General features: G+C 71.4%; 114 protein-coding genes, 3 tRNA genes and 1 riboswitch (1 of these 118 running past the window's edge). Of the genes, 82 read left to right on the top strand and 35 right to left on the bottom strand.

Going from position 1 to position 111,212, the window contains the following annotated elements; genetic code table 11:
• The 4 genes in view from cysS to V6S66_RS13805 are tightly spaced (at most 56 nt apart) and all read left to right on the top strand, a layout consistent with a single transcriptional unit that may run on beyond the window.
• Positions 1-417, top strand: the end of a protein-coding gene (gene cysS, locus V6S66_RS13820) for a cysteine--tRNA ligase (RefSeq protein ID WP_334207376.1). The gene continues 990 nt to the left of window position 1, outside the view; only the last 417 of its 1,407 coding nucleotides appear in the window; the start codon falls outside the window, past its left edge; the stop codon is at positions 415-417.
• Positions 417-1,361: a 23S rRNA (guanosine(2251)-2'-O)-methyltransferase RlmB gene (gene rlmB / locus V6S66_RS13815; RefSeq protein WP_334207375.1), complete on the top strand. Its 945-nt coding sequence runs from the start codon at positions 417-419 to the stop codon at positions 1,359-1,361. Before cysS ends, rlmB begins: the two co-directional genes overlap by 1 nt.
• 47 nt (positions 1,362-1,408) lie before the next feature.
• Entirely contained in the window at positions 1,409-1,888 is a 480-nt protein-coding gene (locus V6S66_RS13810; protein WP_334207374.1) for an SRPBCC domain-containing protein, read from the top strand.
• 56 nt (positions 1,889-1,944) lie between these two features.
• A complete protein-coding gene (locus V6S66_RS13805; RefSeq protein WP_334207373.1) occupies positions 1,945-3,189 on the top strand; it encodes a hypothetical protein in 1,245 nt (414 codons plus the stop codon).
• A gap of 26 nt (positions 3,190-3,215) precedes the next feature.
• On the opposite strand, the gene V6S66_RS13800 is transcribed toward V6S66_RS13805, so the two are convergent.
• Positions 3,216-4,523, bottom strand: a complete 1,308-nt coding sequence (locus V6S66_RS13800; protein ID WP_334207372.1) for a D-arabinono-1,4-lactone oxidase — start codon at positions 4,521-4,523, stop codon at positions 3,216-3,218.
• On the bottom strand, positions 4,520-5,680 hold the full coding sequence (locus tag V6S66_RS13795) for an amino acid deaminase/aldolase (RefSeq protein ID WP_334207371.1): 1,161 nt from the start codon (positions 5,678-5,680) through the stop codon (positions 4,520-4,522). The genes V6S66_RS13800 and V6S66_RS13795 overlap by 4 nt, the downstream gene beginning before the upstream one ends.
• 75 nt (positions 5,681-5,755) lie before the next feature.
• Between V6S66_RS13795 and V6S66_RS13790 the strand changes: the two genes are divergently transcribed.
• The 3 genes from V6S66_RS13790 to egtD all read left to right on the top strand — a co-directional run bounded on the left by V6S66_RS13790 (position 5,756) and on the right by egtD (position 8,378).
• Positions 5,756-5,831 (top strand) — tRNA-Thr (locus V6S66_RS13790).
• Between the two features lie 295 nt (positions 5,832-6,126).
• Complete coding sequence (gene egtB / locus V6S66_RS13785) at positions 6,127-7,404, top strand: ergothioneine biosynthesis protein EgtB (RefSeq protein WP_334207370.1); 1,278 nt, start codon at positions 6,127-6,129, stop codon at positions 7,402-7,404.
• The gene (gene egtD, locus V6S66_RS13780; protein WP_334207369.1) at positions 7,401-8,378 is read left to right on the top strand and encodes an L-histidine N(alpha)-methyltransferase; all 978 of its coding nucleotides are present in this window, start codon (positions 7,401-7,403) and stop codon (positions 8,376-8,378) included. The genes egtB and egtD overlap by 4 nt, the downstream gene beginning before the upstream one ends.
• 30 nt (positions 8,379-8,408) lie before the next feature.
• On the opposite strand, the gene V6S66_RS13775 is transcribed toward egtD, so the two are convergent.
• Positions 8,409-8,816, bottom strand: a complete 408-nt coding sequence (locus tag V6S66_RS13775) for a hypothetical protein (protein ID WP_334207368.1) — start codon at positions 8,814-8,816, stop codon at positions 8,409-8,411.
• 4 nt (positions 8,817-8,820) lie between these two features.
• Positions 8,821-9,249, bottom strand: a complete 429-nt coding sequence (locus tag V6S66_RS13770) for a DUF6314 family protein (RefSeq protein WP_334207367.1) — start codon at positions 9,247-9,249, stop codon at positions 8,821-8,823.
• Between the two features lie 56 nt (positions 9,250-9,305).
• On the opposite strand from V6S66_RS13770, the gene V6S66_RS13765 reads away from it, so the two are divergent.
• A complete protein-coding gene (locus tag V6S66_RS13765) occupies positions 9,306-10,460 on the top strand; it encodes a serine hydrolase domain-containing protein (protein WP_334207366.1) in 1,155 nt (384 codons plus the stop codon).
• An 88-nt stretch (positions 10,461-10,548) separates the two neighbouring features.
• On the opposite strand, the gene V6S66_RS13760 is transcribed toward V6S66_RS13765, so the two are convergent.
• Both V6S66_RS13760 and V6S66_RS13755 read right to left on the bottom strand, forming a co-directional pair.
• A complete protein-coding gene (locus tag V6S66_RS13760) occupies positions 10,549-12,375 on the bottom strand; it encodes a phosphoenolpyruvate carboxykinase (GTP) (protein WP_334207365.1) in 1,827 nt (608 codons plus the stop codon).
• A gap of 106 nt (positions 12,376-12,481) precedes the next feature.
• Positions 12,482-13,285, bottom strand: a complete 804-nt coding sequence (locus V6S66_RS13755; RefSeq protein WP_334207364.1) for an enoyl-CoA hydratase-related protein — start codon at positions 13,283-13,285, stop codon at positions 12,482-12,484.
• Between the two features lie 137 nt (positions 13,286-13,422).
• On the opposite strand from V6S66_RS13755, the gene V6S66_RS13750 reads away from it, so the two are divergent.
• Positions 13,423-14,190 (top strand): dihydrofolate reductase family protein, encoded by a 768-nt coding sequence (locus V6S66_RS13750; protein ID WP_334207363.1) that lies wholly within the window; start codon positions 13,423-13,425, stop codon positions 14,188-14,190.
• A complete protein-coding gene (locus V6S66_RS13745; RefSeq protein WP_334207362.1) occupies positions 14,187-15,083 on the top strand; it encodes a dihydropteroate synthase in 897 nt (298 codons plus the stop codon). The genes V6S66_RS13750 and V6S66_RS13745 overlap by 4 nt, the downstream gene beginning before the upstream one ends.
• A gap of 4 nt (positions 15,084-15,087) precedes the next feature.
• On the opposite strand, the gene V6S66_RS13740 is transcribed toward V6S66_RS13745, so the two are convergent.
• Both V6S66_RS13740 and V6S66_RS13735 read right to left on the bottom strand, forming a co-directional pair.
• A complete protein-coding gene (locus V6S66_RS13740; RefSeq protein WP_334207361.1) occupies positions 15,088-16,278 on the bottom strand; it encodes an AI-2E family transporter in 1,191 nt (396 codons plus the stop codon).
• Positions 16,279-16,287: 9 nt separating this feature from the next.
• Entirely contained in the window at positions 16,288-16,986 is a 699-nt protein-coding gene (locus V6S66_RS13735; protein WP_334207360.1) for a uracil-DNA glycosylase, read from the bottom strand.
• A 22-nt stretch (positions 16,987-17,008) separates the two neighbouring features.
• Between V6S66_RS13735 and V6S66_RS13730 the strand changes: the two genes are divergently transcribed.
• Entirely contained in the window at positions 17,009-18,226 is a 1,218-nt protein-coding gene (locus V6S66_RS13730) for an MFS transporter (RefSeq protein ID WP_334207359.1), read from the top strand.
• 101 nt (positions 18,227-18,327) lie between these two features.
• Here V6S66_RS13730 and V6S66_RS13725 read toward each other — a convergent pair whose 3' ends face one another.
• Positions 18,328-18,912, bottom strand: coding sequence for a GNAT family N-acetyltransferase (locus V6S66_RS13725; RefSeq protein ID WP_334207358.1), 585 nt, complete (start codon positions 18,910-18,912; stop codon positions 18,328-18,330).
• A complete protein-coding gene (locus V6S66_RS13720) occupies positions 18,902-20,347 on the bottom strand; it encodes an alpha,alpha-trehalose-phosphate synthase (UDP-forming) (protein WP_334207357.1) in 1,446 nt (481 codons plus the stop codon). The genes V6S66_RS13725 and V6S66_RS13720 overlap by 11 nt, the downstream gene beginning before the upstream one ends.
• A gap of 79 nt (positions 20,348-20,426) precedes the next feature.
• Here V6S66_RS13720 and V6S66_RS13715 point away from each other — a divergent pair, with 79 nt between their 5' ends.
• The 13 genes from V6S66_RS13715 (at position 20,427) to V6S66_RS13655 (ending at position 31,847) form a co-directional block, all read left to right on the top strand.
• Entirely contained in the window at positions 20,427-20,723 is a 297-nt protein-coding gene (locus V6S66_RS13715; protein WP_334207356.1) for a DUF3263 domain-containing protein, read from the top strand.
• A gap of 5 nt (positions 20,724-20,728) precedes the next feature.
• Positions 20,729-21,265: a LytR C-terminal domain-containing protein gene (locus tag V6S66_RS13710; RefSeq protein WP_334207355.1), complete on the top strand. Its 537-nt coding sequence runs from the start codon at positions 20,729-20,731 to the stop codon at positions 21,263-21,265.
• On the top strand, positions 21,262-22,071 hold the full coding sequence (gene otsB, locus V6S66_RS13705; protein WP_334207354.1) for a trehalose-phosphatase: 810 nt from the start codon (positions 21,262-21,264) through the stop codon (positions 22,069-22,071). The genes V6S66_RS13710 and otsB overlap by 4 nt, the downstream gene beginning before the upstream one ends.
• Positions 22,072-22,081: 10 nt before the next feature.
• The gene (locus V6S66_RS13700) at positions 22,082-22,552 is read left to right on the top strand and encodes a hypothetical protein (RefSeq protein ID WP_334207353.1); all 471 of its coding nucleotides are present in this window, start codon (positions 22,082-22,084) and stop codon (positions 22,550-22,552) included.
• Positions 22,553-22,609: 57 nt separating this feature from the next.
• Positions 22,610-22,717: riboswitch (SAM riboswitch) on the top strand.
• Between the two features lie 10 nt (positions 22,718-22,727).
• Entirely contained in the window at positions 22,728-24,023 is a 1,296-nt protein-coding gene (thrC, locus tag V6S66_RS13695; RefSeq protein ID WP_334207352.1) for a threonine synthase, read from the top strand.
• Between the two features lie 30 nt (positions 24,024-24,053).
• On the top strand, positions 24,054-24,335 hold the full coding sequence (locus tag V6S66_RS13690; protein WP_334207351.1) for a ubiquitin-like small modifier protein 1: 282 nt from the start codon (positions 24,054-24,056) through the stop codon (positions 24,333-24,335).
• 410 nt (positions 24,336-24,745) lie between these two features.
• Positions 24,746-26,557: a hypothetical protein gene (locus V6S66_RS13685; RefSeq protein ID WP_334207350.1), complete on the top strand. Its 1,812-nt coding sequence runs from the start codon at positions 24,746-24,748 to the stop codon at positions 26,555-26,557.
• Positions 26,554-26,781: a hypothetical protein gene (locus V6S66_RS13680; RefSeq protein ID WP_334207349.1), complete on the top strand. Its 228-nt coding sequence runs from the start codon at positions 26,554-26,556 to the stop codon at positions 26,779-26,781. Before V6S66_RS13685 ends, V6S66_RS13680 begins: the two co-directional genes overlap by 4 nt.
• On the top strand, positions 26,778-27,191 hold the full coding sequence (locus tag V6S66_RS13675) for a hypothetical protein (RefSeq protein ID WP_334207348.1): 414 nt from the start codon (positions 26,778-26,780) through the stop codon (positions 27,189-27,191). The genes V6S66_RS13680 and V6S66_RS13675 overlap by 4 nt, the downstream gene beginning before the upstream one ends.
• The gene (locus V6S66_RS13670) at positions 27,188-28,459 is read left to right on the top strand and encodes a hypothetical protein (protein ID WP_334207347.1); all 1,272 of its coding nucleotides are present in this window, start codon (positions 27,188-27,190) and stop codon (positions 28,457-28,459) included. Before V6S66_RS13675 ends, V6S66_RS13670 begins: the two co-directional genes overlap by 4 nt.
• 243 nt (positions 28,460-28,702) lie before the next feature.
• Complete coding sequence (gene groL, locus V6S66_RS13665) at positions 28,703-30,334, top strand: chaperonin GroEL (RefSeq protein ID WP_334207346.1); 1,632 nt, start codon at positions 28,703-28,705, stop codon at positions 30,332-30,334.
• A gap of 228 nt (positions 30,335-30,562) precedes the next feature.
• On the top strand, positions 30,563-30,943 hold the full coding sequence (locus V6S66_RS13660) for an MmcQ/YjbR family DNA-binding protein (protein ID WP_334207345.1): 381 nt from the start codon (positions 30,563-30,565) through the stop codon (positions 30,941-30,943).
• A 10-nt stretch (positions 30,944-30,953) separates the two neighbouring features.
• On the top strand, positions 30,954-31,847 hold the full coding sequence (locus V6S66_RS13655) for an aldose epimerase family protein (RefSeq protein ID WP_334207344.1): 894 nt from the start codon (positions 30,954-30,956) through the stop codon (positions 31,845-31,847).
• Here the strand turns inward: V6S66_RS13655 and V6S66_RS13650 are convergent.
• Together V6S66_RS13650 and xylA are read right to left on the bottom strand one after the other, a co-directional pair.
• On the bottom strand, positions 31,799-33,205 hold the full coding sequence (locus tag V6S66_RS13650; RefSeq protein WP_334207343.1) for a xylulokinase: 1,407 nt from the start codon (positions 33,203-33,205) through the stop codon (positions 31,799-31,801). The two genes, V6S66_RS13655 and V6S66_RS13650, sit on opposite strands and share 49 nt — an antisense overlap.
• 2 nt (positions 33,206-33,207) lie before the next feature.
• Positions 33,208-34,389, bottom strand: coding sequence for a xylose isomerase (xylA, locus tag V6S66_RS13645; RefSeq protein WP_334207342.1), 1,182 nt, complete (start codon positions 34,387-34,389; stop codon positions 33,208-33,210).
• A 64-nt stretch (positions 34,390-34,453) separates the two neighbouring features.
• Here xylA and V6S66_RS13640 point away from each other — a divergent pair, with 64 nt between their 5' ends.
• The 10 genes from V6S66_RS13640 (at position 34,454) to V6S66_RS13595 (ending at position 45,277) form a co-directional block, all read left to right on the top strand.
• On the top strand, positions 34,454-35,653 hold the full coding sequence (locus V6S66_RS13640) for an ROK family protein (RefSeq protein WP_334207341.1): 1,200 nt from the start codon (positions 34,454-34,456) through the stop codon (positions 35,651-35,653).
• Positions 35,654-35,822: 169 nt separating this feature from the next.
• On the top strand, positions 35,823-36,896 hold the full coding sequence (locus V6S66_RS13635) for a sugar ABC transporter substrate-binding protein (RefSeq protein WP_334207340.1): 1,074 nt from the start codon (positions 35,823-35,825) through the stop codon (positions 36,894-36,896).
• A gap of 96 nt (positions 36,897-36,992) precedes the next feature.
• Complete coding sequence (locus V6S66_RS13630) at positions 36,993-37,766, top strand: ATP-binding cassette domain-containing protein (protein ID WP_334207339.1); 774 nt, start codon at positions 36,993-36,995, stop codon at positions 37,764-37,766.
• A gap of 37 nt (positions 37,767-37,803) precedes the next feature.
• Positions 37,804-39,078, top strand: a complete 1,275-nt coding sequence (locus V6S66_RS13625) for a sugar ABC transporter permease (protein WP_334207338.1) — start codon at positions 37,804-37,806, stop codon at positions 39,076-39,078.
• A 10-nt stretch (positions 39,079-39,088) separates the two neighbouring features.
• The gene (locus tag V6S66_RS13620; protein WP_334207337.1) at positions 39,089-40,288 is read left to right on the top strand and encodes an ROK family protein; all 1,200 of its coding nucleotides are present in this window, start codon (positions 39,089-39,091) and stop codon (positions 40,286-40,288) included.
• A gap of 26 nt (positions 40,289-40,314) precedes the next feature.
• Positions 40,315-41,016 carry an acyltransferase gene (locus V6S66_RS13615; RefSeq protein WP_334207336.1) on the top strand — a complete coding sequence of 234 codons (702 nt, stop codon included), beginning with the start codon at positions 40,315-40,317 and terminating at the stop codon, positions 41,014-41,016.
• 149 nt (positions 41,017-41,165) lie between these two features.
• A complete protein-coding gene (locus V6S66_RS13610; protein ID WP_334207335.1) occupies positions 41,166-42,080 on the top strand; it encodes a MetQ/NlpA family ABC transporter substrate-binding protein in 915 nt (304 codons plus the stop codon).
• A gap of 34 nt (positions 42,081-42,114) precedes the next feature.
• On the top strand, positions 42,115-43,161 hold the full coding sequence (locus V6S66_RS13605; RefSeq protein WP_334207334.1) for a methionine ABC transporter ATP-binding protein: 1,047 nt from the start codon (positions 42,115-42,117) through the stop codon (positions 43,159-43,161).
• Positions 43,162-43,181: 20 nt separating this feature from the next.
• Positions 43,182-43,853, top strand: coding sequence for a methionine ABC transporter permease (locus tag V6S66_RS13600; RefSeq protein WP_442885950.1), 672 nt, complete (start codon positions 43,182-43,184; stop codon positions 43,851-43,853).
• 134 nt (positions 43,854-43,987) lie between these two features.
• A complete protein-coding gene (locus tag V6S66_RS13595; protein WP_334207332.1) occupies positions 43,988-45,277 on the top strand; it encodes a GAF domain-containing protein in 1,290 nt (429 codons plus the stop codon).
• A 162-nt stretch (positions 45,278-45,439) separates the two neighbouring features.
• On the opposite strand, the gene V6S66_RS13590 is transcribed toward V6S66_RS13595, so the two are convergent.
• Positions 45,440-45,916 (bottom strand): winged helix-turn-helix transcriptional regulator, encoded by a 477-nt coding sequence (locus tag V6S66_RS13590; RefSeq protein ID WP_334207331.1) that lies wholly within the window; start codon positions 45,914-45,916, stop codon positions 45,440-45,442.
• Between the two features lie 54 nt (positions 45,917-45,970).
• On the opposite strand from V6S66_RS13590, the gene V6S66_RS13585 reads away from it, so the two are divergent.
• The 7 genes from V6S66_RS13585 to V6S66_RS13555 all read left to right on the top strand — a co-directional run bounded on the left by V6S66_RS13585 (position 45,971) and on the right by V6S66_RS13555 (position 52,293).
• Complete coding sequence (locus V6S66_RS13585) at positions 45,971-46,429, top strand: PaaI family thioesterase (protein WP_334207330.1); 459 nt, start codon at positions 45,971-45,973, stop codon at positions 46,427-46,429.
• A gap of 210 nt (positions 46,430-46,639) precedes the next feature.
• Positions 46,640-48,163, top strand: a complete 1,524-nt coding sequence (gene adh, locus V6S66_RS13580) for an aldehyde dehydrogenase (protein ID WP_334207329.1) — start codon at positions 46,640-46,642, stop codon at positions 48,161-48,163.
• A gap of 83 nt (positions 48,164-48,246) precedes the next feature.
• Positions 48,247-48,654 carry a DUF779 domain-containing protein gene (locus V6S66_RS13575; protein ID WP_334207328.1) on the top strand — a complete coding sequence of 136 codons (408 nt, stop codon included), beginning with the start codon at positions 48,247-48,249 and terminating at the stop codon, positions 48,652-48,654.
• Between the two features lie 50 nt (positions 48,655-48,704).
• Positions 48,705-50,324 carry an AMP-binding protein gene (locus V6S66_RS13570; protein ID WP_334207327.1) on the top strand — a complete coding sequence of 540 codons (1,620 nt, stop codon included), beginning with the start codon at positions 48,705-48,707 and terminating at the stop codon, positions 50,322-50,324.
• 46 nt (positions 50,325-50,370) lie between these two features.
• The gene (locus V6S66_RS13565) at positions 50,371-50,754 is read left to right on the top strand and encodes a type II toxin-antitoxin system PemK/MazF family toxin (RefSeq protein ID WP_334207326.1); all 384 of its coding nucleotides are present in this window, start codon (positions 50,371-50,373) and stop codon (positions 50,752-50,754) included.
• 10 nt (positions 50,755-50,764) lie between these two features.
• Positions 50,765-51,817 carry a YihY/virulence factor BrkB family protein gene (locus V6S66_RS13560; protein WP_334207325.1) on the top strand — a complete coding sequence of 351 codons (1,053 nt, stop codon included), beginning with the start codon at positions 50,765-50,767 and terminating at the stop codon, positions 51,815-51,817.
• Positions 51,818-51,897: 80 nt separating this feature from the next.
• A complete protein-coding gene (locus V6S66_RS13555) occupies positions 51,898-52,293 on the top strand; it encodes a cold-shock protein (protein WP_334207324.1) in 396 nt (131 codons plus the stop codon).
• 92 nt (positions 52,294-52,385) lie between these two features.
• Here the strand turns inward: V6S66_RS13555 and V6S66_RS13550 are convergent, their stop codons facing one another.
• Positions 52,386-53,882 carry an MFS transporter gene (locus V6S66_RS13550; protein ID WP_334207323.1) on the bottom strand — a complete coding sequence of 499 codons (1,497 nt, stop codon included), beginning with the start codon at positions 53,880-53,882 and terminating at the stop codon, positions 52,386-52,388.
• A 61-nt stretch (positions 53,883-53,943) separates the two neighbouring features.
• On the opposite strand from V6S66_RS13550, the gene V6S66_RS13545 reads away from it, so the two are divergent.
• Positions 53,944-54,939: a DUF3027 domain-containing protein gene (locus V6S66_RS13545; RefSeq protein WP_334207322.1), complete on the top strand. Its 996-nt coding sequence runs from the start codon at positions 53,944-53,946 to the stop codon at positions 54,937-54,939.
• A gap of 59 nt (positions 54,940-54,998) precedes the next feature.
• The gene (locus V6S66_RS13540) at positions 54,999-56,573 is read left to right on the top strand and encodes an MDR family MFS transporter (RefSeq protein WP_334207321.1); all 1,575 of its coding nucleotides are present in this window, start codon (positions 54,999-55,001) and stop codon (positions 56,571-56,573) included.
• A 315-nt stretch (positions 56,574-56,888) separates the two neighbouring features.
• Here V6S66_RS13540 and V6S66_RS13535 read toward each other — a convergent pair whose 3' ends face one another.
• Positions 56,889-57,284, bottom strand: coding sequence for a DUF2530 domain-containing protein (locus V6S66_RS13535; protein ID WP_334207320.1), 396 nt, complete (start codon positions 57,282-57,284; stop codon positions 56,889-56,891).
• 68 nt (positions 57,285-57,352) lie between these two features.
• Here V6S66_RS13535 and V6S66_RS13530 point away from each other — a divergent pair, with 68 nt between their 5' ends.
• Genes V6S66_RS13530 through V6S66_RS13520 form a run of 3 tightly spaced genes read left to right on the top strand, consistent with a single transcriptional unit; the run spans position 57,353 to position 60,403 of the window.
• Positions 57,353-58,375, top strand: coding sequence for an esterase-like activity of phytase family protein (locus V6S66_RS13530; protein WP_334207319.1), 1,023 nt, complete (start codon positions 57,353-57,355; stop codon positions 58,373-58,375).
• 50 nt (positions 58,376-58,425) lie between these two features.
• Positions 58,426-59,865 (top strand): NCS2 family permease, encoded by a 1,440-nt coding sequence (locus tag V6S66_RS13525; RefSeq protein ID WP_334207318.1) that lies wholly within the window; start codon positions 58,426-58,428, stop codon positions 59,863-59,865.
• Positions 59,866-59,881: 16 nt separating this feature from the next.
• Positions 59,882-60,403 carry a gamma carbonic anhydrase family protein gene (locus tag V6S66_RS13520; RefSeq protein WP_334207317.1) on the top strand — a complete coding sequence of 174 codons (522 nt, stop codon included), beginning with the start codon at positions 59,882-59,884 and terminating at the stop codon, positions 60,401-60,403.
• A 1-nt stretch (position 60,404) separates the two neighbouring features.
• On the opposite strand, the gene serC is transcribed toward V6S66_RS13520, so the two are convergent.
• Positions 60,405-61,514: a phosphoserine transaminase gene (serC, locus tag V6S66_RS13515; protein WP_334207316.1), complete on the bottom strand. Its 1,110-nt coding sequence runs from the start codon at positions 61,512-61,514 to the stop codon at positions 60,405-60,407.
• 240 nt (positions 61,515-61,754) lie between these two features.
• Between serC and V6S66_RS13510 the strand changes: the two genes are divergently transcribed.
• The 9 genes from V6S66_RS13510 to meaB all read left to right on the top strand — a co-directional run bounded on the left by V6S66_RS13510 (position 61,755) and on the right by meaB (position 74,446).
• Positions 61,755-63,671 (top strand): Hsp70 family protein, encoded by a 1,917-nt coding sequence (locus V6S66_RS13510; RefSeq protein ID WP_334207315.1) that lies wholly within the window; start codon positions 61,755-61,757, stop codon positions 63,669-63,671.
• Positions 63,672-63,687: 16 nt separating this feature from the next.
• Entirely contained in the window at positions 63,688-65,598 is a 1,911-nt protein-coding gene (locus V6S66_RS13505; protein ID WP_334207314.1) for a dynamin family protein, read from the top strand.
• Positions 65,599-65,627: 29 nt separating this feature from the next.
• A complete protein-coding gene (locus V6S66_RS13500; protein ID WP_334207313.1) occupies positions 65,628-66,872 on the top strand; it encodes a C39 family peptidase in 1,245 nt (414 codons plus the stop codon).
• A 5-nt stretch (positions 66,873-66,877) separates the two neighbouring features.
• A complete protein-coding gene (locus tag V6S66_RS13495; protein ID WP_334207312.1) occupies positions 66,878-67,189 on the top strand; it encodes a hypothetical protein in 312 nt (103 codons plus the stop codon).
• Positions 67,190-67,192: 3 nt separating this feature from the next.
• Positions 67,193-68,722: a dynamin family protein gene (locus tag V6S66_RS13490; RefSeq protein ID WP_334207311.1), complete on the top strand. Its 1,530-nt coding sequence runs from the start codon at positions 67,193-67,195 to the stop codon at positions 68,720-68,722.
• Positions 68,723-68,825: 103 nt separating this feature from the next.
• The gene (locus tag V6S66_RS13485) at positions 68,826-69,365 is read left to right on the top strand and encodes an RNA polymerase sigma factor (protein ID WP_334207310.1); all 540 of its coding nucleotides are present in this window, start codon (positions 68,826-68,828) and stop codon (positions 69,363-69,365) included.
• A gap of 65 nt (positions 69,366-69,430) precedes the next feature.
• The gene (locus V6S66_RS13480) at positions 69,431-71,272 is read left to right on the top strand and encodes a methylmalonyl-CoA mutase family protein (protein WP_334207309.1); all 1,842 of its coding nucleotides are present in this window, start codon (positions 69,431-69,433) and stop codon (positions 71,270-71,272) included.
• On the top strand, positions 71,269-73,455 hold the full coding sequence (gene scpA, locus V6S66_RS13475; protein ID WP_442885926.1) for a methylmalonyl-CoA mutase: 2,187 nt from the start codon (positions 71,269-71,271) through the stop codon (positions 73,453-73,455). Before V6S66_RS13480 ends, scpA begins: the two co-directional genes overlap by 4 nt.
• Before the next feature lie 13 nt (positions 73,456-73,468).
• A complete protein-coding gene (gene meaB / locus V6S66_RS13470) occupies positions 73,469-74,446 on the top strand; it encodes a methylmalonyl Co-A mutase-associated GTPase MeaB (RefSeq protein ID WP_334207308.1) in 978 nt (325 codons plus the stop codon).
• Between the two features lie 458 nt (positions 74,447-74,904).
• Here the strand turns inward: meaB and V6S66_RS13465 are convergent, their stop codons facing one another.
• The 3 genes from V6S66_RS13465 to V6S66_RS13455 all read right to left on the bottom strand — a co-directional run bounded on the left by V6S66_RS13465 (position 74,905) and on the right by V6S66_RS13455 (position 77,825).
• On the bottom strand, positions 74,905-75,783 hold the full coding sequence (locus V6S66_RS13465; protein WP_334207307.1) for a hypothetical protein: 879 nt from the start codon (positions 75,781-75,783) through the stop codon (positions 74,905-74,907).
• Between the two features lie 69 nt (positions 75,784-75,852).
• A complete protein-coding gene (locus tag V6S66_RS13460; protein WP_334207306.1) occupies positions 75,853-76,680 on the bottom strand; it encodes an aldo/keto reductase in 828 nt (275 codons plus the stop codon).
• 38 nt (positions 76,681-76,718) lie between these two features.
• Complete coding sequence (locus V6S66_RS13455; protein ID WP_334207305.1) at positions 76,719-77,825, bottom strand: citrate synthase 2; 1,107 nt, start codon at positions 77,823-77,825, stop codon at positions 76,719-76,721.
• Positions 77,826-77,860: 35 nt separating this feature from the next.
• On the opposite strand from V6S66_RS13455, the gene pdxH reads away from it, so the two are divergent.
• The 3 genes from pdxH (at position 77,861) to V6S66_RS13440 (ending at position 80,875) form a co-directional block, all read left to right on the top strand.
• Complete coding sequence (gene pdxH / locus V6S66_RS13450) at positions 77,861-78,499, top strand: pyridoxamine 5'-phosphate oxidase (RefSeq protein WP_334207304.1); 639 nt, start codon at positions 77,861-77,863, stop codon at positions 78,497-78,499.
• A gap of 86 nt (positions 78,500-78,585) precedes the next feature.
• Positions 78,586-79,263 (top strand): DedA family protein, encoded by a 678-nt coding sequence (locus V6S66_RS13445; RefSeq protein WP_334207303.1) that lies wholly within the window; start codon positions 78,586-78,588, stop codon positions 79,261-79,263.
• A gap of 328 nt (positions 79,264-79,591) precedes the next feature.
• Positions 79,592-80,875 carry a DUF222 domain-containing protein gene (locus V6S66_RS13440; RefSeq protein ID WP_334207302.1) on the top strand — a complete coding sequence of 428 codons (1,284 nt, stop codon included), beginning with the start codon at positions 79,592-79,594 and terminating at the stop codon, positions 80,873-80,875.
• 36 nt (positions 80,876-80,911) lie between these two features.
• Here V6S66_RS13440 and V6S66_RS13435 read toward each other — a convergent pair whose 3' ends face one another.
• Entirely contained in the window at positions 80,912-81,616 is a 705-nt protein-coding gene (locus V6S66_RS13435) for a hypothetical protein (protein ID WP_334207301.1), read from the bottom strand.
• A gap of 34 nt (positions 81,617-81,650) precedes the next feature.
• Entirely contained in the window at positions 81,651-82,994 is a 1,344-nt protein-coding gene (locus tag V6S66_RS13430) for a cryptochrome/photolyase family protein (RefSeq protein WP_334207300.1), read from the bottom strand.
• A 55-nt stretch (positions 82,995-83,049) separates the two neighbouring features.
• Here V6S66_RS13430 and V6S66_RS13425 point away from each other — a divergent pair, with 55 nt between their 5' ends.
• Positions 83,050-83,739, top strand: coding sequence for a metal-dependent transcriptional regulator (locus V6S66_RS13425; protein ID WP_334207299.1), 690 nt, complete (start codon positions 83,050-83,052; stop codon positions 83,737-83,739).
• A gap of 62 nt (positions 83,740-83,801) precedes the next feature.
• Here the strand turns inward: V6S66_RS13425 and V6S66_RS13420 are convergent, their stop codons facing one another.
• The gene (locus V6S66_RS13420) at positions 83,802-84,605 is read right to left on the bottom strand and encodes a DUF1295 domain-containing protein (RefSeq protein WP_334207298.1); all 804 of its coding nucleotides are present in this window, start codon (positions 84,603-84,605) and stop codon (positions 83,802-83,804) included.
• Complete coding sequence (locus tag V6S66_RS13415; protein WP_334207297.1) at positions 84,602-85,909, bottom strand: cyclopropane-fatty-acyl-phospholipid synthase family protein; 1,308 nt, start codon at positions 85,907-85,909, stop codon at positions 84,602-84,604. The genes V6S66_RS13420 and V6S66_RS13415 overlap by 4 nt, the downstream gene beginning before the upstream one ends.
• A gap of 91 nt (positions 85,910-86,000) precedes the next feature.
• Here V6S66_RS13415 and V6S66_RS13410 point away from each other — a divergent pair, with 91 nt between their 5' ends.
• Together V6S66_RS13410 and V6S66_RS13405 are read left to right on the top strand one after the other, a co-directional pair.
• On the top strand, positions 86,001-86,552 hold the full coding sequence (locus V6S66_RS13410; protein WP_334207296.1) for a PGPGW domain-containing protein: 552 nt from the start codon (positions 86,001-86,003) through the stop codon (positions 86,550-86,552).
• Positions 86,549-87,526 carry a 1-aminocyclopropane-1-carboxylate deaminase/D-cysteine desulfhydrase gene (locus V6S66_RS13405; protein ID WP_334207295.1) on the top strand — a complete coding sequence of 326 codons (978 nt, stop codon included), beginning with the start codon at positions 86,549-86,551 and terminating at the stop codon, positions 87,524-87,526. The genes V6S66_RS13410 and V6S66_RS13405 overlap by 4 nt, the downstream gene beginning before the upstream one ends.
• Before the next feature lie 25 nt (positions 87,527-87,551).
• Here V6S66_RS13405 and V6S66_RS13400 read toward each other — a convergent pair whose 3' ends face one another.
• Complete coding sequence (locus V6S66_RS13400) at positions 87,552-87,812, bottom strand: WhiB family transcriptional regulator (protein WP_442885925.1); 261 nt, start codon at positions 87,810-87,812, stop codon at positions 87,552-87,554.
• A 172-nt stretch (positions 87,813-87,984) separates the two neighbouring features.
• On the opposite strand from V6S66_RS13400, the gene V6S66_RS13395 reads away from it, so the two are divergent.
• The 5 genes from V6S66_RS13395 to V6S66_RS13375 all read left to right on the top strand — a co-directional run bounded on the left by V6S66_RS13395 (position 87,985) and on the right by V6S66_RS13375 (position 90,644).
• Positions 87,985-88,254: a MerR family transcriptional regulator gene (locus V6S66_RS13395; RefSeq protein WP_334207293.1), complete on the top strand. Its 270-nt coding sequence runs from the start codon at positions 87,985-87,987 to the stop codon at positions 88,252-88,254.
• 40 nt (positions 88,255-88,294) lie between these two features.
• A tRNA-Arg gene (locus V6S66_RS13390) sits at positions 88,295-88,367 on the top strand.
• A 184-nt stretch (positions 88,368-88,551) separates the two neighbouring features.
• Positions 88,552-89,484 carry an alpha/beta hydrolase family esterase gene (locus V6S66_RS13385; protein ID WP_334207292.1) on the top strand — a complete coding sequence of 311 codons (933 nt, stop codon included), beginning with the start codon at positions 88,552-88,554 and terminating at the stop codon, positions 89,482-89,484.
• Positions 89,485-89,509: 25 nt separating this feature from the next.
• Complete coding sequence (locus tag V6S66_RS13380) at positions 89,510-90,460, top strand: NAD-dependent epimerase/dehydratase family protein (protein WP_334207291.1); 951 nt, start codon at positions 89,510-89,512, stop codon at positions 90,458-90,460.
• Positions 90,453-90,644, top strand: a complete 192-nt coding sequence (locus V6S66_RS13375) for a hypothetical protein (protein WP_334207290.1) — start codon at positions 90,453-90,455, stop codon at positions 90,642-90,644. Before V6S66_RS13380 ends, V6S66_RS13375 begins: the two co-directional genes overlap by 8 nt.
• A 20-nt stretch (positions 90,645-90,664) precedes the next feature.
• Here V6S66_RS13375 and mscL read toward each other — a convergent pair whose 3' ends face one another.
• The 3 genes from mscL to V6S66_RS13360 form a co-directional block, all read right to left on the bottom strand.
• Entirely contained in the window at positions 90,665-91,051 is a 387-nt protein-coding gene (gene mscL / locus V6S66_RS13370) for a large conductance mechanosensitive channel protein MscL (RefSeq protein WP_334207289.1), read from the bottom strand.
• 105 nt (positions 91,052-91,156) lie between these two features.
• A complete protein-coding gene (locus V6S66_RS13365; protein ID WP_334207288.1) occupies positions 91,157-91,750 on the bottom strand; it encodes an SAF domain-containing protein in 594 nt (197 codons plus the stop codon).
• 61 nt (positions 91,751-91,811) lie between these two features.
• The gene (locus V6S66_RS13360; RefSeq protein WP_334207287.1) at positions 91,812-92,150 is read right to left on the bottom strand and encodes an FmdB family zinc ribbon protein; all 339 of its coding nucleotides are present in this window, start codon (positions 92,148-92,150) and stop codon (positions 91,812-91,814) included.
• 134 nt (positions 92,151-92,284) lie between these two features.
• Here V6S66_RS13360 and V6S66_RS13355 point away from each other — a divergent pair, with 134 nt between their 5' ends.
• On the top strand, positions 92,285-93,682 hold the full coding sequence (locus tag V6S66_RS13355) for a hemolysin family protein (RefSeq protein WP_334207286.1): 1,398 nt from the start codon (positions 92,285-92,287) through the stop codon (positions 93,680-93,682).
• Complete coding sequence (locus V6S66_RS13350) at positions 93,679-94,719, top strand: hemolysin family protein (RefSeq protein WP_334207285.1); 1,041 nt, start codon at positions 93,679-93,681, stop codon at positions 94,717-94,719. The genes V6S66_RS13355 and V6S66_RS13350 overlap by 4 nt, the downstream gene beginning before the upstream one ends.
• A 6-nt stretch (positions 94,720-94,725) precedes the next feature.
• Here V6S66_RS13350 and V6S66_RS13345 read toward each other — a convergent pair whose 3' ends face one another.
• On the bottom strand, positions 94,726-95,319 hold the full coding sequence (locus tag V6S66_RS13345) for a 5-formyltetrahydrofolate cyclo-ligase (RefSeq protein ID WP_334207284.1): 594 nt from the start codon (positions 95,317-95,319) through the stop codon (positions 94,726-94,728).
• A gap of 16 nt (positions 95,320-95,335) precedes the next feature.
• Here V6S66_RS13345 and V6S66_RS13340 point away from each other — a divergent pair, with 16 nt between their 5' ends.
• From V6S66_RS13340 to V6S66_RS13315, 6 genes are all read left to right on the top strand, one after another.
• Positions 95,336-96,748: a UTP--glucose-1-phosphate uridylyltransferase gene (locus V6S66_RS13340; RefSeq protein WP_334207283.1), complete on the top strand. Its 1,413-nt coding sequence runs from the start codon at positions 95,336-95,338 to the stop codon at positions 96,746-96,748.
• 5 nt (positions 96,749-96,753) lie between these two features.
• Positions 96,754-98,247 (top strand): molybdopterin molybdotransferase MoeA, encoded by a 1,494-nt coding sequence (locus V6S66_RS13335; protein WP_334207282.1) that lies wholly within the window; start codon positions 96,754-96,756, stop codon positions 98,245-98,247.
• Between the two features lie 84 nt (positions 98,248-98,331).
• The gene (locus V6S66_RS13330) at positions 98,332-98,928 is read left to right on the top strand and encodes a GNAT family N-acetyltransferase (RefSeq protein ID WP_334207281.1); all 597 of its coding nucleotides are present in this window, start codon (positions 98,332-98,334) and stop codon (positions 98,926-98,928) included.
• Between the two features lie 64 nt (positions 98,929-98,992).
• Positions 98,993-99,964 (top strand): divisome protein SepX/GlpR, encoded by a 972-nt coding sequence (sepX, locus tag V6S66_RS13325; RefSeq protein WP_334207280.1) that lies wholly within the window; start codon positions 98,993-98,995, stop codon positions 99,962-99,964.
• Positions 99,965-100,022: 58 nt separating this feature from the next.
• Positions 100,023-100,098: transfer RNA gene (locus V6S66_RS13320), tRNA-Ala, on the top strand.
• 174 nt (positions 100,099-100,272) lie between these two features.
• Positions 100,273-100,470 (top strand): hypothetical protein, encoded by a 198-nt coding sequence (locus tag V6S66_RS13315; RefSeq protein ID WP_334207279.1) that lies wholly within the window; start codon positions 100,273-100,275, stop codon positions 100,468-100,470.
• A 6-nt stretch (positions 100,471-100,476) separates the two neighbouring features.
• Here V6S66_RS13315 and ykgO read toward each other — a convergent pair whose 3' ends face one another.
• The 4 genes from ykgO to V6S66_RS13295 are packed head-to-tail and all read right to left on the bottom strand — an operon-like array spanning position 100,477 to position 102,232.
• Positions 100,477-100,599: a type B 50S ribosomal protein L36 gene (gene ykgO / locus V6S66_RS13310; RefSeq protein WP_023645249.1), complete on the bottom strand. Its 123-nt coding sequence runs from the start codon at positions 100,597-100,599 to the stop codon at positions 100,477-100,479.
• Positions 100,596-100,820 (bottom strand): 50S ribosomal protein L32, encoded by a 225-nt coding sequence (rpmF, locus tag V6S66_RS13305; RefSeq protein ID WP_334207278.1) that lies wholly within the window; start codon positions 100,818-100,820, stop codon positions 100,596-100,598. The genes ykgO and rpmF overlap by 4 nt, the downstream gene beginning before the upstream one ends.
• Before the next feature lie 48 nt (positions 100,821-100,868).
• Complete coding sequence (locus tag V6S66_RS13300) at positions 100,869-101,948, bottom strand: CobW family GTP-binding protein (protein ID WP_334207277.1); 1,080 nt, start codon at positions 101,946-101,948, stop codon at positions 100,869-100,871.
• Positions 101,945-102,232: a type B 50S ribosomal protein L31 gene (locus tag V6S66_RS13295; protein WP_334207276.1), complete on the bottom strand. Its 288-nt coding sequence runs from the start codon at positions 102,230-102,232 to the stop codon at positions 101,945-101,947. Before V6S66_RS13295 ends, V6S66_RS13300 begins: the two co-directional genes overlap by 4 nt.
• Positions 102,233-102,286: 54 nt before the next feature.
• On the opposite strand from V6S66_RS13295, the gene rpmB reads away from it, so the two are divergent.
• Genes rpmB through rpsN form a run of 3 tightly spaced genes read left to right on the top strand, consistent with a single transcriptional unit; the run spans position 102,287 to position 102,998 of the window.
• Entirely contained in the window at positions 102,287-102,523 is a 237-nt protein-coding gene (gene rpmB, locus V6S66_RS13290) for a 50S ribosomal protein L28 (protein ID WP_334207275.1), read from the top strand.
• Entirely contained in the window at positions 102,523-102,693 is a 171-nt protein-coding gene (gene rpmG / locus V6S66_RS13285; RefSeq protein WP_334207274.1) for a 50S ribosomal protein L33, read from the top strand. The genes rpmB and rpmG overlap by 1 nt, the downstream gene beginning before the upstream one ends.
• On the top strand, positions 102,693-102,998 hold the full coding sequence (rpsN, locus tag V6S66_RS13280; protein WP_334207273.1) for a 30S ribosomal protein S14: 306 nt from the start codon (positions 102,693-102,695) through the stop codon (positions 102,996-102,998). Before rpmG ends, rpsN begins: the two co-directional genes overlap by 1 nt.
• Before the next feature lie 123 nt (positions 102,999-103,121).
• Here rpsN and V6S66_RS13275 read toward each other — a convergent pair whose 3' ends face one another.
• Positions 103,122-103,901, bottom strand: coding sequence for a L,D-transpeptidase (locus V6S66_RS13275; protein ID WP_334207272.1), 780 nt, complete (start codon positions 103,899-103,901; stop codon positions 103,122-103,124).
• 143 nt (positions 103,902-104,044) lie between these two features.
• On the opposite strand from V6S66_RS13275, the gene V6S66_RS13270 reads away from it, so the two are divergent.
• From V6S66_RS13270 to V6S66_RS13260, 3 genes are all read left to right on the top strand, one after another.
• On the top strand, positions 104,045-106,657 hold the full coding sequence (locus V6S66_RS13270; RefSeq protein WP_334207271.1) for a right-handed parallel beta-helix repeat-containing protein: 2,613 nt from the start codon (positions 104,045-104,047) through the stop codon (positions 106,655-106,657).
• Positions 106,658-106,798: 141 nt separating this feature from the next.
• On the top strand, positions 106,799-107,365 hold the full coding sequence (locus tag V6S66_RS13265) for an RNA polymerase sigma factor (protein WP_334207270.1): 567 nt from the start codon (positions 106,799-106,801) through the stop codon (positions 107,363-107,365).
• Positions 107,362-108,018: an anti-sigma factor gene (locus tag V6S66_RS13260; RefSeq protein WP_334207269.1), complete on the top strand. Its 657-nt coding sequence runs from the start codon at positions 107,362-107,364 to the stop codon at positions 108,016-108,018. Before V6S66_RS13265 ends, V6S66_RS13260 begins: the two co-directional genes overlap by 4 nt.
• A 197-nt stretch (positions 108,019-108,215) precedes the next feature.
• Here the strand turns inward: V6S66_RS13260 and V6S66_RS13255 are convergent, their stop codons facing one another.
• Complete coding sequence (locus tag V6S66_RS13255) at positions 108,216-109,811, bottom strand: hypothetical protein (protein ID WP_334207268.1); 1,596 nt, start codon at positions 109,809-109,811, stop codon at positions 108,216-108,218.
• Positions 109,808-110,293, bottom strand: a complete 486-nt coding sequence (locus V6S66_RS13250; protein WP_334207267.1) for a TadE/TadG family type IV pilus assembly protein — start codon at positions 110,291-110,293, stop codon at positions 109,808-109,810. The genes V6S66_RS13255 and V6S66_RS13250 overlap by 4 nt, the downstream gene beginning before the upstream one ends.
• 379 nt (positions 110,294-110,672) lie before the next feature.
• On the opposite strand from V6S66_RS13250, the gene V6S66_RS13245 reads away from it, so the two are divergent.
• Together V6S66_RS13245 and V6S66_RS13240 are read left to right on the top strand one after the other, a co-directional pair.
• Positions 110,673-110,834: a hypothetical protein gene (locus V6S66_RS13245; RefSeq protein ID WP_334207266.1), complete on the top strand. Its 162-nt coding sequence runs from the start codon at positions 110,673-110,675 to the stop codon at positions 110,832-110,834.
• Positions 110,835-110,974: 140 nt separating this feature from the next.
• Positions 110,975-111,175, top strand: coding sequence for a Flp family type IVb pilin (locus V6S66_RS13240; RefSeq protein ID WP_334207265.1), 201 nt, complete (start codon positions 110,975-110,977; stop codon positions 111,173-111,175).
• The last annotated feature ends 37 nt before the right edge of the window (positions 111,176-111,212 follow it).

Raw genomic sequence — 111,212 nt, 5'->3', positions numbered from 1 at the left:
GCCGAGCTGGTGGGCCCGGGGGAGCCGGGCAGCGTGCCCGAGGACTTCGCGACGGCGATGGACGATGACCTGGCGGTCCCGGCGGCCCTGGCCGTCCTGAACGGTGTGGTCACCCGGGGCAATGGCCAGCTCTCCACCGGCGGATCGGAGCTCGCCGCCACGCTCGCGCAGGTGCGGGCGATGCTCGACGTGCTCGGGGTCGACCCTCTCTCGCCGGTCTGGGCCGCGCGCGACGACGCCTCGGGCGCCGACGCCGCGCTCGACAGCCTGATCGGCGACCTGTTGGACCAGCGCGCGACCGCGCGTGCTGACAAGGACTTCGCGGCAGCCGACCGGGTGCGCGATCAGCTCACGGCCGCCGGGATCGAGATCGAGGACACGCCACACGGCCCTCGGTGGACGGTGAAGGGACAGTAATGCCAGGGAACAGCCAGCGCCGAGGCGCCATCAAGAAGTCCGGCAAGGGCAACCCCACCGCCGGGTCGGGTGGGCGTCGTCGTCAGGGCCTCGAGGGCAAGGGGCCGACGCCCCGGGCCGAGGAGCGCCCCAACCACAAGGCCTACAAGATGGCGCGCGCCACCGACAAGCGCCAAGCGGCCAAGCCGAAGCGCAAGGGCAGCGACGGCGGCCCCGAGTGGGTCGCGGGCCGCAACTCGGTCGTCGAGCTGCTCCGCGCCAAGGTGCCGGTGGCCGGTCTCTACATCGCCGAGGGCATCGAGCGCGACGAGCGGCTGCGCGAGATCTTCCGGCTGTCGTCGGAGTACCACGTGCCGATGCTCGAGATCACGCGCAACGAGCTCGACCGGCTCACGACCGGTGCCGTGCACCAGGGCATCGCCGCCAAGCTCAACGCCTACGAGTACGCGCACCCCGACGACCTGCTCGACCTGGCCGCGGAGCGTGGTGAGGACCCGCTGGTGGTCGTGCTCGACGGCGTCACCGATCCGCGCAACCTCGGTGCCGTGGTCCGCTCGGCCTCCGGCTTCGGCGCCCACGGCGTCGTGATCCCCGAGCGTCGCTCGGCTCAGATGACCGCGTCCGCCTGGAAGACCTCGGCCGGTGCCGCCGCCCGTGTGCGGGTGGCGCGCGCGACCAACCTCACGCGCCAGATCAAGGCGTACCAGGAGGCTGGCGTCATGGTCATCGGGCTGGCGGCCGACGGCGACGTCTCGCTGCCCGACCTCGAGCTCGCCGACGGTCCTCTGGTGGTCGTGATCGGCAGCGAGGGCAAGGGCATCTCGCGTCTGGTGGCGGAGAACTGCGACCAGCTCGTCAGCATCCCGATGGCCTCGGACCTGGAGTCCCTCAACGCCGGCGTCGCCGCCGGCATCGCGCTCTACGCGATCTCGCAGCACCGCTGACGCGTCCTCGCCGCGCGGGCTGGGCCCGTCGCGGTGAGGATGGTGGCATGACCTGGTTCGAGTCACGCAGGACGTCCGAGGCGGTCGTCACGGCCGACCGTAGTGCGGTGTGGGAGGCGCTGGTCGACCCCGATGCCATCGCGGCGATGACCCCGCTCGTGGAGCGGATCGAGGCCGATGGCGACCATTGGTCGTGGCAGCTCCAGAACGTGCCCGGCCTGGGGGTGAGCCTGGCGCCGGCCTTCACGGTGCGGCTGGAGGTCGACGAGCCGCATCGGATCGAGTTCGTCCACGACCCGCCGGAGGGCCAGCGGGAGCGTGCCGGCGTCGACGGCGTGTACGTCCTCACGGAGGTCCCCGAGGGCACGCACCTGAAGATCGACCTCGGCGTGCGGGTCGACCTGCCGCTGCCGCGCCTGGCTCGACCGGCCGTCACGACGACGATGCAGGGCGTGCTCGCGTCGATGGGCAAGGGGTTCTCGGCGGCCCTGTTGAAACGCCTGGGGGCGGAGCAGCTCGACGCCTGAGTGATCGCCGAGAATGAGTTTGACAATCGTTCTCAAGAACTGGTGAAGTGTCGCCCATGATCACTTCCTCATCCCGTCACCCCCTTCGCCGCCGGCACGCCGCCGTGCTCGGCGCGATCGCCCTGTCCCTGGCCGCCTGCGGCAGCGACACCGACGCCTCGGACGAGTCCGCCTCGGTCCCCGAGCCCGTCGAGGTCGACCAGGCCACGCCGCGCCTCGTGGTGGCCTACGCCGACCACGTGGAGGTCTTCGACGCCGCCACCATCGAGTCCGAGGGAACCATCGCGACCGACTCGGCACCGTACGTGCAGACCGCGGCCGACGGCCGACACGTCTTCACGCTGGCCCACCAGGACGAGCAGATCGGCCTGGTCGACGCCGGCACCTGGGTCGAGGCCCACGGCGACCACGGCCACTTCTTCACGACCGACCCGACCGAGACCGACCTGACCCTCGACCACCTCTCGTACCACGCGGTCAGCGACGACGAGCGCAGCGTGATCTGGTACGACGACGAGGGATCCTTCGGTGTCCTCGACCACGACGAGCTCGAGGGCGGCACGGTCGAGCCCCAGCTGTTCGAGATCGGCGAGCCGCACCACGGCGTCGCGGTCCCGACCGCCGACGGCGGATTCCTGGCCTCGGTCGCGGTCGACGGCGAGGCCACCGGCGTGGCCGTGCTCGACGCCACGGGCACCGAGACGGACCGCTTCGAGACCTGCCCGGGCCTGCACGGTGAGACGCACGTCGGCGAGACCGGCTACGCCTTCGGCTGCGACACGGGTGTCCTGCTCGTCGACGGCGGTCAGGCGCGCAACATCGCCTCGCCGGTGGACGGCGCAGGCACGGGCACGTTGGCCTCCGACCACGACAGCCCGGTCGTGGCCGGCACGCTCTCGGCCGAGGACCAGCCCGAGCTCGACACCAAGCTCGCCCTGTACGACACCGCCGCGAGCAGCACCAGCGTCGTCGAGCTGGGTGCGCCGTTCAGCAACATCGTCGTGAGCGAGGGGCGCGCGATCGTGATCGGCACCGACGGTGCCCTGCGGGTCGTCGATCTCGCGAGCGGCACGGTCACGACCGTCCCGGCGATCGCCGCGTGGGACAAGACCGAGGACTGGAAGGAAGACCGGCCGTACCTGGCCGTCGCGGGTGACACGCTGTGGATCACCGACCCGTTCGCCGGTGCGATCCACACGCTCGACCTGACCACGAACGCGCTCGACACCGCCGAGGTCGACGGCAAGCCCGGTCGCCTGGTCGTGGTGGGCACCTCGTCGTCCGAGGGCCACTCGCACTGACCGGCACCCCTGGACCAGGTGCTCGGTCAGCCCCCGAGCACCTGGTCCAGGTACGAGTTCGTGAAGCGACGCCTCGGGTCGAGCTCGTCGCGAACGGCGAGAAAGTCCTCGAACCTCGAGTAACGACCCTGGAGGTAGCTGGTACCAAGGGTATGCATCTTGCCCCAGTGGGGACGGCCCTCGTGGGCCGTGAAGATCTCCTGGGCCGCGGCGAAGTACCGCGTCGGGTCGGTGCGGTGGTACTGGTGCACCGCGACGTAGGCGTTGTCGCGCCCGTGACCGGTCGACATCCAGACGTCGTCGGCGGCCGTGAAACGGACCTCGATCGGGAACGAGACAAGCTCGTGCCGGGCCGCGAACCAGGTCTGCAGCTCCTCGATGACCGACACCAGCGCGTCCCGGGGCACGGCGAACTCCGACTCGCGGAACCGCACTCGGCGCGGTGAGACGAACACGTCGTAGGAGTCCGACGTGTAGGTGCGGGCGCCCAGCATCGATCCCGACATCGCGTTGATGCGCGGGACGAGCCCGGGCCGGCGCGCGGCGACGCGCTGCACCCGCTCGTAGAGGGTGTTGGACAGCAGCTCGTCGTCCCACCAGTGACGCAGCCGCCCGAGCGGAGCGGGCGGCGTGCCCTCCGGCACCCGGGAGTTGCGCTTGAGCAGCGCCTTCTCGGTGTGCGGGAACCAGTAGAACTCGGCGTGGTCGTCGTCGGCCAGCTCGTCGAGACGCCCGACGAGGTCGGGCAGCGTCGCCGGCTCCTCCCGGGCCTGCAGCAGGAAGGCCGGCACGCACTGCAGCGTGACCTCGGTGACGATGCCGAGTGCGCCGAGGCTCACCGGCACGGCCTTCGCCCACGGGTGGTCCGCGCCGACCTCGAGGACCTCGCCGTCGCCGGTGACCAGCTGGAGGCCGGCCACCGCTGCGGCGATGCCGCGCAGCCGGCCGCCAGTGCCGTGGGTGCCGGTGGAGATCGCTCCGGCGACCGACTGCGGGTCGACGTCGCCGAGGTTGGGCAGCGCCAGCCCGAGCGCCTTCAGTCGAGGGTTCAGCTCGTGCAAGGAGATGCCGGCCTGGACCCGGACCAGGCCCGTCGTGGCGTCGTGGTCGAGCACGCGGTTCATGCGCTCGAGGCTCAGCGCGATGCCGTCGGTCGCCGCGATCGCGGTGAAGGAGTGGCCGGCCCCGTGGGCCTTGACCCGGAGGCCGTCGCGTGCCGCCCGGGCGACGACCGCCTGCACGTCCGCGGTGGAGGCGGGACGCTCGATCGAGACCGGGGACGTGCGGACGTTGCCCGCCCAGTTGGTCCAGGTGGTCGTGGATCCAGATCTCATCCGAAGTTCTTCCCCTCGCCGCGGTAGGTCGGGTGTGACTCGACTGCGCCCGCGGCGTCGACGAGGTGGGCGGCGTCGAACCGCTCGCACATCTCGCCGGCCTTGGCGTGCCGGAACAGCACACGGTCTCCGGGCCGGAGGGTGCGCGCGGCCTTGCCGGTGACGGGTGTCTGCACCTCGCCGGTGCCTTCGGTGCCGATCAGGGACAGGCCCGCGGGGAAGACCGGGGTGGGCACACGCGCGTCGCCGGCCGGCCCGGAGGCGATGTAGCCGCCGCTGAAGCACGTGGCGATCCCGCGTGCCGGGCGGCGGACGACGTCGAGGGCGAAGAAGGCGGCAGGGCGGGCCTCGAACGCGTCGTAGCCGTCGAACAGGGTCGGACAGAACAGCCCGGAGCCGGCCGTGAGCTCGGTGATCGCGGGATCTTGGCCGGTGACCTCGAGGCTGCCCGTGCCCCCGGCGTTGACCAGATCGAGGTCCGCCACGGCGCGCACGGTCTCGACGACGGCGGACCGACGCTCGGCGAGCTCGGCGGCCGAGCGCTTCTTGACGAGGCGGACCGCGGGCGAGGTGTCCTGGAGGCCGGCGATCTGGGCGTCGTAGAACATCACGCCGACGAGCTCGAAGCCGGGGCGACGGGCGATCGCCTCGGCGACCCGGCGCGCCTGCTTGGCGGTGTGCACGGGGGAGCGGCGCACGCCGAGGTGGATCGGACCGATCCGCAGCGAGGCGTCGACGTCGAGACACACGCGGATCGGCGGGTGCTGCACCCCGAGGACACCGTCGATCGCGTCGAGGGAGTCCAGGGAGTCGACCATGAGCGTGATCGCAGCTCGCCGGTGCTGCTCGGCGGCGAGGTCACGCAGCGCCGGCCCGTTCACGCTGGGATAGGCCAGCAGGATGTCGTCGTGGCCGAGGTCGGCGAGCCACACGCTCTCGGCGAGGGAGTAGGTCATGAGCCCACGAAACGCGTCGTGCGCCAGGGCCCGGTCGATGACCGAGCGCACACGCACTGACTTGGTGGCGACGCGGACCGGCACACCGGCGGCCCGCCGGGCGAGGTCGGCCAGGTTCGCCTCGAGCGCGACCCCGTCGAGGACCGCCAGCGGCGCCGGGAGGTCGCGCGTCGCGTGCAGGAGGTGGGCCAGGTCGGTCACGGCCTCAGTATGCCCACGGACGGGGCAGTCGCGGCAGCTTCATGGACTAGCCTTGCAGCGTGGCTCCGGCCGCGCGCCCCTGTAGCTCAGTTGGTAGAGCGCTTCTCTTGTAAAGAAGATGTCGCGGGTTCGACTCCTGTCGGGGGCTCCAGCAGCGAGCTTCTCTTGTCAAGAAGATGTCGCGGGTTCGACTCCTGTCGGGGGCTCCAGCAGGGAGCTTCTCTTGTCAAGAAGATGTCGCGGGTTCGACTCCTGTCGGGGGCTCCACACCCACCACCGGTGGCTGAGGTGCGAGGGCGCTCTGGCGCCCGAGCCTCGAAGCCCTGGACGGCCGCGTCGGGCCGAACGTGAGAACTCGGTGAACTTCTGTCGGGTGGGACCCAGGCGCCGTGCGGCTGTCGGTGGCCGCACCTATCGTGGAGGTCGACCGAGACGAGGAGTCGAGGATGACGGAACTGCGGTGGGACCCCGCCGAGCTCGAGGCGCGCTTCGCCCAGGTGCGAGCCCACACCGAGCTGTTGGCCGACCCCCTCTCCCCGGAGGACCAGACGGTCCAGACGATGCCCGACGTCTCGCCCACCAAGTGGCACCGTGCGCACGTCACCTGGTTCTTCGAGACCTTCCTGCTGGCCGAGGTCGAGCAGGATTTCGCCCCGTTCCAGGACCAGTACTGGTTCCTGTTCAACAGCTACTACGAGGCCGTCGGGCCGCGCTACACCCGCGCCGAGCGCGGCGCCATCACCCGGCCCGGTGCGCACGACGTCGGCCAGTACCGGCAGAACGTCGACGCCCGTGTCCGCGAGCTCATCAGCACCGTCGACGGCGGCACGCTCGACAAGCTCGGATCCACGATCGAGCTGGGCTTCCACCACGAGCAGCAGCACCAAGAGCTGCTGCTGATGGACATCAAGCACGTGCTCTCGGTCAACCCGCTCCGCCCGGTCTACGGGGGAACGCCTACGCCGCGGTCCGAGCCCGACGCGATGGGCTGGGTCGACGTCGAGGGTGGCCTGGTCGAGGTCGGCCACGAGGGTGGTGGATTCAGCTTCGACAACGAGCTTCCACGCCACCGGGCCTGGCTCGAGCCCTATCGCGTCGCCGACCGCCTCGTCACCAACGGCGAGTGGATGGAGTTCATGGCCGACGGCGGCTACCAGCGGCACGAGCTCTGGCTCTCCGACGGCTGGGCCAAGGTCAAGACCGAGCAGTGGCAGTCGCCCTTCTACTGGCGCCACGACGACGGCGTGTGGTCCGAGCACACCCTGCACGGCACCCACCCGGTCGATCCCGGTCTTCCCGTCACGCACGTCAGCCACTACGAGGCCGACGCCTACGCCACGTGGCGCGGCATGCGCCTGCCCACCGAGCCCGAGTGGGAGCACGCCGTCGTGTCCGACGGCGCGCAGCCTGCGCCGGCGCAGGGCACGGCCCCCACGCTGCACGCCACGTCGGCCGGTCCCGCCACGGGCCATCTGCGGCAGGCGCACGGCGACGCCTGGCAGTGGACGGCCTCGGCCTACCTGCCGTACCCCGGCTTCTCGGCCCCCGATGGTGCGATCGGCGAGTACAACGGCAAGTTCATGTCGGGCCAGATGGTCCTGCGCGGCGGGTCGGCCATCACGCCGCCCGGGCACGCCCGGCACACCTACCGCAACTTCTTCCCCGCGGGCGCCCGGTGGCCCATGACGGGTGTCCGGCTGGCCGATGGAGGAGTCCCCCGATGAGCGAACGACCCGATCCCGCAGTGCGAGTGGTGCTCGACCCGGACCGAGCGTCGAGCAGTCTCGTCGCCGACGTGCGCCGTGGCCTGGGCTCGGCGCCGCGCACCCTGCCGCCGAAGTGGCTGTACGACGACCACGGCTCCGTCCTCTTCGACCAGATCACGCGCCTGCCCGAGTACTACCCCACCGAGGCCGAGCGGAGCCTGCTCAGCGAGCATGCGGCCGACATCGCGAGCATCACGGGCGCCCCGACGGTCGTCGAGCTCGGCAGCGGCACCAGCGACAAGACCCGCACCCTCCTCGACGCGTTCGACGCTGGCGGATCGTTGCGCCGCTTTGTGCCGGTCGACGTCAGCGAGGCCACGCTGCGCGAGGCCGCGGTCATGCTGTCGCAGCGCTACCCCGAGCTGTCGGTCGAGCCTCTCGCCGGCGACTTCACCCTGCACCTGGGGCACCTGCCCACGGGCGATCGCAAGCTCGTGGCCTTCCTCGGCGGCACGATCGGCAACTTCTACGTCGAGGAGCGGGCCGCGTTCCTCGGAGCCCTCGCCGACTCGCTCGAACCGGGCGACTGGCTGCTGCTCGGCACCGACGTGGTCAAGGAGGCCGACCGCCTCGTCGCGGCGTACCACGACTCCGCCGGCGTCACGGAGCAGTTCATCCTGAACAGCCTCACGGTCCTCAACCGCGAGCTTGGCGCCGACTTCGACCTGGAGGCCTTCAGCTACGTGCCGTTCTGGGACCCGGCGATGGAGCGCATCGACATGCGGCTGCGAGCCGAGTCGCCGCAGCTGGTCACGCTCCCCGGCGCCGACCTGGTGGTCGAGCTCGCGGCCGGTGAGGAGATCCGCGTCGAGATCTCCACCAAGTTCCGACCCGAGAAGCTGCGTCGTGAGCTCGCCGAGGGTGGCTTCGCCGTCGAGCACCTCTGGACCGACGGCGACTTCGCCCTCACCCTGGCCCGCCGCGAGGGCTGAATCTCGCCCGGAGCAGGGCGTGGCGCTGCATCACGGCGATGTCAGCGAGTAGGTGCGCTCGGTCGTCCCGGACCTGAAGCGCGCGGAGACGCTCGGGTCGTCGGCGACTGAGTCCGTCACGTCGAACTCGTGGGACGTCGGACCCAGGTCTGCCGTGCACGCGTCGTTGTCGGAATCCTCGAAGACGACCGTGACGCTCTGGCGATCCGACTCGGTCTCGACGGCCACCGGAGGGCAGCTGGAGCTGCCCCACGTCGTGATCGCGAAGGCTGCGCCGTCCTCGAGCCAGGTCAGCATCGGCTCGGGGGACAGGACGGGACCCTCCACCTCGACACCGGGAGGCAGGCCCCGGTAGGTGTCGCGGGCGACGCTGCCCTCGCTGCACCCGCCCAGCAGGGCGACGAGCAGCACGGCGGTCCCGGCTCCGATCCTGCGCATGGCGTCAGGCTAGGCGAGTCTCGTCCACGTCGCGGGTCAGGCGGGTCGTCATCGTGTAGTCCTTCGCGGGGCCGGACACGACCCAGACGACGGTCCACGCGTCGGGTGCGGTGACGTCGATCCGCCCCTCGTAGGTGTCGGCGCCGCACGGGTGCACGACCGACTGGCCCACCGACCAGGGATGGAAGTCGCGGCCGTCGTCGAACGTGACCCACCAGCCGTCCGGGCGCTGCTCCACGAAGAGGTGCCGGAAGACCGGCGTCTCGCCGTCCTCCCACGTCATGGTGCCGGTCTCGCTCCACGAGACCCGACCGTCGTCCTCCACGGCGAGCTCGCTCGTGCCGGTGACGTGACGGGCCGGTCCGAGGCGGTCGGCGACGTCACGATCGAAGCGCCAGCGGCCCGCGAGGTCACGGGGGTCGGTGGCAGTCACCCGGCGAGCCTGCTCGTCGTGACGCGCTGAGGTCAAGTCGCTGCCAGCATGGAGTCATGACTGAACTCGAGGACCGCGTCCGCAGCAAGGTGGCCGGGCTCACCGCGAACGACGACATCCCGGGCGCGACGTGGGCGATCGTGACGGGCTCCGGTGACCATCGCGCCGTCCACGTCGAGTCGATGGGACGGTACTCGGACGACTCGATCTTCCGGGTGGCGTCGCTGACCAAGCCGATCATCGGGGTCCTGGCAGCAGCACTCGTCGACGACGGCGTGCTGGGCCTCGACGACCCCGTGGACCGGTGGGTGCCGGAGCTGGCCGACCGCCAGGTCCTGCGCGCGCCTGACACGGAGCTGGACGACGTCGTGCCCCCGTCGCGCGCGCTGACGGTGCGCGACGTCCTCGAGATGGGCGCCGGACTCGGGTGGGGGCCGGCCCTGGAGGGCACGCCGCTCCAGCGAGCGCAGGTCGACCAGGAGCTGGAGTCGACCTGGCAGCCGAGTCCGCTCGATCCCGACGAGTGGGTCAGGCGCCTCGGATCCGTGCCCATGGCGCACCAGCCGGGGGAGGGCTGGCTCTACCAGATGTCGTACGACCTCCTGACCGTCGTGCTGGAGCGCGCGAGCGGGACAACGCTGGACGAGCTGCTCGCCAAGCGCCTGCTCGATCCGCTCGGCATGGCCGAGACCGGGTGGCGCGTGAGCCCGTCCCAGCTCGACCGGGTGCCGGCGCAGTACTTCCCGAACCGGGCCGGTGAGCGGGTCGAGGTTGCTCCCGTCGCCGACCCCAGCCTCCTCGAGCTCCCCGCCTTCCGGTCGTCCGCCACCGGGCTGCTCTCGACGGCGGCGGACCTCGCGCGCTTCGTCGAGCTCCTGCTCGACGAGGGCGACGCTCCGGGTGGCCGGGTGCTGCCGGCCTCGGCGGTCCAGCACCTGAGCCAGGACCGGTTGAGCCCCGGGGCGCGGCCGATGGCCCAGGCGGATCTCGGGCCGGCGCTGGGATGGGGCCACGGTGTCGCGGTCGACCTCGAGCCACAGTTCCCTGGATCGCACGCGGGCCGCTTCGGCTGGCACGGCGGCACCGGCGCGTCGCTCTGGGTCGACCCGACCGTCGGCGTCGGCGCCGTGATCCTGACCCAGCACGGCATGGGCGGCACGACCGGCGCCGACTACGTCGCGTCGTTCTTCTCCGCCGTGCACGCGGAGTGACCGGCTGACGGAGCAGCCGACAGCAGAACGCCGTGGGGCGGGCCCGATGATCGGGCCCGCCCCACGGCGTCGGTGCTGAGTGCGCTGGCTACTCGGCGGCGTCCAGGTCGGCCACCACGCGACGGTGGGCCTCCCAGATCTCCTCGGGCAGGCCGTCGAACTGCGCGAGGTGCTTCTCGCGGTGGCCCATCTCCTGCTTCCAGCGATCGAGATCGATCGTGAGGACCGTGTCGAGGTCGGCGAGACCCTGCTCGTCGAGACCGTCGAGCAGGAGCTCCTCGCGCTTCGGGATCACGCCGACCGGGGTCTTCGTGCCCTCGACCTCACCGTTCATGTACTGCATGAGCCACACGAGCGGACGCAGGTTCTCGCGGTAGCCGGGCCACAGGAAGCGGCCGTCGTCGCCGCGCTGGAACCAGTTGACGTGCGCGAAGATCGGCTTCGTGGTGGCGCGGCCGATGACCTCGAGCCAGTGCGCCGCGTAGTCGGCCTCGGCGTAGGACATGAACGGACGCATCGACATCGGGTCGTACCGCAGCACGCCCTCCAGGCCGTCGGCCGCGGCCGTCGCCTCGGCGCCCAGCGTCAGGCCGTCGTACACGCCCTCGGCGACGTCGTGGATCGCGCGCACGAGCGGCTCGCGGTCACGGGTGCGGCCGCCGAAGATGATGCCGTGGATCTCGACACCCGCCGGGTCCTCGAAGTCCTTCGCGACGTTGGGGACGTTGGCGAGCGTCGTGGTGAACCGGCTGTTGGGGTGCGCCCACGGGGCGTCGACCTCGTCGTCGGCCCGGTCGGCGATCAGGTCGCCCTTCCAGTCCTCCCAGCCGTCGAGGTCGGTCGGCTTGGGGCCCTTGCCCTCCCACCAGACCTCCTGGGTCTTGGCGTTGTAGGCGACGTTGGTGAAGATCGCGCCCGTGCCCTCGACGATGGAGTCGACCGCGGTGGGGTTGGTCTTCTCGTTGGTGTCCTTGGCGACGCCGAAGACCCCGTTCTCGGGGTTCATGCCGTAGAGCTTGCCGTCGTCGCCGACCCAGAGCCAGGCGATGTCGTCGCCGTAGAACTCGACGTGGTAGCGATCGCCCAGGGCGTCGGGCGCGAGCGTCATGGCGAGGTTCGTCTTGCCCGAGGCCGACGGGAAGCCGCCACAGATGTGGTACTTCTTGCCGGTCTCCTTGTCGACGACGCCAAGCAGCATGAACTGCTCGACCAGGAAGCCGTTCTTCCAGCCGTCGTAGGAGCCCTGGCGCAGGCCGTGGGCGATCTTGCCCAGCAGCGCGTTTCCGCCGTAGGACGAGCCGTAGTGCAAGATCGTGCGCTCGTCGGCGACGGTCACGAAGTAGCGCTGGTCGTCGGGGGTGCCCTGGCCCAGGTTCGGGAGATCGCCCGTGACGTGCACGGCGCGCACGAACGAGTCGCCGAGATCGTTGATGTGGTCGACGCCGACGCGGGCCATGCGGATCATCTGCATGACGACGTTGCGGTTGTCGGTGAGCTCGACGCCGGCGGCGAAGTTCTCCAGCGGCGAGCCGGGGGGTGCCATCAGGTAGGGGATCACGTACATCGTCTTGCCGGCGGACGCACCGGTCATGAGGCCGACGAGCTTGTCCTTCATCTCGGCCGCGGGGCGCCAGTTGTTGTAGATGCCCTTGTCGTTCTCGTCGCTCGTGGCGACGATCGTGCGCTCCTCGGCGCGAGCGGTGTCCTTGAAGTAGGAGCGCGAGTAGTAGCGTCCCTCGCCGACCGGGAGCAGCTCTCCGGCCTCGACCGCCTCGGCCACGAGGCGGTCGTCGTCACTGGCGTTCACGACCTCGAGGCGCTCGGCGCCCGTGGTCTCGAACCAGTGCTTCACGTACTCGCGGACGTGCGTGTTGGTGAGTCCGGCAGCGTCCAGAGTTGCGTCGACGTCGGTCATCGCCCGTGGGTTCCTCTCGTTGGCAGGGCGCCATCCTCGGGCACCTTGCAGGGCATCGTGCCACATCCGGGCGACGGCGTGCCCAGCAGCGTCGGGGGCCTCCGGATCAGCGATCGGTGAAGACCGCGGTGCGCTTCTCGCGGAATGCCGCTGTGCCCTCGACGAAGTCGCCGGCGGCCAGGAGGCCGGCCTGACCCTCGAGCTCGGCGGTGAAGGCGTGGTCGAGGCTGCCGAGGGTGGCGTCGTTGATCGCGCGCTTGGTGAGGGCGTAGGCGACGGAGGGCCCGCTGGCCAGCCGGGCCAGGACGTCGTTGACGTGGGCGTCGAACACGTCGGCCCGGGAGACCGACGCGATCAGCCCGCGCGCCGCGGCCTCCTCGGCCGTGACGCGCTCGGCGAGCAGCGCCATGCGCATCGCGGTGGCGCGGCCGACGGAGGCGGCGACGAGCGCGCTGGCGCCACCGTCGGGCATGAGTCCGATCTTGGTGAAGGCCAGCATGAAAAAGGCCTGGTCGCTGGCCAGGGTGAGGTCGGCTGCCAGCGCGAGCGGCACGCCGATGCCGGCGCACGGACCCTGCACGGCCGAGACGACCGGGAGTGGCGAGGTCGTCAGGGCTCGCACCAGGCGTTCACCGGCCACGATCGTGTCGGTCTGGGGCGGGCCGGCCTCGGTGCTGGGCTCGCCGCCGATGTCGGCGCCCGAGCAGAAGCCACGACCCTCGGCGCGCAGGGCGATCACGGACGCACCGTGCTCGGTGGCCTGCAGGGCGACGTCGGCGAGATCCTCGAGCATCTCGGTGTTGATCGCGTTCAGCGTCGCCCCTCGACGGAGCCAGAGGGTCAGGACCCCGTGGTCGACGGTCCAGCCGACCGCGTCGCCGGAACGGGTGCCAGGAGTGATCTGAGCCATACGAGGCACCTTAGCGCAGTCAGTGGTGACCGTACGGTCCGCACGGCGGTCCGCGACGCACCGGCTCGGCCCTGCGAGCAGGCTCCAGGTGCCCGCGCTGCCCGCAGGTTCCTGGCGGCCGCGCCTAGGCTGGTGCGATGACGTCCCCCGGCGCCCAGCCCACACCCTTGCGAGCGATGTGGGGGGCGGGCCTCACGGGCCGGCCCGTCGACACCGCCGACCTCACGGATCTCTACCGCTGGCCCGACGGGCGTCGCTGGGTGCGGGCGATGATGGCCACGACCCTCGACGGCGCCGCCGCCGGCGGTGACGGAGTGAGCGGATCGGTGTCGTCGGACGCCGACCGACTGGTCTTCAGCGAGGTACGGTGTCGCGCCGACGCGGTGCTCGTCGGTGCCGGCACCGTGCGGGCCGAGCAGTACACGCCCATGACGGCCAAGGACGACGACCAGGAGGCGAGGCGGGCCGCCGGCCAGCTGCCGGCTCCCGTCCTGGCCGTGGTCAGCCGCTCGCTCGACCTGCCGTGGGACCTGCCGGTGTGGTCGGAGTCGACCCACCGACCCCTGGTGCTGACCGATGGCTCGGCCACGCCCGAGGCGACCGAGGTCGCCGATGGGCGGGTCGACGTCGTGACCCTGCCGGAGCTCGAGCCCGCGGCGATCCTCGCGGCACTCGCCGATCGGGGGCTGGGCCACGTCGTCTGCGAGGGTGGGCCCCACCTCCTGCGCGACATGCTGGCCGCCGGGGTCGTCGACGAGGCCGACATCACGGTGTCACCGATGTTCGTGGGCACGGACGGTTCGCCCTCCACGCCGCTGCTCCCCGAGGCGGTGCGCGCCGAGCTCGCGAGCGTGCTCGTGGGCGACCACTTCCTGATGACCCGCTACCTGCTCTCGGCGCCGTGACCTGGCTCGAGCGGCTGGCCGCGCTCGCCGCGCGGCACGCCGACGACCTGGGCCACCCCGTCGACCGGCTCCGGGTCGGCCCCCGGACGATCGACACCGATCGCGAGCCCGTGCTGATGGGGGTCGTCAACCTCTCGCGCGACTCCGCCTACCGCGAGAGCATCGCCGTGAGCGCCGCATCGGCGCTGCGTAAGGCGCAGGTCCAGGTCGCCCAGGGTGCGCACGTCGTCGACGTGGGGGCGGAGTCGAGTCGTCCGTCCGCCGCGGACGTCGACCCGGAGGCGCAGCTGGACTCCCTGCGTCCGGTCGTGGAGGCGATGGTCGAGCACGGCGTCACCGTGTCGGTCGAGAGCTACAGCACCGAGGTGGCGCGGGTCGGGCTCGCCGCCGGTGCCGCGGTGCTGAACCTGACCGGCTCCGGTGAGGACGATGCAATGTTCGCGCTCGCTGCCGAGCACGAGGCGACCGTGGTCCTCTGCCACATCCGTGGCGTCCATGCGCGCGCGCTCGACGGGAGCGACGTCCAGGACGACCCCTTCGAGGAGATGCTCGACACCTTCGGCCGACGGATGCAGCGCGCGAAGGAGCTCGGTGTCCCGAGCCTCGCCCTCGATCCCGGCATCGGCTTCGGCTTCCGGATGCACGATCCGGCCGCGCGGGCCCGCTACCAGGCGACGACCCTCGTGAACTCGTTCCGCCTCCGCCGACTCGGTGCGCCGGTGTGCCACTCCCTGCCGCACGCCTTCGACGTGTTCGAGGACCAGTTCCGCACCGCCGAGGGCTTCTTCGCGGTGCTGGCCCACCTGGGCGGCACCGGCGTCTACCGCACCCACGAGGTGCCCCACGTCCGTGCCGTGCTCGACGCGATGTCCCTCGTGGGCTTCGACGACTGAGCGGTCAGGCCTGCTCGCCGCGCACGGCGGGTCCAGCGTCCGCGGCCGGCTCGCCGGGCCGGTGTCGCTCGGACACCTCGGAGTCCTCCGGTGGAGCGGCGAAGTCGACGTTCTCGTCGATCTGCTCGTTCAGGTAGCGCAGCACGGTGGCGACCGTGGCGACGACCGGCACCGCCAGGAACGCGCCCGTGATGCCGAACAGCGACCCACCCGCGAGCACCGACAGCAGCACCACGGCGGCGTGGAGGTTCATCGACTTGCCCTGCAGCCACGGCGAGAGGATGTTGCCCTCGAGCTGCTGCACGGCGAACACGATGAGCAGGACGATCAGCGCGTCCTTCGGGGAGTTCGTCACGAGGGTCACCAGCACCGCCACCGCGCCGGAGACGAACGCCCCGATGATCGGGATGAACCCGCCGAAGAACGTCAGGACGGCCAGGGGCACCCAGAGCGGGACGCCGACGATGAGCAGTCCGATGCCGATGATGAGCGCGTCGATGAACGACACGAGCGTCTGCGTGCGGATGAAGCCGCCCAGCGTCTCCCACACCCGCGCGAGGACGTCGACGGTGTGGTGGCCGGCGCGGCGGCCGGCGAGCGCGCCGAGCCAGGGCAGGAACTTGTGGCCGTCCTTGATGAACAGGAAGGTCAGGATCAGGATCACCACGAGGTTGAGCACGACGTTGGTCGCCACCCCGATCGTCGAGAAGATACCGGCACTGATCGCGGAGGCGCTCGTCTGGATCTGCTCCTGGACCGCCGAGATGGCATTGGTGATCTGACCGTCGGTCACGCCGAACGGGCCGTCGCGCAGCCAGTCGCGGACCTCCGACAGTCCGCTCACCGCCTTGTCGGCGATGTCAGGAGCCTGCCCGGCCACCTGGGGCGCGAGCACCGCGACCGTCGTGCTGATGATGCCGATGAAGCCGACCATCACGGCGCCGGCGGCGAGTGGGGCGGGCACGCCGTGGCGACGCAGCCACGTGACCGGCGGCGCGAGGACCGTGGAGATGACCAGCGCGAGCGCGACGGGGAACCAGACCATCCACGTCCGTCCGACGGCCCACCCGATGATGAACGCCGCGGCCGAGATCAGTACCGCCCGCAGCGCCCATCGCTGCAGCACGGCGAAACCTTGGTCGATCACGACGGCCCGGTCCTTCACAGGACGAGGGGACGTGGTGCGATCGCTCATGTCCTCACCCTAGTTGGGGGGCGGGGAGGACTCCCGATCGAGGCGCCAGTCGATCGGGTCCGCGCCCTGGGCGAGGAGGAGGTCGTTGGCGCGACTGAAGGGTCGGGATCCGAAGAACCCGCGCGACGCCGACAGCGGACTGGGGTGCGGCGAGGCGATCTGCGGGACCTCACCCAGCAGCGGCGCGAGATTCTGGGCGTCGCGTCCCCACAGGATCGCGACGAGCGGTCCGCCACGGTCGACCACGGACCGGATGGCCTGCTCCGTGACGCGTTCCCAGCCCTTGCCCCGGTGGCTCCCCGGGTTGCCAGGACGCACCGTGAGCACGCGGTTCAGGAGCAGGACACCCTGATCGGCCCACGGCGTGAGGTCGCCGTGGACGGCGGGTGCGATGCCGAGGTCGGACTGCAGCTCGGTGTAGATGTTCTGCAGGCTCCGGGGGACCGGCCGGACGTCGGGCGCGACCGCGAAGCTGAGCCCGATCGGGTGCCCGGGCGTGGGATAGGGATCCTGGCCGGTGATCAGCACGCGGACGTCGGCGAGGGGCCGGGTGAAGGCGCGCAGGACGTGCTCGCCGTCCGGCAGGTAGCGGCGACCCTTGCTGATCTCCTCACGCAGGTAGGCGCCCATCGCGGCGATGTCGTCGTTCACGGGAGCGAGCGCCTCGGCCCAGTCGGGCGCGATGACGTCGGCGAGGGGGCGGGGCACGTCGGCAGCGTAGCCTCGGGCCGTGAGTGCTCTGCAGTCCTACCGGCTGCTCGTCCGGACCGTGGGACCGGTGTACGTCGTCATCGCGTTCCTCGGCCGTGTCCCGCTCGCGATGAGCCAGATGGGCACCCTGCTGCTGGTCAGCGACGCGACGGGCAGCTATGCCGTCGCCGGCGGTGCGGCGGGTGCGCTCGCCGTGGCGAACGCGATCGGTGCGCCGGTCTTCGGGTCGCTGGCGGACCGCACCGGGCAACGCCCCGTCGTGCTCGGCCAGTCGCTCGCGGGCGGCGCCGGCCTCGTGCTCCTGGTGCTCGTCACGCACAGCGGTGCCTCGTCGCCCGCCGTGATCGCGACCTCGGCCCTGGCGGGGCTGGCGATCCCGCAGATCGGACCGCTGGCCCGGGTGCGCTGGGGCCCGGTCCTCGTGGGCACGCGCGACCGGCGCCGGCTGCTGGACGCCGCCTTCTCGTACGAGGGTGCTGCTGATGAGCTCTCCTTCGTCCTGGGCCCGGCCACGGTCGGACTGCTCGCGGTGCTCGTCGATCCCTCCGAGGCGTTGCTCCTGGCGGCCGGCGTGCTGGCCCTCTTCGGGTCGGCGTTCGCGCTGCACCCGACGGCTGCGCTGACGCGCCCGGATCCGGGTGCCGTGGCCTCGACGGGTCGCCTCCTGACGGGTGTGCTGCTGACGCTCGCGGCCGCGCAGCTGCTCATCGGGATGCTGTTCGGCGCGACGCAGACCGGGTCCACGGTGCTGGCCACGGCGGAGGGCCAGCCGGGTCTCGCCGGCGTGATCCACGCGACTCTCGGGATCGGCAGCGCGATCGCGGGGCTCGCGGTGGCCGCGCTCCCGGAGCGGATCGGCTACCCGCAGCGCCTCGTCGTGGCCGCGAGCGGTCTGGTGGTGCTGTCGGCGCCCCTGCTGTTCGTCGAGACGGTCGGCCAGCTCGTGGCGGTCATCGCGCTGCTGGGCTTCGCGGTGGCTCCGTTCATGATCAGCACGTTCGCCACGGCGGGCCAGATCGTCGCGCCGGACCGGGTCGGGACGGCGATGACGCTCCTGGCCGGAGCGACCGGTGTGGGCTACGCGCTCGGTTCGTCGCTCGCCGGCCGTCTCGCCGACGGCGTGCCCGGTATCGCTCCCGACGGCGGCCACACCCCGGCCTTCGCCGTGACCTTCTCGGCCACCGTGCTGGCCCTCGCCGTCTCACTCACCCTGCTCGCCCGCACCCGCAAGACCTAGGTTCCGCTCGCGAGAGACTTTGTTGGTGCCGAGGAGAGACTTTGTGCGGATCTGGGACAACAAAGTCTCTCGTGACCACCAACAATCTCTCTCGCGAGCGGTCAGTGGTGGAGGAGTCGCTCGCGAGCGGCGGGCCACTCGGTGTCGAGCATCGAGAACACGACGGTGTCGCGCCAGGAGCCGTCGGGGCGCTGCTTGTGCTTGCGGAGCAGGCCCTCGCGCGTCGCGCCGAGCCGGGCGATCGCGGCCTGGGAGCGTTCGTTGCTGACGTCGGTGTGCCACACGACCCGCACGCATCCCAGGTCGTCGAACGCCCGCGCCATCAGCTGCAGCTTGGCGTCGGTGTTGACCCCGGTGCGCCAGAAGCGTGAACCGATCCAGGTCCAGCCGATCGCGACGGTGCGCTGCGCGGGGTCGATGTCGTAGAACGTCGTGAAGCCCGCGACCTCGCCGGTGGTGGTGAGGGTCTGGGTCCAGGTCAGCTGGACCGGCTCGCGGATGAGCATCTCGCCGACCAGGGCCCGCATCTGGCCGAGGTCGCCCGGGCGGGAGACCGGCAGCCAGCGGAAGACGTCGTCGGAGTCGACGGCGGCGAACAGGCCGTCGGCGTGCTCCGGCTCGAGCGGGACCAGGGTGACCTGCTCCCCGCGGAGGACCGGCCGCTCGCGCCAGGGGTCAGCGCTCATGCGACGGGCGCATGCGCTTCGTGTGGGTCTCGGGGGCCAGCTCGACCAAGAAGTCGTTGGCCCACTGGTCGATGTCGTTCTCCATGACCTGCTTGCGCAAGGCCTTCATCCGGCGGCCCTGCTCCTTGGGGCCGGCCTTGATGGCCTCGAGCATCGCGTGCTTCATGCCGTTGATGTCGTACGGGTTGACGAGGTAGGCCTGCTTCAGCTCACCCGCGGCACCCGCGAACTCGCTCAGCACGAGCGAGCCGCGCTCGTCGTAGCGGCACGCGATGTACTCCTTGGCGACCAGGTTCATGCCGTCGCGCAGCGGGGTGACGACCATGACGTCGGCCGCGCGGTACAGCGCCGCCATCTCCTCGCGGGGGTACGACGCGTGCAGGTACGTGATGGCCTGGCGGCCGATGCGGCCGACGTCGCCGTTGATGCGCCCGACGAGGCGCTCGACGTCGTCGCGCAGGAGCCGGTACTGGTCGACGCGCTCGCGCGACGGGGTGGCCACCTGCACGAAGACCGCGTCGTCGGGGTGCACCGATCCGGCCGTGATGAGCTCGCCGAACGCGCGGATGCGCTGGCGCAGGCCCTTGGTGTAGTCGAGCCGGTCGATGCCGAGCACGATCGTGGTGGGGTTGCCGAGGCTCTCGCGGATCTCGGCGGCCCGGGCCACGACGGCCGGGTCGCGCGACAGCTCCTCGAAGCCGCGCGCATCGATCGAGATCGGGTAGGCCTTGGCCCGCACCACGCGTCCGTCGGGCAGGTACACCGAGTCGCGGTGGGTCTTGTGCCCGACGCGCTGGCGGACGAGCCGGATGAAGTTACCGGCCGCGCCGTTGAGCTGGAAGCCCACGAGGTCGGCGCCGAGCAGGCCCTCGAGGATCTCGCGGCGCCACGGGAGCTGCTGGAACAGCTCGGTGGGCGGGAAGGGGATGTGCAGGAAGAAGCCGATCTTCACGTCCGGGCGCAGCTCACGCAGCATCGCGGGGACGAGCTGCAGCTGGTAGTCCTGCACCCAGACGATCGCGCCCTCGGCGGCGACCTTGGCGGCGCGCTCGGCGAAGCGGCGGTTGACCGTGACGTAGGCGTCCCACCACTCGCGGTGGAAGGCGGGGGGCGCGATGACGTCGTGGTAGAGCGGCCAGAGCGTGCCGTTGGAGAAGCCCTCGTAGTACTCGACGACCTCCGACTCCGACAGGTGGACCGGCACGAGCTTGAGGCCTTGGTGCGTGAACGGGCGGAGCTTCTCGTCGGGGGCGCCGTGCCAGCCGATCCAGGCTCCGCCCTTGCGGCGCATGACGGGCTCGAGCGCGGTGACGAGGCCGCCGGGGGAGGTGCGCCACGTCGTGGTGCCGTCCGGGGAGGTCACCCGGTCGACGGGCAGCCGGTTGGCGATCACGACGAACTCCGCGTTGCCGAACTTCTCGCTGCCCGAGGCCATGACCCCACCCTAGCCAGACCGTGTGGCAGACGCGTGCCGAACGAATGACACGGGTGTCATTCGCCGCTACCATGGCGGCATGAGCGCTGCGCCCCGATCCCAGGAGACCCACGGCACCCCCGCCGGGGCCCTCGATGATCGCGAACGCGAGATCCTCGATCTCGAGCGCACCTGGTGGAAGTACGCCGGTGCCAAGGAGCAGGCCATCCGCGAGAAGTTCGACATGTCCGCCACCCGCTACTACCAGGTCCTGAACGCCCTCCTCGACCGCGAGGACGCGCTGGCGTTCGACCCGCTCCTGGTCAAGCGCCTGCGCCGGCTGCGCGCCGACCGGGCGCGCTCGCGCACGGCACGACGGCTCGGCATCGACGTCTGAACGTCATGGACCACCGTCGCACGGTCAGCCGCCGGGCGTTCGTCCCGCCGGTCTGGCTGATCGTCGCCGCCCTCGTCGCGGTCGTGGTCGGTGCTGCCGGAATCGGCTGGCTCGCGTGGGACGCCACCCGGGGCTCCGACCCGGGCCCCGTCGCCTCGTCGGGCAGCACCACGGAGCCCACACCGGAGCCGACCACCGCCGCTCCCACCACGGCAGCTCCCACCACCGAGCCCCCGCCCCCGCCGCCGGAGCCGGTCGTCGACCGCAGCCCGGGCGTCTCGGTGCTGAACGGCACGTCGATCGACGGTCTGGCGTCGGAGGCGTCCAACCTCCTGGGCGATCTCGGCTGGCCCGACCTGCGCACGGGCGACACCGGGGGCCGCTATCCGGAGAACACCGTGTACTTCCCGCCGCAGCTCGAGGCGCAGGCTCAGACCCTCGCCCAGGACCTCGGCATCACGCGCATTCGACCGAGTGTCGACGGCATGAGGGACGACCGGCTGACGGCCGTGCTGATCACTCGTCCATCATCGTTGTCGTGACCTCTGCCGACGACCTGCTCGAGATCGTCGCGAACGACCCCGCCGGAGTCCTGATCGCCCTGGACTTCGACGGAACGCTCGCGCCGATCGTCGTGGACCCGACCGCCGCGGGGGTGCACCCCCGGTCGCTCGCCGCGCTCGACCGACTCGGACCGCGCCTGGGCGGTCTCGCGATCATCACCGGACGCCCGGTCGCCCAGGTCCGGCAGCTGGGCGACCTCGACGCCCACCCGGGCCTGCGTGACCTCGTGGTGCGGGGTCAGTACGGCGCCGAGCGGTGGTCGCCGGCCTCCGGCGTCGTGGAGGGCGCCGACCGTCACGAGGTCGTCGACCGTCTGGTCGCCGACCTCCCGGCGCTGCTCGAGGCCTGGGGGGCTCCCGGAGCCCTGGTGGAGGACAAGGGCCTCGCCGTCGCGGTCCACACCCGTGGCCTGAGCGCCGACGTCGCCACGGCCGTCCTCGACCCGCTGCGTGACCTGGCGCGCACGCTGGAGCTGACCTTCGAGCCGGGACGCCAGGTCTACGAGCTCCGGTCGGCCTCGATCACCAAGGGCGACGCGCTGCTCGACGTCGTGGCCGGGCTCGCCGTGCACACCGTCGTGTTCGCCGGCGACGACCTCGGCGACCTGCCGGCGTACGACGCGGTCGACGACCTCGCGAGCCGCGGTGTCACGACCCTCAAGGTCTGCTCGGCCTCCACCGAGCAGGACGCCCTCGTGGCGCGATCGGACCTGGTCCTCGAGGGTCCCGACGGGGTGGCCGAGTGGCTCACGACCCTGGCCGACGTCGTCGACCCGGTGGGCTGAGGCCTCCGCGGTGGCCGCGCGGGGAACCAGCGGCGTGCTGCCGCACACGCCCTGGACCCGGGTCAGGACCGTCGTGAACTGGGTCAACCTCTCGACCCCGCTGGGACTGCTGCTCGCGCATGCCGGGGGAGCCCGGATTCGACGGCGGGGTCGTGGCACGTGGATCGCCGGTGGCTACCGGTGGGACTTCCCGCGGGCGGGCGCCTTCACGATGGGCAGCGTCGTGCTCAGCACCCGGGACCTCGACGACCTCGCGTCGCGCACGACGCTCCTGCGTCACGAGGACCGGCACTGCACGCAGTACGCGTGGTGCCTCGGTCCGTTCCTGCTGCTCCCCTACGTCGCGGCGGCCGGCCTGTCCTGGGCCGTCGCGGGTGAGCCCGGCTCCTACAACCCGTTCGAGCGCCTGGCAGGACTCCCGGACGGCGGCTACCCGCCACCTCGCACCCGTCGATCCCGCCGGCGGGAACGCCGCGCGTGAAGCGTCCACCATCCGGACCGATTGGACACATCGCGAGACGCGTTCGTAGGCTTGTCCCACTCATCATGAGGGGTGGAGGGACACGGCCCGCTGAAGCCCCAGCAACCAGTCGGATCTCGACCAGGTGCTCCGTCCGGCCCGGCTCGCATCCGGGGAAGATGAACGAGGAGGCTCCATGAGCATCACGGTCCCGACCCCCCACGCCACCACCACCGGCTCCGCGTCCGGTCCGGTCCTTCGGGAGGGCGCCTTCGGTCCCGCCGTCGGCCTGGTCTGCCGCGAGTGTGGCGCGACGCGCGAGCTCGGTCCGCACTACGCCTGTCACGAGTGCTTCGGACCGCTCGAGATCGCCTACCGGTTCGGTGACGTGACCCGGGCCCAGATCGAGGCGGGCCCCGCCAACATCTGGCGCTACAAGGCGCTCCTGCCGGTGCCCGACGACATCGAGTCCAGCCCCAACCTGGAGCCCGGCTTCACGCGGCTGCTCGAGGCCCGCAACCTCGCCGCCGAGCTGGGCCTGTCCCGCCTCTGGGTCAAGGACGACAGCACCAACCCCACCAACTCCTTCAAGGACCGTGTCGTCGCGTGCGCCCTGAGCGCCGCCCGTGAGTTCGGCAGCAAGGTCTTCGCCTGCCCCTCGACGGGCAACCTCGCCAACGCGGTCGCTGCCGCGGGTGCCCGGGCGGGCATCCGCACGGTCGTGTTCATCCCCAGCAACCTCGAGACGCCCAAGCAGGTCAACTCGGCGATCTTCACCGAGAACCTCGTCGCGGTCGACGGCAACTACGACGACGTCAACAAGCTCGCCAGCGAGATCGCGGGCGAGGAGGACGGCTGGGCCTTCGTCAACGTCAACGTCCGCCCCTTCTACGCCGAGGGCTCCAAGACCCTCGGGTACGAGATCGCCGAGCAGCTCGGGTGGCGCCTGCCCGACCAGATCGTGATCCCGGTCGCGTCGGGCTCGCAGCTCACGAAGGTGCACAAGGCCTTCCAGGAGCTCATCACGCTCGGCCTGGTCGAGGACAAGCCCTACAAGGTCTTCGGTGCCCAGGCGGAGGGCTGCAACCCCGTCGCCACGGCCTTCGCCGAGGGGCACGACGCGATCCGCCCGGTCAAGCCCGACACCATCGCGAAGTCGTTGGCGATCGGCAACCCCGCTGACGGCATCTACGTGCTCGACATCGCCCGGGCCACCGGGGGCGCGATCGAGCAGGTCGACGACGAGGCGATCCGTGACGCGATCGTGCTGCTCGCCCGCACGGAGGGCATCTTCACCGAGACCGCGGGCGGCACGACGCTCGCGGTGCTCAAGAAGCTCGTCGAGACCGGACAGCTCGACCCCGACCTCGAGACGGTCTTCATCAACACCGGCCACGGCCTCAAGACCCTCGATGCCGTGTCGGGCGTGGTCGGGCCGGCCGCCACGATCGCCCCGACCTACGACGCCTTCGTCGCCGCCCGGCTCGCCTGAGCGCCCCCACCAGTTCCGAGGAGCACCCCCGTGTCCGTTTCCGTCCGCATCCCCACGATCCTCCGTTCGTACACCGAGGACTCGTCGCAGGTCACCGCCGAGGGCGCGACCCTCGCCGAGGTGCTCGACTCGCTCGAGTCGACCTACCCGGGCCTCAAGGCCCGCGTCGTCGACGAGGACGGCAAGCTGCGCCGGTTCGTGAACATCTACGTCGCGGAGGAGGACGTGCGCTTCACGCAGGGCCTCGACACCACGACCCCCGACGGCACCCAGATCTCCATCATCCCCGCCGTTGCGGGCGGGTCCTGCTGACGCACCACCTCGCTGGCTGAGGTACGAGTGCGCCCTGGCGCGCGAGCCTCGAAACCACCGGTCGCAGGACCTTTCGCCGTGGGGAGGGACAAGCGGCCACGGACCACACGCAAACCGGGTGGGCGGTGAGTGTGCCGTCACGCTGCGGGTGTAACGGTGAGTACGCCGTCATCTGGCTGGCGCGGGTGACGGCGTGCTCACCGCCCGCTGGTGGTCCGTGGCCGCTCGTCCCGCACTCTGCGCCGGGCAGATCCGCCGGGCAGATCCGCCGGTCCAGCCCGGCCCGACCCTTGCATGTGACGCGCGTCACCCCGATGATGTCGGCTATCGCGGTCGGTGTGACCGAGGACGCATGACAGGAGTGTTACATGACAGTTGCCATGGCACATGCCAGCCGCCATACTCCCGGTATGCTTCTTCAGGCTCCCGATTCCGCGCCCGTCGGTGGCGCAGCGCTCGACCAGGTCTTCGGGCTCTCGGTCGCCGCCGGCCTCGTCTCGCTCGTGCTGCTGTGGATCGCCTGGGCGCACCGCACGCATCGCATCGAGTGGTTCCAGACGCTCGGCGAGCAGCTCAACAAGCGGCTCGGCGAGCCCGGCTGGTCGGCCATCGCCAGCGCGTTCGTCGCCAGCTCGCTCATCGTCGCCCTCCTGGGCTTCCTGTGGGACGTCAGCCTGCACGCCGGTCGCGGCCGCGACGAGGGCCCGCTGGCCAACCCCGCCCACTACCTGATCCTCTACGGGCTCTTCGCGCTGTTCATCGCCGGCATGAGTGCCGTCGTCTGGCCGCGTGACGGCGTCAAGCCCGGAATCGCGTCGGTCAGGATCACCCGACAGTGGCACGCCCCCGTCGCGGGCATCTACATCGCCGCGTGCGGCCTCTACGCGCTGATCGGCTTCCCGCTCGACGACGTGTGGCACCGGCTCTTCGGCCAGGACGTCACGCTCTGGGGCCCCACCCACATCATGCTGATCGGCGGTGCAGGGCTCTCGACCGCCGGCATCATCCTGCTCCGCCGCGAGGGCGAGTTCTCGGCGGAGTTCTTCGACCGCGGCGGACTCGCACGCTTCCTCAGCTACGGCGCCGCCTTCGGTGGCCTGCTGATCGGCCTCTCGGTCTTCCAGGCGGAGTTCGACTTCGGCATCGCGCAGTTCCGCATGGTCTTCGCCCCGATGATGATCGCGGCGGCCGCCGGTCTGACGCTGGTCGCGGCACGGTTGTTCGTCGGTCCCGGCGCCGCCCTGTTCGCCGCGGCCTTCTTCCTGGGCATGCGCGGTCTCGTGTCGTTCATCGTGGGCCCGGTGTTCGGCCAGGCCGACCACGTCTTCCCGCTCTACCTCGGCAGCGCGCTGCTGGTCGAGCTGCTCGCGCTCACGGCGCTGCGGCGCAACTTCCTGGCCTTCGGTGCCGTCGCCGGACTGCTGATCGGCACGGTCGGCACGGTCGTCGAGAAGATCTGGAACGACCAGGTCTTCCAGTTCGCGTGGACGCAGGACATGTGGCTCGAGGGACTCGCGATGACCGTGCCGGTCGCGGTCGGAGCGGGTCTGTGCGGCGGGCTCTTCGCCCTCGGCCTGCACGGGCGCCTTCCGTCCCGGGCCGTGGGCCGCACGATCGTGACGGCCTCGATCCTCGTGACGTCGGCCGCGGTGGCCAACGGCCTGTGGGCCACGGTGCCCGACGACGCCACGGCGACGTTCGAGACGACGCGGATGTCGACGCCGACCGGCGACGTCATGACGGTCACCGCCACGCTGTCGGACGGCCTCGTCGACGGCGACCCGACCTGGGTCCAGGTCACCGCGTGGCAGGGCGGCGGCGAGGGCGTCGTGACCGACAACCTCGCGAAGGTCGGCGACAACACGTACGAGTCCACGATCCCGATCCCGGTCGGCGGCACCTGGAAGACCCTCCTGCGCGTGCAGGACGGTCGCACCCTCACCGCGGCGCCCATCTACCTGGCACCGGACGAGGCGATCGGCGCCGAGGAGTTCATCGCGACCGACGGCGAGCCGGTCGAGTTCGTGCCGGAGATCGAGATCCTGCAGCGCGAGCGCGACTTCAGCGCTCCCGCCTGGCTGTGGGGCGTCGCGAACCTCGTCGTGCTGATCACGAGCCTCGCGGTGCTGATCGGCATCTGCGTCTCGGTCTCCCGCTTCTCGTCCCGTCTGCGTGAGCAGGCGGAGTCGGAGGCGGCGACGCGCGACACCGTCGCGGGATGACGGGCTCGATCGAGCTCGCGTCCGAGGTGGTGTTCCAGGCCCATCACCCGCTGATCCTCGCGATCCCGGCCTTCGTGCCGGCGATCGTGGTGGTCGGGGTCGTGGTCTACGTGGCCCGCAAGGACCGGCGCGACGAGCGGCGGGAGCAGGAGCTGCTCGAGCGGGGGCTCGACGAGGTCCCGGACGACCTGAAGGGCATCGACGACGATCGGGGTGAACGATGAGGGGTGTCGCAGCGGCCGCCGCAGCGTTGCTCGTGCTGGCCCTGGCGGCCTGCGGGGCCGACGACGGTCCCGCTGCCTCGGGTGAGCCGACACCGAGCGCGAGCTCGGGCTCGACGGCGTCGCAGGAGCCCGCCGACGACGCGGTCGTCGTCGACGTCACGCTGGCCGACGACGGTCCGACCCCGCGGGGCGACCGCGTCGACGTCGAGGTGGGACAGACGGTCCGGCTCGTCGTGACGAACCGGTCCGGCGAGGCCGACGAGGTGCACGTGCACTCCGACCCCGAGCACGCGTTGGACGTGGCCGCGGGCGCGTCGGGCGAGCTGGAGTTCACGGTCGACCGGCCCGGTCAGGTCGCGGTGGAGTCGCACCACAGCGATGCGGTCATCGTGCAGCTCGTCGTCTCGTGACCCCGTTCACCCTGGTCCTGCCGGCCCACGGCATCGGTGGGGCGACCGACCTGCCGATCCCGTTCACGACGGCCATCATCGGCGCGTCCTGGGCCCTCACCATCTCGTTCGCCGTCCTGGCGCTCGCCTGGAAGGAGCCACGGCTCCAGGCCGACGGCCCCGCGGCGGGGCCTCCGCCACGTCGGCCCTGGCTGGCCGTCCTCGGTCTGCTGCTCACCGCCTGGGTGCTGACGGCCCTGTTCGCCGGCCCGGCCGACGCCTCCAACGGTGGCCTCGGGGCGGTGTACGTCTTGGTCTGGGTCGGGCTCGTGCCGTTGGCGCTGGCCTTCGGCCACGTCTGGCGCGACCTGTCGCCGTGGCGCACGATCCAGGCGGTCGTGGGTCGCCTCGCCGGCCGGCCGGGGGGGTTCGTGGCCTGGCCCGCCCGGCTGGGCTACTGGCCGGCGGCGTTCGGTCTGCTGGCCTTCGTGTGGCTCGAGCTCGCCTCGCCCGACCCCGGGAGCGTGGAGGCGGTGCGCTGGTGGGTCGGCGTCTACGTGGCGGCGATGGTCGTCGGAGGTGTCCTCGTGGGACCGACGTGGTTCGACCGCGCCGATCCGTTCGACGTCTACAGCGCGATCGTCGCCCGGCTGTCGCCGTTCGTCCTCGACGGTCGGTGGCGCCTGCACAACCCGATGCGGAGCCTGACGCAGGTGCCGGTGGCTCCCGGCCTCGTCGGCGTGCTGGGGGTCCTCCTCGGCTCCACCGCGTTCGACTCGTTCTCGGCCTCGCCGTTCTGGCAGCGCCGCGACGTCGGCGACCTCGAGCAGACGGCCGCGCTGGTGGGGTTCTGCCTCGTCGCGGGCGGGCTGTTCGCCGCCGCCGCAGCGGCCACCGGGGGCGTGTCCCGGATGCAGCGCCGCGCGCTGCCGGGCGACCTCGCCCACACGCTCGTGCCGATCGTGGTCGGCTACATCGTGGCCCACTACGCGACGTACCTGGTCGAGAAGGGCCAGGAGACCCTGATCCTGCTGCTCGACCCGTTCGGTCGCGGGTGGGAGCCGTTCGGTGAGCTGAGCGCCTCGTACGTGCTGTCGCGCGACCCCGAGCTGCTCGCGTCGCTCAAGGTCACGGCCGTGGTGGTCGGCCACATCGTCGCGGTGCTGGCCGCCCACGACCGTGCGCTCGTGGTGCTGCCGCGCAGTCACCGTCTGACGGGCCAGCTCGCGATGCTGTTCGTCATGATCGCGTTCACGTTCACGGGCCTCTGGCTGCTCTTCAGCGTCTGACGTCCGGCAGGGGTGCCGGGCCCTGGGCGGCGAGACGAGCACAGCCCCCACCTCTTTGCACTCGCCATGGGCGAGTGCTAACTTCGACACTGGCACTCGTACGCTGAGAGTGCCAGAACCCATCGGTCGGACCGGTGAGGTCGATCCGGCGGGGGAGCAGGGTTCCCCGGTCGGCGCCGACCGTCCGTCGCGGGCACCCCCGACCGATCCCATTCCACGCAACTGACGCGGAGAGACAGCACCATGGCCAAGTCCATTGCATTCAACGAGGAAGCCCGGCGCGGCCTCGAGCGCGGTATGAACCAGCTCGCCGACGCCGTCAAGGTCACGCTCGGCCCGAAGGGTCGCAACGTCGTCCTGGAGAAGAAGTGGGGCGCCCCCACGATCACCAACGACGGCGTCTCCATCGCCAAGGAGATCGAGCTCGAGGATCCCTACGAGAAGATCGGCGCCGAGCTCGTCAAGGAGGTCGCCAAGAAGACCGACGACGTCGCGGGCGACGGCACCACCACCGCCACCGTCCTGGCCCAGGCGCTCGTGCGCGAGGGCCTGCGCAACGTCGCCGCCGGCGCCAACCCGATGGGCCTGAAGAAGGGCATCGAGGCTGCCGTGGCCGCCGTCAGCGAGCAGCTGCTCGCGATGGCCGTCGACGTCGAGACCAAGGAGCAGATCGCCTCCACCGCGTCCATCTCGGCCGCCGACACCACGGTCGGCGACATCATCGCCGAGGCCATGGACAAGGTCGGCAAGGAGGGCGTCATCACGGTCGAGGAGTCGAACACGTTCGGCCTCGACCTGGAGCTCACCGAGGGCATGCGGTTCGACAAGGGTCACCTGTCGGGCTACTTCGTGACCGACCCCGAGCGCATGGAGACGGTCCTCGAGGATCCGTACATCCTGATCGTCAACAGCAAGATCACCTCGATCAAGGACCTCGTGCCGGTCCTCGAGAAGGTCATGCAGTCGAGCAAGCCGCTCGTCATCATCGCCGAGGACGTCGAGGGCGAGGCCCTCGCGACGCTGATCGTCAACAAGATGCGCGGCACCTTCAAGTCGGTCGCCGTCAAGGCCCCCGGCTTCGGTGACCGCCGCAAGGCGATGCTCACCGACATCGCGATCCTCACCGGTGGCGAGGTCATCAGCGAGGAGGTCGGCCTCAAGCTCGAGAACGCCGACATCTCGCTGCTCGGCACGGCGCGCAAGGTCGTCACCACCAAGGACGAGACCACCATCGTCGAGGGTGGCGGCGACGAGACGCAGATCGCCGGTCGGGTCAGCCAGATCCGCGCCGAGATCGAGAACTCGGACTCCGACTACGACCGCGAGAAGCTGCAGGAGCGCCTCGCGAAGCTGGCCGGCGGCGTGGCCGTCATCAAGGTCGGCGCGGCCACGGAGGTTGAGCTCAAGGAGCGCAAGCACCGCATCGAGGACGCCGTGCGCAACGCCAAGGCTGCCGTCGAGGAGGGCATCGTCGCCGGAGGCGGCGTGGCACTCGTCCAGGCCACCAAGCTCGCGTTCGAGAAGCTCGACCTCGAGGGTGACGAGGCCACGGGCGCCAACATCGTCCGCAAGGCGTCGTCGGCCCCGCTCAAGCAGATCGCGGTCAACGCCGGTCTCGAGGGCGGCGTCGTCGCCGAGAAGGTCGCCAACCTGGAGCCGGGCCACGGCCTCAACGCGGCCACGGGCGAGTACGTCGACCTCCTGGCCGCGGGCATCATCGACCCGGCCAAGGTGACGCGCTCGGCGCTGCAGAACGCGGCGTCCATCGCGGCGCTGTTCCTCACCACCGAGGCCGTCGTGGCCGACAAGCCCGAGCCGGCCGGCGCTGCCGGTGGCGCGCCCGACATGGGCGACATGGGCGGCATGGGCTTCTGAGCCCACGCAGCTGACGGAACGAAGCGAGGGGCCCCGGACCACACGGTCCGGGGCCCCTTCGCGTCCCCGCCCCGCCGCGGGCGGTGCGCAGGCAACCGCATCGGGGCGGCCGGCACCCGAAGGTTGCTGGCTCACCGCTCGGCCAGCGCGGGGAACGGGAGTGGGTGCTGGCTCACCGCTTCCGGGCTTTCAGTGCTCGCTGTCGGTGCTCGCTGGCAGGGTGGAGCCGTGGCACGGTCAGAGGTCCCGCCGGAGTGGGTCGCGCGGTTCGACGCCGTCCTGTCGCGGTTCCCGGAGTGCCGGGCGGAGAAGGCCTGGGCCGGCACGCGGTGGCGCGTCCGCAGTGCCACGGTCGCCCACGTGTTCGGCGGCGAGGACCAGCTCCTGCGGGTCACGTTCCGGGCCGATCCCGACGAGGTCGCGGCCTTCGTGCACCTGGGTGGCCCCCGGTTCCGCGTCGGCGGGTGGGGGTCCGACGCGGTGGGCCTGGTGCTCGACGACCCGCAGCACCCGGTCGACCTCGGGGAGGTCGCCGAGCTGCTGACCGACTCCTACTGCCGGCAGGCGCCTCCCGCGCTCGCCGCGCTCGTCGACCGTCCGGGGGAGTAGCGTCACGGGAGTGGAGCGTCTCGAGCTGACCAGTCCCGCAGGTGCCCGACTCTCGGTGCTCGACCGTGGGGCCGCGGTCGACGCGTGGGTGCCCGCCCCGGGCACCGGCGCGAACCTGCTGGTGTCACGGACGCCGGCCGAGCGGCTCGCCGCCGATGCGCCCTACTGCGGGGTCGTCGTCGGTCGGTACGCCAACCGCATCGCAGGAGCGACGGTCACGATCGACGGGGTCACGCACCGGCTCGACGCCAACGAGCCGCCGTCCACGCTGCACGGCGGCGGCGACGGCTTCCCCCGGCGGACCTGGCAGGTCGCCGAGCGCGACGACGACCGCGTGGTGCTGCGCCTGACGAGTCCCGACGGCGACCAGGGGTTCCCCGGGACCCTCGTGGCCACCGTGGAGTACCGCCTGCACGACACGGCGGTCGACGTCGAGCTCTCGGCCGTCTGCGACGCGCCGACGGTCGTCAACCTGGCCTCCCACCCCTACTTCGAGCTCGGCCCCTCGCCCGTCGTCACGGTGCCCGCGGAGCTCTACCTCCCGGTCGACGAGCTGGGCATCCCGCGGCCCGGGACGTCGCCGGTCGACGGCACGCCGTTCGACCTGCGCGCGGGGCTCACGGTCACGCCGAGCAGCGGCTTCGACCATGCCTGGCTCGTGCCGGGGCACGGCCGCCGGCACGTGGCCCGCATCGCGGCGGCCGACGGCTCGCGGCGGATCGACGTCGTGAGCGACCGGCCGAGCGTGCAGGTCTTCACCGGCGGGTCGGCCGGTGGGGTCGCGATCGAGGCCCAGCAGGTGCCCGACGGTCCGCACCGTCCGGGCGTCGACGTCGTGCTGAGGCCGGGACAGACCTATCGCTCGTCGACACGCTGGGCGTACTCGGCCGCCAGCGACCGGTAGCGGTCGGCGATCTCGGGTCGGTGCCGGCCCTCCACCACGGCGGCGGTGGCCAGGGCCCACGTCGGCGGCTCGGAGCCTCCGGCCAGCACCCAGGCCGCCTGACGCGCGGCGCCCAGCGCGACGTACTCGGCCGTCTCCGGCACGGTGACGGGCAGGCCGAGCACGGACGGTGCCACCGCCCGCACCGCCGCGGACTGCGCAGCGCCGCCCACGAGCGTGACGGTCTCGATCGCGATGCCTTGCGTCCGGACCGCGTCCAGCGCGCCGTGGAGCAGGCACCACAGGCCCTCCACGGCGGCACGGGCCAGGTTCTCGCGGGTCATCGACCGCAGGCTCATGCCCGCGAGGGAGCCCGTGGCGGTCGGCAGGTTCGGGGTGCGCTCGCCCTCGAGGTACGGCACGTGCACGAGGCCGCCGGCCCCGGGCTCGGCGGCGAGCGCCAGCGCGGTGAGCCCGTCGTGGTCGACCCCGAGCAGGCGCGCCGTCGCGTCGAGGACACGCGCACCGTTCAGGGTGGCCGCGAGCGGGAGGTGGCGGCCCGTGGCGTCGCAGAAGCCGGCCACCAGGCCCGAGGCGTCGTGCGTCGAGGTGGCGGAGACGGCGGCCACGACCCCCGACGTGCCGATCGAGATGCTGGTGTCGCCGGGCCGCAGGCCCAGTCCGAGTGCGGCCCCGGCGTTGTCGCCACAGCCGGGACCCAGGACGATCCCACGACCCTCCACCCCCTCGGACGGGCCCAGGATGTGGGGGAGCACGATCGCGTCGGCGTCGGGGCGCCGCAGGGCGTGGGCCAGCAGGTCCCGACGGTAGGTGCCGTTGGTGTCCACGTACCCCGTGCCTGACGCATCGGACCGGTCGGTCGTCAGGTCGTCGAGCCGTCCCGTGCCGCGCAGTCGCCAGGTGAGCCAGTCGTGCGGAAGTGCCACCGCGGCGATCCGGTGCGCGAGCTCCGGCTCGTGGTCGGCCATCCAGCGGAGCTTCGTCGCCGTGATCGAGGCGACCGGCACCGTTCCGGTATCGTCGGCCCAGGCTTGCGCACCACGTTCCCGGACGAGGTCGGCGGCCGCCTTCCCCGAGCGGGTGTCGTTCCACAGGAGCGCGGGCCGCAGCACCGCCCCGTCGGCGCCGAGCGCCACGAGACCGTGCTGCTGGCCGCCGATCGACACCGCGGCGACGTCGTCGAGCCCGCCGGCCGCCGCCACGGCCTCCTGCAGCGCCCGCCACCAGTGCTCGGGATCGACCTCCGTGCCCTCGGGATGGGGTGCGCGGCCGGACCGCACGACCCGGCCGTCGGCGGCGTCGACCACGACGACGGTGCAGGACTGGGTCGAGGAGTCGACCCCGGCGACGAGGGTCACGGTCAGCCGATGAGGTGCTCGACGGCGAGCTGCTGGAGCGCGACGAAGCCGAAGTCGCGCTCGGCCGCGACCTCGGGGTCGAAGCCGTCGTCGCCGGCGAGCAGGTCGGCCACGGTCTCGCCGGGTGCCATCGTCGGCTCGGCCAGCTCGAACAGCCCGGCGTAGGTCATGGCCTCCTGGACGCGGGCGTCGGCCCGGAAGGCCGTCGCCTTCTCGGCCAGCGCGATGTACGTGCTCATGCAGGCCTCGGCCGAGGCCCACACGCCATCCATGTACTCGGTGCGCGACGGCTTGTAGTCGAAGTGGCGCGGGCCGGTGTAGCGCGGGCCGTCCGGCGTCGCGGGGAAGCCGTTCTCGAGCAGGTCGACGGTGAAGAAGGCCGAGATCAGGTCGCCGTGGCCGAACACGAGGTCCTGGTCGTACTTCAGACCACGCTGGCCGTTCAGGTCGATGTGGAACAGCTTGTCGTGCCAGAGGGCCTGGCCGAGGGTGTGCGTGTAGTTGAGGTTCGCCATCTGCTCGTGACCCGTCTCGGGGTTCAGGCCGACGATGTCGCCGTGCTCGAGCTCGGAGATCAGGGCCAGCGCGTGACCGGCGGTCGGCAGGAAGATGTCACCGCGCGGCTCGTTGGGCTTGGGCTCCAGGCCGATCCGCAGGTCGTAGCCCTGCGACTTGATGTAGCCCGCGATCGTGTCGATGCCCTCCTTGTAGCGCTCGTGCGCCGCGTGGACGTCCTTCGACCCGTCGTACTCCGAGCCCTCGCGCCCGCCCCACATGACGAACGTCGAGGCGCCGACGGAGGCCGCGATGTCGACCGCGCGCAGGACCTTGCGCAGACCGAACCGGCGGACGCCGCGGTCGTTGGAGGTCAGTCCGCCGTCCTTGAAGACCGGGTGGCTGAACGTGTTGGTCGTGACCATCTCGATCACGAGCCCGGCCGCGTCGGCGGCGTCCTTGACCGCTCCCACGGCACGCTCGCGCTCGGCCTCGTCGGCGTCGAACGCGAAGACGTCGTTGTCGTGGAACGTGATGCCCCAGGCGCCGAGCTCGGCCAGCCGCGCGACGTACTCGGTCGGGTCGAGCGCAGGGCGCGACGCAGGGCCGAAGGGGTCGGCGCCGGTCCAGCCGACGGTCCACAGACCGAAGGAGAAGCGGTCGTCGGGGGTGGGGCGGCGGACGGTCATGACAGACTCCTCGTGATTAGTTCGATGGCTGAACTTAAGTCGCCGAGTCCGCTACTGTCAACGCATGGTCGAACCGGGCGCCACGTCGTGGAGCGTGCCGGCACCCGTCGCGGTGCGGCAGTCCAGCCTGCGCGAACGCAATCTCGCGGCGATCGTGGCCGCCGTCTGCCGCACCGACGTCCCACCGTCGCGGGCCGACCTGGCCGCGGAGCTCTCCATGACGCGGGCCACCGCCGGACGCCTGGTCGACGAGCTCGTCGCCGCCCGCGTGCTCGACGAGGTCGAGCGGACGCTCGGGGGGCGAGGCCGACCGGCCAAGGGACTGCTGCCCGGGACCGGGATCGTCGGGCTCGGCCTGGCCGTCGAGACCGACCGGCTGCTCGTGCGGGCCGTCGACCTGCGAGGTCAGGTCGTGGGGGAGCGCGACGTCCCCTCCTCGCCCCGCGACGCCGAGTCGGTGCTCGACGCCCTGGCCCACGAGGCGCGGGAGGTCCGGCGGCGGCTGCAGGGGCGACGGCTCGTCGGTGTCGGTGTCGCGGTGCCGGGCATCGTCGACGACGACGGTCACCTCCTGCGCGCCCCGAACCTGCGGTGGAACGACGTCGACGTCGCCGGGATGCTCGCGTCGGTCGGCGGCCGGCGCCCGGTGCAGGTCGCCAACGAGGCCGACATGGCGGCCCTTCTGGAGGCCGAGCCCCGTCCAGGCCGACCGGGGCCGTGGACGGACTTCGTCCACGTCTCGGCCGCGGTCGGCGTGGGGGGCGCGATCGTCTCGGGCGGGCGCGTCCTGGCGGGTGAGCACGGCGCCGCGGGCGAGCTCGGTCACGTGTGCGTCGACCCGTCGGGCCCGGCGTGCGGCTGTGGGTCGACGGGGTGCCTGGAGCAGTACGTGGGCATCCGGGCGCTCGCGGAGGTCTCGGGTCTTCCGCGCGAGCGCGTGGCCGCGGAGCTCGCCGCGGGGGCGGCCTCGGGGGACCCGCGGGTGCTCGCCGCGATCGAGCAGGTCACGCACGCGCTGAGCGTCGCCCTCGCCAGTGTCGTCAACGTCGTGGGCATCTCGTCGGTCGTGCTGGGCGGTCACCTCGCGGCGCTCGAGCCCGGGACGATCGAGGCGATCCGCGCGCGCCTGGACGCCCGCGTGCTCGGCTCGCGCTGGAAGCCGGTGCAGGTCAGCGTCGCCCGGGGCGACCACGCGGCCGCTGCCACGGGGGCGGCTCACCGGGCGCTCGCCGACGTGGTGGCCCGCCCGTCGGCCTGGGTCTAGGTGGGCGTGGCGACGAGGCGGGAGAACTTCGCCGAGGAAATGTGGGCGAAACACTGGACGTGACCCCCATCACCTGCATATGTTGTGCGACACAACAATTGACGTCGAGCCACTCAGTTCCGTGCGGCCCGGCATCCCATTTCGCACGACAGAGCTAGGAGGCGTCCGCATGAAGCGAACGCGCAACATCATGGTGGCCGTCGCGATGGCAGCGACGTTGTCACTCGCGGCCTGCGGCAGTGACGACGGTGCCGGCGACGGCGGCTCGTCCGAGGGCAAGATCGGGGTGATCCTGCCGGACACTAAGTCGTCGGTCCGCTGGGAGAGCGCCGACCGTCCGGCCCTCGAGGCGGCGTTCGAGGACGCCGACGTCGAGTACACGATCCAGAACGCCGAGGGCGACGCGGAGAAGATGGCCACGATCGCCGACGGCATGATCGCCGACGGCGTCACGGTCCTCGCGATCGTCAACCTCGACTCCGACTCCGGCGCCGCGATCCAGGAGAAGGCGGCCGCTCAGGGCGTCAAGACGATCGACTACGACCGCCTGACGCTCGGCGGCTCGGCCGACTACTACGTGTCGTTCGACAACACGGTCGTCGGTGAGCTGCAGGGTGAGGGCCTCGCCCAGTGCCTGGGCGACACCCCGGCCAACGTCATCTACCTGAACGGCAGCCCGACCGACAACAACGCCACGCTGTTCTCGGCCGGCGCACACAGCAAGCTCGACCCGATCGCCGCCTACACGCAGGTCGGCGAGCAGGCCGTCCCGGACTGGGACAACGAGCAGGCCGTCACGATCTTCGAGCAGCTGTACACGCAGGCCGGCGGCGACGTCCAGGGCGTCTACGCGGCCAACGACGGTCTCGCGGGCTCGGTCATCTCGATCCTGGAGAAGAACGGCCAGGCCGGTCAGGTCCCCGTCACCGGTCAGGACGCGACGGTCGAGGGTCTGCAGAACATCCTCGCCGGCACCCAGTGCATGACGGTCTACAAGTCCGCCAAGCTCGAGGCCGGTGCGCTGGCCGACACCGCGATCGCGCTGGTCAAGGGCGAGGACGCCGAGACGACCGGCACGACCGAGGACGCCACCGGCGACCGCGACGTCCCGTCGGTGCTGCTGACTCCGGAGTCCATCACCAAGGACAACGTCAAGTCCGTCGTCGACGACGGTGGCGTCAAGGCCGAGGACGTCTGCACGGGCGACTTCGCCGCCCTCTGCGAGGCGGCCGGCATCTCCTGATGCCCCCGCTCCGCTCCCCGAGGTGCTCGCACCTCGGGGAGCGGAGCACCGCACGTCGCTCGTCCCACCCCTGATCCCCTTGCCTCGGAGGACCGCATGACCGACACCCCGCTCCTGGAGCTGCGGAACGTCAACAAGATCTTCGGCGCCGTCCACGTGCTGCACGACGTGAACTTCGCCGTCCACCCCGGCCAGGTCACGGCACTCGTCGGCGACAACGGCGCCGGCAAGTCGACGCTCGTCAAGACCGTGGCGGGCATCTACGCCGCCGACTCCGGCGAGCAGTACTTCGAGGGGAACCGGGTCCACATCACGAGCCCCAAGGCGGCCTCGGCGCTGGGCATCGAGGTGGTCTACCAAGACCTCGCCCTGTGCGACAACCTCGACATCGTCGAGAACATGTTCCTCGGCCGTGAGCTGAAGAAGGGCCCCTTCCTCGACGAGGCCACGATGGAGGAGCGGGCCCGCGAGACGCTGGCCTCGCTGTCGGTGCGCACCGTGAAGTCGGTCCGTCAGGGCGTCGCCAGCCTGTCGGGCGGTCAGCGCCAGACCGTCGCGATCGCCAAGGCCGTGCTCTGGAACTCCAAGGTCGTGCTGCTCGACGAGCCCACCGCGGCTCTCGGCGTGGCCCAGACCCGTCAGGTCCTCGACCTCGTGCGTCGCCTCGCCGACCAGGGCCTGGGCGTCGTGCTGATCTCGCACAACATGAACGACGTGTTCGAGGTCGCCGACCGCATCACGGCCCTCTACCTCGGCCGGGTGGCCGCCGACGTCGCCACCCAGGACGTCAACCACGGGCAGGTCGTGGAGCTCATCACGGCCGGTCGCAGCGGCGACCTCGGTCTGGCCCCGTCCGCCCTGCACGCCTGATCCTCCCCCCACCCTCGACCCCGAGAGCAGGAACCAGATGTCCACCGACACGACCCCGACGTCCGGGCTCGCCGGGTCCGACTTCGCGTCGGACTCCCACAGTGCCGCCGGGCTGCGCGAGGCCGGCCGTGACTACCTGACCCGTCTCCGCGGCGGCGACATGGGAGCGCTCCCGGCGACCCTCGGCCTCCTGACCCTCGTGATCGGCTTCAGCATCGCGAGCGACACCTTCCTGACCGAGCTCAACATCGCCAACCTCATCACCCAGGCCGGCGCGATCTGCGTGCTCGCGATGGGCCTGGTCTTCGTGCTGCTCCTGGGCGACATCGACCTGTCCGCCGGCTTCACCGGCGCGACGGGTGCCGCCGTCATGGCGCTGATGATCCGGGACCAGGGGCTGGGATGGCCCGTGGCGGTACTCGCCGGCATCGCCGCCGGCGCGGTGATCGGCCTGGTGATCGGCGTGCTGGTCGCGAAGCTGGGCATCCCGTCGTTCGTCGTGACGCTGGCCTTCTTCCTCGGCCTCCAGGGCGCCCTGCTCCGCATGATCGGCGAGGGCGGGTCGGTCCGGGTCGACGACGACGTCATCCGCGGGATCTCGATCGACAACCTCCCGGTCGTGGCCGGGTGGGCGCTCGCCGGTGGTGTCGTCGCCGCGTTCGCGATCCTGTCGCTGCTGCGGCACCGACGTCAGGTCCGCCAGAACCTCCAGCACCTGCCGTTCAGCGTGGTGCTGGTCAAGATCGCCGGACTCGCGGTCGTCGTGCTCGTGCTCGCCGCCGTGCTCAACGCCAACCGCAGCCGCAACCCGAACTTCCCGATCGAGGGCATCCCCTGGGTCCTGCCACTCGTCGGCTTCCTCCTGATCTTCTGGACGTACGTGCTGACACGCACGACGTTCGGCCGGCACCTCTACGCCGTCGGTGGCAACCGCGAGGCGGCCCGTCGCGCCGGCATCAACGTCGACCGGATCCGGGTCCAGGCGTTCATGATCGGCTCGTCGATGGCGGCCGTCAGCGGCATCATCGCCGCCTCGAACGCGGGCAAGGTCTCGGCGTCCTCCGGTGGCAGCAACACGCTGCTGTACGCGGTGGGTGCCGCCGTGATCGGTGGCACGAGCCTGTTCGGCGGACGGGGCAAGGCGCGTGATGCGGTCATCGGTGGTCTGGTGATCGCCACGATCGCCAACGGCCTCGGACTCCTCGACCAGCCCAGCTACATCAACTTCGTCGTCACGGGTTCGGTCCTCCTGCTCGCGGCCGCGGTCGACGCGGTGTCACGGCGTCGGCGCTCGGCCGCCGGCGTCGGCTAGCGTGCCCGGAGTGACGCGCCCAGGACTCGACCGCCCCGGCACTGGGACCAACCAGGAGGCCGTGCGACGTCACAACCTCGGCACGGTGCTCCGCTCGGTGCACCGCACGGGCAGCACCTCGCGGGCCTCGCTGACGAACCAGATGGCGCTCAACCGCAGCACCATCGGCGGGCTGGCGTCGACGCTCGAGGACCTGGGCCTCGTGCGGAGCTCGGGACCCGTGGCGGCGCGCAACGGCGCCGGTCGACCGTCGGCCGGACTCGAGGTCGTGTCGCGCCGCGCGTACGTGCTCGCGATCGACGTGGGGGTCGACCGGGTCGTGGTCGGTCGCGTCGGACTCGGGTGCGACGTCGAGGTCCGGGCGCGGATGAACCTCCCGCCCGAGCCCGCGCCGGAGCACGTCGCCCAGACGATCGTGGGACTCGTGGCCGCGGTCCGTGCCGACGCACCGGCCCACTCCTCGCTGGTCGGCGTCGGCATCAGCGTCCCGGGTGTGGTCCGCCAGGCCGACGGGGTCGTCCTGTTCGCCCCCAACCTGGGCTGGCACGAGGTGCCGTTCGAGAAGCTCGTGCGCGAGCGCCTCGACCTGGACGTCTCCCACGTGCTCGCGAACGACGCCGACCTCGGCGCGCTCGCGGAGCACGTCCGCGGAGCCGGCGTCGACGTCGACCACCTGGTGTACGTCTCCGGTGACGTCGGCGTCGGTGCCGGCGTCATCACGGCGGGTCGGCCGCTGGGGGGCGCGGGCGGGTTCGCCGGCGAGATGGGGCACATGTCGTACGACCCGAACGGCCGGCGGTGCCACTGCGGCAACCGCGGGTGCTGGGAGACCGAGATCGGCGCCGTCGCCATCGCCCGGGCCATCGGTGCGCCCGCCGACGTCGTGCCGACCCTCGACGCGGTGCTCGACGACTTCGACGGCCCGGCCGAGTCGCTGCACGAGATCGCCCGCCACGTCGGCCACGGCCTCGCGAACGTCGTCAACCTGTTGAACCCCCAGGTCGTGGTGCTCGGCGGCTACCTGGCCTCGCTGCACCGTCTGGTCGAGCCGCAGATCCTCGCCGCGATGCAGCGCGGTGTCATGGCGGCGCCCGGGGCGCAGGTCCGCCTCACGCGTCCGGCGCTCGGAGGTGACTCCGTCCTCGTGGGAGCGGCCGAGGCGGCGTTCGAGGCCCTGCTCGCCGACCCCGCGGGTGTGCTCGCCGGCTGACGCCACCGGTGCGCGATGATGCGGTCATGAAGGACGCACACCGGCAGCGACTGCGCGAGGCGGGCGTCCGGGCGGAGGCGGTCGACGCCCAGGTCTGGGCGCTGGCCACCGACGGCGTCCCGCAGTGGTGGCACGACTGCGACAACGCCCTGTACCTCGCCGACGGTGCGTACCTGCCGGCCCGGGTGCTCGAGCAGCTCATGTTGTTCCCGATGCGCGACGTCGTCGTGGCCGTGGGCTCGCCCATGGAGCACCTGGCGTCGCTGCTGGTCGGTGGCGACCGCGCCACGGTGTTCGTCGGCGAACGGGTCGTGCTGACCGCGGGGGAGATCTACTGCGGTGCCGACTCGCAGGTCGTGCTCCACGGTCCCGTCGTGGCGACGCGTCAGCCGGTGGTCGACGCCCGCAACGGCGGGTCGATCGTCGTCGAGGGTGACCAGCTGTGGGCGGCCGACGTCTACGTCGCGACCGACGACATGCACCGGCTCACCGACGTCGCGACCGGCGACCGCATCAACCCGTTCGGCGCGCACGTGCGGATCGGCCGCCACGTCTGGCTGTGCCGCGAGGCCGTCGTGACGGGCCACGTGGAGATCGGCGAGGACGCCTGCGTCGGGATGCGCAGCCTCGTGCGCGGGCAGAAGGTGCCGGCCGGCACGGTCGTCGCCGGGGTGCCGGCGCGGGTCGTCCGCGAGGGCACGACGTGGAGCTTCGAGGACGCGCCGTAGGCACGTGGCCGGGCCCACACCGGAACGTCTCGCATCGTGAACGGCGGTCCGGGTCGTGGTCAGGGCGTTCCTAGGCTGGGCACACCGGGCGATCCCCGGACTACCTGGCGGAGTCGAGACCCGGCTCCCGTGAACGAAGGAACGCCCGCATGACCATGCACTCCGACCAGCTCGTCGACGCACCCGAGAGCCGCAAGGGCCTCCTCGCGGTGGTCGTCATCGTGGTGATCGCCCTCCTTGCCGGCGGGTACTTCTTCCTCTTCCGCGGCAACGGTGACGCCATCAGGATCGGCGTCGTCGGCGCGAGCGACCCCTACTGGTCCACCTTCGAGGAGACCGCGGCCGACGAGGGGATCGAGGTCGAGATCGTCGACTTCACCGACTACACGCAGCTCAACCCCGCCCTCAGCGCCGGCGAGCTGGACCTCAACCAGTTCCAGCACCTCGTCTACCTCGCCGACTACAACGTCGCGGGCGGCGACGACCTCACGCCGGTCGGCTCGACCGCGATCTACCCGCTGGCGCTGTACTCCAAGCAGTACGACTCGATCGACCAGATCCCGGACGGGGCGCAGGTCGTGGTTCCCGACGACGCGAGCAACCAGGCACGCGGGCTGAACATCCTCCAGCAGGCCGGCCTGATCGAGCTCAGCGACGGCGGCACGATCTTCTCCGACACCTCGGACATCGACACCGCGGCGTCGCGCGTCGAGGTCACGCAGGCCGGAGCCGACTTCACGGCCACGAGCCTCGACGACGTCGCCGCGGCGATCGTCAACAACGACTTCGTCGAGAAGGCCGGTCTGGACTTCGACGGCGCGCTCGCGACCGACGACCCGGCCGACCCGCTCGCGGCGCCCTACGTCAACGTGTTCGTCGCCCGCGGCGAGGACAAGGACAACGCGGACTACCGGAGGCTCGTCGAGCTCTTCCAGGACACCCAGGCCGTGACCGACGGCGTGCTCGAGGTCTCCGGCGGCACCGCGGTGCTGCTCAAGACGCCGCCCGCGGACCTGGCGAAGCTGCTCCAGGACACCGAGAAGGTCGTCCGGGACCACCAGTAGCCAGGTCTTCATCGTGCGGACCGGAAGGAAGACCATGGCCCTGATCGAGCTCGACGGCGTCTCCGTGACGTTCCCACCCCGCGGTCGTCGGGGTGAGCCCGTGCGCGCCGTGCAGGACGTGTCGCTGTCGGTCGAGGCTGGCGAGATCGTCGGCATCGTCGGGTACTCCGGCGCCGGCAAGTCGACCCTGCTGCGCGTCGTCAACGCCCTGGAGAAGGCCACGACCGGCCGGGTCGTGGTCGACGGCGTCGACCTGACGACCCTGCCCGAGCGTGAGCTCAACCGCGTGCGCCGGGGGATCGGGATGATCTTCCAGCAGTTCAACCTCTTCACGTCGCGCACGGTCTACGGCAACATCGCCTACCCGCTCGAGATCGCGGGGCGCTCCAAGCAGGAGCAGCGCGAACGCGTCTCGGAGCTGCTGCACTTCGTGGGCCTGCTCGACCAGGCCCTGGCCTACCCGGAGCAGCTGTCGGGCGGCCAGAAGCAGCGTGTCGGCATCGCCCGCGCGCTCGCCGCCGGGCCGGCGATCCTGCTGGCCGACGAGGCCACCAGCGCCCTCGACCCCGAGACGACCGTCGAGGTGCTCGACCTGCTGAAGCGGATCAACACCGAGCTCGGCGTCACGGTGCTCGTCATCACGCACGAGATGGAGGTCGTCAAGACCATCGCCGACCGCATCGTCGTGATGGAGGAGGGGCGCATCGTGGAGTCCGACTCTGCGTTCCGGATCTTCTCCGCCCCCCAGCACCCCGCGACCCGGCGCTTCGTGCGCACGATCGTCGACGACGTCCCGGAGGACCACGACCTCGAGCAGCTGCGGCGCCGCCATCCGGGCCGCCTCGTCACGCTGTCGTTCCGCGAGGACGCCACGACGCAGTCGCAGGTGTTCGGCGAGATCATCCGTGCCGGGGTCGAGCTCGAGCTCGTCCACGGCGGCGTCGAGGACGTCCGCGGCCGCAGCTTCGGACATCTGACGCTGGAGCTGCGCGGTGACCGTGCGGCGGTCGACGCGGTCGTGGCCCGGGTCGGGGAGCTGGTCCCGCTGACGGACCTCGGCACGGGCGAGGCGGTGGCCTGATGGGCGGCGTGCTCGACGGACTGCGCGACTACTTCGCGCCGGTCATCGACCTCCAGAGCCAGTTCGTCTCGGCCTTCGGCGAGACCCTGTTCCTCGCGGGCACGGGCCTGGTCCTCGGCGGGTTCCTCGGCCTCGTGATCGGCACGACCCTCTACGTGACCCGCGCCGGTGGCATCGCCCCCAGCGGGGTCGTCAGCGTCGTGCTCAACGTGCTGGTCAACTTCTTCCGGCCGATCCCGTTCATCCTGCTCGCGGTCGCGCTGCAGCCGTTCTCGCGGGCGATCGGCGTCGACGGGATCGGGACCGGCCACGCGGTCGTCGCGATCGTGTTCGGTTCGGCGTTCGGCGTCGGTCGCATCGTGGAGCAGAACCTCGTCGGCGTCGACCCGGGGGTGCTCGAGGCGGCTCGGTCGATGGGGGCCTCGCGGTGGCAGGTCGTTCGCACGGTGCTCCTGCCGGAGGCATTCGGTCCACTGATCCTCGGCTTCACGTTCGCCCTCGTGGCGATCGTCGACATGACGGCGATCGTCGGCACGATCGGGGCCGGCGGACTCGGCCAGCTCGCGCTCACCGAGGGGTACCGCCAGTTCGAGCCGGTCGTCACCTGGACCGCCCTGGTCATCGTGATCCTGATCGTCCAGGTGGGCCAGTTCGCCGGCAACGCCCTGGCGCGCCGGGTCCTGCGTCGCTGACGAGCCGATGGGGCGGTGAGTGTTCCACCTCCTGGGCGGCGGTGGGGTGGACCACTCACCGCCCACTCCGGTACGCCGGGGCGGGCCCGACGTCGAGGCGTGACCCGTGTCACACGCCGGAGTACCCTTCGGGCATGGGACGCAGCAATGACCTCGCGGTGCCACCCGGTGCCGACGCGGAGCAGCTCGCCCGCTACCTCGCACGGGCGCACGACGCGTTCGTGTCGACGGGGCTGGCTGATCCCGCCCTGCGCACCTTGGTCCACGACTCGTGGCGACGCAGCCTCGCGGGCGGGATCGACCCCGAGTACTCCTTGGCCTCGATCGTGCTCGACGACGACCGACTGGCTGAGATCCGTGCGTCCCACCCGCTCGCGATCGCAATGCCCGTGATCCGGCAGCTGCTCGTGGAGTCCGCGGCCGAGGCCGGCCACCTCGTCGCCGTCAGCGACGCGGTCGGCCAGCTGCTGTGGGTCGAGGGCTCCCACGACCTCAGGGCCCGCGCCGAGGGCATGCACTTCCTGCCGGGTGCCGACTGGAGCGAGGCCAGTGCGGGCACCAACGCCCCGGGCACCGCGCTGGCCCTCGACAAGCCGGTCCAGATCTTCGGTCCCGAGCACCTCTCGCGCAACGTCACGCCCTGGTCGTGCTCAGCCGCGCCCATCCACGACCCCGACACCGGTGCGGTCCTGGGCGTGCTCGACCTCACCGGCACCGCCGAGGTCGCCACGGTGCAGAGCCTGTCGCTCGTGCGTGCCACGGTCGCCGCGGTCGAGGCCGAGCTCCGCATTCACCGGCTCAGCCCGCCGACGCCCAGCCCGTCCGTCGCTGGGTCCGGGTGGACCGTGCCGACGCTCGAGGTCCTGGGGGCCCGGGGCGCCACGTTCCGGCACGGCACCACGATGTCGCGCCTGGGCCTGCGGCACAGCGAGCTGCTCCTGCTCCTGACCGAGCGCCCCGACGGCTGGCGGGCGGGCGAGCTCGCGGTGGCCCTGAGCGACGACGAACAGGCCGACGTCACGATCCGCGCCGAGATCTCCCGGCTGCGCAGCGTGCTCGGTCCGGTCGCGCTGGCCTCGCGCCCCTACCGTCTGGAGAACGCCGTGGCCACCGACGTCGCCACGGTGCGCCGCGAGCTGGCCGAGGGGCGACTGCGGCAGGCGGTGGCGGCCTACCGGGGCCCGGTCCTGCCCGAGTCGACGGCCCCGGCGGTCGTCGAGCTACGTGAGGCGCTCCACCTGCGCGTGCGCTCGTCGCTGCTCACCAGCGACGATGCCGACGCGATCCTCACGTTCGCCGACACCGCGCACGGCCGTGACGACTTCGAGGTGTGGGAGCACGCGCTCGACATCCTGCCGGTCTCCTCGCCCCGGTACGCCCAGGTCGAGACCCACGTCGCCCGTCTCGACGACGCCCAGAGCTGATCGCACGGAACGACCACAGCGCACGGACCCATGCGGTGCCGGGCGCTCCTCGTGGGCTGACCGACTCCCGAGGCGTGGGGGGCGCAAGATTTGCGCTCGGATGTGCGGTTTCCGCCGGCTGGTTCTGCACAACTCGGCGCAAATCTGGGTCAGGCGGCTGGCTCAGGCGAACGGCAGCGCCGCGGGCCCCGGGCGGGTGCGGACGTCGCGCAGGCGGTCGATCTCGTGGCCCTCCTCGCAGACGAGCGCGACGTGGGCTCGCGCCCCGCACCCGCGGTGCTCGACCTCGACCGCGGGGCCGTCGGGGCCCGACAGGTGCGCCCCGCCCCAGTCGGCCAGGGCGACCATGACCGGCTGGAGGTCGAAGCCGCGAGCCGTCAGGCGGTACTCGTGGCGCTCGCGGTCCCCGGGCTCGCGGTAGGCCACGCGCGCGACGATGCCGTGCTCCACGAGCAGCGCGAGCCGGTTGCTGAGCACGGCTCGCGACAGTCCGCTGTGGTGCTGCATCAGGTCGAAACGGCGCACCCCGTTGAAGATCTCGCGCAGGACGATGACGGTGCCGGACTCGCCGAGGATGTCCATGGCGCGGCCGATCGGACAGTTCGCGACCGACCACGCGAGGGCGGGGGGCGTGCTCATGGACCCATCCTAAGTCTGTTTGACAGACCCAGACCAGTCCGCCACGCTGGGTTCGTGACCCAGACCCAGAACGCGCCCGTCGATCCCGCCGCCATGACGGGGTACGAGCAGCTCATGGCCATGCGCGACGGCCTGGTCCCGCCCGCACCCATCTCGGCGCTGGTCGGCCTGATCGACTTCGACGGTGAGGTCGGCGCCATGCGCGTCGCCCTGGTGCCGGAGCAGCGGCACTACAACCCGCTGGGCACGGTGCACGGTGGCGTCATCTCGACCCTGCTCGACACCGCGGCCGGCTGCTCGGTGCACTCGACGCTCGCGGCGGGGGAGGGCTACACCTCGCTCGACCTCACGGTGAAGTTCCTGCGGGCCGTGACGGCCGAGACCGGTCGGATCGAGGCCCACGGCAAGGTCCTGCAGCGGGGTCGCCGCACGGCGCTCGCCGAGGCCCAGATCCTCGACGGGCAGGGTCGACTCCTCGCGCACGCGACGTCGTCCTGCCTGATCTTCTCCTAGGGCGTGCAGCTCCTTCGTCTGCGCCCGGACGCCTGCCTCGCCCGCGGCTCGGCCCGCCCGGCCACCCGACGGCCGGGGTGGTCCCTCGACGGCTGACCTGCGGCGCAACGTTGGGGCAACCCGGGGGCAACGACCGTGTGACTAGCGTCACGTCACGTCATGCCGTCCGGAAACGGGGCGGCGACCCCGACCCCGAATGGAGTGGTCCACATGGCCGTCTACGCCCAGCCCGGCACCGAAGGCAGTGTCGTCAGCTACAAGTCCCGGTACGACAACTGGATCGGCGGCGAGTACGTCGCCCCGGTCAAGGGCCAGTACTTCGAGAACGTCTCGCCGGTCAACGGCAAGGTGTTCTGCGAGATCGCCCGCGGCACCGCCGAGGACATCGAGCTCGCCCTCGACGCCGCGCACGCCGCGGCTCCCGCGTGGGGCAAGACGTCCGTCGCCGAACGGGCGGTGATCCTCAACAAGATCGCCGACCGCATGGAGGAGAACCTCGAGATGCTCGCCGTCGGCGAGACGTGGGACAACGGCAAGCCGGTGCGCGAGACCATGGCGGCCGACCTGCCGCTGGCGGTCGACCACTTCCGCTACTTCGCCGGCGCCATCCGGGCCCAGGAGGGCCACCTGTCGCAGATCGACGAGGACACGGTCGCCTACCACTTCCAGGAGCCGCTGGGCGTCGTCGGCCAGATCATCCCCTGGAACTTCCCGATCCTGATGGCCGTCTGGAAGCTCGCTCCTGCGCTGGCCGCCGGCAACGCCGTCGTGCTGAAGCCGGCCGAGCAGACCCCGGCCTCGATCATGCTGCTGATGGAGCTCGTCGCCGACCTGCTGCCGCCGGGCGTCCTGAACGTCGTCAACGGCTTCGGCGCGGAGGCCGGCGCGCCGCTCGCGTCGAGCAGCCGCATCCGCAAGATCGCCTTCACGGGGGAGACCACGACCGGCCGCCTGATCATGCAGATGGCCAGCCAGAACCTGATCCCCGTGACCCTCGAGCTCGGCGGCAAGTCGCCCAACGTCTTCTTCGAGGACGTCTCGCGCGAGGACGACGCGTTCTACGACAAGGCGCTCGAGGGCTTCACGATGTTCGCGCTCAACCAGGGCGAGGTCTGCACCTGCCCGAGCCGCGCGCTGATCCAGAACTCGATCCTCGAGCAGTTCCTGCCGGCCGCGACCGAGCGCACCAAGCTCATCAAGCAGGGCAACCCGCTCGACACCGACACGATGATCGGCGCCCAGGCCAGCAACGACCAGCTCGAGAAGATCCTCAGCTACTTCGAGATCGGCGTGCAGGAGGGGGCCCGCATCATCACCGGTGGTGAGCGCGTCGACCTCGGCGGCGACCTGTCGGGCGGCTACTACGTCGCCCCGACGATCTTCCAGGGCCACAACAAGATGCGGGTGTTCCAGGAGGAGATCTTCGGTCCGGTCGTGTCGGTCACGGGCTTCGACGACTACGACGACGCCATGAGCATCGCCAACGACACGCTCTACGGCCTCGGCGCCGGGGTGTGGTCGCGCGACACGAACACCGCCTACCGCGCGGGGCGCGACATCCAGGCCGGACGGGTGTGGACGAACAGCTACCACGCCTACCCGGCGCACGCGGCGTTCGGCGGCTACAAGTCGTCGGGCATCGGTCGGGAGAACCACCTGATGATGCTCGACCACTACCAGCAGACCAAGAACCTGCTGGTCAGTTACTCGAACAACGCCCAGGGCTTCTTCTGAGCCGGCGCCCCTGAGCTGGTGCACCCCGGCCCCCGGCCGGGGTGCACCTCTTTTCCTCGACCCGACCGACACCAGGAGCCGTGATGACCGTGGATCGCATCGCCATGACCGACGAGGCCGCCGACCTCCTACGTGAGCTCCGCACGTCGCACGGCAAGCCGTTGATGTTCCACCAGTCGGGCGGTTGCTGCGACGGCTCCGCCCCGATGTGCTTCACGCAGGGCTTCTACATCGTGGGCCCGACCGACGTGCACCTCGGCGACCTCGACATCGGCCCGGAGCCGGAGATCGACCCCGCCGGGATCGTGCCGGTGCACATCTCGCGCGAGCAGTTCAACTACTGGTCGCACACTCACATCACGATCGATGTCGTGCCGGGGCGGGGTGCCGGATTCTCGATCGAGGGGCCCACGGGCCAGCGGTTCATCATCCGCTCGCGCATCTTCACCGAGGAGGAGGCCGAGCTGATGGCCGGGGAGCCCGCCCGGTAACCCGCTGTTACGCTGCTGCGAATCGGGTCTCGTCGTCGTACGGTCGGGACATGTCTGGTGGAACAGGTGGCAACCTCGTGGGCGATGTCGGGTACAAGCTGAAGGTCCTGCGACAGATCGGACTGCTCAAGGTCCAGCCGCCGCACCGCCTCATCAAGGCCGGCATCAAGCTCGCGACGTGGGGCCCCGGCTTCCCGTCCGCGGCCGGTGCCGCCGCCGCCCGGTTCCCGAACCAGCTCGCGATCATCGACGACGCCGGTGAGATCACGTGGCAGGAGCTGTACGACGAGGTCAACCGCGCCACCGCGGCGCTGGCGACCAAGGGCATCGGCGCCGGCGACTCGGTCGCCCTGCTGTGCCGCAACCACCGCCACATGGTCGTGGCGATGATCGCCCTGATGCAGCGTGGCGCGAAGGTGCTGCTGCTCAACACGATGGCCAGCTCCAACCAGCTCGGCGAGCTGACCCGTCGCGAGGGTGCCGGTCTGGCGATCGTCGACCAGGAGTTCCTCGCCGTGGCGTCCGAGCTCGACCAGGACCAGATCCTCGTGGCGTGGGAGGACGACGACACCCACGGGCTCCCGACCCTCGCGAAGCTGGCCGCCGCGGAGTCGTCGAAGCCGCACAAGAAGCCCGAGCGCCCCGGTGGCATCGTGATCTTCACCTCCGGCACCACGGGCCTGCCCAAGGGCGCCAACCGCAAGGAGCCGGAGAACCTCGATCCGCTCATGACGTTCTTCGGGGCCATCCCGTACTCGGGCAACTCCACCGTCGTCCTGGCGGCTCCGCTGTTCCACTCGTGGGGCCTTTTGAACTTCGGTTTCGGCCTCTCGACGGTCCCCACCTACGTCCTGCGTCGCAAGTTCAAGCCCGAGCAGGTACTCGCCGACATCGACCAGTACCAGGCCGACGTCCTGGTCGTCGTGCCGCTCATGATGCAGCGCCTGGTCGACGCCTCCTCGGCGGCGGTCGAGAAGAGCGACGTCTCGAGCCTCAAGATCACGGCGAGCAGCGGTTCGGCGCTCGCGGGCGACCTGGCGAACCACTTCATGGACATGTTCACCGACTCGGTCTACAACTTCTACGGCGCGACCGAGACCGGATGGGTCTCGATCGCGGCCCCGGAGGACCTCCGGGCCGCTCCGGGCACGGCGGGCCGGGTCCCGTGGCGCACGATCGTCAAGATCCTCGACACCGACGGCAAGGAAGTCCCCCAGGGTGAGACCGGGGTCATCTACGTCGGCAACGAGATGCAGTTCGGTGGCTACACCGACGGCAACTCCAAGTCGTTCGCCGACGGCCTGATGCACTCCGGCGACCTCGGCTACTTCGACGAGGCCGGACGCCTCTTCGTGGCGGGCCGCGACGACGACATGATCATCTCCGGCGGCGAGAACGTGTTCCCGCGCGAGCTCGAGGACGCGCTGATCGAGCACCCGGCCATCACCGACGTCGTCGTCACCGGAATTCCCGACAAGGACTGGGGCCACTGCCTGGCGGCCTACGTCGTCGTGAAGGACGGGGAGTCCCTGGACCTCGACACGGTCGTGGCCTACGCCAAGGAGCGGGTGGCCAGGTTCGCGGTGCCCCGCAAGGTGAAGTTCCTCGACGAGCTGCCGCGCAACCCCACCGGCAAGGTCATGAAGCGCGAGCTGCCCGACTTCGACTGAGCCGTCGCGGCGGGCCGCCCGCCCCTGCGTGTGGCACGCTGAGGCCGTGAAGTTCGAGTACGCACCCGACGTCGACGGGGCCCCTGATCCGGGCGAGGTCGTCTGGACGTGGGTGGCCTACGAGGACGACCCGACGCAGGGCAAGGACCGCCCGGTCCTGCTCGTGGGCCGCGAGGGTGACGTCCTTCTCGGGCTCGCCCTCACGAGCAAGGACCACGACCGCGACCACGAGCAGGAGGCGCGCGCGGGCCGTCACTGGCTCGACCTCGGCACCGGCTCGTGGGACTCCCGCGGCCGGCCGAGCGAGGTGCGCCTCGACCGCCTGCTCCGCGTCGATCCCGACCGGGTCCGCCGCGAGGGCGCAGTGCTCGACGAGCCGCGCTTCGCGACGGTCGTGCGAGCCGCCCGCGAGCACCTCGACGCCGCATGAGCACGCGCCGATGAGCGACGAGCCCAGCACTCACGGTCCGACGATCGGTCGGTTCGACGCGTTCCAGCGCCGGCACCGCGTGCTCGGACTCCCGCTCGCGGTCATCTACAAGTACTTCGACGACCAGGGGCCGTACCTCGCCGCGATCATCGCCTACTACGCCTTCTTCGCGATCTTTCCGATCCTGCTGATCGGCACCTCGGTGCTCGGGTTCTTCCTGCAGGGTGATCCGGCGCTGCGCGACCGCCTGCTCGAGACGGCGCTGAGCCAGTTCCCCATCGTGGGCGACCAGCTGGGGCGTCCCGAAGGCCTGAGCGGCAGCTCGGTGGCGATCGTGATCGGCGTGGTCACGGCGCTGTACGGCGCGATCAACCTCGGTCAGGCCGTGCAGAACGCCGCGAACATCGCGTGGGCCGTGCCGCGCAACAGCCGTGCCAACCCGTTCCTGCAGCGCTTCCGCAGCCTGATCTTCCTCGCGATCGGTGGCCTCGGGATCCTCACGATCGCGATCGCGAGCTCGGTGCTCGCGAACCTCGACAACATCGGCACGTCCTGGGGCGACGGCCTCAACCGTGTCTTCGGCTGGGTGGGCTTCGCCCTGACCGTGCTCTTCTTCATGATGATCTTCCACCTGATCAGCGGCAGCCGGGCCTCGTGGCGCCGGGTCCTGCCCGGAGCCATCGTCACGTCACTGCTGTGGCAGCTGCTGCAGATCCTCGGCCAGGTGTACGTCTCCGGCGTCATCAACCGGGCGAGCCAGATGAACGGCACGTTCGCCCTGGTGCTCGGGCTGATGGGCTTCATCTTCCTGGCCGCGCTGATGGTCGTGATCGGGCTGGAGAGCATGGTGGTGGTCGCGCGACACCTGTACCCGCGCGCGCTGCTGACCCCCTTCACCGACAACGTCGTCCTCACCGACGCGGACCAGCGGGCCTACATCAGCTACGCCAAGATGCAGCGGCACAAGGGCTTCCAGACGATCGAGGCACGGTTCGAGGACACCTCGGAGCAGCCGGCCGTGATCGCCCCGGAACCGGCCCCCTCGGAGCGATCGCCACACTGACGTCCGAGCGACGGCACGGTGCGCTCCGCGGCACCCACTACAGTGGTGAGTCGCACGGTTCCGACGACGAGAGGGATGACATGCCCACGGGCAAGGTGAGGTGGTTCGACGCCGCCAAGGGTTTCGGCTTCCTGTCGTCGGACGAGGGTGAGGACGTCTACGTCCACTCCGACGCGCTCCCGGCGGGTGTCGACACGCTCAAGCCGGGCCAGCGGGTCGAGTTCGGCATCGCCCAGGGTCGCCGGGGCGACCAGGCCCTGCAGCTGCGACTCGTCGAGACCGCCGCGCCGGGCCGCAAGCAGGTCCAGGCCAAGCGCAAGGACCCCGAGCAGATGGTCGTCATCGTCGAGGACCTCATCCGCATGCTCGACGACCTGGGGGAGGGGTACCGGCACGGTCGCCACCCCGATGCCCGCAAGGCCAAGCCGGTGGCCCAGGTGCTGCGCGCGCTCGCGGGCGAGCTCGACCCCAGCTGAGCTGGGCGGCCGGGTCTCCCTGACCCGAGTCGACGAGGACCGCGCCGTCTCGTACTGCGTCTTCTCGTACTGCGTCTTCTAGGACTGTGCCATCAGTACTGGGGCTCCGGGTCGCCGCGGTCGACCTCGACCGCGCGACGGGGCCCTTGGCGCAGCTTGGTCACGACGAAGGCCAACCAGGCCAGTCCGATGCCGGCCACCACGAGCAGGCCGACGTTGACGCTCGCCTCGATCGTGAACAGGCCGATGCCGATCAGGCCCCCGATGACCCAGCTCAGCTGGATCAAGGTCTCGGACCGCGCGAACATCGAGGTGCGGACCCGCTCGGGGACGTCGCGCTGGATCAGCGCGTCGAGGCTGAGCTTGCCGAGCGATTGGCACAGGCCGGCCGTCAGGCCGAGCACGATCGCGGTGACCCAGCTCAGGGTGAGTGAGACGACGGCCAGCACCGCGGTGTCGACGATCAGCACGAAGATCACGATCGCCTCGGGCGCGCGGGTCCGCAGCGCGTTGCCGAGCAGCACGCCGATCGTGCTGCCGGCACCCGCGGCGCCGATCACCAGGCCCAGGAGGATCGTGGCGTTGCCGTTCCACCCCAGGGACTCCGGCGGCTCGCGCAGCACGAAGGCCATGAAGATCGTCAGGAAGCCGGTGATGAGCCGCAGGCCGGCGTTGCAGCGCAGCGCGTTGACGACACCGCGCGGCGCGAGGACGCCCTTGACCCCGTTCGCGGCGGTGAGGTCGATCTTGTCCTCGCCGTCGCTGGAGTCGACGCGGGTCGGCAGCAGCACCGCGAGCACGGTGCCGACGACGAAGATCACGAACGCGTACCGGAGCGACCACTCGGCGCCGAAGTAGGCGGCGCCGACCGCGAGCGGCGCGGAGATCGCGCCGGCCGCGGTCCCCGTGAGGGAGATGCGGGAGTTCGCCTTGACCAGGGTCAGCTGGTCGGGCAGCAGGCGCGGGACGGCGGAGGCGCGGGTGATGCCGTAGGCCTTGGACGACACCAGGCACAGCAGGGCCGCGATGAAGAACGTGGCGGACTGCTCGGCCACGGCACCGGCCAGGACCCAGCAGCTGAAGGCACGGACCGCGAGCGTGGCCCCGATGGCCCACCGGCGCCCGCGCTGGAACTTGTCGAGGAAGGGGCCGATGAGGGGGGCGACGACGGCGAACGGCAGCATCGTCAGGACCAGGAAGAGGGCGACCTGCCCCGTGGCCTCGTCGGTCGGGGCGGTGAAGAACACCGTGCCGGCCAGCGAGATCGCGACGGCTGCGTCGCCCGCGGTGTTGAAGGCGTGCAGCTCGAGCAGCCGTGAGAGACCCGTCTCGCCGGCGCCCGAGGAGTGGGTGAAGCGGCGGGCGCGGATGAAGGCCCACCGGCTGCCGCCCGCGACGGCCCGACCCGTGCCGCGCACGGCCTTGACGGCGGGACTCGGCCCCTGGGGCTCGGCATCGCGCACGTCCTGGCGAGCCGGGTCGTGCGGCCGGTCCCAGGACGAGTCGTGGGCGTACGGATGGTGCTCAGGGCGGTCGTGCGGGGGTGGTGCGGGCTGCGAACGGCCGTCGTCGTCACCCAGGGCACCCATGGCACCCATCCTGCCTCACCCGTGTCACCTGCGTGTGGTGGCATGAGGGACAATCGTGACCATGTCCGTCGAGCAGATGTTGCAGTCCTGCGATGCCTTCGCCCGCACCGTCGTGGCCGAGGTCGCCGGCGGCGACGCCGTCGGCGAGCACCTGCGGGCCGAGGTCGACGGCGACGGCCTCGTGTCGCACGTCTTCGAGGCGCTGCAGCCCGGGTACCGCGGCTGGGCCTGGGTCGTGTCGCTCACGGCCGTCGCCGCGGACGCGGACCCCACCGTCAACGACGTCGTGCTCATCCCCGACGTCGACGCGATCGTCGCGCCCCCGTGGACCCCGTACCGCGACCGCGTCCGTCCCGGTGACCTCGGTCCCGGCGACGTGCTGCCGCCCGAGCCGGACGACCTCCGGCTGGTCCCGGCCTGGTCCGGGGGCGACTCCGACACCGAGGTCGAGGGCGGCGGCGACCGGCTCGAGGCCAAGGAGCTGGCCGGCGGGCGCAGCCTGGTGCTCTCGCTCGAGGGCCGCGACATGGCCGCGCAGCGGTGGCACGACGGCCATGGCGGTCCGCACGTGGCCATCGCCCAGCAGGCGGCGGGCACGTGTCGCACGTGTGGCTTCCGCGTCGGCCTCGTGGGCGGTCTGGCCGATCGCTTCGGGGTCTGCGCCAACGGCATGGCCAACGACGACGGCCGTGTCGTCGACCTCGAGCACGGGTGCGGTGCCCACTCCGGGGTCAAGCTCAGCCGGGCGACCGCGGTCAAGGAGCTCCCGGACCCCTACTTCGACACCCTGACGAACGACGTCGTCGCGCGCCCCGAGCCGCGGCCCGACGTCGAGGAGCAGCTCGCGGTGGAGTCGACCGATGTGGAGTCGACGGGGGCAGGGTCGACGGAGGCGGGGTCCGCGCAGGCAGAGGCGACCGAGCCAGCGCCGACCGACGCCGACCCGTCGGCCGAGCCCGTGGTTCCGGAGGAGTCCGTGGCGCCGGATGCGGCCGAGGACGTCGCGACCGTGGCCGCGGAGGCCGACCCGGGCTCCGGCGACACCGACGCCTCCTGAGAGCACCATCACCCGTCCCTCGGCAGGACGGGTGAGCCGGTCGGCTGTATAGTTGCATCGTGCAACAACAGACTTCCTCCGTCGAGCTGACCCATCGCGAGATCCTGCAGGTCCTGGTCGGGCTGCTGGCTGGCATGTTCACGGCGCTCATCAGCTCCACGATCGTGTCCAACGCGCTGCCCACGATCATCGCCGACCTGAACGGCTCGCAGACCCAGTACACGTGGGTCGTCACGTCGTCGCTGCTCGCGATGACCGTGTCGATGCCGATCTGGGGCAAGCTCTCCGACCTGGTCAACAAGAAGACGCTCGTCCAGATCGCGCTCGTGACGTTCGTGATCGGCTCGATCCTGGCCGGCGCCGCGCAGAGCGTGCCGTGGCTGATCGCCTGCCGCGTCCTCCAGGGCCTCGCGATGGGCGGCCTGATCGCCACGTCGCAGTCGATCATCGGATCGATCATCCCGCCGCGGCAGCGCGGCCGGTACAGCGGCTACATGGGCGCCACGATGGCCGTCGCGACCGTCAGCGGGCCCCTGCTCGGCGGCGTCATCGTCGACACGCCGGGACTCGGCTGGCGCTGGTGCTTCTACGTCTGCGTGCCGCTGGCCGTCATGAGCCTGGTCGTGCTGCACCGCCAGCTCCACCTGCCGACGATCCGTCGCAAGGTGCGCCTGGACCTCGGCGGTGCGGTGCTCATCACGACCGCGGCCTCGCTGCCGCTCATCTGGGTCACGTTCGCCGGCACTTCCTTCGCCTGGATCTCGACCGAGACCGCGCTGTTCCTGGGCGTGACGCTCCTCGCCGCCGTGCTCGTGGTCGTCGTCGAGACCCGGCACCCGGAGCCGCTGCTGCCGATCGCCGTCGTGCGGGAGCGCACCACGGCCCTCGCGATCGTCGGCAGCATCGCCGTGGGCATGTCGATGTTCGGTGGATCGGTCTTCCTCGGCCAGTACTTCCAGATCGCCGGTGGGCACTCGGCCGCCTACGCCGGCGTGCTGAGCATCCCGCTGATGACCGGCTCCCTCGTGGGCACGGTGCTGAGCGGACAGCTCATCACCCGCTACGGCCGGTGGAAGCGCTTCCTCGTGGCGGGCTCGAGCCTGCTCGTCGTGGGTCTGGCCATGCTGTCCACCGTCGACCACACCACCCCGGAGTGGCACGCCATGACGTCGATGGCCGTGATGGGGCTCGGCATGGGCATGCTGCTGCAGAACTACGTGCTGGCGGTGCAGAACACGGTCTCGGTCTCGACGGTCGGCGCCGCGAGTGCCACGGTCGCGTTCTTCCGCTCCTTCGGCGGCGCGGTCGGCGTCTCGGTGCTGGGCGCGATCCTGGCGCACGACGTGAAGACGAGCGTCACCGACCAGCTCGCGAGCCAGGGCGTCTCGGGCCCGTCCGCCGGAAGTGGATCGCTGCTCGACCTGGACGCGCTCCCGGCGCCGGTCGCCGGCATCGTGCGCGCCGCCTACGGCGACGCCACGGGCCACATCTTCGCGATCGCTGCCGTGGTCGCGGTGGTCAGCCTCGTCGCGGCGCTGTTCATCAAGGAGATCCCGCTGCGCACCACGATCGACCGCGCCCCGGAGGAGAAGGCCGACGACGAGGTCGACGAGATCTCGGTGCCGGTGGGCTGACCGTCCACGGTGGCGCGGGACAAGCGGCCACGGACCACTGCGGAGGAGTGGCTGTGGTGGCCGCGCGTCGCCGTCTGGACCGAGGACGATGCATCGGGGTTGTCGGGGCTGCCCGATCGCATCATCGTCAGTCGCTCGAGGACGAAGGATGAGGCATGTCGGTCGCCAGGACAGCCCGATTGCATCGACGCTGCCCCGGCCACGGCTGTTGGTCCGTGGCCGCCTGTCCGGTCCGACCGAGGCGGTCATCTGACGAGTGGTTTCGAGGCTCACGCCCTGGCGGGCGTTCACGCCTCAACCAGCGGTTGGCTTTCACTACGCCTTGCGGCGGCCGGGGCGGCGGGCGAGGGCGTTGCGCCGGCGGCGGCAGTACTCGATGCCGATGCAGCCCAGCCCGAACCCGGCGATCGCGGTCCAGAACCACCAGTCGTCGCCCTGCTCGCGCAGCGTGCCGAGGAACGGCAGGAGGGCGAACGCGGCAACGGCCCACAGGATCGTGCCGACGACCATGGTGCGGACGCCGTCGACGTCCATCGGCTCGACCTCGGCCACCTTGTGGGTCGTGCGGCCGATCTCGAGCTCGACGATGTCGGGGCGGCCCAGCTCGTGGCGTCGGGCAGCGCGCTCGAGGCGCTCGCGCTCACGGTGCCCGAGCTTGCGCTCGATCGTCTCGGGACCGTCCCCGGGAACCACCTGGCCGTCGTCGCTCACGTGGCCCACCCTACTCGTGAGGCTCCGGGCGCCGGGTGCGCCGGCCCTGCCTGTCATGCTGGTGGACGATGAATCCCCGCCACCGCAGACTGCTCATCCCCGGTCTGCTGATCATGCTGCTCGCCGTGGTCCTGCTCGCCTCCCTGGTCGGTCGTGCCGGCGCCACGACCGCGTCCCAGGCCCCGGGCGAGGCCACCGTCGCGTGCACCGTCGACGACCCCCGCATCGACGAGCAGAGCGGTCTGGCCGTCAGCGCCGCCGACCCCGCCACCGCCTACGTGATCAACGACTCCGGCAGCGACCCCGAGGTCTACGCGCTCGACCTCGCGACGTGCGACGTCGTCGGTGTGACGCAGATCGAGGACGTCCCGTGGCGCGACCCCGAGGCCCTCGCCCTCGGCGGCGACGGCACCCTGTGGATCGCCGACACGGGCGACAACGACGCGGTCCGCGACGATGCGATGCTCTACTCGCTGCCCGAGCCGGGGCGTGGCGACGGGCGGGTGACGCCGGACGTGCACCCGATCGCGTTCGAGACCGGAAGCGAGGACGTCGAGGCGCTCCTGGTCGATCCCGCCGGCTCGGCGACGTGGGTCGTCACGAAGGGCTGGCTCGGCGGTGAGGTGCTCGCGCTCCCGGGCGACCTGCCCACGGACGCGGTGAGCACCGCGACCCCCACCGGGGTCGAGGTGCCGATCCTCGTGACCGATGCGTCGATGACGCCCGACGGCCACTACGCGGTCGTCCGCACCTACCTCGACGCCACGGTCTACGACGTGCGCGACGACTTCGCGAAGGTCGGCACGCTGACCCTGCCCACGCAGCCGCAGGGCGAGACGATCGCCGTCGAGCCCGCGGGCACGAGCGTCCTCGTCGGCTCCGAGGGCGTCGGCGAGCCGCTGTACCGCCTCCCGCTCGTGACGCCGGAGGCCGTGGAGCCGGCCGAGGACGCACCGATCGCCCCGGACGCCGACGAGATCGACGCGGCCTTCGGCCCGTTCGGCGCGGCGACCCTCCCGGTGCTGCTCGGCGCGACGTTCGTGTGCCTCCTGGCCGGGTCGCTTCTCCTCCTCCGGCGCCGTCGGCGATGATGCTGTGCGGCGCCGAGGTGGCGTCGCACCTGCGTTACCTGAGGAGCAGCATGGCCACGGCGGTTGACGACTACTTCAAGATCTCCCAGCGGGGTTCGAGCGTGGCCCGGGAGGTGCGCGGTGGGGTCGTCACCTTCCTGACGATGGCGTACATCATCGTGCTGAACCCCATCGTTCTCGCGGGCGTCGCCGACGTCGACGGCAACTACCTCGGTGGCGGGTCCGAGCCCGGCTCGGGCTTCGCGACGATCGCGGCGTGCACCGCCCTGATCGCGGGCCTGCTGTCGATCGCGATGGGCGCCGTCGCCAACTTCCCGCTCGCGATCGCGGCCGGACTCGGCCTCAACGCGTTCGTCGCCTACTCGGTGGCCTCGCAGATGACGTGGGCCGACGCCATGGGTCTGGTGGTGCTGGAAGGCCTCATCATCCTGGTGCTCGTGCTGACCGGGTTCCGCAAGGCCGTGTTCGACGCCGTGCCGACCCAGCTCAAGACCGCCATCGCGGTCGGGATCGGTCTGTTCATCACCCTGATCGGTCTGGTCGACGCCGGCTTCGTCCGCACGACGGGCATCCCAGCGCCCCCGATCGGCCTTGGCATCGGCAACACGCTGTCGGGCTGGCCCGTGCTGGTCTTCTGCGTCACCCTGCTCGTGATGTTCGCCCTGCATGCGCGTCGCGTCCCCGGCGCGATCCTGATCGGCATCGTGTTCGGCACGGTGCTCGCCGGCATCGTGCAGGCCGTCACCGACACCCCCGGCGGTGGCGGCGACCCCACGTCGAAGGGGTGGAACCTCAACGTCCCGTCCTGGCCCGACACGATCTTCGAGGTGCCGGACTTCAGCCTGCTGGGCAACTTCAACCTGCTCGGCGGCTTCGACCGCGTCGGGGTCGTGGCCGCGTTCCTGCTGGTGTTCTCGCTCCTGCTCGCCGACTTCTTCGACACGATGGGCACCATGACGGCCGTGGGCGCGGAGGCCGGGCTCAACGACGACGAAGGCACCCCGCCCAACGCGCAGCGCATCCTGATCGTCGACTCCGTCGCCGCTGCGGCAGGCGGCGCGGCGGCCGTCTCGAGCAACACCTCGTACATCGAGTCGGCCTCCGGCGTCGGGGACGGCGCCCGCACCGGCCTCGCATCGATCGTGACGGGTGCGCTCTTCCTCCTGTCGACGCTGGCCGCGCCGCTCGTCCAGCACATCCCGAGCGAGGCGGCCGTTCCGGCGCTCGTCCTCGTGGGCTTCCTGATGATGACCCAGGTCAGCGGCATCGACTGGGACGACGTCGAGATCGCTCTGCCGGCGTTCCTGACGATCGCCCTGATGCCGTTCACGTACTCGATCACAGTCGGTATCGGCGCCGGGTTCGTCACCTACGTGCTGCTGAAGGTCGTGCGGGGCAAGGTGGCCCAGCTGCACCCCCTGATGTGGATCGTGGCGGCGCTGTTCGTCGTGTACTTCGCGATCGACCCGATCACCCGCTGGCTCACCTGACGTCTACGTTGGAACCATGCTGATCGACCTGGGTGACGACCGCCGTCCGACCGTTCCCGAGTCCACGTTCGTGGCCCCCAACGCCACGCTCGTCGGCTCTGTCGTGCTCGGGGAGGGCGCCAGCGTCTGGTACTCGGCCGTGCTCCGCGCCGACAACGCCCCCATCACGATCGGCCGCGACTCCAACGTCCAGGACGGGTGCGCGTTCCACGTCGACCAGGGCAAGCCCGTCACTCTCGGCGAAGGTGTCTCGGTCGGCCACAACGCCGTCGTGCACGGCGCGACGATCGAGGACCACTGCCTGATCGGCATGGGTGCGGTCGTCATGAACGGTGCCGTCATCGGCGCGGAGTCGCTCGTGGCGGCGGGCGCCCTGGTCACCGAGGGCATGCAGGTGCCCCCGCGCTCGCTCGTGGCGGGCGTGCCGGGCAAGGTGCGGCGCGAGCTCACCGACGACGAGGTCGCCACGCTGCACCGCAATGCCGTGATCTACACCGAGCACCGCGAGCTCCACCGCGGCGGCGTGGTCGTCGACTGACTCAGGCCAGCTCGCCGACGACGTGATCGATGCAGGCCGTCAGCGCGCTGACGTCGTCGGGGTCGACCGCGGGGAACATCCCGATGCGCAGCTGGTTGCGGCCGAGGCCGCGGTAGCCGTCGACGTCGACCACGCCGTTCTCGCGGAGCGCCGCCGAGACCGCGGAGGCCTCGACTCCCACCAGGTCGATCGTGCCGACGACGTTCGACCGTTCGGCCGGGTCCGGCACGAACGGCGTCGCGTAGTCCCTCGCCTCGGCCCAGTCGTAGAGGCGCGAGGCGGAGTCGGCCGTGCGGCCGGCCGCGAACTCCAGGCCGCCGAGCCCGTTGAGCCAGGCGATCTGCTGCTCGAGCAGGAAGAGCGTGGCGAGCGCGGGGGTGTTGTAGGTCTGGTCCTTGCGGGAGTTGTCGATCGCGGTCGGGAGGTCGAGGAACCCGGGAATGTGCCGACCGGACGCCTTGATCCGCTCGGCGCGCTCCACGGCCGCGGGCGACATCAGGGCGATCCAGAGCCCGCCGTCGGACGCGAACGACTTCTGCGGGGCGAAGTAGTAGACGTCGGTCTGGCTCACGTCGACCGCGAGTCCACCGGCAGCCGAGGTGGCGTCGACCAGGACGAGGGCGTCCGGGTCAGCGCCGGCGACGCGCTCGACCGGGCACCACACGCCCGTGGAGGTCTCGTTGTGGGCCCACGCGTAGGTGTCGATCCCGGCCACGGCCTCGGCCGCGGGCCGGGTGTGCGGCTCGGACTCGCGGATGTCGGGATCGGCCAGGAACGGCGCCGCGGCGACGGCCTTCGCGAACTTTCCGCTGAACTCCCCGTGGACCAGGTGCTGGGCCCGCTCCTGCACCAGGCCGAACGTCGCCGCGTCGAAGAAGGCGTGGGACCCGCCGACGCCCAGGACCACCTCGTAGTCGGCGGGCAGGCTGAAGAGGTCGGTCAGGCCGGAGCGGATCTCGCCGACGAGGTTCTTGACGGGTGCCTTGCGGTGCGAGGTGCCCAGGAGTCCGGTCCCGGTCGCGGCGAGCGCCTCGAGCGCCTCGGCGCGCACCTTCGAGGGGCCCGAGCCGAACCGGCCGTCGCGCGGGAGCAGGTCTGCGGGGATCTTCACCCCACCATTGTCGCGCGCAGGGGAGCGGTCCCCGTTGTCCGGTCCGCCCGAAGGGCGATATACCGGTCATCAGACGCAGGTGCCCGCAACGGATAGGGTGCTGCCCAGACAGCGCAGACCGACCGGAGGGTCGATCGGATCGAAGGGTGAGCCGGCCGTGAGCGAGCGCCAGCGAGCGAGAAGTGGGAATCGTCTCATGGCGGCGGCGCCGATCGTTGCTTCTCCTGAGGGGGCGTTGACATGAGCACGTGGCGACTCGCCATCGACTTCGGCACCTCGAACTCGACCGCGGCGATCCAGATCGACGGTCGCGAGCCCCAGACGGTGCGCCTGACCGACGGCGGCGACGTCATGCCGTCCGCGGTCTTCGTCGATGCGGGCGGCCTCACGGTCGGCGTCGAGGCCACCCGCCGCATGCTGCTCGACCCGAGCGCGTTCGAGCGCAATCCCAAGCGGCTGGTCGGCCAGCGCGTCGTGCAGCTGGGCGGCACCGACCGCGAGGTCGTCGACCTCGTCGCCGCGGTCCTGCGCACCGTCACGCAGCGTGCGGCCCGCGTGGCGGGCGGTGGACGCCCGTCCGAGCTGACCCTCACCTACCCGGCCGGCTACCAGCGGGCCCGGCGCGACGTGCTGGTCGAGGCCGCCGAGCGCGCGGGCTTCCCACGATCGGCGGTGGGCCTCTTGCCCGAGCCGGTCGCCGCGGTCTCGCGCTACGCGCAGCACGCACCCCTGCCGCCCGGTGGCAGCCACCTCTGCGTCGTCGACATCGGCGGTGGCACGGCCGACATCGCGGTCCTGCGCGTCACGGGCGATGCGCTGCGACCGTTCGAGGTCGTCTCCACCGCCGGTCGCCCGGACCTCGGTGGCGGACTGTTCGACCTGCGACTCGAGAACATCGTCCTCGACGCGGTGCGTGCCGGCGGGCACACCGAGGTCCTCGCGGCGCTCGAGAGCACCGCGGGCCTCGGCGCGCGACGTGCCCTCCGCGAGCAGGTCGCGCAGGCCAAGCACGCGCTCTCCGAGAGCGAGTCCACCACGGTCCCGGTCGTCACGAGCGGCGGCACCGCCACCGTCACGGTCACGGCCGACGAGTTCGCCGAGGCGATCGCCGACGACGTCGAGCAGATCACCGCCCTGACGGTCGAGGCCTGCACGCGGGCCAGCCTGCGACCCACCGAGCTCGCCACGGTCTACCTGACCGGTGGCGCCTCCCTCGTGCGGCCGCTGCAGACCTCGCTCGCCCGGGTCGTCGGCCAGCCGGCGGCCACGCTCGACGACCCGAAGCTCATCACGTGCCTCGGGGCGCTGTCGCCGCTCGGTCGCCAGCTGCGCGAGCCCGCGATCGCCCCGATGGCGACACCCGCCGCGCGGCACGCGACGCCCCCCGCGCCCGCGCCGGCGCCCGTCGCGGCTCCGACGCCTGCCCCGAGCCCCATGGAGACGACGGGCGGCATCCCCGCGGTCCCGTACCACCCGCCGGCGCCGCTGGCTGGACCCGGCGGTCCCGGTGGAGGTCGCCCGGCGGATGCGCGCAAGCGTCGGACCGTGCTGATCGGTGTCGCGGCCGCAGCCCTCGTCCTCGTCGGCGGCGGCATCGCCGCGGCCGTCACGATCCTGGGTGGCGACGACCCCAATCCGCAGACGTCGAGCGACCCCACCCGCGAGACGCCCACCGACGCCCCGAGCGGGGACGCGGAGTGCGCCGACAGCCCCGGTCTCACGGACGAGGAGTGCACCCTGCTGAACGAGGCGTTGGCCGCGAACGTGCCTCTCGACCCGGCCGACTGCGAGAGCATCGATCCGCTCGACGCCCCGATTGCCATCACGTGCTTCGCGATCAAGGACGGCAACGGCTTCAGACCTGACTTCCTCAACATCTACGGCTACGGCGACGCGACCTCGATGGACGAGTCCTTCCAGTCGGACATCGACTCCGAGGGCCTGGCGGGTCCGCAGAAGCTCGACGGCGCGCCCGGGTGGGGCACGTGGAGCTACGACGGCGAGACCGATGACGCGGGTCGCGTCCTGCTCCGCTACGGCAACGATTCGGACACGAGCTACGTCGCGTGGACCGACACGGACACCCTGATCGAGATCTCGGCCGAGATCGACGGCAACCAGCTTCCGGAGATGTACGAGTGGTGGGCGAGCGCGTGACGGATCGCCCGATCCGGTGAGCCCGGCCCGTACCGCGCTGGCGCCCGACCGTCCGAAGCTGACGGCGGCCCAGGGTCGCGCCGTTCGCTCGACCGTCATGGCCCTGAAGGGCACCGAGTTCGAGCCGTGGGCCGAGGCCATGTCGTCGGCCCTGGCGTCGTCGGCCCCGTCGGTGCCGTCCGCCGTCGTCGTGGGCGAGGTGAAGCGCGGCAAGAGCACGCTGGTCAACGCGATCCTGGGCCAGGCCGACCTGGTGCCCGCAGGCCTGGGCGTGGTCACGGCCGGATTCGTCCGGGTGGCCCCACCCACCGACGACCTCGTGGACGGCCAGGCCCGCGTGCAGCTGGCCGACGGCACGAGTCGGCAGGTCAGCCTCGCCGCCGCTCGGGAGGTGGCCGTCACCGGCAGCACCGGGAGCGACGATGACTCCGCGTTCGTCGGCATCACGATCGCGCACGACTCCGACGTGCTGCCGGGCGTGGCGCTGGTCGACACCCCCGGCATCGCCGGCCTGACCCAGGGGCACGCCGAGCTCGCGGCCCTCGCCGCGGGGCAGGGCAGCGTCCTCGTCATGGTCACCGACGCGGGCCAGGTGCTCACCCGCCCGGAGCTCGAGTTCCTCACCGAGGTCTCCTCGAAGGTCGAGCAGGTCGTCTTCGCCCTCACCAAGATCGACCAGTACCCGTCGGGCTGGGAAGAGGTCCTGGCGGAGAACCGCGAGCTCCTGCGCCGGCACGCCCCCCGGTTCGCCGACGCCCCGATCTGCCCCGTCTCGTCGACCGTGGCGCTGGACATCATCGGCCTCGACCCGGCCGAGTCGAGTGACCTGCGTGAGTACGCCGGACTCGACGTCCTGGCCTCGGCCGTCCGCGAGCGCATCGTCGCGCCCGCCTCGATCGCCGTGGCCAACGCGCTGCGATCGGGCCTGTCGGGGATCGAGCGCCACGAGTCCAAGCGGCGCCGCACCATCGAGGCCCTCCAGTCGGCCGGGCAGCAGGTGCCCGAGCTCGACGCCCTCGTGCAGAGCCTGCGTGGTCTGCAGGAGCAGGGCGACCGATGGTCGCTCGACCTGAACTCCGACTCCAGCGTGCTGCGCGCCGACGTCCTGCACCGGGCGTCGCAGCAGCTGGCCGCGGTCCGGCAGCAGTGGGCCGCCGTGGCGCACGAGCGCCGCAAGGAGAACCCCGACAAGGTCATCGAGGAGGTCGCGGTCGCGCTCACGGCGCAGCTGCGCACCATCGTGACGTCGGCCATCGGGGAGTTCACCGACGGCTTCCACGTGCAGGCCGACCACCTGTTCCGGTCGATCGGCCGGGACCTCGCCACGGCGGTCCGCCTCAACCCCGACGTCGACGACCTCGCGATGGCGGAGGTCGCCGAGGCGGAGTACAGCGGCAGCTTCGACGCGACCCTGGCGAGCACCGCGATGATCGGGTCGAGCATGGGTGGTCTGGTGGCCGGCCTGATCGCTCCCGCGATCATCGCTCCGGTCTTCTCGATCGTGGGCGGTGCGGCCTGGTACATCGTGAACTACCGGACCCGTCGGGCCCACAACCTCGAGCGACTCATCACGCAGACCGCGGCCACGGCCGTGAACCGCGCCGAGACCCACCTGCGATTCGCCGTGGACCGGGCCCGCACCGTGATGCTGCGCGACGTCACGATCGCCTTCCGGCACGAGCTCAAGGCGGCGCTCGACTCGGCCAAGTCCGAGCTCGAGGCCGCTCGTCGCTCCGCCGCGGAGACCCCCGAGCGCCTGCGTCGCGAGGTCGCCAACGAGACTCGGCACCTCGAGGCGTTGCGCGCGCAGCGCGAGGAGCTGCAGGCTGTCATGGACGAGGCGCTCCGCCCGCGACCTGTGAAGGCTGCTCGAGCGGACCGGGAGAAGCCGGGAACAAAACCGTCGGCCACCACCTCTGAGGTGTGACGGACCACCACAGCACCGAGGAGACCACGATGTCTGACCCGAGCGACGACCTGATCGGCAACCAGCAGTTCGACGACCTCGACGGCGACGGCGTCGCCGACACGGTCGTGGAGTACTTCGACGACAACTCGTCGATCGCGACGTACGACACCGACGGCGACGGCAAGGTCGACGCCGCGGATATCGACTCCGACGGCGACGGCAAGGTCGACCTCGCGGTCATCGACCTCGGCAACGGCCAGGTCGGCGTCTACGAGGATCCGAGCGACACGTCGGCGCAGCCCACGGTCGTCGACCTCGAGGAGGCCACGCAGCTGGCTCCCGACCTCGTCGACACCTTCGGCGACGAGCTCGGCGAGTCCGAGTTCGAGCAGACGGGCTTCGACGAGGACGACAAGGACTCCGACAAGGACGACAAGGACTCCGACGAGGACAAGGACGAGGACGAGGACGAGAAGGACTCCGACGGTCCGACCAGCTGGTTCGCCGACGGCGACTCCGGCGACGACGCCAAGAACGTCGACTTCGACACCGAGGACGACGACGAGGACGCCGACGACGACGGCAAGCACCCGCAGGGCGACCCCACCAGCACCGAGCTCGTTGGCGATCCCTTCGGTGACGCCGAGCTGTGGTTCGAGCAGGCCGTCAACGGCACGTGTGGCCCGTCGGCGATCGCGCAGATCGTGTCGGAGTACACGGGTGAGACCTTCGCCAACGAGGAGGAGTTCGCGGCCTGGGCCGTCGACAACGGCGTGATGGAGGTGCTGCCCGACGGCACCACCACCGGCATGTACGCGACCGACATCGTCGACATGCTCGAGGCCCATGGCGTGCCCGCCGAGCTCGAGGACGGCCTGGAGATCGAGGACCTCAAGGAGATGCTCGCCGACGACGTGGGTGTCGCCGTCATGGTCGACGCCGACGAGTACTGGGGCCCGATGTACGGCTACGACCCCGGCCCGGAGAACAACGCGGTCAACCACATCGTGATGGTCACCGGCATCGACGAGGACAAGGGCGTCGTCTACGTCAACGACACCGGCACCCCCGACGGCGAGGCCATGGAGATCCCGATCGAGTACTTCGAGGACGCCTGGGAGGACGGCAACAACCAGGCCGTCGTCTGCGACGAGCCGGCACCCGACACCGCGGCCTCCACGGTCGGCTCGGGCCTCCCGCAGTCCGAAGCGGTCTCCACCATGCTCGACGGCAAGTGGGCCATGCTGCCCGTCGTCCTCCGGGGCGACGAGGTCGCGGCGGCCAGGGCCTGATCGCGATGTCCGACCACCTGCCGATCGTCGAGGTCCCGGAGTCCACGTGGCTCCGGGCCCTCGCCCACGCCCTCGACCCGGACGCCGAGTCGTCCGACGAGTCCCTGGTGCCCGAGGACGAGCCGGTCGCCGCCGCGGCGGACGAGCTCGACAGCGACGACGGGGCGGACGACGACGATGACGCTTCGGACGATGACGCGTCGCTCACGCCGGGCGACTCCGACCCGGACGTCTGGGACTCCGGCGACTCGTGGTCCCCGTCCGACGACGTCGACGACGCACCGGCTCACCTGCACCACGACGACGGGGTCGGGTGACGGGTGACCACCGTCGTGCAGCGGGTCGACACCCTGCTGCTGCAGATCGAGGCCGTCGCGAGCCCACCCGTCCGTGAGGTCGCGGCGCGTCGCCGAGCCGCGTTGCTCGACCCCTTGCGGCTCGCCGTCGTGGGCCGGGTCAAGGCCGGCAAGTCCACCCTGGTCAACGCCCTCATCGGCCGGCGGATCGCGCCGACCCGGGCGGGGGAGTGCACGCGAGTGGTCACGTGGTTCGAGTTCGGCTCGCCCGACGGGGCCGCGGTGGTCCACTGCCACGACGGACGCGAGATCGCGATCTCGCTCGTCGACGGCCGGCTCCCCGAGGACCTGCCGGTGCCGGCCGAGGAGGTGCGGCGGCTCGTCGTCAGCCTGCAGTCCGCGCAGCTGCGCGGACTGACCCTGATCGACACCCCGGGGCTCTCCTCGCTCACCCCCGAGAACGAGAGCGCGACCCGGTCGGCGATCCTCGGCGACTCCCTGACCTCGCAGCACGCCAGCGGCGACGCCGACGCGGTCCTGTTCCTGTTCCGCCAGGAGCAGCGCGAGGACGAGGCCGAGTTCCTCAAGCAGTTCCGCGCCGCCTCGGGCGAGATGAACGGATCGGCGGTCAACGCGATCGGCGTGCTCTCGCAGGCCGACCTCCTGGCCGACGCGGCCGCTGACGACCCGATGCGTCCGGCCCGTGACCAGGCACGCCACCTGGCGGCGTCGCGCGTGGGCGAGGTGGGTGACGTCGTCCCGGTCTCCGGGCTCCTGGCGGAGACCTCGCGCACCGGGCGCCTCCGCGAGCGCGACGTCGTGGACCTCGGCTCCCTCGCCGAGGTCTCCCCGGTCCGACTGCGCACGGGCGTCGGCCTCGACGCGGTGCTGGCGCGCGACCGGGTCCGCGACCTGCAGGAGAAGCTCGGGCCCTTCGGCCTGGAGGCAGGCCGGCTCCAGGCGGGCGACGGGTCCGACGCCTTCGCCGGCTGGCTCGGCGACGTCTCGGGCCTGGCCGGCCTGCAGCGGCTGCTGCGCGACCACGTCCAGGCGCGGGCCGGCGGACTCAAGGCGCTGCGGGCCCTCGACGCCGTCGAGCGTGCGGCCCGGCACAGCGGCGCCGACCAGGTGGTGCTCGACCTGGTCGAGCAGGCACTGGTGGCGCCGGAGCTGCAGATCGTGCGGGAGATCCAGGCGATCGGCATGCTCCGGTCCACGCGGGTCGCGACCGACCTCATCCCGGAGTTGGAGCGGCTCAGTCGCACCTCGCACCCGGCCGAGCAGCTCGGGCTGGGCCGTGACACGCCGGCGGCGGAGGTCGCCTCCGAGGCCCGTCGCCGATCGGGCGAGGCGCAGTCCCGCGCCACCTTGGCCTCCGCGCCGGGAGAGGCCGAGGCCGCACGGGTCCTGGCGCAGTCCTACCGCGCCATCGCGCACCGGGCCGAGATGCCGCCGGTCCCGCAGCCGGAGCCCGCTGTGCCCCCCGCCATGCCCCGTGCGGCAGCGGTCAGGCCGGTCCCGCCACCTCCACCGCCGCCCCCGCCGTCGCCCTGACGCGTTGCCTCGGGCGGCACGGGGAGTCGTCCCCATCGATTCCGGTAGTGGACGGGCCCCGGACGGGACATACTGGTGCCCGTTCGACCGACTGGGGGGTCAGATGACGCACGCCGTGGGAGCCGAGGGCTCGCTCGTCGAGCGCGCCCGCGCGGGTGATGCCGATGCCTTCACCCAGCTCGTCACCGAGAGCCGCGACGTGCTGTGGTCGGTGTGCCTGCGGATCACGGCCGACCAGCAGGACGCCGAGGACGCGCTGCAGGACACCCTGATCTCCGCCTGGCAGAACATCGACAAGTTCCGGGGCAACGCCAAGTTCAGCACCTGGTGCTACCGGATCGCCGCCAACGCGTCGATCGCGGTCTGCCGCAAGCGCCGCAGCATCCCGATCGACACCGACGACATCGTCGACCTCGTGGTGGCGGCGGACGTCACCAGCCAGGTCGATGATCGCGACCTCATCACGGCAGCGCTGCGCGAGGTCGGGGAGGACTTCCGTGAGGCCCTCGTGCTGCGCGAGTACGGCGACATGAACTACGACGAGATCGCCGCCCACCAGGGAATCGGCGTGCAGACCGTCAAGAGTCGCATCAGCCGGGCCCGCGCCCAGCTGGGCGACGCGGTGCGGGCCGCCACGGCCTGACGCTGCAGTCAGCGGTGACCGGGCCGGGTGGGCACGAGAGCCCCGGACCTCGTACGATGCGGCTCATGTCAGCCGAAATGCCGGCCGCCCCTGCGGAGGTGCCCGTCCCGCTCGCCGAGGGCCTCGAGTCGACGCGCGAGGCGTGGGAGAAGGCCACCGCGGCCGTCCTGCGCAAGACGCGCAAGCTCGCCGAGGACGCCCCGGACAGCGATGCCTGGGCCACGCTCACGACCACGACCCTCGACGGGATCGAGGTGACACCGCTGGGCACGCCCGAGCTCACCTCCGGTCTGCCGCCGACCGGCCTGCCCGGCCAGGCGCCCTTCACCCGCGGTACCGAAGCGCTGCGCGAGAACCGCGCCTGGGACGTCCGGTCCTGGTTCACCGACCCCGACGGTCAACGCACGGCCGACGAGGTCGTCACCGACCTCGAGAACGGCGTCAACTCGCTGTGGCTCACGCTCGGGACCGACGGAGTGCCGACCGACTCGCTCGCGAAGGTGCTCGAGCCGGTCTTCATCGACCTCGCGCCCGTCGTGGTGCAGGACCTCCACGACCCGCTCGGCGCGGCCCGCGCCCTCGTGGCCGTCATCGAGGACAAGGCCGTGCAGGCCCACCACGGCTGCAACCTGGGCGTCGACCCCGTCGGCACCGCCGTGCGAGCGCGACTCGACCTCGGCGGCGGTGAGACCGACCTCGGCGTCGCCGTCGAGGCCGCGCGGCTCGCGCTGCCCCTCGGCATCGGCGCGATCGTGGTCGACGGCACCGCGGTGCACGACGCCGGTGGCTCCGACGTGCAGGAGCTGGCGTACCTGCTCGCGGCGGGTGCCACGTACCTGCGTGTCCTCACCGAGGCGGGCCTGACGGTCGACGAGGCCGCGGGTCTGCTGGAGTTCCGGATCGCCGCGACCGATGAGCAGTTCCCCACGATCGCCAAGTTCCGCGCGGCGCGCCGCACGTGGGCGCGGGTCGCCGAGCTGAGCGGCGTGGCGGAGTCCGGTCGCGGACAGCGTCAGCACGGGGTGACCTCGCGCCCGATGATGACCTCGTACGACCCCTACGTGAACATGCTGCGCACCACGGTCGCCTCCTTCGCCGCCGGAGTCGGTGGGGCGGCTGCGGTCACGGTGCTGCCCTTCGACGAGCCGCTCGGGCTGCCGGAGGCGTTCAGCCGCCGCATCGCGCGCAACACCTCGGGCCTGCTGATCGGCGAGTCGCACGTCGCCAAGGTCACCGACCCCGCGGGCGGGTCCCACCTGGTCGAGCAGCTCACCGACGACCTCGCCCGAGCCGCCTGGGCGGGCCTCGCCGAGCTGGACGGTTCTGGGCTCGAGGACGGGGGCGGTGTCCTGGAGGCGCTCGACCTCGTGGCCGAGCGGATCCTCGCCACCCGGGACGCTCGCGGCCTCCTGGTCGCGAAGCGCGCCATGCCGCTCACGGGTGTCAGCGAGTTCCCGAACCTGCACGAGGAGCAGCCCGAGCGCCGGCCCTACCCCACGGCGCCCGCCGTGTTCCGCTACGCGCACGAGTTCGAGGCGATGCGTGACGACCGCGTCGCGACCCCCGTGTTCCTGGCCACGATGGGCCCGATCGCCGCCCACACGGCCCGCGCCACGTTCGCGGCCAACCTGTTCGCCGCCGGTGGCATCGACACCGTCGCCGCCGGTGCGACCAGCGGCGTCGACGAGGTCCTCGCGGCCTACGACGGCGCGCCCGTCGTCTGCCTGACGGGCCACGACTCGGCCTATGCCGAGTGGGGCACCGACCTGGTCGCCGCGCTCCGCGAGGCCGGAGCCTCCTACGTCGTCGTCGCCGGCAAGGCTGACGTCGGCGCCGACGACTCCGTCGTGGCCGGGCTCGATGCCCTGGCCTTCCTCCGCCGCACCCGAGAGGAGCTGGCGTCATGACCGCCGTCCCCAGCAGCTTCGCCGAGTTCCCGCTGGATCCCGAGCAGCAGCCGACGCCCGATCCCGAGGCGTACGCCCGGGCCGCCGACGGCGTGGAGTCCTGGCCGGCGCCCGAGGGCATCGACGTCAAGGAGCTCTACACGGCCGCCGACCTCGAGGGCGCCGACGCGCTCGACACCTACCCCGGCCAGGCGCCGTTCCTGCGCGGTCCCTACCCGGCGATGTACACGACCCAGCCGTGGACGGTCCGCCAGTACGCCGGCTTCTCGACCGCGGAGGAGTCCAACGCCTTCTACCGGCGCAACCTCCGGGCCGGCCAGAAGGGCCTGTCGGTCGCGTTCGACCTGGCGACCCACCGCGGCTACGACTCCGACCACCCGCGGGTCAAGGGCGACGTCGGCATGGCGGGGGTGGCGATCGACTCGATCTACGACACGCGCACCCTGTTCGACGGCATCCCGCTCGACGAGATGAGCGTCTCGATGACCATGAACGGCGCTGTGCTGCCGGTGCTGGCGCTCTACATCGTTGCGGCCGAGGAGCAGGGGGTGAAGCCGGAACAGCTCACGGGGACGATCCAGAACGACATCCTCAAGGAGTTCATGGTCCGCAACACCTACATCTACCCGCCGTCGCCGTCGATGCGGATCATCTCCGACATCTTCGCGTACACGGCGCAGAAGATGCCGCGGTTCAACTCCATCAGCATCTCCGGCTACCACATTCAGGAGGCCGGAGCCACGAACGACCTCGAGCTCGCGTACACCCTGGCCGACGGGGTCGAGTACATCCGGGCCGGCCTCGACGTGGGCCTGGACGTCGACGCGTTCGCGCCGCGGCTGAGCTTCTTCTGGGCCATCGGCATGAACTTCTACATGGAGATCGCCAAGATGCGCGCGGGGCGGGCGCTCTGGGCCCGCCTGGTCAAGGACTTCGACCCGAAGAACCCCAAGTCGCTGTCGCTGCGCACGCACTCGCAGACCTCCGGGTGGTCGCTCACGGCACAGGACGTCTTCAACAACGTCCAGCGCACCGCGATCGAGGCCATGGCGGCCACGCAGGGCCATACGCAGAGCCTGCACACCAACGCGCTCGACGAGGCCATCGCGCTGCCCACCGACTTCAGCGCCCGCATCGCCCGCAACACCCAGCTCCTGCTGCAGCAGGAGTCGGGCACGACGCGCAGCATCGACCCGTGGGGCGGCTCGTACTACGTCGAGAAGCTCACGCGGCAGCTGGCCAACCGCGCCTGGGCGCACATCCAGGAGGTCGAGGGCGCCGGCGGCATGGCCAAGGCCATCGAGGAGGGCATCCCCAAGATGCGCATCGAGGAGGCTGCGGCGCGCACGCAGGCCCGCATCGACTCCGGGCAGCAGGCCGTGATCGGCGTCAACACCTACCGCCTGCGTGACGAGGACCCCCTCGACGTGCTGAAGGTCGACAACGCGGCCGTCTACGGCGCGCAGGTCGCCAAGCTCGAGCGCCTGCGCGCCGAGCGCAACGACGACGACGTGCGGCGCTCGCTCGAGGCGCTCACGGCGTCGGCCGAGCGAGGCTCGTCGACCGACGGATCGCTCGACGGCAACCTGCTCGCCCTCGCGGTCGACGCCGCGCGGGCCAAGGCCACCGTGGGCGAGATCTCCGACGCGCTCGAGAAGGTCTACGGGCGGCACCAGGCCGTGATCCGTACGATCTCGGGTGTGTACCGCACGGAAGCCGGCCAGGGCGGCAACATCCAGCGCGTCGTCGACGCGACGGCCGAGTTCGAGGAGGCCGAGGGCCGCCGTCCTCGCATCCTCGTGGCCAAGATGGGCCAGGACGGCCACGACCGCGGTCAGAAGGTCATCGTCACGGCCTTCGCCGACCTCGGCTTCGACGTCGACGTCGGCCCGCTGTTCTCCACGCCCGAGGAGGTCGCCCAGCAGGCGATCGACGCCGACGTCCACATCGTCGGGGTCTCCTCGCTCGCGGCCGGGCACCTGACGCTCCTGCCGGAGCTCAAGGCGGCGCTCGAGGAGCAGGGACGGGGCGACATCATGGTCGTCATGGGTGGGGTCATCCCGCCCGACGACGTCCCGACGCTGAAGGAGATGGGGGCCGCCGAGGTCTTCCTCCCCGGCACCGTCATCGCCGACTCCGCCCTGTCGCTGCTCGACAAGCTCCGCGCCCAGCTGCAGGACTGAGGGCCGGGCGGCGATGGTGGCGATCGACGTCGACGAGCTGGCCGCAGGCGTCCGCGAGGGGCGCCGTGCGGCGGTCTCGCGGGCCATCACGCTGGTCGAGTCGCGTCGGGCCGACCACCGCGCGACGGCGCGGGAGCTGCTCACGACGCTGACGCCCGATGCCGGGGGTGCCGTCCGGGTCGGGATCTCGGGCGTCCCGGGTGTCGGCAAGTCGACCACGATCGAGTCGCTCGGCACCCATCTCACCGGACGCGGGCACCGGGTCGGCGTGCTCGCGGTCGATCCGTCGAGTGTCCGCACCGGCGGGTCGGTCCTCGGCGACAAGACCCGGATGTCCGCGCTCGCCGTCGACCCCAAGGCCTACATCCGGCCCTCGCCGTCGGCGGGCACGCTCGGCGGGGTCGCGCGGGCGACCAGCCAGGCCATGACGATCCTGGAGGCCGCAGGCTTCGACGTGGTCCTGGTCGAAACCGTCGGTGTCGGGCAGTCCGAGATCACGGTCGCCGGCATGGTCGACACGTTCCTGTTCCTCACGCTCGCGCGAACGGGTGACCAGCTGCAGGGCATCAAGAAGGGCATCCTGGAGATCGCCGACGTCATCGCGGTCAACAAGGCCGACGGGGAGCGCGTGCGCGAGGCGGAGATGACCGCCACGGACCTCGCCGGGGCGCTGCGGATGGTCTACGCCGGCACGAAGGACTGGGTGCCCCCGGTGCTGACCTGCTCGGGCCTGGAGGGCTCCGGCATCGACACCGTCTGGAGCCGGATCCTCCGCCACCGGGAGTTCCTCGGGCGCAAGGGCCTGACCGAGAAGCGGGCCCAGCAGCAGCTCGACTTCACGTGGGCGTTGGTCCGCGACGAGCTGGAGGAGCGCCTGCGCCGCCACGAGGGCGTGCGTGGCGTGCGCGCCGAGGTGCGTGACGAGATCCTCGCGGGGCGGCTCGGTGCCGCCGAGGCCGCCGACCGGCTCCTCGCGGCGTACGACGCCTGAGCAGGCCCCCGGACAGGGAAAGGGCCCGCGCAGGGAGCGGCGCGGGCCCAACGCCGAAACCGCGGACCGGTCCTGAGGAGCGGTGGCGTCGCAGGGAGGGCGACGACTCCGGCGGCTCGACCTGACTAGTGAAACATGGTTCGACGTGGCTACGCGACGCCTGGCCACGTCTGATCGCTGAGAGTCGCCCCACATCTCGCCATGTGAGACGTAGGGTCGGGCGTCGCGGACCGCGAAAGGGGAGGTCGGGTCCACAGAACTCGGACATCTGTGCAGGTCACGAGGGTGCGCGGGATGGGTGAGGTCGGACGGGCCGACCTCCGCACGGGGGGAGGAGGGACCTTTGCGCCGAAGGACTAGTCACAAAGGACTACGCCGGTCTAGTCTTTCCTCAGTGCTGCGGGGCCGACCATCTCGGGGGGATGGTCGGCCCCAGCCGCATTTTCCAGGGGCTTCGGTCACGCCAGCGGGCTGAACCCGGCAAGGTCCGTGCTGAGGGTCCAGCCGTTCAGGCGCCAGTCCGGTCCGGCGAGCACGTAGCTGGCGGACGTCCGCACCGTCAGCTTCTCGGCTGCGGCCGTACGGGGATTCCAGACGGGCACGCCGGCCGACGCCTCCAGGCTCGCCGACAGCTGTGGTCGCGATCCACCTCGCTGGAGGTCGATCGTGACGACGCCCCACGCGGGGTCGACCCACACCGGTCGATCCACGTAGCCGACGTCCGACCAATCCGGCCCGAAGAACTGCCGGCCCCCGCCGGGGCTCGGACCGTCGAGCAGCACGACCCCGGTGCCCTCGCGTGCCGCGGTGGTGCGGGGCGCGGCAACGACCGCGGACAGCCGCGGTGGGTAGGTCGACGTCCGGGTCCGGTCGGTCAGGAGTGCCTCCACCCCGGCGAAGTCGGCCGCGGCGTACGACTCGCGCGGCAGGGACAGGCGTGAGTACCGGGCGTCGAACGTGAAGGCCACGGCCCGGCACGCTGCGGCGCGCGCGGCCTCCTCGCCCACGGCGTCGCGGGCGGCGTGGCTGACCTGGACCTGGACCGCCGGACACCAGTCGACGACGCCGGGGGAGACCTCGGGGGTGCCGGCGGGCCGGCCGGGCCACGTGCCGGTGACCGGGGACAGGGCGGCGGGGTCGGTCGGTGCCGCGGTCGTGGGGGGTGCGGGCGACGGCTCCGGGGCGGGCTCCGTCGTGCCCTCGGGGCTCGCCGAGGGGGAGGCGTCGGCTTCGGCGTCGCGCACCTCGCCGTCGGGAGTGCTGAGGCCCAGCCCCACGGCCGCGACGGCGACCACGAGGACGAGGGCCGTGACCGTCTTCACCACCCAGGACTTCACGGAGTCAGCATAGGGACCGGGCCCGCCGGTCCTTCGGGCGCCGGCGCCACGGCCCACGCCCGGCGCAGGTCAGGCGGCGTGGAACGTGCTCGGGTCCGGCCCGACGCGGTGACCACGGTCCAGTGCGCTGATGAGCGTGACCTCGTTGTCGGTCAGCGCGATGTCGGCGGCGGCGTGGTTCGAGACGATCCGCTCCGGCGTGACGGACTTCGGGATGACGACGTTGCCGATCGCCAGGTGCCACGCGATGACGACCTGGGCCGGTGTGGCGTCGTGCGCTGCGGCGATGCCCGTGATCTCGGGCAGGTCCAGCACCTGGCCCTGGGCCAGCGGGCTCCACGCCTCGGTCAGGATCCCGTGGGCCCGGTGGTACTCCCGCAGGGACACCTGGGTCAGGAGCGGGTGCGCCTCGACCTGGTTGATGGCCGGGGTCGACAGCCCGGCGCTCTCCAGGATCGCGAGGTCCTCGGCGCGGAAGTTCGAGACACCGATGGCCCGGACGCGACCGCTGGCGCGGAGCTCCTCGAGGGCGCTCCAGGTCTCGACGAACGTGCCGTTCTCGGGCATGGGCCAGTGGATCAGGTAGAGATCCAGCACCTCGAGCCCGAGACGATCCAGGCTGGCGTCGAACGCCGCGAGCGTGGCGTCACGGCCCTGGTCGGCGTTCCACAGCTTGGTGGTCACGAAGACGTCGTCGCGGTCGACGCCCGAGCCCGCGAGCGCCTTGCCGACGCCCTCCTCGTTGCCGTAGACCTTGGCGGTGTCGATGTGCCGGTAGCCCGCCTCGAGCGCCTGCTCGACGACCTGCTGGGTCGTGGCGGGGTCCACCTGGAACACGCCGAAGCCGAGCTGCGGGATGGAGACGGAGTCGGTCAGGGCCAGGTCGCGAACAGTCATGCGCCCCACGCTAGGCGGGGGGTGGTGAGCCCGCAGGCTCAGCTGTCGGCCCAGTCGGGGTTCCAGCCCTCGATCTCGTCGGCGCGGCGCGAGGCCGGACCGGTGTAGATCGCGGACGGACGGATCAGGCGACCCGTGCGCTTCTGCTCCAGGATGTGCGCGCTCCAGCCGGCGGTGCGGGCGGACGTGAACATCGCGGTGAACATGTGCGGCGGGATCTCGGCGTAGTCGAGCATGATGGCGGCCCAGAACTCGACGTTCGTCTCCAGCACGCGGTCGGGGCGGCGCTCGCGCAGCTCCTTGAGCGCGGCCTTCTCGAGGGCCTCGGCGACCTCCGCACGCGGAGCCTTGAGCTCCTGGGCCGTGCGGCGCAGCGTGCGCGCTCGGGGGTCCTGGGCGCGGTACACGCGGTGGCCGAAGCCCATCAGGCGCTCGCCGGAGTCGAGCAGCTGCTTGACGTAGGCGTCGGCGTCGCCCAGCTTCTCGACCTCCTCGATCATCGTGAGCACCCGGGCGGGTGCGCCGCCGTGCAGCGGGCCGGACATGGCACCCACCGCGCCGGAGAGGGCAGCCGCGGCGTCGGCGCCGGTCGAGGCGATGACACGGGCGGTGAAGGTGGAGGCGTTCATGCCGTGCTCGGCCGCCGAGACCCAGTAGGCGTCGATCGCCTTGACGTGGTCGGGGTTGACCTCGCCGCGCCAGCGCTTGAGGAACCGCTCGGTGACGGTCGAGCACTGGTCGATCTCGCTCTGCGGCACGAAGGGCTGGCCCACGCCGCGAGCGGCCTGGGCGACGTAGGAGAGCACCATGACCGCGGTCCGGGCCAGGTCCTCACGCGCCTGGACGTCGTCGATGTCGTAGAGCTGCTTCATGCCCCAGGCCGGAGCCGTGAGGGCGATCGCGCTCTGGACGTCGGCGCGGATGTCGCCGGAGTGCACCGGGATGGGGAACGGCTCGGCCGGCGGCAGGCCCGGCTCGTAGGCGCCGTCGACGAGGAGGCCCCAGATCTTCTCGAAGGGCACGCGTCCGACGAGGTCGTCGATGTCGACGCCGCGGTAGCGAAGCGCCGACCCCTCCTTGTCGGGCTCGGCGATCTCGCTCTCGAAGGCGATGACGCCCTCGAGTCCGTGGTGTACCTCAGTCATGGCCCTCATGGTGCCACCCTCGTTACCGTGTGCTCATGGTCACCCCCGAACTTTCCGCGATGCGACGTGAGTACGGCGTCGTCGGCCTCGACGAGTCCGACGCGGGCCACGACCCCTTCGGCCTCTTCGACCGGTGGCTCGCCGAGGCCATCGCCGCCGGCATCACGGAGCCGAACGCGATGGCGCTCGCGACGGCGACCGCCGACGGAGTGCCGTCGGTGCGGATCGTGCTGCTCAAGTCGCTCGACGCCGAGGGTGCGGTCTTCCACACGAACTACGAGTCCCGGAAGGGACTGGAGCTCGGTGAGAACCCGCGCGCGGCAGCGGTGCTCCTGTGGCACGACCTGTCCCGGCAGGTCCGCATCGAGGGCCCGGTCGCGCCCATCAGCGCCGAGGACTCCGACGCGTACTTCACCTCCCGCCCGCCGGGCGGACGCATCAGCGCCCAGGCCTCGCCGCAGTCGCACGTCGTGGCCGACCGTGCCGAGCTGGAACGTCGTTGGGAGGAGGCCGCCGCGTCGCCCGACGCCGGTACGCGGCCGGTCAACTGGGGTGGACTGAGGCTGGCGCCGGAGTCCTTCGAGTTCTGGCAGGGGCGCCCGAACCGGCTGCACGACCGGATCCGGTTCCGCGCCTCGGGCTCCGGGTGGGATCGCGACCGACTGGCTCCCTGAGAGTCGCGCGACGCGTGCGGGCAACGTTCACCCAGAGGTCGTCTCGCCGTCGGTGAGTCGATGCGCGGACGGCGGACGCTGTTCCCATGCACGTCGTGTGGTCCCTCGCTGCGGGACTGGGCATCGCCTTCGCGGAGTCCGGCCTCGGCGTCGGCATGTTCCTGCCGGGCGAGACCGCGATCGTGGTCCTGGCGGCGACGCTCCCGAGCTGGCAGCTCATGGCCCTGCTGGGCCTCCTGGTCGCCGTGGGTGCCTGCGCGGGCGATCACGTCGGCTACGTCCTCGGCCGCCGGTACGGCGAGCGGCTGCGGACCACGCGCCCGGTCCGGCGGATCGGTGTGGAGCACTTCGACCGTGCCACCGACCTCCTGCGTCGTCGGGGCGCTCTGGCCGTCTTCGGGACGCGGCTCCTGCCGCTCCTGCGGACGGTCACCCCGGCGGCCGCGGGGACCGCGGGGATGCCGTACCGGTCGTTCGTGCTGGCGTCCTTCGCGGGATCCTGCACGTGGGCCGGGGTCTACGTCGGGGGCGGCTCCGTCGTGGCAGCGGCGGCCGACGCCACGGACGGCCTGCTCGGCCAGGTGGCCTGGATCGTGCTGGTCGTCGCGGTGCTGGTCGCTACCCCCGTGCTGGTCGTGCGGGTCGTCGGTGGGGCCCGCCGCGTCGTGGCCGCCCCCGAGGTCGCCGCAGTCGAGCGACTGATCGACGCGCCGCGATCACGGCGGGCCGCGTTCTCGCCCCTCATCGGCGAGATCCAGATCTGAGCCTCGACCCGCCCGAGCGACGCCCCTTCCCGCTCCCTGAGGTGTGAACGCCCTCTGGGGCGTGAGCCTCGAAGGGTCCGGTCACGTGACGTCGAGCGGCTAGCCCCCACCCGTTCCTTGAGGTGTGAACGCCCCCTGGGGCGTGAGCCTCGAAAGGCCGGCCAGCTGACCATCTGCGGTCATGACGGACAAGCGGCCACGGACCAAAAGCAGCGGGCCGGAGCCGGCGTGAATGTGACAGACAGTCCTGTCGGAATCTGCTGCGACTCCAGCAACTTCTCCGGGTCAAACCCTTGCTATCGAACATCTGTTCGAGTAGAATCGAGACATGGTCTCGGGTCCCACGGTGCGTGCGCTGCGAACAGCTGCGCACGCGCTCGCCTCGGCCGACCATCGGTCCGCCCTGCTCGCGATCCAGACCGCGCAGAACGCGCTCGACGCCGCGAAGGCCCACCACCTGGCCGAGCTCGAGAAGTCGGCGGAGTTCGAGCTCGACGGCGCCTCCACCGTCGCCACCTGGGCGCGCCAGCACCTGCGCCTCGACGCCCGCCAGACGCGCAGCCTGATCGACGCCGATGCCACGATGCGCGAGCTCCCCGCCGTGGGTGACGCCGCTGCTGAGGGGGCTGTCCGGCTCGATCACGTCAAGCTCTTCACGTTCGGCCTCAAGCACATCGGCCAGAAAGTCGTTGCTGATGCCGAACCCTGGCTGCTGGCCGTGGCGACCACCCACGAACCCGTCCAGCTGCGCCGCGTGATCCGGGCCCTGCGCGACGCCGTCTACCCCGAGGATCTCGACAAGGCGTGGATCAAGGGCATGGCCAAGGAAGACATCCAGCTCTCACCAGTACCGGAGGGTTGGCACCTCAGCGGTTTCCTGAAGACCGAGACCGGCGCCAAGCTCAAGGCGGTGCTGGAGTCGTTGTCGATCCCGACGCAGGCCAACGACGACCGCAGCAGTGCAGAACGCCGTGTCGCCGGGTTCGACCGGCTGTTGTCGTCGGTGCTCGAGTCGGGTCTGCCGTCCAGCAAGGGCATCCGCCCGCAGCTGTCGGTCATCGTCGGTGTCGAGACGCTCCACGAGGCCATGACCGCTGAACCCGGTCAGGCGAAGCCGGTCGGTGAGCCGGCGGAGCTGGCCGGGTTCGGGCCCATCGGGCCCCAACTCCTCTCCTACCTGGCCTGCACCGGCGACATCACCCCCATCCTCACGTCGGACGACGATGTCGAGCAGGCGCAGGTCCTCAACGTCGGCGACACCATCCGCCTCGCCACCCCCGCTCAGCGCAAAGCCGTCATCGCCCGCCAGCACGGCGTCTGCGCCGCACCCGGCTGCACCCACACCCACCTCGAGATCCACCACACCACCTGGTGGTCACGAGGCGGCAAGACCGACCTCGACGGACTCATCGGCATCTGCACCAGCTGCCACACCCTGGTCCACCGAGGACTCCTCGTCATCGAAGCCCTCGGACACGGCAAGTTCGACCTCGCCACCCGCGACGGCCGACCCATCGACCTCACCCAACGCCGCACCACCCGCGAACACCTCAGGCGCATCCGGGCAGCGGCCCGACAGAGCCGCCAACCCGACTACCCACTCCGAGCCTGAGGGGCCGCCCGAGCCCGATGGTCGTCGCAACCGCCCTCAGGCGAACAGCGCCGCGTCGACCTCGATCCACACCTGCTCGGACCGTCCCACCAGGGTGCCGTCGGGGCGGTGCAGGGCGGTGGACGTCAGGAACTTGCGCCCCTGACGGTCGTCGAGGCGGCCGCTGGCGTGCAGGTGCTCGTCGAGGTCGACGCCCTGCTCCAGCTGAGCCGTCATGCGGCCGAGGACCATGGTCTGGGCCGAGAAGTCCGCCGCCCAGCCGCCGGGGCAGTCGAGGGCCGCCCACACCACGGCGTCGGGCACGACGCCGTGCTCGGCGAGGCCCGGATGGACGTGCCACGGTCCGGCGGTGCGGTCGGACCCGACCGGACCGGTGAACAGCCGCAGGCCGTCGCCCTCCTCGCGGGCCGTGCCGCACGTGAAGCACCGGTCGAAGGGGTGGGACGCGAACCCGGGGTACGACGCGAGCCCGGCGGCCACGGTGTCGGCGTCCGGGAAGGGCAGGGGATCGCGCTCGAACGCGCCGGGGCCGGCCGTGCCGATGATGGCGCCGCCGTGGGTCTCGAGACGCACCTCGTCGCCCGCGTGCTCCCAGGCCAGGGGCACGTCGAGCGGTGGTGGCTGTCGGAGCATCGCGGTCACCGGCCCCTCGGTCGTGACCTCTGCCGCGAGCAGTCCGCAGACGTAGCCGCCGTTGCCGGAGTGCTCGGGGCCGTTGAACCGTCCCGGGATCGTCACCATGGCCCCACGCTAAGCCGTGGGGGAGTGGCACCGATCAGCGGATCTCCTCGTAGCGCGCGAGCGCCTCGAGCCGCTCCTCGGCGTGGTCGACGATCGGTGCGGGGTAGTCCGCGACCGGCTCCGGAGCGGTCCAGGGCTCGTGGACGTACCGGTCCGGGACGTCCCGGAGCTCGGGGACCCACCGGCGCACGTACGTGCCGTCGGGATCGAACTTCTTGCCCTGCGTGAGGGGGTTGAAGACGCGGTAGAAGGGCGAGGCGTCGGTGCCGCATCCGGCGGTCCACTGCCAGCCGTGCTGGTTCGAGGCGAGATCGCCATCGACCAGCCACTCCATGAAGTGGGCGGCCCCGTGCATCCACTCGACGTGCAGGTCCTTCACGAGGAAGCTCGCGACGATCATCCGCACGCGGTTGTGCATCCACCCCTCGGCGCGCAGCTGCCGCATGCCGGCATCGACGATCGGGAAGCCGGTCGTGCCGTGCTGCCAGGCGGCGAAGGCGTCGCCCGGCTCGTCGTACCGCATCTTCTCGAACTTGCGGTCGTAGTACCCGGTCGCCGAGTCGGGACGGTGGTGCAGCACGTCGGCGTAGAACTCGCGGAACGCGAGCTCGCGCACGTACGCGTCCGAGCCCTGCGACCGCAGGGGTGCCAGGTCGGCGAGCATCGTGCGGGGATGGATTGCGCCCCACTTCAGGTGGGGCGACATGCGGGAGGTCTCGTCGCGGCCGGGGAGGTTGCGGATGTCGTCGTAGGACGCGACGTCGTCGATCCACTCCCGCCAGCGGCGGCGGGCGGCCTCCTCGCCGAGCGGCGGGAGATCGGTCCCCTCCGGCGGTGACGCGTCGGGGATGCGGTGGGTCCGACCCTCGGGGCGGATCCACGGCACATCGCGGACCAGTGGAGCGGGCGCCCGCCAGCCCAGGTCCTGCCAGGCGCGGAAGAAGGGCGTGAACACGCGGTACGGCGTGCCGTCGCCCTTCGTGATGCGGCCGGGCGAGATCGCGTAGGCCGAGCCCGTGCGCTGGAAGGGGACCTCGAGCTCGGCGAGCGAGGACTCGACGGCGTCGTCCCGGCGCGATCCGTACGGGCCGAAGTCGCCGCTCACGTGCACCGAGGACGCCTCCGCGGCCCGGACGACGCGGGGAATCTCGACGGCCGGATCGCCGTGGACGACGTGCAGCCCGTCGATCCGCTCGGACAGGTCGCGCAGCATCGCGGCGAGGCCGGCGCGTCGTACGGGACCGGCTGTCTCCCACAGGCGGTCGTCCAGCACGAACAGCGGCACCACGCCGTCTGGTCCGGCCGCGACGGCCTCCTGGAGGGCCGGGTTGTCGTGCAGGCGAAGGTCGCGGCGGAACCACATCACGGAACGGGTCACGGCCCCATCGTGCGGCCTTGCTCTTCGCATTGCACGTCATGGAAGAATGAGTCCCGTGAGCGACCTGATCGACACCACCGAGATGTATCTCCGCACGATCTTCGAGCTCGAGGAGGAGGGCATCGTCCCTCTGCGCGCCCGGATTGCCGAGCGCCTCCACCAGTCGGGGCCAACCGTGAGCCAGACCGTGGCCCGCATGGAGCGCGACGGCCTGCTCAGCGTGGAGGGCGACCGTCACCTGGAGCTGTCCGAGAAGGGCCGCCAGCTGGCCACGCGCGTCATGCGCAAGCACCGGCTCGCCGAGCGCCTGCTGACCGACGTCATCGGGCTCGAGTTCGAGTTCGTGCACGAGGAGGCCTGCCGCTGGGAGCACGTCATCTCCGAGCAGGTCGAGCGACGCCTCATCGAGCTGCTGGAGCACCCCACGGAGTCGCCGTACGGCAACCCCATCCCGGGTCTCGCCGAGCTCGGCGAGGACGTCGACGACGGTGACTTCCTGCTCGGCGTCCAGTCACTGCCCCGCGCGGTCACGGCCGGCGACGACCCGGTCCGCCTCGTGGTGCGCCGCATCGCCGAGGAGATCCAGAAGGACACGCAGGTCATGTCGGTCCTGCGTCGCGTCGGCGCCCTGCCCGGCAACGACGTCCTCGTCAGCCGGGGTCATGACGGTGTCGTCATCGCCCGTCAGGGCGAGTCGGCCGAGATCGACCACGACGCCGCGGTGCACATCTTCGTCTCGCTCTGAGCCTGACCGTCGACGGACGTCCTGCCCTCGGCCCGACGCGAGCGGTCAGGTCCGAGCGGAGGCTAGGCCTTCTTGGGGAACCAGGGGAGGAAGCCGCTGGTGCGACGCACGTACTCGTCGTAGCCGGGCTTGGACTTCTTCATGCCCTTCTCGTTGTTCGCGGCGCCGGTGACCTTCGTCAGGAAGAAGGCCATCGCGATCGGGCTGAACGCCGTGGCGACGCCCGCCCAGGACGAGGCCGCCACGAGCCACAGCCCGGCCCACACGCACGCGTCACCGAAGTAGTTCGGGTGACGGGTGTAGCGCCACAGGCCCTGGTCCATGAGCTGGCCCTGGTTGCTGGGGTCGGCCTTGAAGCGCGCGAGCTGGGCGTCGCCGACCGACTCGAACACGAAGCCGAGCAGCCAGACGGCCGCGCCGATGCCGACGAGCCACCAGAGCGGGTCCTGCGTACCGGCCCCGACCATGAGCGGCGTGGCCACCAGGTACATCGCGATGCCCTGGGGCAGGAAGACGCGCTTGAGGGCGACCTCGGCGAACGAGCGACCGTCCTGCTCGGCCAGCTCGGCGTACCGCGGGTCCTCGTCCTTGCCGTGGTTGCGACGGTGCAGGTAGGCCGCGAGACGCAGCCCCCAGACGGCCGTGAGGCCGGCCAGGACCCAGGGCAGCACGGGGTCGGTGTCGCCGGTCAGGGAGACGAGCGCACTCGCCAGGCCGACCGCGACGAAGCCGAGGGGCCAGAGGGTGTCGACGATCGTGAGGCGCTCGGTGCGCTTCGCGCTCGTGAGCCCCGCGGCCATGACGGCCACGACGACCGCGAGGCCGACGGCGAGTGCGGTGAGGCTGACCGACAGGTCAGCGGTCATGCCAGCCAGTCCAGCTGCGACGTGGGCATGTCACTGACGCCGGACGGCGACGGCTTGACGGCCACGACCTGGTCGACGCCCATACGGTTCTCCTCGAACGCGAGCGATCCGCCGGCCAGGTACAGGCGCCACACGCGCGCCATCTCCTCACCGACGAGGGCGACCGCGGTGTCCCAGTTGGACTCGAGGTTCCGCGCCCACCCCTCGACGGTCTGGGGGTAGTGCTCGCGCATGGCCTGGACGTCGCGGATCTCCAGACCCGCACCCGCAATGAGCTCGAGCGTGCGGTGCAGCGGCTTCATGTGCATGTCGGGAGCGATGTAGGTCTCGATGAAGGGACCGCCGCCGGGGCGGTCACCCTTGGCCCCGTTGCTGCGCGACATCTGCTGGATCATGACGCGACCGCCCGGGCGCAGGTAGCGGTAGATCGCGGAGGTGAACACCTCGTACTCGGCGTCGCCCACGTGCTCGCCCATCTCGACCGACGCGACGGCGTCGATCTCGCCGTCGCCGACGCCGGCGCCCGACAGGTCGCGGAAGTGGCGCAGGCTCACGTTGACCCGGTCGCCGACACCACGCTCGGCGGCCCGCTTGTGCACGAAGTCACGCTGCTCGCTCGACAGCGTGACCCCGGTGACCCGGACGCCGTAGCGCTCGGCGGCGTGCAGGGTCAGGGAGCCCCAGCCGCACCCGATGTCGACCAGGTGCATCCCGGGCTCGAGGCCGAGCTTGCGGCAGATCAGGTCGAGCTTGGCGGTCTGGGCCTCCTCGAGCGTCCACGAGGACTCACGGTGGTAGCCGGACGAGTACGCCATGGTGGGATCGAGGATGAGCTCGTAGAACTCGTTCGACAGGTCGTAGTGGTGGCTGATGGCGGCGAGGTCGCGCTCGCGGCTGTGCAGATCGCCGGTGAGCACGGCCTCGGCCAGAGGAATGGCCGGACGGCGGCCGACGAGTCGGTAGCGCGCGGCGATGCCCAGGGCACGGGCGACGTGCTTCGGCTTCACGTGCGGTCGACCGGCCTCGGGATCGGACTCGCGGGCGACACGCACTGCGGCCCACATCGCGCGGAGTCCGTCGGAGAGGTCGCCCTCGATGTCGAGGTGGCCCTGCACGTAGGCGCGGGCGACACCGAGCTCGCCCGGCTGCCAGAGCACGTGGCGGATCGCGGCCCGGTCGCGGATCACGACGACCGGGGAGCCGACGGGGCCGGCCTCGGAGCCGTCCCAGGCGCGCAGCCGGATCGGGAGGTGGAGGCCGAGGACGTCCTCGGCGAGGGAAAGCAGGCGGGAAGCGGCAGTCACCGCACCATTCCACCGTGTTCGGGCCGTTCACGCCATTCGAATTTTCGTCGGTGACCGGCGTGTCGTCGGTCCGGAGTGGCATGCTGAACCCATGAGTGAGGAGCGCGGGCCCTCCGGCCGCCGGACCTGGGCGGGTCGGCTGCGCGCCTGGGTCGATCGCACCGGCTCGGAGATCCTCGGGTGGGTCCTGATCCCCGTCGGCGTGGTGCTGATGCCGCTGCCCGGTCCCGGCATGCTCATCATCGTCGGGGGATTCGCCCTGCTCGCCCGCCACTACACCTGGGCCCGCGAGCTGCGTGACCGCCTCCAGGTCAGGGCCGTCGAGGCGGCTCGATATGGCGTCGCCACCTGGCCGCGCATCGTGCTGAGCGCACTCGGTGGGCTGTGGCTCTTCAGTGCCGGAGTCGTCTGGATCGTGGGCCCCGACATCCCGGAGTTCGAGGTGCTCGGCTTCGGCTTCGGTCCCGAGCTGCCCGCGCAGGGCTGGGTCACGGGGCTCGGCGTCATCGTCTCCGCCGTGGTGGCCTGGGGCCTGCTGGCCTACAGCGTCGTCCGGTGGCGCCATCCCGAGGTGGCGGTGCCCGCGATCGAGAACGTCGGCCCCGTCGAACCTGCCGGCCCGGTCGAGGTCTCCGGCGCGTGACGCTGCTCCACGAACGCTTCCCGGGCGCCGACCTCCCGCACGTGGTGCTGGGCGGCCGGCCAACGCCGGTCCGTCCGCTGCAGTCGTGGGGCCCCGGCGTCTGGCTCAAGGACGAGGGCGAGTTCGGCGAGGGGGGCTGGGGCGGCAACAAGGTCCGCAAGCTCGAGTGGCTCCTGCCCGAGGCGCACCGGCGGGGGAGCCGCACGCTCCTCACGGTCGGCGGCATCGGCACCCACTGGGGCCTGGCGGCCGCCCTGTACGGCGCCGAGCACGGCATCCGCACGGTCCTCGGCCTGGTCGAGCAGCCGGTCGACGACCACGTGACCGACCAGCTGCGCCGGCTCGCGGCCAGCGGTGCCGTCGTCCACCGCTACCCCTCGGTCCGCCGCTTGAAGCTGGCGGCTCCCGGTCTGATGCTGCGCCATCGCGACGGTCTGCGTCCGCCGTACTACCTGCCGGCCGGGGGGTCTTCGCCCGTCGGCACGCTCGGCTACGTCGACGCGGCCCTCGAGATGGCGGCCCAGGTGCGCGACGGTGCCGTGCCCGAGCCGGCCCGGGTGGTCACGGCGGTCGGATCCGCCGGCACGGCCGCTGGTCTGGTCCTGGGGCTGCGTCTGGCCGGCCTCTCGTCGCGCGTCGTCGGCGTGGTCGTCAACGACGCCTTCCGTCTCGACGGCGTCGTCATCGCGCGGCTCGCGAACCGCACGGTCGACCTCCTGCGCGATCGTGGTGCCGAGATCGACGTCCAGATCGACGCCAGTGACCTCGACGTCACTCACGACTACCTCGGCCCGACCTACGGAGCCACCACGGCCGAGGGAGAACGTGCGCTCGAGGCGGCACGTGCCGAGGGGCTCGAGCTCGAGCCGGTCTACACCGCCAAGGCCTTCGCCGCGGTCCGCGACCTCGTGCCGACCTCCCGCGGTCCCGTCCTGGTGCTGAACACGCACGGACCCCGGAGGGTCCGTGCGTGATCGGCGGAACGCGTCCGACGGGTGACTAGCTGGCGCGACGCTCGCGGATGGCGTGCTCGCGCTCGTCGACCGTGAGCCCGCCCCAGACGCCGTAGGGCTCGCGGGCCTTGAGGGCGTGGTCGCGGCACTCGTCGAGGACGGGGCAACGGCCGCAGACGGCCTTGGCTCCCTGCTCACGCAGCTGCTTGGCAGCACCGCGCTCGGCCTCGGGGGAGAAGAAGACGGAGGAGTCCAGGCCCACGCAGGCACCGGAGTGCTGCCATTCGTAGACCTCGATGAGTGGCATGGGAAGACGCTTGAGATTCGGCATGTGAGGCCCCTTGGACTCTGTACTGCGCCGTGGCCGATGTGGCCGGGTTCCGTTGTGTTCGAAACCGCTTCACAAATTACTCAAAACTTGTTCAGAAATGCAAGTCTGTTGAACAAGTTTTATGGTCGGAGGGCGAAAGGGGGCGCCGATGAGCGAGCAGATCGATCCGATCGAGGCTGGTTTGACGTGGAGCATCAGCGCAGCGGCCGACCAGCTGGGGGTCGCCGCGGCCACCCTGCGGACGTGGGACCGGCGCTACGGAGTGGGGCCTGCCGAGCGCACGGACGGCGGACACCGGCGCTACACCACGCCCGACATCGATCGAGTGCGCACGATGGCCGACCTCATCGCCGCGGGCGCGTCGCCCGAGTCCGCGGCGCGGGCCGTGCTGGACGCCGGGCCGCCCGTGGCAGGATGAGGTGATCGCCCGTCCCGGCCCGTCGCGGCGGCGATTCCCCGCCCCCGTAGCTCAGGGGATAGAGCAACGGTTTCCTAAACCGCAGGTCGAAGGTTCGAATCCTTTCGGGGGCACGCGCAGAACGTGGTGGTGGTGCTGGGTGTCCCGTCGCTCGTGAGACAGACCACCGGTTGTCCTCAACCGCAGGTCGAAGGTTCGAATCCTTTCGGGGGCACGCGCAGGGTGGGTCGGCGGGCGCGCCGACTCTCCTGTCGGTCTCGAGTGTCGATCTGGACCGGGTCCGGCAGACTTGGACCCATGCGGACGAGGCGATGGCTGGCGGGTGGACTGGGGGCCCTGTTCGTGGCCACGATCCTGGTGGCCTGCTCGACGGGCCCCGACACGAAGGACGAGTCGGCCGAGCCGAGCGTGCCCCCCACGGGCCCCTGCGAGGTCGAGTCCGAACGGGGCGACGTCGTCCACACCGTCACGGTCGACGGCAAGCAGCGGTCGTACCTGCTCTACGCCCCCGAGGGACTTCCGACCGACGAGCGACTCCCCGTCGTGTTCCTGCTCCACGGGCTCGGCCAGGAGCCGGCCGACGCGGTCGCCTACACCGGTCTGGACGAGGCTGCGGCGGACGAGGGGTTCATCGTCGTCGCACCTCGCGGCGGGGAGGAGGGCCCAGGTTGGACCGTGGGCACCGAGGGGCAGAGCGCCGACGCGAAGTTCATCGCCGCCCTCAACGAGGCGGTCGTCGAGCGGCACTGCGCCGATCCGACGCGCGAGTACGCTGTCGGCATGTCGAACGGCTCGGCGCTCGCCTTCGAGCTCGCCTGCACGGGCGACTACCCCTTCGCGGCGTACGGCGGCGTCGCCTACCTGACGTACGACGGGTGCGAGTCGGCCCCGCCGACGTCCTTCATCTACTTCCACGGCACCGCCGACGCGGTGGTGCCCTACGGCGGGGGCGACACCCCGATCGGCAAGTTCGAGCCGGTGGTGGAGTCGCTGACGAGCTGGCTCACCCTCGACCAGTGCGGGGAGCCCGAGGCGTACGAGGAGCCCGCCGCCGACCTGCAGCACTTCACGTGGGACTGCCCGAGCGCCTCGGTCGAGACCTACGTGGTCCTCGGCGGCGGCCACACCTGGCCGGGGTCGGAGGGCGTCGGCGGACAGGGCTACACGACCGAGTCGGTGAGCGCGACCGCCGAGATGCTGCGCTTCTTCGACCTCGTGCGCGCCGACTGACTCGGCGGGGGAGCGTAGAGTCGGCGTGCTGCAAGCGCGTCGTCGCAAGGAGGTGGGCCTGGTGCAGGTGTTCGTCACGGGTGCCTCAGGTGTCGTCGGGCGCGCTGCTCTGACGGCTCTGCGGGAGGCTGGGCACGACGTCCGCGGGTTGGTGCGCTCCCGCGAGGCGGCCCGCACGGTCGAGTCCCTCGGAGCCACGCCGGTCAGCGCGGAGCTGTACGACTTGGCCGACCTCGCGACCGCGATGCAGGGCTGCGACGCGGTCGCCAACCTCGCCACCAAGGTCCCGGTCGGATCGGCCGCACTCCGCCCGGGGTCGCTGCGCGAGATCGACCGCCTCCGCATCCGCGGATCGCGCGTCGTGGTCGCCGCGGCCGCCCGGGCGGGCGTGGAGGCCGTGGTGCACCAGAGCCTGAGCTTCGTCTACGCCGACGCTGGTGACGACTGGATCGACGAGGACGGCATCGTCGACGTGTCCCGCGCCACCGAGCCGATCGTGGTGGCCGAGGACCACGTGGCCGCGTTCGCGCGCGACGGCGGCAGAGCGGTCTCGTTGCGCCTCGGGCTCGTGACCGGGACCGACCCCAACACCCGGTGGCAGGTGCGGCGGGCGGCGGCCGGTCGCGCGTTCGCGCTCGGTCGTCCTCGCTCCTGGATGCACGTCGTGCACCCCGACGACGCGGGCGCGGCCGTGGCTCACGCCCTGACCGCGCCGACGGGGATCTACAACATCGGCGCCGATCCGGTCCGCCGCAGTGACTTCGCTGCCGTCATCGCGTCGGCCGCCGGCGGCCCGGCGCCACGCTCACTGCCGAGGTGGGTCGAACGGATGGGTGCGGAGAAGCTGGAGATCCTGACGCGGTCGCACCGCGTCAGCTCCCAGCGGTTCGTCGACGCCACCGGGTGGACCCCGGCGCGCCCCACGCTGTCGCCGGAGTGGCTCGCGCACCCGTCGCGGGAGGGATCGCATGGCTGAGCAGCGCGACGAGACCGCGCGGGAACGGCGCGAGCGCCTGCGGCGCGCCGCCGAGATCCTCGGCGACCCGGGCACTCCGGGTGCGCGTGACGACTCCGACGAGGGCTGGGGCGACGGGCCCAGCCGCGGTGCGGGCGGCAACGACGCCGACCTGCGTCGCAACGTGCCCCCGCACCACGGCTGAGGCTGAGTCGAGGGATCGGCTCAGAGGTCGCGGCGCGTCACGAGCGCATCGCGGATCTCGCGCAGCAGCGCGATGTCCTCGGCCACGCCCTCCGGCTCAGGCTCCTGGCCGCGCGAGCGCATCTCGTTGAGCTTCTTCATCGGGACGACGATCGCGAAGTAGACCACGGCGGCCGTCAGCACGAACGTGATGATCGCGTTGATGAATCCGCCGTAGTCGAAGACCTGGTCGTTGATCGCGAGCGTCGCTCCGTCGACGCCGCCGCCACCGACGACGCCGATCAGCGGGTTGATGAACGAGCTCGTGAACGCGGCGACGAGCGCGGTGAACGCGGTGCCGATCACGACGGCGACCGCGAGGTCGACGATGTTGCCGCGGAGCAGGAAGTCCTTGAAGCCTTGGATCATGTCGTGCCCTCCGAGTGGTTGGGATCGAGGCAGGTGAGCCACGGGTGCTCGATCGGCCAAACTACCCGCCGGCGCCCCGTCAGGACACCTCGCCGGCGTCGCCGGTCACGAGGCGATCACCGTGAGACCCGCTCCCAGACCCGCCGCGGCGAGCGCCGCGGCGACCTCGCTCGGGGCGACCAGCCCGATGGCGTCGCCCTCCGCGTCCTGATCGCCCGGCAGGGAGGCCACGACGACCGAACGGGCGATGACCGACGGCGCCTCCTCGCCGTGGGGGTCGACCGCGACGACGTCGACCCGGGAGCCGACGTGCAGGGCGCCGAGCGCTGCGCGGTCGGTGACCCGGACGGTGGCGAGTGCGGGGTCGTCGACGCCGAACCCGGAGAGGTCGCGTGCGTCGACGACGCGGCGGTCGGTCACGACCTCCCCGTCACGAACGGCACCGGCGAGCGTGCGGCCGACCACGTCGCGCGTGGTGCTGAGCACCCCTGACGGCACCGCGTCGATCGGCAGGTCGCGCACCGCGAGGTGCTCGGCGCTCAGCACGGTGCCGGCGTCGAGGTCGGCCGTCACGACCACCACGCGCCGGGTGCTGGACCCGTCGTCGAGGGCCCCGATCGTCAGGAGGACGGCGAGGCCGGCGCAGATCGCGGCGAGCAGCCGGCGATGGGCGAACACGAGTCGGTCCAGACGCTCCATCCGGGCAGGCTAGGCTGACGCGCGCGCCACCGCCGGAGTCCGTCCACAGGGACGGCGCAGGTCAGTCGGAGGAGGCGGAACCGTTCGAGCTGCCGGCCGAGCTGCTGCTCGAGGGTGACGAGGTGGAGCCGGACGAGCTCTTCGAGTCCGTCCCGCTGCCGCCGGTGCTCCCGGAGGACGCGGTGGTCGATCCCGCGCTCGTGCCGGAGGACGCGCCGTTGCCGGCGCGGGAGTCGTTGCGGTAGAAGCCCGACCCCTTGAAGACGACGCCGACCGCGTTGAAGACCTTGCGGAGACGTCCGTGGCAGGCCGGGCACTCGGTCAGTGCGTCGTCGCTGAACGACTGCTGGACTTCGAGGGCTTCTCCGCACTCGGTGCACTGGTACTGATACGTGGGCACTGGCCTGACTCCGACATCGATGGCGACTCGTGGACGTTGCCGCCCAAGGGTACAGTTGGCGCCACTGTGAACGAGCCTCCGAGTCCCGGCCCCACCGTTTCCGCCACCCGCTCAGGCGCGGTGGATCGTCGCCGATGAGTGAGATCCTCCTCCTCGCGGTCGCCGTCCTGCTCATGTTCGCGTGCGGCATCTTCGTCGCCGCCGAGTTCTCCTTCGTCACGGTCGACCGTGCCTCGGTCGAGCGAGCCGCCGAGGAGGGCCAGCCCGGTGCCGACGGGACGCTCAAGGCGCTGCGGACCCTGTCGACCCAGCTCAGCGGCGCGCAGCTCGGCATCACCGTCACGAACCTGGCCATCGGCTATCTCGCGGAGCCCGCCGTCGGCAGCCTGCTCCGCGATCCCTTCGAGTCGCTCGGGCTCACCGGGGGAGGCGTGAGCTTCGCCTCCTACTTCGCGGCGCTCACGATCAGCACCTTCGCGACGATGCTGATCGGCGAGCTGATCCCCAAGAACATCGCCCTGGCCGTGCCGATGGCCACCGCGCGGTGGACGCAGCTCCCGCAGCGGCTCTTCACGACGACCATGGCGTGGCCGATCCGATGGCTCAACGGCACCGCCAACGCGATCCTGCGGTCGTGGGGCGTCGAGCCGCAGGAGGAGCTGCGCTCGGCCCGCTCGCCGCTGGAGCTGCGGTCGCTGGTCCTGCGGTCGGCCCAGGAGGGGGCGATCGACGACGAGACGGCGCGGCTCGTGGCGCGGAGCATCACATTCGGTGACCGCACCGCGGCGGACGTCCGCACGCCGCGCGTCCGCGTCACGTTCCTCGAGGGCCGTGAGTCCGCCGCCACGGTCATCGACGCGGCCCGGTCCACGGGTCACTCGCGCTTTCCCGTCATCGGACGAACGCCCGACGACATCGTCGGTGTGGTGCACGTCAAGCACGCGGTCGCGATCCCGGTCGACCGTCGGCGCTCGACCCGCATCGAGGACATCTGCGCCCCGGCGGCCACCGTTCCCGACAGCCTCGAGCTCGACCCCCTGCTGGCCTTCCTGCGCGACCAGGGCATGCAGATGGCGGTCGTCCTGGACGAGTACGGCGGCACCGACGGCGTCGTGACGCTCGAGGACCTGGTCGAGGAGATCGTGGGCGACATCGCCGACGAGCACGACCGGGTCGCGGCCTCCAGCCGGCACCGCACCGACGGCACGTGGTCGCTCTCCGGACTCCTGCGGCCCGACGAGGTCTTCGAGGAGACCGGCATCTCGCTGCCCGAGGGCACGAACTACGAGACGATCGCCGGTCTGGTGCTGCAGGAGCTCGGGCGGCTGGCCGAACGCGGTGACGCCGTCACGATCATGATCGACCCGACTCCCGAGGACGAGGACGACGAGCCGGAGCCCGTCCCGGTGACCTTGCTGGTGGAGCGGGTCGAGGGCCGGCGCATCGACCGCGTCACGATGACGGCCGAGCCGCCGCCGCCCCTGTCGGAGGCGCCGCGGTCCATCTCCTCGCGTGCGGAGGCCCCCCGATGAGTCTGTGGCTCGGCCTCACGGTCACCTTCCTCCTGCTGGCGTTCAACGCGCTGTTCGTCGCGTCGGAGTTCGCGCTCATCTCGGCGCGGCGCACCCAGCTGGAGCCCGCCGCGGCCCAGGGGTCGCGCACGGCGAAGCTCGCGCTGCGCGCGATGGAGAACGTCTCGCTCATGATGGCCGCCGCGCAGCTCGGCATCACGATCTGCTCGCTGCTGCTGGGCGCGGTCAGCGAGCCCGTCATCGCGCACGCGATGGAGCCGGTCTTCGAGGCCGTGGGCCTGCCGGAGGTGCTGGTGCACCCGATCTCGTTCGCGATCGCCCTGACGCTGGTCGTCTACGCCCACGTCGTGATCGGCGAGATGGTGCCGAAGAACCTCGCCCTGGCCGCGCCCGACAAGGCCGCCTTGATCCTCGGCCCGTTCATGCTCGCGGTCGTCGCGGTGCTGAAGCCGCTCGTCATCGCGCTGAACGGCGTCGCCAACATCTCGCTGCGCGCGATGCGCATCGAGCCCAAGGACGAGGTCGCCTCGACGTTCACCCACGACGAGGTCGCCGACCTCGTCGAGGAGTCACGCCGCGAGGGCCTGCTCGACGACGACGAGTACGAGCTGGTCCAGGGTGCACTCGACTTCCAGGGCGGCACGATCGACGACGTCGTCCTCCCCACGGCGGTGCTCGTCACGATCGACCGGCACGCCACGGCGGCCGACGTCGAGGTCGCGTGCGCCGAGTCCGGGTTCTCCCGGTTCCCCGTCCGCGACGAGTCCGGGGAGCTCACGGGGTACCTCCACCTGAAGGACGCCCTCGAGACCGACGAGGACGCCCGGAACCGGGTCATCGCCGACAAGTGGGTCCGGCCGCTCGTCACGGTTCCGGTCGGCGCCGGTCTGTACGACGCGCTGCGGCTCATGCAGGCACGCGGGTCGCACATGGCGCGGGTCGCCGACGTCGAGGGGCACGTGGTGGGCGTCGTGATGCTCGAGGACGTCCTGGAGGAGCTCGTCGGCGAGATCCGTGACGTCGAGGGAGCGAGCTGACGTCGGTCACCGCGCGGGTCGGAAGACCCCTGCCTCGGTGAGCACGAGGTCGACCGGCACGTCGTGCGCCTCGGTGGGCACAGCCGGCACCAGCTCGTCGGCGAACACGACCGCGCAGGTCATGGGTCGACGGGCCCGGTCCCGCAACGACGCCAGGGCGCGGTCGTAGTAGCCCGCGCCGCGGCCCAGGCGGTGACCCTGGTGGTCCACGGCCAGGGCGGGCACCAGGACGAGCTGGGTCGTCGCGAGCCCGGCCTCCAGCGTCGGCAGCCCGACCGGTTCGGGCACGCCGATCGTGGACCGGCGCACGTCCGACGCCGGGTCGTGGACGACCCAGTCCAGCCCGCCGTCGTCGCGTGACAGGGGGACGAGCACGGTGGCGCCGGCAGCCAGCCGATCGGCGACGAGCGCGTCGGTCGGTGGCTCACCGCGCATCGCGAGGTAGGCGGCGAGGTGGCGGGCGCCGTGCAGGGCTGGATCACCGGCCACGTGAGCCGCGAGCGCGGCTCCGACGGCCAGCAGGTCCGGCTCGCTGCGGCGCCGTCGAGCGGCGAGCAGGGTGCGACGGAGGTCATCCTTCGCTCCAGAGGTGTGACCCACGCCGCGACGCTATCGTGTGCGCGTGGACGGATTGGCACAGGCGCAGCAACGGATGCTGGAGCGGGGCGTTCCCCAGCAGGCCATCGACGTCTTCTCCCACTACTACAAGCAGCTCGTCGCCGGGGCCACGGGGATGATCCCCGAGTCCGAGGTCGAGCCGCTCACCGGCATCGAGCGGGCCGCCTCCCTCGACGTCGACCCGGAGCAGGTCCGCGCCGCCGCGGACGCGACCGTGGTCATCAAGCTCAACGGCGGCCTCGGCACCTCGATGGGCATGGACCGCGCGAAGTCGCTGCTCCCCGTGCGCCACGGCCAGACGTTCCTCGACATCATCGTGGGCCAGGTCCAGCACGTCCGTCGCACGCACGGCGTCCGGCTGCCGCTGGTCCTCATGAACTCGTTCCGCACGGCGGGCGACACCCGGGCCGCGCTCGCCGCGCACCCCGGGATCGAGGTCGCGGGCCTGCCGATGGACTTCGTGCAGAACCTCGAGCCGCGGCTGCTGGTCGACGACCTCACCCCGGTCGACTGGCCGGCCGATCCCGAGCTCGAGTGGTGCCCGCCGGGCCACGGCGACCTCTACACCGCGCTGCAGACGTCGGGCATCCTCGACCAGCTGCTCGATGCGGGCTACCTCTACGCGACGGTGTCGAACTCCGACAACCTCGGCGCCGCCCCCGATCCCGAGATGATGGCCTGGTTCGCCGGGTCCGGCGCGCCCTACGCGGCCGAGGTGTGCCGGCGCACGCTGGCCGACGTCAAGGGCGGACACCTCGTGGTGCGCCGCTCCGACGGTCGACTCGTGCTGCGCGAGACCGCGCAGACGCCCCCTGACGACGTCGAGTCGGCCTCCGACCTCAACCGCCACCGCTACTTCCACACCAACAACCTCTGGTTCGACCTGCGGGTGCTGAAGAAGACGCTCGACGAGCGCCACGGCATCCTCGGGCTGCCCCTGATCCGCAACCGCAAGGTCGTCGACCCGGCCGACCCGGGCTCGCCGGAGGTCGTCCAGATCGAGACCGCGATGGGGGCCGCCGTCCAGGTCTTCGACGGGGCCACGGCGATCGAGGTCGACCGCTCGCGCTTCCTCCCGGTCAAGACCACCAACGACCTGCTCCTGCTGCGCTCGGACGTGTACGGCGTGGGCGAGGACTTCCGGGTGCGAGCGACCGTCGACCCCCCGCTGATCAATCTCGACAAGCGCTTCTACGGCTCGATCGCCGACTTCGAGGCGCGCATCCCGCACGTTCCCTCGCTCGCCGAGGCCGAGGCGTTCACGGTGCGGGGCGACTGGAGCTTCGGGGCCGACGTCGTCGTCGCCGGCGAGGTCACGCTCGACGCCGACCAGGTCGAGGAGAGCGCCGTGAAAACGGGCGACGCGCCCGGTCGGGGCACACGTGTCGCGGAGGGCACCCGGTTAGGCTGACCCCCATGGTCTCCGGAGACAGCGACGCTGCCGTGACGGGACAGGACCCGTTGCCCGACGTCGATCCCGTCTCCACGGCCGATCCGTCGGACGCCGAGCTGCCGCCCGAGGCCCTGCCGGAGTCGGAAGCCGAACCCGTCGCGTCCCGGCGGGCCGAGCCCGAGGCGGCGCCGGTCGAGCCGAGGCCCGGGCCGTCCGCCGCCGAGCCCGCGCCGCGGGCCGAGCCGGCCCCCACCGGCCCCCGCCCCCGGCCGCGGTCGGCGAGCATCCCGGAGGGTGTGCTGACGGTCGAGGACCACCTCGAGCGCATCCTGCGCGGACTCGGCCCGCTGGCGCCGTACGACCAGCCCCTGGTCGAGTCCCTCGGACTGCCGCTCTATGCCGACTACGTGAGCCCCATCGACCTGCCGCGCTTCGACCAGGCCCTGGTCGACGGGTACGCGATCGCCGCGGGCGATGCCACCTCGGCCACGGCCGACGCCCCCACCGTTCTGCCGGTCTCGGGCGAGATCCGCGCCGGCGTGTCGCGGCCCTTCGCGATCAGCCGCGGCACGACCGCGCGGATCAGTGCCGGTTCGCCGCTCCCGCGAGGGGCCGACTGCGTGGTCCCGATCTCGCACACCGACCGCGGACCGTCGAAGATCGCGGTCACGGTGGCGCCCGACGTCGGCCAGGGTGTCCGCCGTGCCGGGTCCGACGTCCTCGCCGGCACGACCGCGGTGTCCGCGGGCACCGTGCTCGGCGCGCGGGAGATCGGTCTGCTCGCCTCGCTCGGGGCGCACCGGGTCGCCCTGCGTCCGCGTCCACGCGTCGTGGTGATCTCGATGGGCTCGGAGCTGCGCGAGCCCGGCGACCACGTGTCGCACGACTCCTCCTTCGACGGCAACAGCTACATGCTCGCCGCGGCCATCCGCGCGGCCGGCGCCATCGCGTTCCGCGTCGGAGCCGTGGGCGACGACCCGAAGGAGTTCCGCCGGGTGCTGAGCGAGCAGCTGGTGCGGGCCGACCTCGTCGTCACCACGGGCGGCATCTCGACGGGCCAGCGCGACGCGATCCGCCAGACCCTGCGAGCCCTCGGCACGGTCTCGTTCAACGAGGTCGCCATCCATCCCGGGCGCGTGCAGGGCTTCGGCGCGGTGTTCGACGACGAGACCCCGATCATCAACCTCCCGCCCAACGGCGTCGCCGCGTACGTCGGGTTCGAGGTCTTCGTGCTTCCGGCCCTGCGGCGCCTGATGGGCCGCACGCCGTACCGGCGTCCCATGGTGCACGCGGTGCTCGCCGCCGACGTCGCCTCCGAGTCCGGCCGCCGCCAGTACGTGCCGGCCATCTTCGAGGTCACGCACCGTGGCGCCAAGGTCACGCCCCTGCCCGACGCCGAGGACCTCCGACTCTCACGACTGGCCGAGGCCAACGCCCTCGTCGTGGTCGGCGAGGACGAGACCGCGCTCAACCTCGGCGACACGGTCCGCACCCTCGTGCTCGACCGCCCCTTCTAGGGCTGTGTTCGACGTGCCGCCCACGGCCCGGCACCCCCGCCGTGGCGAGCTCGTCTTGCCGCCCACGGCCCGGCACCCCCGCCGATGAGCATCCCGTGGGACGTCGAGCTGACCCACGGGCGTATCGGGGTCCGAGCGCTGCAGCGGTCCGATGCGCCGCGGTGGGCCGAGCTGCGCCGCGCCAACGGTCCGTGGCTGGGCCCGTGGGACGCCACCCTCCCGCCGGAGGGGGGCCAGCAGTCGACCTCGTACCGGCAGATGGTCGCGGTGCTGCGGCGCCGGGCCAGGCGGGCCGAGAGCCTGCCGTTCGTGTCGACGTGGGACGGCGTGATGGTGGGTCAGGTCAGCGTCAGCTCGATCGTGTGGGGCTCGGCGCGATCGGCCAGCATCGGCTACTGGGTCGCCGCTGACCATGCGGGACGCGGCATCACGCCGACGGCGGTCGCGCTCGTCTGCGACCACCTCTTCTCCGCGGTGCGGCTGCACCGCGTCGACGTCGCGATCCGGCCCGAGAACCAGCCGAGCCTGGCCGTGGTGCGCCGACTCGGGTTCACCGACGTGGGCCTCGCCCCCCGGTACCTCCACATCGCGGGGCAGTGGGCCGACCACCGGCTCTTCCAGCTGGTGTCGGACGACGTCCGTGGCACCGTGGTCGACCGGGTCGCCTCGTCACACGCGTAACTTCTGTCACGACACACGCGCAGGCTCCCACGTTCGACCACCCCGGGCACCTACCGTTCTGTACGTGATCGGAGGAGCCAGCGGTGTCATCTTTGCCGTCGTCGTCATTCTGTGGGTGGCGTACGTCGTGCCGTTGATGCTGCGCCGGTACGACGAGGCGTCCAAGACGTCGTCGCTCGGTTCGTTCACCTCCCTCAGTCGGGTCATCGCCCGCACCGGTCGCGGCGCCGGCGACGTCGGCGCGGAGTCCTCCTCCACTCGCGACTCAGCACCGGCTGCCGCTGCTGCTCCCTCCGCCGAGGCGTCTTCAGCCCAGGCCCGTTCAGCCCAGGCCGCCTCAGCCCAGCCCGATCCGGTCGCCGCGCAGGTCCCCGAGGCCCGTCCGGTCAACCGTGCGGCTGCCCGCCTTGCGGCGCAGCGCCGCCGTCGGGTGCTCATCACGCTGCTCGTCACGCTGGTGGTCGTCGCCGGACTCGGTCTGGCGTCGGTCATCGGTCAGGCCTGGACCGCCGCGCCGGTGGCGCTGCTGTTCGCGTGGCTCGTCGCCTGCCGCGTGCAGGTACGGGGCGAGCTGGGGCTCAGCGCCACGACGCTGCGCACCCCCCGCATCCACCTCCCGAAGCTGCGTTCCCGCTCGGTCGCCACTGGGGTGGCGTCACGCCGTGGCGGCACGGCCGCCGACGAGGCCACCACGCTCGTGGTCTCGCACCAGTTCGAGGACGTCGAGCCGAGCCGCCCCCGGGTCATGGAGCAGGAGGCACTCTCGGTCGACGCGCTCGACGAGCAGCTGCAGATCGCGGTCCCCTCGGTCTCCACCACGGGTGAGGCGTTGTGGGACCCGTTGCCGGTCACGCTGCCGACGTACGTCACCAAGCCGCGGGTCGGCCGCACCGTGCGCACGATCGACTTCGCGCAGGCCGGCACCTGGTCGTCGGGCCACGTCGAGGCCGAGGGCGTCGAGCTCCCGGGCCAAGCCGACGGGGCTGTCGACGAGGTCGCCGAGGCCCACGACACCCGCAAGGCCGTGGGTCACTGACCGAGGTCGGGGTGCTATTCTCGGACACGCCGTTCGCGGCATCGAGAAGTACGACCTTGGGGCATTGGCGCAGTTGGTAGCGCGCTTCGTTCGCATCGAAGAGGTCAGGAGTTCGAATCTCCTATGCTCCACCAACGCCATGAGGCCCGCCCCGTTCTTTGGGGCGGGCCTCATGGCGTTTCTAGGGTCGAGAGATTCGGGGAGGAGCGATCGCCAGCGAGCGACGGAGTCTCCTATGCTCCACCGATCGCTGAGGCGAGCGGAGCCATCGTCTTGCCCCTGGCCACAGCAAGCCGCACACTCACCCCATGACCGTCTTCCTGATCGTCTTCTTCGCCGTGCTCATCCTCGGCGCGATCGCGGCCTGGTTCTTCGTCGGCCCCGACGACACCTCGCACGACCAGATGCGCCGGGCCGGGAAGCCCGCTGACGTCAGCCCCGAGGAAGCAGCCCGCCGCGCGACGGGCCGCGGCGGGTGGACGCGGCCCGACGGCGGCGGGCTTTAGCCGGCCTCAGCCCTGGCGGGCCTTGAGTCGCGGGTTCTGCTTGTTGATGACATAGGTGCGGCCGCGGCGGCGGACGACCTGTGACCCGGGCTGGTTCTTGAGGGACCTGAGCGAGTTGCGGACCTTCATGTCGTGCTCCTGTTCGTCGTGCTGGAGGGGTTGGAGGATCGGGTGGTGGGGAGTCGGTCGACCTCGATGTAGCCGCCTTGGACGGCCCTGACGAGGCGCCGAGGGACACGCACGGTGCGGCCCTCGACGGTGACGGGCACGAGGTCGGTCGCGGTGGCCTTCCACTGCGACCGGCGGTGCCGGGTGTTGCTGCGGGAGAGCTTGCGTTTCGGTACTGCCATGGGTGGTCCTGTCAGTCGGGGTGTGCAGAGCGGGTGGTCGGAACTGGGTCAGGCGGCGCGGGAGATGAGTCCGAGCCACGGCTCGAGGCCGTCGTGTGCGACCTCCCAGTAGAGGCCGCGGTCCGTGGTCTCGGCGTCGGAGAGCAGCGCGTCGCGGAACGCCTCGGCGAGTGCATCACGCTCGTCGTCGATCCCGGTCACGACGATGCGCGTCAGGGGAGTGCTGCGCCCCCAGGGGGAGGCGGGGCCGATGCTGAGCTGGCCGCCGGCGCCGTCCCACGCGCAGATCGTGCCGGGCCGTGTCGGGAGCCAGAAGCAGCCGCGCGACCGGCGTGGCCCGCCGCCGAGCGACTCGATGCCGTCGAGGAGTCGGCCCGGGTGCAGGGGACGCGTGGTGCGCAGGTCGAGTCGCCAGACGTGCTCGGACTCCAGGGCCGGCAGCCGTCCACGCTGGACGACGTCGACCCACCGCTCGGTACGACCGTGCTGGTGCAGGTCGCCGGTCAGCGCGTCGGGGTCGAGCGCGGAGGCGTCGTGGACGAGATCGGCGTCGGGTCGGGCGAGGGCGCGGACGAGGTCGGCGTCGGGCTCGGTGAGCTCGCCGACGGCCACGATCGCGTCGGCGTACTCGACCAGGGCGCAGTGGGTCTCGGCCAGACCACGGGTGTCCTCCTCGCTGGTGTGCACGCCGCGTTCGACCAACAGGTCGTCGCCCAGCAGGTCGTGGTGCGCCTGCGTCCCGTCGAGCGCGTGCACGACGGCGCTGATGCGGACGTGCGGAGCGATGCGCTGGTCCATCGCGATGACCCGGCACACCTGGAGGGCCTCGGCGGAGACTGGGAGGTGCGCGATGATCGCGCCCCAGCGTCCGGTCGCGGCGAGTCGTTCCAGGGTCGGGACGATGTCCTCGCGCAGGGCGCAGCCCACGCAGGCGTGGTCGAGGTCCATCTGCTCGGCCTCGACCAGGCCGGTCAGGTCGCTGACCCGGCGGGTCAGGACCTGGTTCGACACGTCGAGGGTGTGCCGCATGACGGCGGCGCTCGGCAGGTCGAACTGCAGGCCGACCGTCGCGACGTCCATCGCGGCGGCGTCGATGCCGGTGACCAGGATGACGGGGGTGCGCCTCATCGGCGCGGGCCCTGGGTCTCGGCAGCCGACTTCGCCGTGGCGTTGCCGTACCGGCGGTGGAACGCCTCGACGCGACCCTCGGTGTCGACGACCCGGCCGCGGCCGGTCCAGAACGGGTGGCTCGCGCTGGACACGTCGACGTCGACGACGGGGTAGGTCACGCCGTCGAGCTCGATGGTCTGGCTGCTCGTGGTGGCCAGGGTGGAGCGGGTCAGGACCGTGGTGCCGGCCGAGTGGTCGCGAAAGACCACGAGGTCGTACTCCGGGTGGGTGTTCTTCTTCATGGTGTCTCCCGTATGCTTAATGAGAATGAGTCTCATAGTACAGAAGGGATCGACATGGCGGGAACCTGCCAGGTGACCGGGTCCACTCCGGGCTTCGGCCACCACGTCTCGCACTCGCACCGACGCACCAAGCGACGCTTCGACGTGAACCTCCAGAAGAAGCGCTACTGGGTGCCGAGCCTCGGCCGGCACGTCACGTTGACGCTCAGCGCCCGAGGCATCAAGACGATCGACCAGCGCGGGATCGATGCCGTCGTCACCCAGATCCGCGCCCGAGGGGAGAAGCTCTGATGGCCAAGAAGGGCAATGACGTGCGCCCGATCGTGAAGCTGCGGTCGACCGCCGGCACCGGGTTCACCTACGTGACCCGCAAGAACCGCCGCAACGACCCCGACCGCATCGTGCTGCGCAAGTTCGACCCCGTCGTGCGCCGGCACGTCGAGTTCAAGGAGGAGCGCTGATGGCGAAGGCGTCGAAGATCGTCAAGAACGAGAAGCGCAAGGAGGTCGTCGCCCGGTACGCGGAGCGCCGTGCCGAGCTGCGCGCCGCCCGCAAGGACGAGTCCTTGCCCATGGAGGAGCGACTGGCGGCGTCGAGGGCGTTGGCGAGGCTGCCGCGCGACTCCTCGCCGGTGCGGGTGCGCAACCGGGACCAGGTCGACGGCCGGCCTCGGGGGCACGTCGGCAAGACGGGGCTGTCGCGCATCCGCTTCCGCGAGCAGGCCCACGCCGGCCACCTCCCGGGGATCACCAAGTCCTCCTGGTAAGCCGCCCGCGCTCGTTCCTCGCGCTCATTCCGTGGCTCGCTAGAGCGAGCCACGGGCGGCTCAGCCTCGCTTCGCTCGGCCTGTGGTCACCACGGGCCTAGCCGGCGGCGGTCGCTGACGGTGTCAGGCGCGGATGGTGACCGGGGTGCCGAGCGGGAGCCCGATGTCCTCGACCAGTGCCGTGATCTGGTCGTTCGCCACTCGGATGCAGCCGGAGCTGACCTCGGTGCCGACCAGCTCGGGCTCGTTGGTCCCGTGCACACCGATGACCCCCGCGCCACCGGCGAACTCGGTCAGGACGTTGGAGTAGCCCGACAGCCCGTAGGCGTAGGGCCCGTAGACACCGTTCGGGTCGGGTGGCTGCAGGAGCTCCTTGATGTAGTAGCCGCCTCCCGGAGTCGGGCGATCCGTCGTCCCGACGCCGACGGGCGTGCGCATCACTTCCTCACCCCCCTCGGTCACGACCAGCTCGTGGTCGGCGAGGGCGATCTCCATCGCGAAGGTGTGGCTGCTGAGCCTGACGTCGCGGGCCCGGACGTAGCCGGTCGTGCCGTTCGGACGCACCGGGAGCTGGACGTGCAGCCACGCGCTGCCCACGTCGAGTGCCAGCAGCACGATGTCGCCGGAGGCCTCGTCGGCGCGGTTCAGGACGAGCTGCTCGGCGCCCTCACCGCCCGCCGCGTCGAGGTCGTCGGGCTCTGCGAACACCTGCAGGGAGGACACGACCGACGTCGCGACCATCGTGACGTTCGGGTCGGTGGCAGCCGACGACGACGGCGACGGGCCGGGCTTGGCGTCGGACTCGGAGTCGCCGGAGCACCCGACGAGCGCTACCAACGCGAGGCCGCTGGCACCGGCGAAGAGCGTGCGGCGCGACAGGCCCGGCAAGGGGGTCTCGTTCATGGCGCCCACGCTACGACCCGCCACCGAAGCGCGCTGATCATCTCGACGTCCCGGCCGACACCTGTGACGAATCGGTCCCGGCGGTCATGTAGGTCGTAAGGGCGCGCCCGTCGTCCTGCGTCAACGTCGAGAGGTTCGAGTAAATGCGTAGATGGATGCACGCCGCGGGGGTCACCACCCTCGTCAGCGGAGTCATGATCGCGGTGCCGATGACAGCGAGCGCTGCGACGTTCACCGCGTCGAACTTCACTGTTGACGACCCGACCGACGCGACCACCTTGCGCGGCGCCATCGCGGCAGCCGAGGCGAGCCCCGGTGCCGACGTGATCACGCTCGTGGCCGGGGAGTCCTACGCGTTGACGGACGCCGCGGGCGACCTCGACATCACGACCGAGATCACGATCGAGGGTAATGGAGCGACGATCAACGCGACGGCCATCACCGATCGTGCGTTCCACGTGCTCGCCGGTGGTGACCTGACCATCTCGGGCGTCACCGTGACGGGCGGCCTGCCCGAGGACGCCCCGTCCGCCGCTGGCGGCGGTTCCGGCGGTGCGTTCCTGAACGCCGGCACGCTGTCGATCTCCAGCTCCACCCTCACCGGCAACTCTGCCGCGCGGGCCGGCGGCGCGATCGAGGCCTCGGCCGGGAGCACGACGACTCTCGTCAGCACCAACCTGACGAACAACGCCGCCGGCCCGACCCCGGGCAACGGCGGCGGCCTCCACCTCACGGGTGCGGGCACCGTCTCGATCACCGGTGGCACCATCTCCGGCAACACGGCGTCCGCCGAGGGCGGCGGCGTGTGGAACTCCGGCGCCGGCACCATGACGGTCTCCGGCACCACCATCACCGGCAACACGGCGTCCGGCGCTGCTGCTGACCAGGGTGGCGGCGGCCTGTTCCAGGAGGCCGGGGGCGGAACGCTCACGGTGCGCAACGCCACCGTCACCGACAACGTCGCCGACGGCGCCGCCGGATCGGGCGGCGGCATCCTCAACGACCAGAGCACGGTCAACGTGGAGAACTCCACGATCTCCGGCAACTCGTCGGTGCGGGCCGGCGGCGGCGTCGAGGCCAACGTCGGTACCACCAGTCTGTCGGGCGTGACGCTCGACAACAACGAGACCGGGCCGACCCCGGGCAACGGTGGCGGCCTGCACGTCACGGGTGCCGGCAACGCGACGATCACCAACTCGACGGTCTCGAACAACACCGCGACGCTCGAGGGTGGCGGCCTGTGGAACGGCTCGGGCACCATGACGGTCTCCGGCAGCGACATCACCGGCAACACCGCCTCGGGAGCGGCTGCCGACGACGGCGGTGGCGGCCTGTTCAACAACGGCGGCACGCTGCGGATCACGGACAGCTCGGTCGAGGGCAACGACGCCCCCGGTACCGCCGGTTCCGGCGGTGGCGTGCTCACCCTCGGTGGCACGCTCGAGGTCACGGACTCCTCGATCGACGGCAACTCGGCCGTGCGTGCCGGCGGTGGCATCGAGGCCACCGCGGGCAGCACCACGACGCTGTCCGGCGGCTCGCTCAGCGAGAACGAGGCGGGCGCCGCTCCGGGCAACGGTGGCGGTCTGCACCTGACCGGCGCCGGCACGGTCGACATCACCACCGTCGTCGTGGCGGGCAACTCGGCCGCCAACGAGGGTGGCGGACTGTGGAACTCGGCCGACGGCACGATGACGGTCACGTCGTCGAACATCAGCAACAACACCGCTTCGGGCGCCCCCTCGGACGCCGGCGGCGGCGGTCTGTACAACGATGGCGGTGAGCTGGTCGTCGAGGGATCCATCATCGAGGGCAACAGCGCCAACGGCACCGCCGGATCGGGCGGCGGCATCCTTAACGCCGTCGGCGGCAACCTGACGGTCAGTGGCACCGACATCCTCGACAACGATGCGGTCCGCGCTGGCGGCGGCATCGAGGCCGTGGGCGACGGGTCGGTCACCTCGGTGAGCGACGTGCTGCTGCAGGGCAACTCGACGGGCCCCGGCCCCGGCAACGGTGGCGGACTGCATCTGACCGGTGCGGGCACCGTGACCGTGGACGCCTCGTTCGTCAGCCAGAACACGGCGACCAACGAAGGTGGCGGCCTGTGGAACTCCGCCACCGGCACGATGACGGTCACGCGGACCACGCTGGCCGGCAACACGACCGACGGTGACGGCGGTGGCCTCTACAACATGGGCGGCGACCTGACCGTCGAGGGCAGCACGATCAGCGGGAACGGCGCCGGCACCGGCGGCGGTCTGGCCGTGGAGGACGGTACTGCCGCCGACGCCACGACGTTGATCCACGTCACCATCACGGACAACTCGACCGGCATCGCCGGCGACGTGACGCTGGGCAACAGCATCCTGTCGGCCAACGACGGGGCTGACGCCTCCGCAGCGGTGACGTCCCTGGGCGGCAACGTCGTGGGCACCGATGTCGACACCGATGACGACAGCGACGTGCAGACCGACGACCCGCGCCTCGGGGCGCTGGCCGACAACGGTGGTCCGACCCTGACCCACCTGCCTGCAGCCGGGAGCCCGGCGATCGACGCGGGCGTCGACGGTCTGGGCGATCTGGACACGGATCAGCGCGGTGCTGCTCGTGTCGTCGGTGCCGGACCGGACTCCGGTGCGGTCGAGGTGGGGCCGGTCGCCGACGGCGGCGGCCCCGATCGCGCCGGCAACGACGGCGGCGCGCCGGCAGCTCCGGCGCGTGCCACGAACCGTCAGCCCACCTACACCGGCTGACGACACGTGGCGGCGTGTGTGGGGGCCCGGCGGGGGCCCTCACACACGCCGCCGTGTGAGGGTGTGCCCGCGCCCTCGAACTGCGGGAGAACGACAGCACGGGCGAGGAAGGGAACTCTGCGGGTGCGTACTATCGGCTCCGTGGATCCTGGCGCGTCCGAGCGCGACTTGCTGGCTCGTTTCCGCGCGCTCGATCCCGATGCCTGGGAGACCGTCTACCGGCGGTCGTACTCACGCCTCGTCGAGTACGCCCGGCGGCGGCTGCCCGGCGGCTACGACCCGCACGACGCGGTCAGCGAGTGCCTGGCCCGAGCGGTCGACCGGATCGATGACCTGGCCGACCAGGGAGCCCGGGTCGAGGCCTGGCTCTACGGCATCCTGCGCCTGGTGGTGCTGGAGCAGATCCGGCGGTCCGGCCGCCAGGAGCGGGAACGTCCGGTCGCCGACAACCCGCTCGGCCTCGTCGAGGTCGCGGATGACCGCGGTCCACTCGAGCACGTGCTGCGCGACGAACGGGCCGGCTCCGTGCGGACGGCGTTCGAGCGGCTCTCGGTCGACGACCAGGAGGTCCTCTGGCTTCGCCAGGTCGCGGAGCTGTCGGTCGCGGAGGTGGCCACGGTCCTGAAGAAGGGGCACGGCGCGGTCAGGCAGGCTAACTCCCGGGCGCTCGCGCGCCTCCGGACGCTCATCGAGGAGGTGGACGCATGACGAACGACGACGCAACCCCGGCCGACGACGCAAACCCGGTCGACGACACGAGCCTGGCCGACGCCGAGCTCGAGCGCGTCCTGGGCGAGGAGCTCCGGCGAGCCTTCTCCGACTCGGAGTCCGGACCGACGCAGGAGCAGGTCGCCGCCCTGCGTGAGCAGGTGGCCGCGTCGCGTCGTCGACCGGCGCGCGGGCGGTGGCGCCTGCTCGCCGCTGCCGTGGCGCTCGTCGTCGCAGGTGCCGGGATCGGCGTGGGCGCGGCGGCCTGGATCGGCGGCGACGACGAGGACCTCCTGGCCCGTGGTTCGGACGAGTTCGTGGCCGAGCTGACCGGCTCGGCCGGAGAGCGGGTCGCCCTCGAGGGTGACGCAGCCCCCGAGGGGCGCATCGTCACGCTGCGCTCCGACACCTTGCCGGCGGTGCCGTACGAGCAGTACTACGAGCTGTGGTTCCTGACCGACGAGGGCGATTCGACCTGGGTCTCGGCCGGCACCTTCCACCCGGACGCCGAGGGCAACACCGTCGTGGTGCTCCATGCCGCGGTCGATCCCAGCGTCGTCAGCGAGGTCCGGATCACGCGCGAGCTGCGCGATGGGGATCCGGCTCCGTCCGGCGACGTGGTGGCCAGCGGCCCGGTCGAGCTGCTCGACTAACGCCCGGTGCCAGCGCGGAGTCCGTCTCGGCCGTGACATCGCCCGCTCCGTCGCCGTGACGAGCGGTTCACCCCGCGCTGATCACCAGCAGCCGGCGGTGCGCGCGGGGGTCGTCGATCACGCCTCACCCACGGGCTCGTCCTGTCGGAAGATGATCGCGTCGGACCTGATCGTGGTCAGCGCGGCGCCGGTCTCCATCACCCGACGAGGCGCACGCCTGAACAGCTCGGCCGGCCCAGCATCGTGACATCCATCGTGCCGAGTCGGATGCCCAAGATGGCGAGCAGCGGATCGAGCAGTGGCTCGATGACGGAGTTCGCCCGCGCCAGGAGCGGATTGATCACGAGGCTGAGGAGGCCGCCGAGACCCAGCAAGCTGTCGTCAGTGATCTGGAGCTTGAGGTTCACGGCACTGCCGTAGGTGCGCATGCCGGGCGACGACCCATCAGCGTTGGGTGGGAAGTTGAAGGATTGCTCGGAGGCGGACTGAGCCACTCCGCCCTTGAGGCCGATCTGGATCGCGGGGAACGGCCAGAGCTGGATCACGGTCAACCGCGCACTGCCGGTGCCTCCGTAACCGACCACGCTGGCCACGGAGGTCTCGCCGAGGACCGAGGCACTCGGGTTGCCACTGCAGTTGAGCGCGCTCAGCGTGGCTGTGCCGGCGGCGACCCGCACGCCCAGCGACAGGTTCGCTGCCGAGATCCCCAAACCTCCGGTGCTGAGGCCGGTCTGCAGATCGACACGAACTTGTGTCGTTTTCGCCTGCACCCCGACCTTGCCGCACGCGATCTGCGGCGGCTCAATGATCGTGATCTTGGCGTCGGCGAGATTCACGGGGCCGACCGAGAGGCCGAGGCTCGAGATGTTCAGCGCGTTCTTGCCATTGCTGGCATCGACGGCGGCACTCACGATGGCCGAACCGACCAGGTCAAGCACGTCGACCGTCGCGGTCAGGCCCGACGTGCCGCCCGTGTCCATCTTGAGGATGTCGGTCACGTTGAGGGTCAGGGGCCCCACGTTGGCAGCCAGCGCTCGAAGCACCTGCGCCCGCACGGCGTTGCCGTTCTGCTCAAGGACTGAAGCGTTGGCGAGGAGGAATCCAGCCAGCGAGACGTTCGCGTCGTCCACCAGGGCCCGACCGGTGCCGATCTTGAGAGCGGCATCCAGTGCCGCGATGGGGATCGAGAGGCCCTGGAGGCCGACCAGGCCGCTGTCGTACCCGACGAGACCGAGGTTGACGTTGAGGATGTTCTTGAGGATCGGACCGAGGGCGCTCTTGTTGCTGGTCAACGTCAAGGCCGTAGTCCCCGCAGAGAAGCAGACAGCGGGGGAATCGGTCGAACCGATCGCCGCGCGAGCTGCGCTTCCGGTCTTGGTACCGATCACCGGGGCGAAGGCGAAGTCCACCGTGGTGGCGGCAACGACACGCACGGCGTCGCAGGCGCCGTTGTTCGAACCCGCGACGAACTGCTGGGTCGTCGGACTGATGTGACCGGGGGTGACGACGAGGGGTGACCCCCGACCGATCGACTTTCCTTGACGAAGCAGACTCTTCGCGGCGGCTGCCGACAGAGCCGTCTGGTTGCAGCTCGCAAGCCCGGGGTCGCGGGCCGTGTCAAGCGCCACGGCATCGGCGACCGCCTGCATGTCGCGCGCGGCCGCTCTTTGCAGCCCGATGTCGAGGGCGAACGCGGTGAACGTGAGCACCGAGACCATGAGCAGCGCGGCCATCACCGCGATGGCACCGCTCTCGTCCTGGCGACGGCGACGCGAGAGGCGTGGCCGGCTCACGAGTTGACCTGCACCGTCGTGTCGTACGCGAGCGTCTCGGGCAGCACGATGCCGAGCCCGGGGAACGACGGAATCAGCGGGTTCGCGCGATAGGAGTAGCGGATCTCAACCTTGACGCACTTGGCCGCGGTGTTGTTGGAGCAGTTGGAGGAGGTGCTGGGTACCGTGCACGTGCCCGCACTCGCGCCGCCCCGCGTGAGTCCGCCGGTGGCGGTGCACGTGACGCCGTACGAGCTGAGGCTGCGATTGATCGCCGCGATGGCGGCGTCCTTCGTGCTCAGGGCGCCCGTCGTGCTCACCGAGACCGAGGGAGCGACGGCGTAGACGCGTGCCCCCTCGGCCGCGGCCTGGCTCATGCCCTGGCGAAAGCTCAGCATGTAGCCGTAGCTGATGATGCCGAGGACGAGGGCGATGAACAGTGGCGCGATGAGCGCGAACTCCACCGCTGCCACGCCGTTCTCGCGATGGCGTCGTCGATTCATGACAACTCTCCCTGTGTTGTCGTGCGCCGCTCCTGCTCTCCTCAGGAACGGGTAGCAAAGTCGAACTCCGCGGACGGTCTCCCAACGGTCACGGGACCTGCTACGGCAACGATCTTAGGGGTCCGTGCGGTCGCGCGTCACTGGTCCTTTGGTACTAGAGGCCTGGAAAAGGACTGGCATGGCAGTGGAGAATCGACCTCGTCCTCGTGGCCGAGCAACGGCGCGAGTCGCGTCACGATCCCGGAGTCTTCGCGTCTCGCCACAGAACGGCGCGTGCTCGCACGGGACCTTTGGCGGTCGACGCTCGCGAAAGGTCCCGAGTCCGTGGACGCCGTCGGCCGCCAGGTCTACGCTCGCGGGAGGGGAGGACGGGAGAACCATGAATGCTCTGTGGCGCACCAGCCGCGGCGACCGTGGCGCCAGTGCGGTGGAGTACGCAGTTCTCGTTGCACTCGTGGCCGCCGTCGTTGGCGTCGGCATCCTCGCTTTCGGTCAGCTGGTGCCAGCGCTGTACCAGGTGGCGTTCCCGACCGGTGCATGACGACGGGAGCTCGACTAGTCAAAAAGGACTAGTCGAAGATGGTCCGTAACTTCCATAGCGAAGGTGTCGTTAGTCCCTCTACGTTTCTTCCCAGGGAGAGTCACCGAACGGTGGCTGCACATCACCGAGGGAGAATTATCATGATCAAGTTCTACGCCACCATGCTGTCGTTCGTCGCCACCGCGCCGAAGCGTGACGAGAAGGGCGCGACCGCCGTCGAGTACGGCCTGCTGGTCGCGCTGATCGCCGCCGCGATCATCATCGCGGTCACCGCTTTCGGTACCAACATCGCCACGATCTTCAACAACGTCACGGGCCGTGTCGGCAACGGCGCCGCCTGATCCAGGCGCGAGCTGAACCGAGCTGAGAGGGGGCGTG

Origin of the sequence: Aeromicrobium sp. Sec7.5 (genome assembly GCF_036867135.1) — a bacterium.
Lineage (GTDB): Bacteria > Actinomycetota > Actinomycetes > Propionibacteriales > Nocardioidaceae > Aeromicrobium.
This window is presented reverse-complemented; position numbering and strand designations above follow the sequence as displayed.

Excerpts from the sequence above, each read along its gene's own strand:
- V6S66_RS13335 (WP_334207282.1), top strand. The coding sequence starts at position 96,754 with ATGGTCTCCGGAGACAGCGACGCTGCCGTGACGGGACAGGACCCGTTG.
- rpmG (WP_334207274.1), top strand. The coding sequence starts at position 102,523 with ATGGCCAAGAAGGGCAATGACGTGCGCCCGATCGTGAAGCTGCGGTCG.
- V6S66_RS13355 (WP_334207286.1), top strand. The coding sequence starts at position 92,285 with ATGAGTGAGATCCTCCTCCTCGCGGTCGCCGTCCTGCTCATGTTCGCG.
- rpmF (WP_334207278.1), bottom strand. The coding sequence starts at position 100,820 with ATGGCAGTACCGAAACGCAAGCTCTCCCGCAGCAACACCCGGCACCGC.
- V6S66_RS13525 (WP_334207318.1), top strand. The coding sequence starts at position 58,426 with ATGGCCACGGCGGTTGACGACTACTTCAAGATCTCCCAGCGGGGTTCG.
- xylA (WP_334207342.1), bottom strand. The coding sequence starts at position 34,389 with ATGACCGTCCGCCGCCCCACCCCCGACGACCGCTTCTCCTTCGGTCTG.
- V6S66_RS13410 (WP_334207296.1), top strand. The coding sequence starts at position 86,001 with ATGAGTGAGGAGCGCGGGCCCTCCGGCCGCCGGACCTGGGCGGGTCGG.
- V6S66_RS13710 (WP_334207355.1), top strand. The coding sequence starts at position 20,729 with ATGGACCACCGTCGCACGGTCAGCCGCCGGGCGTTCGTCCCGCCGGTC.
- V6S66_RS13245 (WP_334207266.1), top strand. The coding sequence starts at position 110,673 with ATGAATGCTCTGTGGCGCACCAGCCGCGGCGACCGTGGCGCCAGTGCG.
- V6S66_RS13260 (WP_334207269.1), top strand. The coding sequence starts at position 107,362 with ATGACGAACGACGACGCAACCCCGGCCGACGACGCAAACCCGGTCGAC.
- V6S66_RS13365 (WP_334207288.1), bottom strand. The coding sequence starts at position 91,750 with ATGGAGCGTCTGGACCGACTCGTGTTCGCCCATCGCCGGCTGCTCGCC.
- V6S66_RS13510 (WP_334207315.1), top strand. The coding sequence starts at position 61,755 with ATGAGCACGTGGCGACTCGCCATCGACTTCGGCACCTCGAACTCGACC.
- meaB (WP_334207308.1), top strand. The coding sequence starts at position 73,469 with ATGGTGGCGATCGACGTCGACGAGCTGGCCGCAGGCGTCCGCGAGGGG.
- V6S66_RS13300 (WP_334207277.1), bottom strand. The coding sequence starts at position 101,948 with ATGAGGCGCACCCCCGTCATCCTGGTCACCGGCATCGACGCCGCCGCG.
- V6S66_RS13435 (WP_334207301.1), bottom strand. The coding sequence starts at position 81,616 with ATGGTGACGATCCCGGGACGGTTCAACGGCCCCGAGCACTCCGGCAAC.
- V6S66_RS13760 (WP_334207365.1), bottom strand. The coding sequence starts at position 12,375 with ATGACCGACGTCGACGCAACTCTGGACGCTGCCGGACTCACCAACACG.
- V6S66_RS13570 (WP_334207327.1), top strand. The coding sequence starts at position 48,705 with ATGTCTGGTGGAACAGGTGGCAACCTCGTGGGCGATGTCGGGTACAAG.
- adh (WP_334207329.1), top strand. The coding sequence starts at position 46,640 with ATGGCCGTCTACGCCCAGCCCGGCACCGAAGGCAGTGTCGTCAGCTAC.
- V6S66_RS13805 (WP_334207373.1), top strand. The coding sequence starts at position 1,945 with ATGATCACTTCCTCATCCCGTCACCCCCTTCGCCGCCGGCACGCCGCC.
- V6S66_RS13610 (WP_334207335.1), top strand. The coding sequence starts at position 41,166 with ATGACCATGCACTCCGACCAGCTCGTCGACGCACCCGAGAGCCGCAAG.
- ykgO (WP_023645249.1), bottom strand. The coding sequence starts at position 100,599 with ATGAAGGTCCGCAACTCGCTCAGGTCCCTCAAGAACCAGCCCGGGTCA.
- V6S66_RS13250 (WP_334207267.1), bottom strand. The coding sequence starts at position 110,293 with ATGAATCGACGACGCCATCGCGAGAACGGCGTGGCAGCGGTGGAGTTC.
- V6S66_RS13560 (WP_334207325.1), top strand. The coding sequence starts at position 50,765 with ATGAGCGACGAGCCCAGCACTCACGGTCCGACGATCGGTCGGTTCGAC.
- V6S66_RS13605 (WP_334207334.1), top strand. The coding sequence starts at position 42,115 with ATGGCCCTGATCGAGCTCGACGGCGTCTCCGTGACGTTCCCACCCCGC.
- V6S66_RS13625 (WP_334207338.1), top strand. The coding sequence starts at position 37,804 with ATGTCCACCGACACGACCCCGACGTCCGGGCTCGCCGGGTCCGACTTC.
- egtD (WP_334207369.1), top strand. The coding sequence starts at position 7,401 with ATGAGCGAACGACCCGATCCCGCAGTGCGAGTGGTGCTCGACCCGGAC.
- scpA (WP_442885926.1), top strand. The coding sequence starts at position 71,269 with ATGACCGCCGTCCCCAGCAGCTTCGCCGAGTTCCCGCTGGATCCCGAG.
- V6S66_RS13750 (WP_334207363.1), top strand. The coding sequence starts at position 13,423 with ATGACGTCCCCCGGCGCCCAGCCCACACCCTTGCGAGCGATGTGGGGG.
- V6S66_RS13330 (WP_334207281.1), top strand. The coding sequence starts at position 98,332 with ATGAGCATCCCGTGGGACGTCGAGCTGACCCACGGGCGTATCGGGGTC.
- V6S66_RS13595 (WP_334207332.1), top strand. The coding sequence starts at position 43,988 with ATGGGACGCAGCAATGACCTCGCGGTGCCACCCGGTGCCGACGCGGAG.
- V6S66_RS13720 (WP_334207357.1), bottom strand. The coding sequence starts at position 20,347 with ATGGCCTCGGGCAGCGAGAAGTTCGGCAACGCGGAGTTCGTCGTGATC.
- V6S66_RS13480 (WP_334207309.1), top strand. The coding sequence starts at position 69,431 with ATGTCAGCCGAAATGCCGGCCGCCCCTGCGGAGGTGCCCGTCCCGCTC.
- V6S66_RS13400 (WP_442885925.1), bottom strand. The coding sequence starts at position 87,812 with ATGCCACTCATCGAGGTCTACGAATGGCAGCACTCCGGTGCCTGCGTG.
- V6S66_RS13460 (WP_334207306.1), bottom strand. The coding sequence starts at position 76,680 with ATGACTGTTCGCGACCTGGCCCTGACCGACTCCGTCTCCATCCCGCAG.
- rpmB (WP_334207275.1), top strand. The coding sequence starts at position 102,287 with ATGGCGGGAACCTGCCAGGTGACCGGGTCCACTCCGGGCTTCGGCCAC.
- V6S66_RS13685 (WP_334207350.1), top strand. The coding sequence starts at position 24,746 with ATGCTTCTTCAGGCTCCCGATTCCGCGCCCGTCGGTGGCGCAGCGCTC.
- V6S66_RS13810 (WP_334207374.1), top strand. The coding sequence starts at position 1,409 with ATGACCTGGTTCGAGTCACGCAGGACGTCCGAGGCGGTCGTCACGGCC.
- V6S66_RS13275 (WP_334207272.1), bottom strand. The coding sequence starts at position 103,901 with ATGAACGAGACCCCCTTGCCGGGCCTGTCGCGCCGCACGCTCTTCGCC.
- V6S66_RS13350 (WP_334207285.1), top strand. The coding sequence starts at position 93,679 with ATGAGTCTGTGGCTCGGCCTCACGGTCACCTTCCTCCTGCTGGCGTTC.
- V6S66_RS13675 (WP_334207348.1), top strand. The coding sequence starts at position 26,778 with ATGAGGGGTGTCGCAGCGGCCGCCGCAGCGTTGCTCGTGCTGGCCCTG.
- V6S66_RS13680 (WP_334207349.1), top strand. The coding sequence starts at position 26,554 with ATGACGGGCTCGATCGAGCTCGCGTCCGAGGTGGTGTTCCAGGCCCAT.
- mscL (WP_334207289.1), bottom strand. The coding sequence starts at position 91,051 with ATGATCCAAGGCTTCAAGGACTTCCTGCTCCGCGGCAACATCGTCGAC.
- V6S66_RS13240 (WP_334207265.1), top strand. The coding sequence starts at position 110,975 with ATGATCAAGTTCTACGCCACCATGCTGTCGTTCGTCGCCACCGCGCCG.
- V6S66_RS13315 (WP_334207279.1), top strand. The coding sequence starts at position 100,273 with ATGACCGTCTTCCTGATCGTCTTCTTCGCCGTGCTCATCCTCGGCGCG.
- groL (WP_334207346.1), top strand. The coding sequence starts at position 28,703 with ATGGCCAAGTCCATTGCATTCAACGAGGAAGCCCGGCGCGGCCTCGAG.
- V6S66_RS13715 (WP_334207356.1), top strand. The coding sequence starts at position 20,427 with ATGAGCGCTGCGCCCCGATCCCAGGAGACCCACGGCACCCCCGCCGGG.
- V6S66_RS13485 (WP_334207310.1), top strand. The coding sequence starts at position 68,826 with ATGACGCACGCCGTGGGAGCCGAGGGCTCGCTCGTCGAGCGCGCCCGC.
- egtB (WP_334207370.1), top strand. The coding sequence starts at position 6,127 with ATGACGGAACTGCGGTGGGACCCCGCCGAGCTCGAGGCGCGCTTCGCC.
- V6S66_RS13775 (WP_334207368.1), bottom strand. The coding sequence starts at position 8,816 with ATGCGCAGGATCGGAGCCGGGACCGCCGTGCTGCTCGTCGCCCTGCTG.
- V6S66_RS13590 (WP_334207331.1), bottom strand. The coding sequence starts at position 45,916 with ATGAGCACGCCCCCCGCCCTCGCGTGGTCGGTCGCGAACTGTCCGATC.
- V6S66_RS13530 (WP_334207319.1), top strand. The coding sequence starts at position 57,353 with ATGAATCCCCGCCACCGCAGACTGCTCATCCCCGGTCTGCTGATCATG.
- V6S66_RS13445 (WP_334207303.1), top strand. The coding sequence starts at position 78,586 with ATGCACGTCGTGTGGTCCCTCGCTGCGGGACTGGGCATCGCCTTCGCG.
- V6S66_RS13755 (WP_334207364.1), bottom strand. The coding sequence starts at position 13,285 with ATGGCTCAGATCACTCCTGGCACCCGTTCCGGCGACGCGGTCGGCTGG.
- V6S66_RS13385 (WP_334207292.1), top strand. The coding sequence starts at position 88,552 with ATGCGGACGAGGCGATGGCTGGCGGGTGGACTGGGGGCCCTGTTCGTG.
- pdxH (WP_334207304.1), top strand. The coding sequence starts at position 77,861 with ATGGTCACCCCCGAACTTTCCGCGATGCGACGTGAGTACGGCGTCGTC.
- V6S66_RS13740 (WP_334207361.1), bottom strand. The coding sequence starts at position 16,278 with ATGAGCGATCGCACCACGTCCCCTCGTCCTGTGAAGGACCGGGCCGTC.
- thrC (WP_334207352.1), top strand. The coding sequence starts at position 22,728 with ATGAGCATCACGGTCCCGACCCCCCACGCCACCACCACCGGCTCCGCG.
- V6S66_RS13640 (WP_334207341.1), top strand. The coding sequence starts at position 34,454 with ATGGTCGAACCGGGCGCCACGTCGTGGAGCGTGCCGGCACCCGTCGCG.
- rlmB (WP_334207375.1), top strand. The coding sequence starts at position 417 with ATGCCAGGGAACAGCCAGCGCCGAGGCGCCATCAAGAAGTCCGGCAAG.
- V6S66_RS13295 (WP_334207276.1), bottom strand. The coding sequence starts at position 102,232 with ATGAAGAAGAACACCCACCCGGAGTACGACCTCGTGGTCTTTCGCGAC.
- V6S66_RS13500 (WP_334207313.1), top strand. The coding sequence starts at position 65,628 with ATGTCTGACCCGAGCGACGACCTGATCGGCAACCAGCAGTTCGACGAC.
- V6S66_RS13635 (WP_334207340.1), top strand. The coding sequence starts at position 35,823 with ATGAAGCGAACGCGCAACATCATGGTGGCCGTCGCGATGGCAGCGACG.
- V6S66_RS13575 (WP_334207328.1), top strand. The coding sequence starts at position 48,247 with ATGACCGTGGATCGCATCGCCATGACCGACGAGGCCGCCGACCTCCTA.
- V6S66_RS13630 (WP_334207339.1), top strand. The coding sequence starts at position 36,993 with ATGACCGACACCCCGCTCCTGGAGCTGCGGAACGTCAACAAGATCTTC.
- V6S66_RS13455 (WP_334207305.1), bottom strand. The coding sequence starts at position 77,825 with ATGACTGAGGTACACCACGGACTCGAGGGCGTCATCGCCTTCGAGAGC.
- rpsN (WP_334207273.1), top strand. The coding sequence starts at position 102,693 with ATGGCGAAGGCGTCGAAGATCGTCAAGAACGAGAAGCGCAAGGAGGTC.
- V6S66_RS13420 (WP_334207298.1), bottom strand. The coding sequence starts at position 84,605 with ATGACCGCTGACCTGTCGGTCAGCCTCACCGCACTCGCCGTCGGCCTC.
- V6S66_RS13495 (WP_334207312.1), top strand. The coding sequence starts at position 66,878 with ATGTCCGACCACCTGCCGATCGTCGAGGTCCCGGAGTCCACGTGGCTC.
- V6S66_RS13725 (WP_334207358.1), bottom strand. The coding sequence starts at position 18,912 with ATGAGCGCTGACCCCTGGCGCGAGCGGCCGGTCCTCCGCGGGGAGCAG.
- V6S66_RS13440 (WP_334207302.1), top strand. The coding sequence starts at position 79,592 with ATGGTCTCGGGTCCCACGGTGCGTGCGCTGCGAACAGCTGCGCACGCG.
- V6S66_RS13375 (WP_334207290.1), top strand. The coding sequence starts at position 90,453 with ATGGCTGAGCAGCGCGACGAGACCGCGCGGGAACGGCGCGAGCGCCTG.
- V6S66_RS13550 (WP_334207323.1), bottom strand. The coding sequence starts at position 53,882 with ATGGGTGCCCTGGGTGACGACGACGGCCGTTCGCAGCCCGCACCACCC.
- V6S66_RS13270 (WP_334207271.1), top strand. The coding sequence starts at position 104,045 with ATGCGTAGATGGATGCACGCCGCGGGGGTCACCACCCTCGTCAGCGGA.
- V6S66_RS13555 (WP_334207324.1), top strand. The coding sequence starts at position 51,898 with ATGCCCACGGGCAAGGTGAGGTGGTTCGACGCCGCCAAGGGTTTCGGC.
- V6S66_RS13800 (WP_334207372.1), bottom strand. The coding sequence starts at position 4,523 with ATGAGATCTGGATCCACGACCACCTGGACCAACTGGGCGGGCAACGTC.
- V6S66_RS13395 (WP_334207293.1), top strand. The coding sequence starts at position 87,985 with ATGAGCGAGCAGATCGATCCGATCGAGGCTGGTTTGACGTGGAGCATC.
- V6S66_RS13520 (WP_334207317.1), top strand. The coding sequence starts at position 59,882 with ATGCTGATCGACCTGGGTGACGACCGCCGTCCGACCGTTCCCGAGTCC.
- V6S66_RS13615 (WP_334207336.1), top strand. The coding sequence starts at position 40,315 with ATGAAGGACGCACACCGGCAGCGACTGCGCGAGGCGGGCGTCCGGGCG.
- V6S66_RS13545 (WP_334207322.1), top strand. The coding sequence starts at position 53,944 with ATGTCCGTCGAGCAGATGTTGCAGTCCTGCGATGCCTTCGCCCGCACC.
- V6S66_RS13765 (WP_334207366.1), top strand. The coding sequence starts at position 9,306 with ATGACTGAACTCGAGGACCGCGTCCGCAGCAAGGTGGCCGGGCTCACC.